Below are 109122 nucleotides of genomic sequence, written 5' to 3'. Positions count from 1 at the left end.
TTCTGGATGAATTATTCGTTGATGGTGTGTATTGCATTCCATTGGATAGCGTAATACTTAATAAACCTTCAGTATCAACAATACGAGTATGACCACCATCGTAAGTTAGATACGGCACACTACCATGAATTATATTGGTTGTTTTAGAGGTTAATGCATGGCTAGATAAAGGGATCAAAAAAAACAAGCCGAGAAAGATCAACTCCGATAAAAGAGATCGTTTAAAGGATCGTAAAAAAGATCGCGCAAAAATTTTGGAAATTTCGCTGAATTTAGCGAAAAAATGAACTTTTGTGAAAAATGAAGATTGAGCGCTTAAGTTTAGCGAATTTAAATTAGAGGTTGGCCAAGTTGCCTGTTGCCTGTTGCCTGTTGAAAATTATAGAACATCTGCGACAATCCTGTCAAGTATATTTATGATTTATTTACTATTTTTCTATTTATTGTTTTAGCTATCCCGCTAAAATTATGCAAAAAGTATAGTGACTGAAAAAACCAGGTGCAATACTTTTTTTACCTTATATCGTTAACTTTCGTAAAGATGATCATGAAAAAACATGATTGAAAAACAACTACCCATTGTTTTAATTGGAAATGTAACATTTACAAAACTTTAATAATCATAATTATTGATCTTAAAAAATGTTATCTTATCGTTTAAAATTAATGATGTTGATCATTAAATAATTTTGAAGTGGAATTTAGAAGCTCAAAAACCCCGTTCCTCAACTTTTTCAAATTCTAGTCGCTATTTTCGATTCCGTTATAAGAAAAAAATATAACTATATATAAATATATTATTTAACCGTTATAGAAAGATTTATATTATAATCTCCAACTTCATAATTTTAATATATAAAAAACAATGCATAAACTAGCCTATCGACTCGATCACTTTTCCGATTCGGTTATCCGTCGGATGACTCGGATCGCTAATCAATATCAAGCTATCAATTTGTCACAGGGTTTTCCAGATTTTGATCCGCCGAAACCTTTAATCGATGCATTAAAACAAGCTGCCGATTGTGGTCCTCATCAATATGAGATCACTTGGGGATCGGCTGAGTTTCGGCGTCTGTTAGCTAAAAAGCAACAAAAGTTAATGCAAATTGATATCAACCCAGACGAAAACGTGTTGGTAACTTGTGGTAGTACCGAGGCGATGATGTGTGCGGTAATGACGGTTTGTAATCCAAAAGATAAAGTTATTATCTTTTCGCCGTTTTATGAGAATTACGGAGCGGACGCCATTCTTTCTGATGCCACCCCAATTTATGTGCCTTTGATCCCGCCGACATTTGAATTTGATAAACAGCAACTTCGTGAAGCTTTTGAACAAGGCGCTAAGGCGTTGATTTTATGTAATCCTAGCAATCCTTGTGGCAAGGTATTTACTAAGGATGAGCTTGATTATATAAGTCAATTGGCGATTGAGTTTGATGCCTACATTATTACCGATGAAGTGTATGAGCATATGGTTTATGCTCCGCATAAACATCTTTATTTGGCAGGTTTTCCAAATATGAAAGAGCGGACTATTTGTTGTAGCTCGTTGTCGAAAACCTATTCGATAACCGGTTGGCGCCTTGGTTATATTATTGCTGATAAAAGAATTATAGATGGTTGTAAGATGATCCATGATTTTCTTACCGTTGGCGCTGCTGCCCCACTACAAAAAGCAGCTTGTGCAGGGTTAGCTTTAGGGGATGATTATTATCAACAATTGACCGAAACTTACACCGCTAAGCGCCGTTTATTTTTGAACGGATTAGATGAGTTAGGCCTTGCTTATTATGAGCCTCAAGGTGCGTATTATGTTTTAGTGGATATTTCGGCGTTTAATCCATTTAAGACCGATTTTGAATTTTGCGAATGGTTAATTAAAGAAGTCGGCGTAGCAGCTGTGCCGGGATCGGCCTTTTTTAAACATCCTGAATATCGTTATATTCGTTTCCATTTTGCTAAACAAGAACCAACGCTGATTGCAGCTTTAGAAAGATTATCCAAACTTAAGGAAAAATTATTATGTTTAAAAAATTAATTGTGGCAAGTTTAGTCATTTTAACTTCAGTATTAACTGGTTGTGATAATGCTAAAAAAGAGAATCAAATTACAGTTGGTGTTGCAGCGGGTCCTTATGGCGACATGTTTAAACAAGCTATTGCGCCTGGATTAGAAAAGAAAGGTTACCATATCGAAATTCGTGAATTTAGCGATTATGTTCAACCAAACTTAGCATTAGCAAATAGAGATATTGATGTTAATTTATTTCAACATTTAACTTATCTTAATAATTTTAAGCAAGCGCGTAATTTAGATATTATGGCGATTGGTTTTGTACCAACAGCTGGCGCAGGAATTTATTCAAATAAAATTACTGACTTTTCGCAATTAAAACAAGGCGATCAAGTGACTATTTCAAGCGATGTGACTAACGAAGCTCGTGCTTTACGCATTTTAGAAGCAGCTGGGTTGATTAAGCTTGATCCAAATGTGGATAAAAACAATTTAACCCCTAAAAACATTATCGAAAACCGTTATGGTTTAGAGATTGTGCCAATTGAAGCACCACAAACTCCACGTTCGCTTGACAATGTTGCGTTATCAGTGGTTAATGGTAATTATGCAATTGGTGCGGGTTTAGATCTTTCTAAAGCGCTTTATCATGAAGTGTTAGATAAAGATCATAAAAATGTAATTGCGATTCGCACTGAATCAAAAGATACATTAGGTAAAGACATTATCGACGTGCTTAAATCACCTGAGTTTGCTCAAGTCATTAATGATAAAAACGGTATTTTCTATACCTTCCAAAAACCTGATTATCAGTTATTTTAATTATGCAGACTTTAATTCAAGTAAAAGATGTTTCTGTAAGATTTAAAGCCAAAGATCAAGTTGTTGAAGCGGTTAAAAAGGTCTCGTTTGATGTCAATCAAGGCGAGATCTTCGGGATCATTGGTTCGAGCGGTGCGGGAAAAAGTACTTTAGTAAGAACGCTTAATCGGCTTGCTGAACCTTCGTCCGGGCAAGTTATTATTAATGGTGTTGATATACAAACCTTACGTGGGCGTGAATTGCAAGCGTTTCGTTTTCATGTTGGGATGATTTTTCAGAACTTTAATTTAGCATCATCAAAAACCGTTTATGAAAATATTGCCTTTGTGCTTAAAGCCGCTGGTAAAAAAGGCGATGCGGTTAAAAATAGAGTCAACGAATTGCTTGCTTTAGTTGGGTTAAGTGATAAAGCGAATGCCTACCCTGCTGAACTCAGTGGTGGGCAAAAGCAACGAGTCGGTATTGCCAGAGCGCTGGCTAATGACGCCAAAATTTTGTTGTGTGATGAAGCCACCAGTGCTTTAGATCCAACTACTACCAGCGCGATTCTTGATTTGTTAAAACAGCTTAATCAAAAATTTGGTTTAACTATTGTTTTAATCACCCATGAAATTGATGTGGTTAAAAAAATCTGCCACCGAGTTGCAGTAATGTCACAAGGTGAAATTGTCGAAATGAATACCACGTTTAACCTTTTTGCCTGCCCTAAACAGCCATTCACACAAGAATTTCTTAATATCGATGAAAATACCCATTTGCCAGATATTATAAAGCAAAATGTAAAAGGAAAATTGGTCCGTTTGCGCTACATTAATGAAAACACTACCCAGCCAATTCTGTATCAATCAGCGATTGAAACGGGTGTGTCATTTAATATTTTGCATGGGTTTATTGAATATTTCGACAATCAAGCTTTAGGTAATTTGGTGATCGAGCTTATTGGTGAATCGACTAATATCCAAAATTTAATCACCAAATTGGCCGATCAAGAAGTTATTATTGAGGAAATAAACTAATGATTAAACTCACCATTAACGAAATAGCGCAAATGTTATGGAAAGCCGCTTACGAGACATTCATTATGGTAAGTTGGTCATTATTAGCTGGTTTGATCTTCGGCACATTAATCGGATTATTGCTGTTTTTAATGTCAAATCAATTCTTCTTTAAAAATAGAATCATTAACAGTATTGCGAATTTTATTGTCAATGCAACCCGTTCAATTCCATTTTTAATCCTAATGGTTACGGTGTTACCTTTAGGCGCGCTATTGGTTGATACCGCAGTTGGCCCTAAAGCGGTAATTTTACCGCTTTCACTTGCCGCTATTGCATTTTATGCACGATTAGCAGAAAACGCTTTTAGCCAAATTGATAAAGGCGTGATCGAAGCTGCGGTAGCAAGTGGTGCATCACATATGCGTATTATTTTTGGGATATTGTTTCCTGAGGCAATGGCGCAATTAATACGACACGCAACAGTTACCACAATTTCACTTATCAGCTTTAGCTCAATGGCTGGGGTTGTTGGTGGCGGTGGTATTGGTGATTTGGCGATCAGCTATGGTTATCAACGCTATGTAACCGAGGTGCTTATTTTGTGTATTGTTATTCTTATTTTTATTGTGATGGTGATTCAATACCTCGGTGACAAGTTAGCCAATCACTTTGATAGAAGCGATAAATAGTGGGTAATTTAGTATGAACAATCTTATCATTAAAGATTCAAAACGCATTGTTTTGGCAGATGCCATCCCACAATCCTACTTGACCGATGGTTTAAAGCTTAAATATGGGCAGGCTGATATATTAGTTTATCCTAAAACAACCGAAGAAGTAGCGGATGTGGTTAAATTTGCCAATGCCAATAATCTGAATATTACCACTCGCGGTGCTGGGACGAATTTAGTGGGTTCAACCATTCCTAATGGTGGCATTATTCTTGATTTATCATTGATGAATGAGATTGTTGAGTTAGACAAGGAAACTTTCACTATTACGGTACAGCCCGGCATTTTATTGCAGGATTTACAACAGTTTGTTGAGCAGTATGATCTTTTTTATCCACCTGATCCGGGCGCTAAAACCTCCACTATTGGCGGAAATATCAGTACTAATGCAGGAGGGATGCGTGCGGTAAAATACGGTGTAACTCGTGACTATGTGCAAGCACTTGAGGTGGTGATGGCAGATGGGAGTGTGTTAAATATTGGCAGTAAAAATGTTAAGGACAATACTGGGCTTGCTTTAAAGCATCTGTTTATTGGCAGTGAAGGTACTTTAGGCATCATTACCCAATGTACATTAAAACTGATCGCCAAGCCGAAAGTATCTCAAACATTTGTTGTTGGTTTTAATACTATTGAGCAGGCTATTGCCAGTATCACAACCATTTTACATACCCTAACGCCAACCGCGCTAGAGTTTGTGGAACGTAAAGTTGCACAATGGGGCGAAAAGTATTCAGGATTTCAATTCCCACTACCTAATAGCCAAGCTTATTTGATTATTATGCTTGATGGATCAGATCAACAATCCGTCGAACAGCAACGTAAGCAATTATTAGCGAATTTAGGTGACTGTGACTATTTTGTTGCTGAAGATAGCAATCAAGCTAGTCAAATTTGGACGATTCGCGGTTCATTGGTGCGAGCGGTTGAGGCAGTGACCGAACAAGATCCAATTGATATTGTGGTTCCAATAAATCGTATTGCCGATTTTATTCACTTCACCAAACAGCTTGAAGCAAAAACCAAGGTACGCATGTTAGCCTTTGGTCACGCTGGTGATGGAAATATTCATCTATGCATTTTGCGTAATGATCGTGATGATAAACAGTGGGATACCGATCTACAGCAAGTTCATCAAGCTCTTTATCAAAAATGCCTTGAACTTGGTGGATTACCTTCGGCAGAACATGGCATTGGTACAGCGAAAGTGAGCTATTATAATGATGCTATTCCCAAAGCCAATCGCCAACTTATGCACGCTATCAAGCAACAGTTTGATCCGAAGAATTTACTCAATAATCAGGTTTATATGACGATGATTTAATCCGAGCAGTATTTTAATTATTGCTTTTAGATGAGATAAATCAGTGGCAAATTGAGAATAAATAAAGTTGAGGAGCGGGGTTTTTGAAGTCTTAAAAACCCCGCTCCTCAATTTTTTATTGAAGTGCTAACATAAGTTGTATTGTTGTCATTACGGCACTTTCATTATTTGAACCAGTAATAAATTTAGCTACTGCTTTAGTTTCGTCGAAAGCATTACGCATTGCGAAGCTGTAATTGGCTTGTTCGAGTAGTTCTATGTCGTTGAGCCCATCACCAAATGCCATTGTTTCCTGATAGGTGATATTTAGGATTTGTTGTAGTTTTTTGATGGTGTTGCCTTTGTGGACGTTGTGTTCTGTGATATCTATCCAAGCGGCTTCTGATACGACGATGTAAACGTCATTATCATACGGTGTTAGGTGCTTGCGTGTTTGTGGGCATTGTTCTTTTTCGTCATACACCGTAATTTTGATAAAGTCGTCAGCGACAGTTTTAAAATCATCCACTTCGATGATTGTTGCATACGATCCTCGGACTTTTTGTTTTAGGTGTGCAGGCAAATTAGATTTGATTACTGCACCTTTTGCAGTACATGCAATGATGACATGCTCTTGACTGGCTTGTTCAAGGGTTTTGATGATACGTTGACCAAGTTGATTTTCGATAAAAGAGCGATAGATAAATTCACCTTTATGTTTGATTGTGGTGGCACTATCGCCTACTATCCAAATTTTATCGAGATAATCGGCAAAGAGTTCTTCTACTCGTTCACACTGTTTTCCAGTACATGCAACAAATTGGACGTTTTGTTTTGCCATAAGGTCATAGACTTGGGTAAACAATGTACGGTCATAGTCGCCTTGGCTATTTAAGAATGTTCCATCTAAATCAGTGATGATTAACTTGATCATATTTGTGTCCTTTAGAATGAATTAACTGGCTTTTTATTCATTTTGCCAAATTCTCTATAGAGAAACAATATGATAAAGCCGAAATAGAGATGAACATTTAATTCCACCTTTTTTATTAATTGAAAGGATTAAACCCAAAATATTACCAATTTTTATAGTCAATAAGGCGGTTATTTAGGTTATAAATTTAAGACAAGCATTTTTTCTGATTAGTTGAACTGTCAATTTTAAGTTTTAAGATTTTCTACAAAAAAGTCTGACAAGAAGCTTTCAGGATTTTTATTTTCTAATTATTCCTGCAATTAACACCTCAAAAACCCCGCTCCTCAACTTTTTTTTATTTAATTGAGATGTGCATGGCGCAATTTTAGTGATAAAAAAGCCTGAAAATTTCTTTTCAGGCTTTTTGGCTTATTTATATTGTTGCCTATTCGACGCAATAAGTAAGTAACCTTATTGTTTTGCAACAATATTTCCATCATCTACGTCTAGATGAATCTTTTTACCAGGCACTAATTTACCCGATAAAATTTGTTGAGCTAGTGGGTTTTCAATCTCTTGCTGTATTGCACGTTTTAATGGTCTTGCACCATAAATTGGGTCGAAGCCAACTTTGGCAAGTTGTTCTAGTGCACTATCAGAGATATCCATTTCATATCCACGTTCTTCTAGGCGTTTTTCAACATGAGCGAGTTGTATTTTTGCAATTGCTTTAATGTTTTCTTGACCTAGTGGGTGGAATACCACTGTTTCATCAATTCGGTTAATAAATTCCGGTCTGAAATGTTGGGTTACCACTGTCATAACTAAAGCTTTCATTTCGTCATAACTTAGTTCGACGTGACCTTGAATTAGGTCTGAACCTAAGTTAGATGTCATGATAATGACTGTGTTTCTAAAATCCACAGTTCTGCCTTGTCCATCAGTTAATCGGCCATCATCAAGCACTTGTAATAAAATATTAAATACATCTGGGTGCGCTTTTTCAACTTCATCAAGTAGGATGACGGAGTATGGTCGACGTCTTACTGCTTCAGTTAAATAGCCACCTTCTTCATAACCAACATATCCAGGAGGCGCACCGATTAATCGAGCCACGGAATGTTTTTCCATGAATTCGGACATGTCAATTCGAACCATTGCATCTTCACTGTCAAACATGAAGTTAGCTAAGGCTTTACAAAGTTCAGTTTTACCTACCCCTGTTGGTCCTAAAAATAGGAAGGATCCAATCGGTTTGTTAGGGTCAGATAGCCCTGCTCGACTGCGACGAATCGCATTAGCAACGGCAACAACCGCTTCGTCTTGACCGATTACACGTTTGTGTAAGGCTTCTTCCATGTGAAGTAGTTTATCTTTTTCGCTTTCAAGCATTCTTGATACAGGAATACCCGTTGCTTTAGATAGCACTTCGGCAATTTCGTTATCGGTGACTTTGTTACGCAATAACTTCATGGTTTTGCCTTCTAATTGCGTTGCAGAAGCCAGTTTCTTTTCTAACTCTGGAATTTTGCCATATTGTAATTCGGACATTTTGTTCAAGTCACCCATTCGGCGAGCTTGTTCTATCTCGGTACGCGCTTTTTCCAGCTCCGCCTTGATATTTTGAGTGCCCGAAAGTGCAGCCTTCTCTGACTTCCACTCTTCTTCAAGTGATGCATAATCCTTTTCTTTTTCAGCAAGTTCATCGTTTAACATCTCTAGTCGTTTTTTACTTGCATCATCAGACTCTTTCTTGAGCGCTTGTTGTTCAAGTTTGAGTTGGATAATACGTCTTTCAAGTCGATCCAATGATTCTGGTTTTGAATCCATTTGCATACGGATGCTTGATGCTGCTTCGTCGATTAAGTCGATCGCTTTATCGGGTAACATTCGATCAGAGATGTAACGATGCGATAAAGTTGCAGCAGCGACAATGGCTGGATCAGTAATTTGTACGTGGTGATGCAGTTCATAGCGCTCTTTTAAGCCACGTAAGATTGCGATCGTGTCTTCAACTGTTGGTTCTGCTACATAGACCTTTTGGAATCGACGTTCTAATGCTGGATCTTTTTCTATGTATTGACGATATTCATCAAGTGTAGTTGCCCCTACGCAGTGAAGTTCACCTCGAGCTAATGCTGGTTTTAACATGTTTCCAGCATCCATCGCCCCATCACTTTTACCTGCACCAACCATGGTGTGAATTTCATCAATAAATAAAATTATGCTGCCTTCCGCTTTGGCAATATCTTTTAATACCGCTTTTAAGCGTTCTTCAAATTCACCACGATATTTAGCACCAGCAATTAATGCGCCCATATCTAATGATAATACGCGCTTGTTACGTAATCCTTCTGGCACTTCTCGGTTAACAATTCGTTGTGCAAGTCCTTCAACAATAGCGGTTTTACCAACACCTGGTTCACCAATGAGTACTGGGTTGTTTTTAGTTCTACGTTGTAATACTTGTATTGTGCGACGAATTTCTTCATCACGACCGATTACTGGGTCAAGTTTTCCTTGTTCTGCGCGTTCAGTTAGGTCAATGGTGTATTTTTTTAATGCACCACGTTGATCTTCAGCATTAGGATCGTTCACGTTATCACTTCCTCTCACTTGGTTAACAGCTTGGCTAAATTTTTCTTTAGTAACGCCTGCTTTTTTTAAGATATCTGCTAGGCTTCCTTTTTCATCTAATGCCGCTAATATAAATAGTTCAGACGAGATGTAGCTATCGCCATTTTTTTGGGATAATTTATCGCATAAATTTAAGATTTTAATAAATTCTTGTGATGGTATAACTTCACCACCGATACCTTGAACTTGTGGTAAGCGTTCGATTGCTTGATTTAGTTCTTGTTGTAATGTCGCAACATTCGCGCCTGAAGCAGCAAGTAATGGATTTATACTGCTTCCTTCTTGGTTTAACATGGCTGATAGCACATGTATAGGCTCTATGTATTGATTGTCTTTACCTAATGCCATTGATTGAGCATCAGCTAAAGCTTGTTGAAACTTGTTTGTGAGTTTATCTAACCTCATATTATTTATCTCCTAAGCAATAGATTTGGTTTAAATGTTTAAAACATTCAATCCATTTGCATATTCACTAAATAAGTGTGGAAGAATAAATTTCAAGAGCTGATTAACAATATTTTTGACGATTTTTTGAAACAAAGCTGTATATATATTACTCGTTTCTTCGCGAAAGATAAAGTAGCTTGAAAAATCATCGATTAATCAATAAGGTTGAGAAAATTTAGGTGACACATGGGTTTTTATCCTTTATATTAGCCTCGCTTTTAAGTTAGCCCACCGTGGTTCGTGATCCATCCCACGTAAAAAAACTAGGAAATTATATGTTTAAAATTGCTAAAGAGTTTCAATTCGATGCTTGTCATATGCTTGATGGGCATAATGGAAAATGTCATAACCTTCATGGTCATACCTACCGTTTGTTAGTCGAGATCAGCGATGATCTTATTTCCAGTGGATCCAGCGCTGATATGGTAATGGATTATGCAGATCTTAAGTTGATTGTAAAACAGCAGATTGTTGATCAATTGGATCATGCTTATCTTTATCATCAAGATAATGCTAATGAACGCAAAATAGCTATGCTTTTAGAACAAATGGAACGTAAAGTTTTTGCTTTTCCTTGCCGTACTACGGCGGAAGGAATGAGTAAATTTATTTTCGAACGTTTGTCTCAGTTTTTGCCGGTGTCGATGATTAAGCTTTGGGAGACCCCCTCTTCTTATTGTGAGTATCATCGGAGCGAAAAATGATTGAGTATCGCATTGTTGAAATCTTCGAATCTTTACAGGGCGAAGGTTATAATACGGGTATGCCTGCTATTTTTATTCGGTTTGCTGGTTGTAATTTGAATTGTAGTTGGTGCGATACTAATTTTCGTCATTTTAAGCGCTTTTCGTTAGAGCAATTACTGGCGATGGTCGGGCAATATAAGAGTTCTAATATTATTATCACTGGTGGTGAGCCTACTATGGTTAGAGATTTACCTATATTGTTGTCCCATTTGAAGCAGGCTGGTTATTATATTGCTATTGAGAGTAATGGGCTGGGTAAGGTTGATCCATTAATTGATTATGTTGCACTGAGTCCTAAATTTTGTTATCAAAGCCGTTACCAAAACATTTTGCAATCAACTGCCAATGAAGTTCGAATCGTCGCTGAAAAACAAGCGGGCTTTATCGATTTTTGTCACTTCATTGAACAGCATATTGAAGCTAAGCGTTACTATTTGTCTCCTTGCGAGATAAATGGTGAGATGAATATGTTTGATACCATTGAGTTGTTAGGTCAGATTAACCATAATCGTATCGATAATAAATGGCTGTTAAGTTTACAGACTCATAAGTTTGCTGATATTGAGTAGTTTTTTATTAACTGCCATTAAACTAGTGGTTTATCACTTTTCTTCAAACCATATCATTGTCGCCATTCTTCCCGTTTTGTTTTCTCTTCGATAGGAGTAAAACAGATCGCGCTCAGTATACGTGCAATAATTACCACCATAAATTTGAGTAATTCCGATCGCGTTTAATCGCTGTTTAGCTATCATGTAAAGGTCGGCCAGATATTTTTTGCCTTCGATAAATTTGAATGCATGGTGAGCATTTTTGTCATACTCTTCAAATTGTTCTTTAACTTCAATACCTACTTCAAATTTTTGTGCACTGATTGCTGGTCCTAGCCAGACGAGAATTTCATTGGTGTTGCATTGAAATTTTTTTGCGGTTTCTTCTAAAATACCATGGCATAGTCCTCGCCAACCCGCATGAGCAGCAGCAACTTGATCGCCTTTAACTGAGCAAAATAGTACCGGCATACAATCAGCAGTTAAAACTACACTGACTTGATTAGCTTGCTTAGTGTAGGAGCCATCAGCTTCAAATCGTGTCGCATTGATTGCTGGTTTTACTTTTGTGATATCTAGGACAGTTGTACTGTGTGTTTGATTTAACCAATAAGGTTCACTCGGTACTTTTTCAGCTTGTATTAAGCGATTTCTATTTTCTACGATGTTATTTAAGTCATCCCCTGTTCGACTGCCTAAATTTAAGCTGTCAAAAGGGGGAAGGCTTACCCCTCCAATACGAGTGGAGGTGAAAGCGCGAACATTACTCGGTGCAGGCCAATAAGGATATATTGATTTAATCATTTTTATTTACCAATCAAGTTCATCTTTATGAAGTTCTGTATCTTCTTGTAACGCATGAATTAGTGTTAACATATCATCCGGTATTGGCGCATGCCATTCCATAAGTTCACCTGTAATTGGATGATATAAACGTAGCATTGTTGCATGTAAAGCTTGACGATCAAATTCGCGTAGCGTTTGGATAAAGGATTCACTCGCGCCTTTTGGCGGTCTTGGTCGTCCGCCATAAAGTGGATCACCAACGAGTGGGTGCGCGATATGAGCCATATGTACACGAATTTGGTGAGTTCGGCCAGTTTCTAGCCTTAGCCGTAGTCGAGTATGAAGTCGATATTTTTCCATGACTCGATAATGGGTTACCGCTGGCTTTCCTGTCGGGAATACGGCCATATGCGTTCGTTTAGTAGGATGGCGAGTGATCGGCTGGTCGATTGTGCCACCTGCTGTAATGATTCCCATCGCTACTGCTTCATATTCACGTGTAATTTCACGACGTTGTAGGGATTCAACTAGGTGGGTTTGTGCCTCGATGGTTTTAGCAACGACCATTAGCCCAGTTGTGTCTTTATCTAAGCGATGAACAATACCCGCTCTTGGTACTCTTGAAATATCAGGATAGTGATAAAGTAATGCGTTTAGCACTGTACCATTTGGGTTACCTGCGCCGGGGTGAACAACAAGATCTCGAGGTTTGTTGATAACCAAGATATCATCATCTTCATAAACAATATTGAGTTCGATATTTTCAGGTTGGTGATATGTTTCTTCTTCGATTTCAACGTCTATAGTAATTTTTTCTCCACCGAGAACTTTTTCTTTGGGTTTATTTACAATATTATTATTAACTAACACGTGATTATTGACGATCCATTCTTTAATTCTAGATCTTGAGTAATCAGGGAAAAGCTCCGATAAAGCTTGATCCAGACGCATTCCAAGTTGTGTTGGTTCTATTTCTGATGAAAGTTTTAACTTGTGCATGTGTAATTTATCTATTTTAAGCTGTTATGATTTAGAGTATTATATACTAATCATTGCCTTTAATGTTTAATTATATTTTGGATTAAAACTGAATGAAACTTCGTTTAAATACTTTGTTAGCCATCGCTTTAAGTAGCGCGCTAATTGGTTGTACGAGTACAAAGCCTGATGTTGAAAATGTATCAGAAATTGAGTTACACAATAAAGCCAAAACTGAGCTTGAAGGTGGGAATTTAAAATCGAGTATTACTGTTTTAGAAACGATTGATAAAAATTATCCTTTTGGACCTTATTCACAACAAGTCCAACTCGATTTGATTTATGCTTATTATAAAAATGCGGATTATCCTATGGCCATTGCGTCAATTGACCGCTTTTTAAAATTAAATCCAACCCATCCGAATATCGATTGGGTGATTTATATGCGCGGTATTAACAATATGGCGCAAAATGATAATACTATTCAGGGTTGGTTTAATGTTGATCGTTCAGATCGTGATCCTGAATTTGCGATGGCAGCATTTAAAGATTTTACTTATTTGGTTTCTAGTTTTCCAACTAGTAGTTATGCCGCTGATGCAAAAAAACGTTTAGTATATTTAAAGAACCGTATCGCTCGCTATGAGTTAAAAGTGGCTCAATATTATACTAACCGTGGCGCTTATGTTGCCGTGGTAAATCGAGTCATTCAAATGTTAGCGTTATTTCCTGATACTGATTCAACAAAAACAGCATTATCGTTATTGAGTAATGCTTATAATGAATTAGGTTTGACTGACGAAAGCCAAAAAGTCGATAAACTGATACAAGCTAATCTTGAAAATATGCCTGTTGAAGAGAAGAAATCTTACTTTTCTCGCTTCTTAAGTGTATTTAATGGTGGTTAATTTAGTTCAGATCTAAAAAATAATGGCTATTTAAATATTTAAATAGCCATTTTTTTATCAGTAATTTATAAACAATATATGCCCATGAGTTACTTTCTAACATATAAATAACGGTATTCTCCATGATCATAATTTGTATTTGTTAATGCTTTTGTTAGTTCTTGGGTAAGTTTAGTTGATAACGTTGTATCCGATGAGGATAATGTAAAATCTGGTTTTATAATTTGTTCATCGACATATTGTATAAATTGAAGAAATTGATCAATATCTTTTTTGGATAAATATATACTTTTTGCCACCATCATATTAATAAGCTTATTATCAAACTCCAAAATAATCGTGTGATATAGCACTACGGTACTTTTAAGCATTATTACTGTTTGTAATGCTGACCATTGAAACGTTTGATTCAATTTTTTATGGTCATCAATACTAATCGAATATGAATTGACATTGATCGTCATTTTTTTACGGAACAAGCGAGCAATACATATAGCAAATAGAAAGACAGAAAATAATTCCGGAAAAAGGAGTCCAACAATAAAAATAACCTCAAAGTATTGGTTGGGAATCATCAGCATGATCGCATCAGAGAAAAATAAATACATGAGACAACCAAGGACTAAAACACCAAAGCAACAAATGAGTATCATTAAACTTATAAATGAGCGCCGAGTGAAACAGCGAAATTCAAATGTACGATTTTCCATAAACTATTCCTGATATTTTTTAGAAATATATCTTAAGTTTTTTTAATATATACTGGGAAGCAAAGATTTATTTCTTTTTTTATTTTTATTGTTAACTTTATTGATTTTAATTCATATCAATATTGGTATCAAATCATCCTCCTTGTTTCATATATCGTTTGTAAAACGTGCCAATAACCAATACAATTAGCAGATTATTTTTTATTAGCAATAATAGATAGGACATTAATTCGTCATGCAAGAACAATATCGCCCAGATGAAATTGAAGCCAAAGTACAACAACATTGGCAAGAAGAGAAAACTTTCCACGTTACTGAAGATCCATCTAAAGAGAAGTATTACTGTTTGTCGATGCTTCCTTATCCTTCAGGTCGTTTGCATCTTGGTCATGTCCGTAATTATACAATCGGTGATACGATCTCACGTTATCAACGCTTAAACGGCAAGAATGTTTTACAGCCAATCGGTTGGGATGCATTTGGATTGCCAGCAGAAGGCGCAGCCGTTAAAAATAATACAGCACCAGCTAAATGGACTTATGAAAATATTGCTTATATGAAAAAGCAGTTGCAATTACTGGGTTTTGGTTATGATTGGGACCGCGAAGTTACGACTTGTCGTCCTGAGTATTACAAATGGGAGCAATGGTTTTTTACTAAATTATTTGAGAAAGGTTTAGTTTATAAAAAGACTTCAGCTGTTAACTGGTGCCCTAACGATCAAACTGTTCTAGCTAATGAGCAAGTAGTTGAAGGTTGTTGTTGGCGTTGTAATACTCCGGTTGAGCGTAAAGAGATTCCACAATGGTTTATTAAAATCACTGATTATGCTGATGAGTTATTGAATGATTTAGATACTCTTGAGAGTTGGCCAGAACAAGTTAAGACCATGCAACGTAACTGGATTGGTCGTTCTGAAGGGGTGGAATTTGACTTTGCTGTTGAAAATTATAGCGATAAGTTACGCGTTTATACTACTCGCCCTGATACGTTAATGGGTGTGAGTTTTGTATCTGTGGCGGCTGAGCATCCTCTTGCTCAATTAGCTGCGCAAAACAATCCTAAAATTGCTGAGTTTATTGCTGAATGTAAAACCACGAAAACCGCTGAAGCTGATATGGCTACAATGGAAAAGAAAGGTATGGCGACTGGATTTTTTGCCATCCATCCATTAACCGGTAATAAGGTTCCAGTTTGGATCGCTAATTTTGTATTAATTGAATATGGTACTGGTGCTGTGATGGCTGTACCGGGTCACGATGAACGCGATTATGAATTTGCATCAAAATATAATTTACCAATTAAACCCGTTATCTTAAATCAAGATGGCGAGGCTCCTGACCTTTCTGAGCAAGCTTATACTGAGCACGGTAAATTATTTAATTCAGGTGAGTTTGATGGTCTTGATTTTGATCAAGCTTTCAATGCTATCGCCGATAAACTTATTGGGTTAGGTATTGGTAACCGTAAAGTGAATTACCGTTTACGCGATTGGGGTGTTTCTCGCCAACGTTATTGGGGAGCGCCGATTCCAATGGTGACGCTTGAAGATGGCACTACGATCCCAACACCTGAAGATCAACTTCCCGTCATTTTACCTGAAAATGTTGAAATGAATGGGATAACCAGTCCTATTAAAGCCGATCCCGAGTGGGCAAAAACAACTGTTAATGGTCAACCAGCCCTTCGAGAAACAGATACTTTCGATACCTTTATGGAGTCATCTTGGTATTATGCTCGCTATACTTGCCCGCATTATGACAAAGGTATGTTAGATGAAAAAGCAGCTAATTATTGGTTACCTGTTGATCAGTATGTTGGTGGTATCGAACATGCGATTATGCATTTACTTTATTTCCGATTCTTCCATAAATTGATGCGTGATTTCGGTTTGGTTAAATCAGATGAGCCTGCTAAACGTTTACTTTGCCAAGGTATGGTTTTAGCTGATGCTTTTTATTATACCAGCCCAACTAACGAGCGTATTTGGGTTTCACCAACCGAGGTGACCATTGAACGTGATGATAAAGGCCGTATTGCTAAAGCAATAGATAGTAAAGGCAATGAACTTGTTCATGCTGGTATGACTAAGATGTCAAAATCGAAAAACAACGGTATTGATCCACAAGAGATGGTAGAAAAATACGGAGCTGATACTGTTCGTTTATTTATGATGTTCGCATCCCCAGCTGATATGACGCTTGAATGGCAAGAATCCGGTGTTGAGGGGGCTAATCGATTTATTAAACGTGTTTGGCGTTTAGTTTTTGAGCATTCTCAACTTGGTAAAACTGCTGCGCTCGATATCGCTAAATTGAATGCTGATCAGAAAGCTTTACGTCGTGAATTACATAAAACAATTGCTAAAGTGAGTGATGATATTGGTCGTCGTCAAACTTTCAATACAGCTATTGCTGCGGTGATGGAGTTTATGAATCGCTTACAAAAAGCACCACAAGACACTGATCAAGATCGCGCATTGATGGATGAGTCTTTAAATGCAGTAGTTCGATTACTTTATCCTATGATGCCACACGCTTGTTTTGTTATGTGGCAAGCATTAGGTCATAATGAAACAATTGATAATTCTTCATGGCCAGTTGCTGATGAGTCAGCTATGATTGAAGACGAAAAATTAATTGTTGTGCAAATCAATGGTAAAGTGCGTGGTAAATTTACTGTACCTGCTGATGCTCAGCAAGATTATGTTGTAGAGCAAGCTAAACAAGAGCCAAATATTGAAAAATACTTAGCTGATGCCACAATTCGCAAAGTGATTTATGTACCAGGTAAATTATTGAATCTGGTTGTAAGTTAATATTGTTGGATAACTTGGATATAGGTGGTAATACCAATGAAAAAATATTTAGCTTTACTGATGTTATTGGCGATATCGCTAACGGGATGTGGATTTCATTTGCAGTATGAAACTGAAGTCCCTGCTCGATTTAAAACGCTTTCATATGTTAGTGGTGATCCTTATGGTCGTTTATCGAGAAATATTAAAGAGTTGCTACGCGATAATAAAGTAACTTTGGCTAATATTAATGATCCGGCCAATTACCCATCACTCAGAATAGTGGGTGATTCATTGAGTAAAAGCACCATATCCATTTATCAAGATGGTAAAGCAGCAGAATATCAATTAGTACTAACGATTCAAGCTCAAGTAGTAATTGCGGGTGAACAAATTCATCCAATTAATGTTCGTGTTTTCCGTACGTTCTTTGATAATCCAGCCGCAGCTCTTGCGAAAACAGTCGAGCAAAATCTAATTGAAGACGAAATGTATAAGCAGGCTGCAAAACAGATCATCCGTAAATTAAAATCGGTTGATACACCTAATTAACGATGAAAAAAATTAGTGCAGAAAAAATCATCCATCAGTTAGGATCACCCTATTATTTAATTTTAGGTAGTGATCCTTACTTGCAACATTATGCGCAAACTGAGTTACGTAAAGCTTTTAAACAAGCTGGATATGACGAGCAACTTTCTTTCACGATAAACGCTCAAACTGATTGGCCGGCAATGTATGATAGTTGTCAGGCAATGAATTTGTTTTCTAATAAAACCTTGCTCTGTTTAGAAATTGGTGAAGGTGTGCTTAATGTTTCAGTTGCTACAAAATTAAATACGTTATGTGAAATGTTAACCCCTGATATCGGGTTAATAATCAGCTTAGTCAAGATTACCAAGACTCAAGAAAATTCAGCATGGTATAAAGCTTTGTCTGATAATTTAGTGGTTGTGAATTGTTCAACGCCAGAAGTAGCACAATTGCCATCATGGATAAAAACCTATTTGCAACAAATGCAAATGACAATTGAGCAACCTGGAATTGAATTGCTTAGTTATTATTATGAAGGTAATTTGTTGGCTTTAACGCAAATTATTGAGCAATTAAAATTACTTTACCCTAATCAGACAATTAATTATGAGCAAGTAGAATCAAATATTAATGATTCAGCAATATTCTCGCCTTATCATTGGGTTGATGCAATGGTTTACAATAAATCTAAGCGGGCAATGCATGTGTTACACCAGCTTAAAATGAATGATTTCGAGCCATTGATATTATTGCGTATTATTCAACGTGAGTTGATTTTGTTGATCAATTTAAAATTGGCTTTAGCAGAAAAATCCCCGCGCCAAGTTTTTGACGAATATCGAATCTGGCAAAATAAAAGAAAGATGTATAGTGCTTATTTAAGTCGATTCGATATCAAGCATCTATTTGCTCTATTGGCAACTTTAACTGAAATCGAGATTAGCTTAAAACATAATAATGATTTACCTATTTGGGATGCTCTGTTGAATTTAACTATGCAGTTTATGGGATTAGATAATTGTTAACAGCACTCTTTGGTGGCACCTTTGATCCAATCCATTATGGGCATTTGCGCCCTGCTTTAGCCTTAGCCAAAGAGGTTGGATTGAATAATATTAGTTTATTGCCAAATCGAATCCCTGCTCATAAACCACAGCCAGAAGCCACAACAGAACAACGTTTAGCTATGTTAAAATTAGCTATATCTGATTATTCGCTTTTTTCCATCGATACACGAGAATTAGAACCACAGCTAAACAATCAACCCTCTTTTACTGTTGATACGCTTAGGGCATGGCGTGAACAAAATGGTACCCTATCAGGCTTGGCTTTTATTATAGGGCAAGACTCTTTGCTTAATTTACCCACTTGGAAAGAGTGGCAAAAGTTGCTCGATTATTGTCATTTGCTTATTTGTAAAAGGCCAGATTATCCCCAAACCACCGATGATAGCAATTTGCAAGCATGGATTAATCAACATCAAACAAAAGATAGCCAAGCGTTACATCATTATCCAAATGGTTATATCTATTTTGCTAATACACCACTTGAATCGATTTCAGCGACAGAAATAAGGCTAAATATCGATAATCAACAATGCTGTGAAAAGTTGTTACCGAGCAAAGTTTGGCACTACATACATGAACATGGAATTTATAATTCAAAGAAATGTTAGAAATGACTTTACATCTGTGAGTTTTTTCGGCATTATTTTGCCGCTATATTTAGATAATCTGATTATAGCTGTTCTGTGTCTATACTCATATTCAATGAATTTGCACACACCAAAAATTGGTGATTTAGTTGATAAATTCGCTTTTCTAATTAAACATAAAGAAAATCGGAATATTGATTTGAGTATATTTAATTTGTATTTAATTTTAAGAGGCCCCAATGGCAAAAGAAGATAACATTGAAATGCAAGGTACTATTCTTGATACTCTTCCGAATACGATGTTCCGAGTTGAACTTGAAAACGGTCATGTTGTTACTGCACATATTTCTGGAAAGATGAGAAAGAACTATATTCGTATTCTTACTGGCGATAAAGTAACTGTTGAAATGACACCTTACGATCTTTCAAAAGCACGTATCATATTCCGTAGCCGCTAATATCGTTATCGCACTTGTTGTTTTTGTATTATTAACCAGTTTATTGGTTATTTTCTCTTTCTTAATACAATTCCGTCGACAGATGTCGACGGAAGTGCAATCTAATCTAGATGTGACTTGTTTAGTCCATTTGAGAAAAATCCATCTGATCGTATTTTATCCATTTTGTCTTTTTAACAATCTTATAACCAAAATAAATTGAAAGAAATAATGGGATACCTATATAAGTTGCAATAACGCCATTCCAATCAATGGTATCTTGTAAAAATGCTTCATAATTTTGACCGAGTGTAATAATCAAACAAAGCACAAAAGCAAAAATAGGACCAAATGGGAAACAACTTGATCGGTAAGGTAATTTATTGAGATCTCGTCCTTGTGAGACGTAGCCTTTTCTAAAACGATAGTGGCTAATTGCAATACCAAGCCATGCAATAAATCCTGTCATACCTGACATATTTAGTAGCCATAAATAAACCACTTGATCTTTGTATAACGACGTTAAGAAACAGAGCATAGCCACTAATGTAGTTGCAAATAAAGCCATATCAGGCACGCCTGTTGAAGATAATCGACTGAAAATCTTAGGTGCTTTACCTTCTTTTGCTAATGCATATAACATACGTGTTGAAGCATATAAGCCAGAGTTACCTGCAGAAAGAACCGATGTTAAAATTACCGCATTCATGATAGCCGCTGCGGATAAAAGTCCTGCATGTTGGAAAACTAAGGTAAATGGACTAACGCTGATATCCGTTTCATCATTACGAAGTAAGTTAGGATCAGTGTATGGAATAATTAAACTAATTACTAAGATGGCAAAGATATAAAATAGCAGTATTCGCCAAAAAACTTGTTTCATTGCTTTTGGTATATTTTTTTCTGGATCTTTAGATTCTCCCGCCGCAATACCAATTAGCTCAGTACCTTGGAATGAGAATCCAACAACCATTGCCACACCGATCATTGATGAGAATCCACCGACAAATGGAGCCCCCTCTATTTCCCAATTTTGCCAACCAGCATTTTCAGCACCTTTTAAAATGCCAATTATCATTAATAAGCCAACAACAATAAATAAAATAACGGTGACCACTTTGATTAATGAAAACCAAAATTCTGCTTCACCAAATCCTTTTACAGAAATATAGTTTAAGCAAAAAATAATGCTTAGGAACAATAAGCTCCATAACCAACTATAGGCACCAGCATCGAACCAATAGGAAATAACTAATTGTGCTGCAACTAAGTCAACAGCAACAGTAATTGCCCAGTTATACCAATAGTTCCAACCAATGGCAAAACCAAATGCTTCATCTACATAACGTGCTCCATAAGTTGCAAAGGTTCCCGAAACGGGAAGATAAGCAGCTAGCTCTCCAAGACTAGTCATTAAAAAATAAACCATTATGCCGATAATAGCATAAGATAGTAATGCGCCTCCTGGACCTGCTTGTGCAACTGTTGCACCAGAAGCGACAAATAGCCCTGTACCAATTGAGCCACCAATAGCAATCATTGCTAAATGGCGAGCTTTCAAATCACGCTTTAATTTTTTCGTCATATCAATTTTCTTCTTGTTAATTAAATTTACTAATTATTTTAACTACACCTAATATGATGTAGCTTAGTAACTGATTTAAGCTAATTTATTTAAATATTTATCATTAGCTAATTAAAGTGCGTGAAGTGTATCAAAAAAATTTATGTGCGAGATAAATAATTCTAATAATACAGCCGATATGTTAAATATTAGCAATACTTAGTTGCTTGTAAGCTGTTCTAATTGCGTTAAATAATCTAATGCCTGGCTACGATTTATTCCACACATTTCATAACATGGCGTTAGGTGACTACAAACTTTTGGTCTAGTTGATTTGCCAAATAATTTGCATAATAAATTTTCATCCAAATGGATACATGCAACACCTGCTGGTTTTCCCTTAGGCATACCAGGCATAGCAGATGAGATCGACGGTGCAATACAACATGCCCCACAGTTTCTTCGACATTGGAATGATTCAGTCATGAGATTAGATGAGATTGTTTTATAAATTTTATTGGTGACAATAGCAAGTTAAGGGTAAAATAGCGAGCTAATTTTTAACTCTATTTAATATGAAGAATCTATTATGGCTAAAGCTAATGAAATTAAACGTGGTGATGCTGTCACCTATAACGGAAAGTTGTTACTTGTAAAAGAAATTGATGTACAAAGCCCTAGTGCTCGTGGCGCAAGTACACTTTATAAAATGCGTTTTACCGATGTTAAATCTGGAGGTAAAGTTGAAGAACGTTTTAAGGGTGATGATGTTTTAGACACTATCGAACTATTTCGACGTCCTGTAAGCTTTTCTTATATTGATGGGGATGAATATGTATTCATGGATAATGAAGACTATACTCCGTTTATTTTTAAGAAAGATCAAATTGAAGAAGAACTTCTTTTCATCCCAGAAGGCGGTATGGATGGAATTCAAGTTTTGATGGCTGAAAATGAAGTTGTCGCTCTAGAATTACCACAAACAGTTGAACTTGAAATTATTGAAACCTCGCCAAGTATAAAAGGTGCTTCGGCAAGCGCACGTACTAAACCTGCAACATTGTCTACTGGCCTTGTTATTCAAGTACCTGAATATATTGATAACCACGAAAAAGTTAAAATTCATATTGCTGAACGCCGATATATGAGCCGAGCGGAATAATCTATTAAATCGTAATGAATACATACAATCAAAATAAATTACATAAACGATTGCGTCGCCTAACAGGCGAAGCAATCGCTGATTTCAATATGATTGAAGAAGGCGATCGTATAATGGTCTGTCTATCTGGCGGTAAAGATAGTTATACATTGCTAGACATTTTAATTAATTTAAAAATCAGTGCACCAGTGCAATTTGAATTAGTTGCAGTCAATTTAGATCAAAAGCAGCCAGGATTTCCTGAACATGTTTTACCTGAGTACCTCGAATCTTTAGGTATTGAGTATAAAATTGTTCAAGAAAATACTTATGGTATTGTTAAAGAAAAGATCCCTGAAGGCAAGACCACGTGTTCACTCTGTTCTAGGCTTCGACGAGGTATTTTATATCGCACAGCAACTGAGCTCGGTGCGACAAAAATTGCGCTTGGCCATCATCGTGATGATATTTTAGAAACATTATTTTTAAATATGTTTTATGGCGGAAAACTTAAAGCGATGCCTCCAAAATTAATGAATGATTCAGGTGAACATATTATTATTCGACCACTTGCGTACTGCAAAGAAAAGGATATTGCAAAATATGCTGAAATTAAGCAATTCCCTATCATTCCATGTAATCTTTGTGGTTCACAACCTAATTTACAACGTCAAGTGATCAAAGAGATGTTAAATGATTGGGATAAGAAGTTTCCTGGTCGTATAGAAACCATGTTCAGAGCCACGCAGAATATTACCCTTTCTCATTTATGTGATACCAATTTATATGATTTCAAAGGTATTAAGAAAGGTGATATTGATGTTAATGGTGGTGATTTGGCATTTGATCATGAAGAGTTACCAGCTATGGTCGGATTTGATACATCGGAACTAGATGATAAAAATCTGATTCTTTGGAAAGAAGCCAACTAAAAAAACCTTCAATTTAATTTCTTTTTTTTATCGGCGATAATCTATATCGTCGGTAATCCTTTCTGATATTAAAACAATAATCGATTGTATATAAACTTTGATCTAGCTCACGAATTAACAAAAAAAATTCCATTTTTATTGTGGTTACGATGACATTAAAATAAAATTGAAACGTTCCAATTTTCATAAAATAATGATGTATGAAAAATAAATAAACACAGGAGAACAATGTGAAAATACATTTTTTGGGTACTGCTGCATCAGAAGGTATCCCAAATCCTTTTTGTAAATGTCAGATTTGTGAAAAATCTCGTATTCAAAAAGGTAAAAATATAAGAACTCGAAGTTCGATTCTTATTGATGATATTGTGCAAATCGATTTTGCTCCAGAATTTAGCTATCAAGCAATGAGAGAAAACATTGATGTTACTAAAATAAAGGACTTATTATTTACTCATACTCATCCTGACCATTTCAATGTGGGCGATCTATTTAGTCGTATGGTGGATTATGGTTTTAATATTGACCACCCTCTTTACGTTTATGGAAACGATATTGCCATAAATGGCTGTTTGAATGTGGTACCTGGCTATAGTCCTGAACGTTTTGTATTTAATTTATTAATTCCATTTCAAACTGTTGTAACCTCAGCTGGTTATACCGTTACGGCTTTGTTAGCTAATCATGCTAAATGGGAATTTTGCTTTATTTACTTGATTGAGAAAGATGGAAAAACGTTTCTACACGGACATGACTCTGGCTATTTTCCTGAACTCACTTGGCAATGGTTAAAAGATAGTGGCAAAAAAATTGATATGGCTATTTTTGAGTGTACTTACGGATATAAACAAAATGATAAGACCAATAATCATATGAGTATTGAAACTATTATCGCTACTCAAAAACGCATGTTGGATGATGGTATTTTTAGTTCAAACACTCAACTTATCACGTCTCACCACTCTCATAGCAGTGGTTTTATGCATAATGAGTTAGTTGAAATATTTAAACCTTACAATATTGAAGTAGCCTATGATGGCTTGACGAAGACGATTTAATACGGAGCTTTATATGTTTAAAATACCACGTTTATTGGTAATGATGTTTTTACAATATTTTGTGCAAGGTGCATGGAATATGGTTATTGGGGCAGTACTTGCTGCTTATGGATTAAAAGAAATTGTTGGTTCGACTTATTCAGTTTTAGGAATCGCAACTATTATCTCTCCACTTTTCATTGGAATGATCGCTGATAGGTTCATTGCATCACAAAAAGTGATGGGCATATTACATATTCTTAATGCAGTTGTTTTATTTATCATTCCTAATTTTGTTGAAAGTGGCAATATTGCTGGCTTTTTAATCATGATTTTTATCGTTGGTTTATTATTTTATCCAACAACAGCATTAGCTAATAGCGTTAGTTTTAGGCATATAGATGGTGTGCGCTGGTTCCCAATTATTCGTGTATTTGGCACCATTGGTTTTATGATTGTAGGATTAATTCTTGGTTATACTGGTTTTTCAAGCTCCATTAACTCATTTTTACTTGCCTCTGGTGCATCTGTGGTTTATGGGATTTATTGTTTTACTTTACCTAACACACCACCTACAAGTCGAAATAAGAAATTCTCAATCCGTGATGCAATGTGTTTAGATGCATTATCACTTTTCAAAGATAAGTATTTCACTATTTTTATGCTGTCTACTTTTGTACTAATGATAACTAAAACTGCATATAGTGCTTATTTACCAGTATATTTACCTGTATTAGGTTTAGAGCCTGCTTCAATGATGCAAATTGCCATCGCTACAGAAGTGTTATTTATGTTCCTTCTATCTTTCTTATTAGGTCGTTTTGGTTTCAAGAAAATCATTTTATTCGGCGCAATTTGTTGGGTAATTCGTAGCATGATGTTATCACTGGCCGCAACATCAGAAGGTAATATGTTCTTCTATATTATTGGTACGCTATTGTTACAAGGTATTTGTTGGGACTTCTTCTTTACTGCTGGTGATATCTATGTTGATAAGAAAGCAGGTCCAGAAATTAAAGCGCAAGCTCAAGGGTTACGTTTTATTGTTTCTAATGGCTTTGGTGTATTTATGGCTGCATCAGTATGTGGCTTTATCAATAACCGCGTTGTTACAGAGAAGACATTACCTAATGCTGGTCCACAATGGCAAGAGTTCTGGATCTATCCTGCGGTAGTTGCTGCAATTGTTGCTGTAGGTTTCTGGTATTTCTTTAAAGATAAAGATGTCATCATGACACCTAAAAAAGTAGAATCAGATTAATTTCTTCCTCTTACTTTAATATGGCTAATAATTATTTATTAGCCATACTTTTTTCTATCTCACTATTAATCATCTCAATGGCTTGCTTTGAACTATGTTGATTATTTATCCACTGAGCAAGATACTTTCCAATAATATTTTCAATCAATCTTAAGTTTATTGCATTACCTGTCATACTATTTTCTCGAATGCCATTGGCATATTGTTGTTGCGCCACTGGTAACCATGGATAACTATTTATAATTCGATGATTCTGAAAAATAGTGTTTTGTGCGGTTGCTCCACCAAGTAATGCTATTTGTTCGCTAATTTCGTTGGAGTAAAGCCAATTAAAAAAGGTTTTTATTTGTTCATTTTTTTGGCTGTATTTTGACATACCAAGGGAGCCTCCACCAAATAGTGATTCTTTTCCCGGTACTTTAGCGTATCCAACCAAAGGCAATATATTACGATGATTAATATAGCCAAATAAATTCATATAAACAATTAACATAGCTAGCTTGCCTTGTTCAAATAAATTTACTGATTCTTGCCACCAAGCTGAATGTATATTTTGGGCAACGCTAATGTATGATTGCAAATGATTTAAAGTAGTTATAGCAATTGTGGTATTTAAACCAAATTTATTGCCATTAATTAGTTTTCCTCCTAGAGAATAATAGCGAACTAAAAATTCAGATGCGATAAGTTCATAATTACCGAGCGTAATACAACTACCGAACTCTACTGGCGATTCCGTATTTTGCTGTTGATTAAAAAAGGTCGCAATTTGATCGAACTCTTTGAAGTTTTTAGGGACATTAAGATGTTGTCGATATGCTTCAAAATAAGCACGCTTAATTAATGGATCAGTAAATAAGTCTTTGCGATAAAAGAGCATTTGAACACTAGGATCAAAAGGAATAGCATAAGCAGAATTATCTACATAGCTAAAGCGTTCTACAATTTCTTGTGGATATTTTGCAAACAGTTGATTCAAGTTAATATCTAATTCTGATAAAGGTTTGAATATCGATGGTGCAAACCAAGGTAATCCAGCCATATCAATTCGTATAATATCAATTCGCTGATGTTGTTCAAATTGATTAAGAATATGATATATTTCGTCGAAAGGTTTTATAATTAAATTTACATCAATACCGCTCGTCTTTTTGAAATGTGGTAATAGTTTTTTTACCGCCTGCGTTGATGGGCTGGGTAAGATTAAAAAGTTAATAGTTTCTGAAGATTTAGTTATGTTTGCTAAATTCAAATCAGGCAATAATGAAAAACCTTTATTATCAAGATTGGTTGTGTTTTTGCCTTCTACTAGTTTGATAATTTGTTTACTTAATATGCCATAGTTCATATGGTATTGATAAATGTTATCTTCATAAAAAAAACTGTTATTGGTTAATGTATAAATGGGTGGGCAAGATTTTAAACTTCCAAAATAATTAGCATTACGAATAAAATGTGCTCGTTCCATATCCATGGTAATTAGCGCATCATAATTAACCAGTTCATCTTCAAAAAAACTAAAAGCTAAATTGTAGGTACCATTAGAAGGTTTAGATGCAATACTATTCAATGTCACATCATAATGATGCTTTTTGAACGTGTTTAGTAAACCTTTTTTGAAGTTTTTAGTATGAGTGTGATGCTCTGAATGACTAAATAAGCCAATTCTTCGATACGTTTTTTTGATTAATTCATTAGCAATATCCCGTCCAGCTTTCTCATAATCAAGAGATATGAATTGCAATGCTGAGATAGGTTTTCGATAGACAAAGATAATTTTTTCTTTTGGTAATTTAATTTTTTGGTAATAGGAGTTAGCATCTGATAATGAACTAACAACGATAACAGCATGATCCCGTTTTACAGCTACCTTTTGGATTAATTGTAATTCCAGTTCTATAGAGTCATAAGTTAAATAAAGCGAAAGCTCATAACCAAGTCGGTTGGCTTGACTAAACAAGCCATCATATAAATTAGTATATTGTTCGGAAGTGATATTTGGTAGTATAACCGAAATAGACTTATTTGAACCTTCTTTTAAAATTTTGGCAGATAAATTGATTTGATAACCTAGTTGTTGAATCGCTTGTTCAACTAATTTGATTTTTTTTAAACTGACATTACCACGATCATTGAGTACATTTGAGACAGTACCATGAGATACACCAGCAAGTTTTGCTATGTCTTTGATCGTCGCCATTAGGTATTACACTCCATAAATTTTTACTTCAATCAAATCAACTTTATTAAACAATCACAAGTATATTTGAACTAATTAGTCTTTAAGCCATTTTAGCCAGCTTTGATTCACGATCTCTTTTTCTGATTTGAAACATGAGTCATCAACAATGCTCGGTAAGAGTTGCAAGGATAATTGATGGATTTCATTTCGCATATCAATATAAGCTTTAGTGAGTTGCTGGGCTTCAAGGTTGTCCATAATTTGATAGTTAGCTGCAAGCTCTAAGATCCGTACGTTGTCACTCCATTTGGTCATTTTAGGATATTGATGTGCATAGTTTAGCACTAGATATTGAGATAAGAATTCAATGTCACCAATACCACCTGCATCTATTTTTAAATTAAATTGATGTGGCGCTGTTGTGCCTAAATGTGCCCGCATCTTTTCACGCATCTCTCGAACTTCGGTTTTTAATTCTCTTCCTTCACGGTTTTTACATAAAACAGTATGCCTAATTTCGTTAAAGCGTTTAATAAGTTCAATCTCACCATAAACGGCTCTTGCTCTAACTAATGCTTGATGTTCCCAAGTCCATGCCTCATTCATTTGGTAGTCATAAAATGCACTTAAACTACAAGCTAATAGTCCTGCATCCCCTTGCGGACGTAAGCGAACATCAACTTCATAAAGAATACCAAAGCTAGTACGTACATTGAATAAATGAATTATTCGTTGTACCAGTCGTAAATAAAACTGGCGGCTATCAATTTGTTTATCACCATCCGTTATACTATCAACAGGGCAGTCATGAAGAAATACGAGATCTAAATCTGAACCATATCCTAATTCCCAACCACCTAATTTTCCATAAGCAATAATAACTAACCCTTTTTGATTATCGGTTAAATGTGCTGGCTTTCCATAACGAGCAATCATCTGATTCCACGCCATTTGAACAACAAAATCGAGAAGCGATTCTGCAACATAGGTTAAATGATCACTTACTTTCATAGTATTTAATACATGTTCAACATCAGCAGCAGCTATATGTAGGAGTTGCATTTGTTTAAATTGTCTTAATGCCTCAAGTTGTTGTTCTTCATCATCAACCTGAATTCGAAGTAAGTATTGATAAAGTTCACTTTTATATTCATTAGGGGCAACAGTTTGATAAAGTGAGTGAATATCAATAAGCTCATCTAATAAGATTGGATAATGTGCAAGTTGCTCACTAATCATTGGTGAGGCACTACATAATCGAATTAGTTGTTTTAATGCCGTTGGGTATTCGAGCAGTAACTCTAAATAAGTTGTTCGGCTAACAATATTGACTAGTAACGGTAAAATTCGTGATAGTATTATTAATGCATGCTTATCATTACAAATTAATTCTAATAATTTTGGCATTAGCTGATCGAGTATTTCACGCCCTCTAACACCAATGGTCCGTTTACTGATATCATCACGAAATTGACAAAGCATTTGATAAAGCTGTTTGGCATCATCAGGTGAATAGTTCAATAGTACTGAAGTAACATCACTTAATTGTAAATCAGGCACCCAAAGGTCATTATAGTGATCGTTGTTCGTATTTTGTGTTGATTCAGTTGATTCATCACCAATAAGTTGATTAAATATTTGCCGAGTAAATTGCATTCTTTTAGTAAGTTCAGATACAAATTCATTCCAGCTTCTAAAATTCATGCCTATTGCTATACGTATTTGGTCTAATTCATCTTCTGGTAGTGTTTGTGTTTGTTCATCATGTATAGCCTGTAATAGGTTCTCACAACGACGTAGGAAGAAGTAATTTTCACGTAGAGCATCTACTTCATTAGCATTAAGTAGGGATTCTTGTTCTATCACTTGTAAAGCAGTCAATAAGGAACGTGTTTGTAGGCCAATCACACGTCCACCACGTATAAGTTGAAATACTTGTACGATGAATTCTATTTCTCGAATACCACCTGCACCAAGTTTAATATTGTTGGTTAGACCTCGACGACGAACTTCACGTTCAATCATGCCTTTCATGTTTCGCAATGATTGTAAGACACTAAAATCAATATAACGGCGGTATACAAATGGTTTTAACATTTGGTAAAGCTCTTTAGTGTATAAATCTTGTTGATCACCGAGTATTTTCGCTTTTACCATGGCGTAACGTTCCCAGTCTCTTCCTTGCTCTTGGTAGTAGTCTTCCATCGCTGAAAAACTTAAAACAAGTGGACCGCCATCACCTAGAGGACGTAAACGCATGTCAACTCGGTAGACAAAACCATCTTCAGTAATTTGATCTAAAGCTTTTATTAAACGCTGCCCTAAACGTGTGAAAAAGACCGCGTTATCTAATTCGCGACGACCACCTTGTGTTTGCCCATGTTCAGGATAAGTAAAAATAAGGTCAATATCAGATGAAAAGTTAAGTTCTCCTCCACCTAGTTTCCCCATGCCTAGGATAAGTAAAGGTTGCGCCTCTCCTTGCATATTACAAGGGGTTCCCCACTCTTTACAACTAAGATCATAAAGCCAATCTCGTGCAGTGACAATAATCACCTCAGCTAGCTCAGTAAGTTGTAATAAAATTTGTTCATCGCTACTTGTTTGCGTTAATTGTAACCATTCAAGCCTTACTAAAATATAGCGCCTAAATAATCTCAAAACTTTCATTAATGCCAATTCATCAAATGTCGATGCTAACTTTTCATTTAACCATTGTTGATAATAACTTCTTTCATCAGCTTGAGGAGGATTATTAATAATGTCTGTCAACCAATCTGGAAACCGATAAAAAGCATCAACAATAAAATCACTTTGTACCAAAATATCAAGATTATTTTGTACCGCAATTGAATCACATTGTGATAATTGCGATGTAATTTTCTGTTTTTGCTCTGCAATTAATGGTGAAACTAGCGATATAGGCTGAGACATAATAAGCACTCACTTAAACTTGTTGATAAAATCACCTAATTAACTATTATAAATGACTTTTTAACTTCACATATCTTTTTATTAAACAAATTGTAAAAAAGAATATTGATATCATTTCAATAGTTGATTAGCTGATAATTAATGAAACGATTTGAAAGACGAGTTGAGACTTGTTTATTGAATAAAGTGACTACGCAGGGTAGTCACTTTAAGTTAATGTCTATTTTTTAAATTAATAGATAGTCTCTAATTATTAGAAACTATAACGGTAACCTAAGTTAACTTGTTTTTGGTCAAATTTATTACCGAATGAATAAACAACATCTGTATAGATATGGTGTTGTTTGTTAAACTGTACATCTACACCAATACCGTTATCCCACCAATTGCCACCGAAATCATATTTTTCTTTTGCAACATGGTTAAAGACATAAGATGTTTCACCATCAAACTCTTTCACATAACCAGTTTTTAGGTATACATCAACTATATTATCATCTTGGGTAAAGCTGTTGCCTAGGACAATACTTGCTCTACCAAGTAATGAATTATAACTGTCCAATTTAGTTCTTAATCCATTGGTCGCATTGATGACTGCACTTCCTTGATGAGAATAAGTTAATTGAGCTTGAGGTTCAAAATACCAACCTTGATTTGGTAATGAATTGAAATAGAATCGTTGACCTAGTTCAGTCCCTATTGAAAAACCATTAGTATTACCATCACCTTTTACGAAATAACCCCCACCGGTACGAGTATTAAATTTATTCGACATTCTCATATATTTAATTAAACCGTCGATATAAAACCCTGATTGGTTTAGGTATGTGCCGTAGAGTGCTGCATAGTAGCCTTTAGTGTTTCCATCACCTACATGATGATCTATATTTCCTCGGCTTAAACCACCCATGATACCATAATAGATATCACCATTTGTATTTTCAACTTTTCGATCCACACCAAGTTGTAAGCCATAATAATCCATATCAAAATTCGATAAACGTTTATCGTTGAATGAACTTAATTTACCACCATAAATACGACCCCAAGCATCACCATCAGATGTTTCGCCTTGACGAAGTTTACCCATTCTTTGCATTAAAGTTTGTGTTTCAATGTAACTAATCAAGTAACTGGAGTTTAGAATATTTGCCGCATTTTGAGCTGTATTGGTTAAATTAGGCTTAGTTGGATTTACTGTTTTCTTGTGAGCTGATAATACCCAATCTTCTGAACCACTATTACGTTCATCAGTGACTTTAGTTAGAGTATTAAATTGGTATGCACCAATATCAACTGATGGTGAAGTCAAATTAAAATTAGCACCACCACCTTCAGTTTCAACTAAAGTAAGTTTTTCATTACCAGTAACTGCTGCTGAACCATTGTTGTCATCTCTAATTGAGATATTGTGATTACCAGTTGCTTGTGAAGAGCCAGTAATTTTGAGTAAATCATTAGCAAAACCACTACCGATGGAAGTGCGCAATTCAAATAGCCCATTTCCAGATAATGAATTTGCCGTTAAAGTCATGTTATTTGAACCATCAAGTATCGTATTTGATGTTGCATAATCATGACCAAAACTTACTTTGGCATAATTAGTTAACGTAAGGGAATCAACAGATGAACTATTAGTCATATTCCATTGGCTTTGACTACCATCTATCTTAACATTGATAGTACCTTTATTCGCAGATGAAGATGTATTATCAATTGAAGTTAATAATGTCGAGCCATCAGTTAAATCAAGATTAATCTGTCCTGAACTGGCTGCATAAATATCACCCTTAATATTCGATTTACCATTAACAGCTATTTCACCAGCAGTCGACTGTATTGCGTTATAATTGTTATAACTAGTTGAAACAATGTTATTAACATTTGAGCCACTATTAATGAATAATTTTCCTGCTTTTTGGTCCATGTAGACAGCGGTTCCATTAGCCGTTGTTACATCTAATCCATTATTAAATTTAATAACACTGTCTGCATTTGGGTTAGCACCAGCATATTCCTGGAACGCAACACCAGTCGAATTAGTGCCACTCATATTAATCGTTACTTTTTCGTTAAAGTTTAGATTTATACCAAGTGAATCTGGTGCGTTATTCAGTAAGGATAAAATACCATAACTACCATTTCCTACTGACTGTATGTTAACTTCACCATTGAAGTTGCCTTCAGTTTTTGATGAATTTGAACCGTTATAAGCTCGAATTCCAATGAAACTGCCATTTGAGGTACCGGTCCCTATTATAGTTACCTTTTTATCAAAATCAGCTTTCCCCGTATTAGCAAAATAAATACCGGTACCATCTTTAACATTTAGGCGAATGTCACTTAAAGCATTGACTTTCCCATTTGAAAGAACATGGATATTACTTATTTTATTATAATTACCTGTTGCATTAGTTTGAATTACAAATTCATCCATTCCGGCATCAATGGTTAAAGTTTTACCATTATATCCTGATTTAATACCGTAATCTTGATTGCCTGTAATGTTGATATGAGGTGCAGCAACACCTGTTATATTTTGAATAATAATATCTTCAGTTGAAGAAACAGCTATACCACTATTAGTATGAGTCCCAATATTAGATGCATCTATAATAGTTAAAGCACTTGCAAGATTAGATGTAACCAAGCAAGTACCTAATATTAATTTGACCAAGAGATCAATTTTATTTAAATTACTTTTAAACACATAAACTCCATTTATTTGACATTTACCAACCATTATATTAGTTAATTCAAATCTTAACAAATCAAACAAAAGTTAACTTATTGTTGTAATTTATAAAATTCACCAAAAATGACAAAGTATCAAAAAAAATAGTTAATGTCTATATTGATTATTTAATGATTTAACTAAATGTTTTTTTATAATCTGAAAATAAAAAATTGTGAGCCTAAAATAAATTTCTATAAGATTTAGCTGTTTTTTAACATGAGATGGGAAGTTTTTTTATTTGAGTTTAAAAAACATACATATGAAGTAAGTTTTAAGATGATTATGTATTGGAAGCTAATTTATTATTAGTTACTTTACCAATACATATATACCAACTTGTATTATTGTGTGATATTAATTTTATTATTTTTTGAACCAAATAACAGTTTGGTCATTATTTTAACCATTATAGAGCTTAGAATAAACACTATTCCTATAATGACCCACGTATAACACAATGAAAAATTTTTGGATAATCTATAATATACTTTTAAATATTCATACAGAGAAATTGATACCCAAAAAATTATTGCAACCAATATACAGTTGAAGATGAATATACTTATCGAACTAAATATAAGCTTTTTTAAGTTTAAAACTTCTGTTACACCGGTAAAACATTTTCTTAACAAAAAATAGCCTATCAAATTAGTAATTAACAAAAATATAGCTAAACCTATTATATTTAGAATAATATCTATGAAACTGAAATGTACACCATCAAATGAAATAAAAGAAAAAAATAGGGTGTTAAAATAACAATTATAAAGCAAAATAAATACACCAAGATGTAACCGCTGACTCTCTGATTGAGTTGATCCGTCACAGTCATGAATAAAATTTTTATTCCACAATTTAATACTAAAATAAGTCCATATTGATACAAAAATATAAATATTTATTATCTTAATAAAACAAAGAAGCTCATAAAATGGAGTATGGTAGATATATGTATCAGCAATATGATAATAAATTTCAGATTCAATCCATAAATTAATATTGTTATAAAGAAACCATCGTCCTGCAACATCCATTGATGTAATTAATATAGCAACAAGAAAAGTATTAGTAATATTTCTCGAACTGACTTGATTAATTGAGTATTTATTAAATAAGACTACGGAAAATACAAATACAACAATTGAACTTGGTATTTGGTAATAGAAGTTGATTAATACTTGCTTAGTTAAATTTTTAATAAGTTGATTACTTGTCATATTTGACAGTAAAAAATAATCATCAAATCCAGTAAAATAGACAATAATATATAAAATATTAAATAACCAATAAAATAAAACTAATAATAGTGGTAATTTAAAAAAAGTCCTTTTCAATTTCATTTTTATACCTATATTTTATTTATTTCTGAAATTAGCCTAAGTTTGAATTTTGTGTTTATCTCGCTATAAGCAAACTTTTTAATCGAGTCAATACGCTGTATCGCCATTTGCCACTGCTCAAATTCTGGCTCAATCTGAAAATTCTTATTTATTAATATTTCTTTTATTTGAATAATTAGCTGTTTATAATAAGTTAAATCATTATTTTCTAAAACATATTCTTCATTTTGTTGCCAAAAGTTTAATAGGTTTGGCAAATCCTGTTTTATTTGCGGAGAATAAACGCTAGGAATAAGAGGTACATTAAGAAATAAACGATATCCTCGTGAAGCCTTACTTTGGGAAAACAAATGCAAGCTAAAACGACTTAATTCAATCGCAAAGTTGATCAAATCTTGTTTATTACCCTGTTTTATCTCGAGCTCAACTTCTTGTATTGGCTTAGATTGTCCATTTGAGGTAATGCTACCTATATCTAAAGCAACTTCTATTTCGCTATTGGCAAATGATATCAACCAAGTTTGACGTTTAAAATTAGTCGTAAAAAGTGGATTTAACTGGATTAAACCATCAGGTAATGCCTCTTTGGGCAGCACACTTAAATCTAATTTGTCATTAGGTAAAGGCCGATTAATTTCAATTCGTTCGTGTAAACCACTCACAGAATTACCCTTTGATTTCACGGTAATTTCATAACACTTATTTTGACCATCTTCAGTACTTCGAATACGCAAACCACAACCATTTTGTCTCAATAAATGATCTTCGGTATCATAATAAGTATTAGTTAATTTTAGTTGATTGGTTAAATTTTTTTGTGATGAAAATTCTGCTTCATCACAATAAACCCATTGATTTAAATAACTTTGTAAGTGTTCTATATCACTTTGATTGATTTGAAACTTTAATTCAATTTCGTTACTCATTTGTCTGTTTTCATTATTTATTTTGCCATATGATATACCGATTAGGCTAACAAATATAGGCTATCATCAACTATAATATGATTAAAGCTATAGCGACATTCAGGATGATAAATAAACAAGATAAAATAATTAATACTTTATAGGTAAAAGTGTATAGAAAAAGCAGTAGAAAAGTGGAATTATATAAATTAATTAACTAAACACTTTTTTATAAAACTTATTCTTAATTTTAAACATCACAAGATAACAATCTTGTTTAAATTGTGTGATTTAGGTTAGCTAGTTTTAGCATGGGTATTCCAATAGGTAGGAAAATATCCTATTTATTAGTTAAATTTTAAATAGGATAATAAAAAAATAATTAAGGATAGCTATTTAACAACCCTAAAAGGATTTGCAGGTTTAACATTTTCGGATTGCTTAGTTGCACTTTGTCTTAAGGCTTTGTAGTGTGGTTCATCTTCAAACCCCATCCCTACTCCGTTTTCACGAGCATAAATAGCTTCAATAGCAGCCATTGGCACAACAATATGTTGAGGAACGCCAGAAAATCTAGCATTAAATTCAATTTGATCATTATTTGCCAAATACTGCCCTACTGATTGTGGAGCAATATTGAGTACTATCTGATTATCTTTCACAAACTCTTGTGGAACTAATACCCCATTAATAGACGTATTCACCACAACATAAGGAGTTAAATCATTATCTAAAATCCAGTCATAAAATGCCCTAAATATATAAGGGCGTCGAGGAGTCATGTCATCAAGTTCCATAACGGCTACCTTGTTTAATTGCTAATCTGTCATTAGATAAAATAAATTTTAAGCTCTAATCTTTCTTTCATCTTCAGTTAAAGAATTTATAAAAGCAGGTCGTTCAAATACACGTGCCATATAAGAAAGATAGTTTTTCTCTGCAACTTTTGGCAATTCAATACCAATCAATGGTAAACGCCATAATAAAGGAGCAAAATAGCAATCACACAAAGTAAAATCATCACTCATAAAGTAATCTTTTTCTTTGAACATGACAGAAATAGAAACTAAGTCATCAAGTAAGTTTTTACGTGCCTCTTTAGCTTTACTACTATCAGGATCTTTTAAGATCGTTTCGTAGGCGCTATACCATTCTTTTTTAATGCGATACATTGTTAAGCGGGAATTAGCTCTAACAATTGGGTATACCGGCATTAATGGCGGGTGAGGAAAACGTTCATCTAAATACTCTAATGCAATATGTGTTTCATAAAGAGTTAGATCACGATCGATTAAGGTAGGGATTGAACCATACGGATTAAGATCCAATAATTCTTGAGGTAAAGTATTTGATGTAACAAACTCGATCTCAGCTGTTACCCCTTTTTCTGCCAGCACAAAACGAATCTGATGGCCGTAAATGTCAGTTGTATCACAAAATAATGTCATCACAGAACGTTTATTAACAGCAACAACCATGTTCACTCCAAATATGCGAAATTTTAATTAAGTTTTAATATGGTTACTATTCTAGCAAATTGGATAACAAATTTGTTAAAAAAAATATATTTTCTTTTTGTTTTTTCGAAGAATAATCATTTTTGTACGTTTATTAATTTCAATAAAGTAAGAGAAAGATAACAAAGATTATTATTATCTATTTGAATAAATTATAATTTAATAAAAATAAAATAAATATTACTGCAGTTAGTTTAGAATTATATAGCGATAAAAAAACCCAGCATAGGCTGGGTTTCGAAACAAATTTGTAACGTTGCAATTAACGTTTGCTGAATTGTGGACGACGACGTGCTTTGCGTAGACCCACTTTTTTACGTTCAACTTGACGTGCATCACGAGTAACAAAGCCCGCTTGACGTAATGAAGAGCGTAAAGTTTCATCATATTCCATTAATGCACGAGTAATACCGTGACGAATTGCACCCGCTTGACCTGAAATACCACCACCTTTAACTGTGATGTAAAGATCAAGTTTGTCAGTCATTTCAACTAACTCTAAAGGTTGCATAACAACCATACGAGCAGTATCACGACCAAAGTATTGCTCTAATGAACGTTTGTTAATAATGATATTTCCACTACCTGGTTTAATAAACACGCGAGCAGCAGAACTTTTGCGGCGACCTGTACCGTAATATTGATTATCAGCCATCTTCTATCCCCTTAAATATCTAATACTTGCGGTTGTTGTGCCGCATGATTGTGCTCACTACCAGCATAAACTTTTAGTTTACGGTACATTGCACGGCCAAGAGGACCTTTCGGTAACATGCCTTTTACAGCAATTTCGATGACTTGTTCAGGATGACGTTCAATCATTTCTTTAAAAGTCGCTTCTTTAAGTCCACCGATGTAACCAGTATGACGATAATAGATTTTATCAGTGCGTTTTTTGCCTGTTACAGCAACTTTTTCTGCATTGATAACGATAATATAGTCACCTGTATCAACATGTGGTGTATATTCTGCTTTGTGTTTACCACGCAAACGGCTTGCGATTTCAGTAGCTAAACGACCTAACGTTTTACCTGCTGCATCTACAACATACCAGTCGCGTTTAACTGTTTCTGGTTTAGCTGAAAAAGTACTCATTTGTATTTATCCAAATTTTAATTAATCTCACGTTAATAAATCATTTGATTTATTTACACTTTTTGATTGCAACTATTAGCTAACTAACCCCTTCGAGTCGTTATACTAATACTGACAACCGAAAACAGCGTTGGGAAAAACACTGTTGTAACGTGGGTGGCAATATTATACAGAAATATTAAAAAAGCGCTAGGATTTATGATAAAAAAAGCGTAGCGAGAAAAAACAGTAACTGCTACACTTTTAACTAATATTAAATAACACGATAAAAATTGATGGAAAACTTAATTCAACTTGCTGAAAAAGATTATATAAGTAAAGGTTTACACCGCAAATGCTATCATCATCCCGATGATCCTAATAAATGTATCAAAGTCAATTATAATGAAGGAGCAGAAGAGGAAACAAACCGTGAAATTGCCTATTATAAGCACCTTATAAATCGCAATATCTCATGGGATGTGCTAGCAAAATATTATGGTCCTGTAATGACTAATTTTGGTCAAGGTCATGTTTTTGAACTTATTCGTGACTATGATGGAAAAATTTCTATTCCATTAGAAAAATATCTGTTCGACGAACAAGCAACTAATCAAAATTATGATGCGTTAGTTGTATCACTCAAAGCATTAAAAACAGCCTTGCTGAAAGATAGAATCATTACTATGACAATCAAGAGTAAAAATATTTTATTTCAGCATTTGTCACCAGAGGAAAATCGCTTAATTATTATTGATAACATTGGTAATTCGACATTTATTCCTATCGCTAACTATGTAGGCTTTTTTGCAAAAGCCAAAATTGAACGCACATGGCAACGATTTTTATCATCACTGATTCGAGAAAATAAGCATAATTCATTAATCACTAAGTTAATTGATGATGTGAATCATTAAGTCTGACTTCGGCAATCGTACCCTTTTGGTCTTGCCGATTTCTTAATGTAAATTGGCCATGATGTAATTTAGTAATACGATTAACAATACTCAAACCGAGCCCTATTCCATCATGTTTACGATCCATTCTGAAAAAGGCTTGGGTTAACTTTTCTGTTTTTGACTCGTCAATACCGCTCCCTTCATCTTTAACGGCTATCACAATTTCTTCAGCATCTTTATAAAAACTAATAGTAATTTTACTTTCATTTGGACTATACCGATAACTGTTTTCAACCAAATTACGAATCAGTAAACGAATCAAAGTCGCATCACCATTAAAAATTATATTATTACCCGTAATTTCCCAATCAATACTTTGTTGTTTTTGTACTGTTAACTCTGTCAATTCATCAAAAAGGGGAATTTGAATATCATCTAGAAAATTAATTTTTTGATACTGGCCTAGAGTAAATTTTTGACTTGCTCGAGCAAGCATTAATAGTTGTTCTACGGTATTTACTAAACGATCTATTCGTTCAATTAACTCATGGCAATCTATTTTATCTTTACTTTCTAATAGTTCTAGATGTAATCGAATACCTGCTAAAGGTGTTCTCATCTCGTGAGCTACATCTGCTGTAAATAAACGTTCTTGAGATAGTGTATTATTAAGCCTTTCAAATAAATTATTTAATACCGTAGTAATTGACTTAATTTCACGCATATTACTGATTGGTTTTATTGGCTTAAGATTATCTTCAGTTCTTTTATTTAAATCTTTTTCAAGTATCTCAAGGGGTTTAGTAATCCATTTAATCGCCTTATAGGCCAAAAATAAAGTTACAACCATCATGGAAAATGCTGAGCAAAATAATGCAAAAATTGCTTCTAATTCTTCATGTTCAACCACTTCATCTATTTTATTTTGACTTAACGTTAAGTTAACTAAAACATCAATTTGCTCTTTACTCTCATGCCATAACCAAAATACCGTAATAATTTGGCAAATTAACATTATTGCACCCAAAGTAAAAAATAGATTCCAACGGATACTATGTCGAATATTATTCAAAGACTGTTCAATCATAAATTTGCCATTCAATTAATTTTAAAATAATAACTAATTATTAATATTGAGTTGATAGCCATACCCACGCACAGTCTTAATTAAATCTTTTCCTAATTTATTCCTTAAGGCGTGAATATAAACTTCAAGCACATTTGAACTTGGATCACTCTGCCAATCATATAGATCATTTTGTAATAAACTTCGATGCACTTTTTCACCGGCTTTCAACATCAATCTAGATAGTAAAATAAATTCTTTTGGCGTCAATATCACTTCTTGATTATTTAAAGTAGCTTTTTGAAGTTTAATATCTATTGTAATAGGACCATAGTTAACAATATTATCGGCAGTTCCTTGATTTCGACGAATTAACGCTCTTATTCTGGCTAGCAATTCGGTTAAGGCGAAGGGTTTTATTAAATAATCATCTGCACCAAGATCTAAACCTTCAACCCTATCTTCGATAGTATCGCGAGCGGTTAAAATTAGTACAGGAATATCGATATTTTTTTTGCGCCATCGGGTGAGTAACTCTAAGCCATCACAATCAGGCAGACCTAAATCAAGAATAATTAAACTAAACTGTGCAAACTCAATAAGATCCTCAGCTTGCTTGCCATTAGATGCGACTTCACAAACATAGCCATTAGACGTTATCGCGTCATATAAACCTTTTTGTAATAAACTATCATCTTCTACTATAAGAATTTTCATTATAGTGTTACCTGATTTTGATTTAAGAAATGTAACATTTACAACTATTATACGCTTTACTATTTATTTCCCAATGCTTTAAAAATTTAAGTTCATTTTGATAGTTATAATTTAGCGAATAATTATTTAAAACTTTTTGAGCGTATAAACCATATCTTTTTGACTAAATAAACAGAGATAAAACTTAACAACATACCCACCAGAATATCCAGTGGCCAATGAACACCTAAGTAGATTCGACTCCAACAAACAAGTAATGCAACAATCGTACATAGATAAGTTAATGCTTTAAATTGCTTTTTATAATTTAGATAAAGTGAGAAGCAAATAGTCCAAATAAAAACAGCGTGCTGACTAGGAAGAGAACTCGTTTTATCGTGATTCAAATAGTTCGTACCAATATTAAGAACAAATGGTCGTGGAGAATAAAATAGATGTCGAATAACAAAGGTTACAAACAAGGCTACAGCCAAACCTAAAGCAATTTTTATGATTAATTGTCTATAAACAGGTTTGAATAAAAAACATATTCCCAATATGACTATAGGAACAAAGATTAAATAATTTGCACAAAATATGGCAAAAAGAATAAATAATTTGGAGGCTTGTTCTTGAGCATTAATTAATAAAAAAAGATGAGTGTTCATATCAAGCAACATACAACGACCTATAAAAACAATATTTAGTTGTAATTTAATCAATAAAGCTTAAAAGAACCTTAAAAAGGATTTTGAACATTTAATAAATGATATTTATCGTTTATTTTTTCGAGTAATCAAATGGTATTTCGGCAATATAGAGACAGTAAAATCAAGTGCAGCACAAATAATAAAATAAACAACAATCACAAATAAAAATATTTCAGTAGGATAAACCATACTACGATTATTAATTTGGGTAGCAATGAATGTAAATTCTGCAACACCCACTATATAAGCTAAAGACGTATCTTTAATTAATGATACCCATTGATTAACAAATGAAGGCAGCATCATTTTTAATGCTTGAGGAAGAATAACAAAAATGATGACTTGTCTTTTATTTAAACCTAACGAAAAAGCCGCTTGCCACTGTTCTTTAGCAATAGCTACCATTCCCGCATATACGGAATGACCAATATATGCGCCACCAATTAAAGATAAAGCAAAAATAACTGTTGTAATAGCTGGCACATCAACATTCAATAGCACTGGCAACAAAAAATAAGTCCAAAATATCAGCATAATAACGGGAATCGCTCTTAAAAATCCTAATACGACAACTAAAAGTTGACGTAAAAATCCTTTGCAAACAGTTAGACCAATACCAGCGAAAATACCAAAAATAGACGAAAAGATAATAGCAGCTAAGCTCATCAAAAGAGTCAACACAATACCGCCTGGGAAATTACCCCACATTAGGTAATCTAAATTATTCCAAATTACTTCAAAACCTTTAAAATCCATAAAAAATTAGACCCTGTTTAATCGCTTTGATTGATAAATATTGCCTAGTGTCCCAACAATAACAATGGCTAAAATATATAAAAATGTTGCTATCGCAAAATCCTGAAATGTTTTCAGCGATTCGGTTTCAACTTGACGTGAAACATAAGATAGTTCCAACACCCCAATAGCCATTGTTAAAGAGGAATTTTTGATGATATTCATATATTGACCAATTAACGGAGGAAATGCGATACGAATGCTTTGAGGTAAAATAATAAACCGCATACTTTGCCAACGTGTAAGACCTAAAGCTAATGATGCTTGTTCTTGACCATTGCTTATTCCCAAAATTCCTGCTCGAAATTCTTCAGCAATAAAAGCGCTGGAGTAACATGTTAATCCAATTAAACCAATAATAAATTCAAAAGAAGGCATTTTTAAAGAGAAAAAAAACAGCTGGATTTGCGGTTCATCAAATAGCCACATTTTAAATTCTACTGGTAACAAATTACCTATACCAAAATACCAGAAAAAAAGCTGCGGTAACAATGGAGAATAACGAAAAATAGCGTTATAACTAATTACAACGCCTTTGATAATTTTGATATGACTTTGTTGAGCAATAACTAGCAAAAAACCAAATATTGTAGAGAGAATGATTGTTAAAACTGAAATAGCGATAGTGACTAAAAAACCATCCCACAACCACCATAAATAACGAGGTTCCAGTAATTGCTCATACATTATTTATTGACCTTTACCTATTTTGAAATCACCACGAGGCATGGCTGAATTTGTATCAGGTCCAAACCAACGGTTATAGATAGTTAACGCTTCACCATCATTTTCAAGCTTTAATAATATTCGGTCAACTTTTTCTTTCAAGCGGGTTTCCCCTTTTGGAATACCTACAGCTTGATATTCTTGAGTTATACTAAATGGAGATATTTCAAAAGCAGCTCGTTGTTCTTCTGGAACATTAGCAAGTAAACCAATTAACTTTGCGTCATCTTGAGTAATAGCTTGTACAACACCATTGCGTAATGCTGCAAAAGCAAAAGGTGTATCATCATATGAGATTACTTTAGCAGTTGGGTACTTCTCACGTAGAGTAATTTCCATCACTGTACCTTTATCGGCACCTATACGAAGATTTTTAAGATCATCTGCTGTTTTTAGGAATCCTTTTTTAGCTACAAACTTCTGGCCAGTAGCAAAATAAGGCAAACTAAAATCGACTGTTTTAGATCGTTCATCAGTAACCGTAAAGTTTGCAACAATCAGATCTGCTTTTTGTGAGGTTAGTAAAGGAATACGGTTGGCTGGATTAGTTGGAACAAGTTCGACTTTTACATTCAATGCTTTAGCAATTTCATTAGCATAATCAACATCAAGCCCAGCAATTTTATTAGTTTTTTCATCAATAAATCCAAACGGAGGATTACTATCAAAAACAGCAATCTTGATCTCCCCTCGTTTTTCAATATCATCCAAACGATCGGCGTAGGCTGAATTGATACCTAACAAGACCGTAAATAGTGCTGCAGCTGTTAATGATTTAGTTAAAAATTTCATATCGACTCCGAAAAAATGAAGGACTGGTTTATATATATATCAAGTCTATCAATAAAGAATCGTATGGATAAATAACAAATGTTTACATGGTTATAACTTATAGTTATATTGAATTATGATACATATCAGATACGTTGAAAATACATAAAAGTTTTAACTAAAAAAGCAAGCTCAGTAACTGAACTTGCTTTGGCTTACTTGTTGGATGTTTTAGTAAATGATAATTGAATTTAAATAATATCTATGGGAACTTTAAATACAGCTTTTCGTACTTTTTGTGGAACATTAATCATACACAAAGTCTGATGGGCTTCACCAGGTGCAAAAGTAACAAAATCTCCTTCAGTTAAATAAATAGCATTATTTATCTTAGGATTTTCCAAAATATACAAATCAGGTTTTTTCTCATAGCAAGGTTCATTACTAGAATCAATCAAACTGTAACGAATGATTTCTTCACCTTCTAAGATCATTTGAATATCTAAAAATAGCTTATGGAACTCTGTATGTCGCTCTTGCTCAGGCGAAGTATAAGAATCACCGACATTATAAAACCACCTTTCTCCTTTTAGTTGATATTTACCATCAGGTAAAGTCTTTAGATATTCAAAGCTAGCCTCTGGTCGAGCTAAAATACTATATAACGACTTAGGTAGTGTTGCTAAATGTAGAAATTTTGTATTACCAGCAATCATTTCCAATCTCCCTTTGCCAGTTTACTTTTTAAAATTTAAGCCCTTTAAATTTGCTAGAACTTATTATTAATAGTGGACTTAACCCAATCCTCTTCAACCAAAACATATTTAATTGCCATTCTAAAATAGGTATAGGCAATGTGTAACTTACCATCTAAGCCTTGTTTGATACTTGGATATGAAAACTCTCGATTAAGATTGTCTTTTGAATTATTTGACATACAGTAACCATCACCTTCATCCAAATTTCGAATATAGGGCCATGTTTTACCATTATCAGTGGAAATTGCTAACGACATAGGCGCTCTAGGAGCACCCCAGAAAGCATTTTTTTGCCCATCAAGAATTTTTGCTTCTTCTTTATGTGCACTGCTTTCATCTTCTATTTCATCATAAAGAGACACTCGCCTTTCTTTGGCATCTTTGGCACTTGAATTATTAAACACTAAGGCAATATGTCCATTATCTAATACAGTGGCTTGAATTGATGAATTATTATTAGGTAAAATGGTAGCAATTGGTTTTGTCCACGTATAGCCACCATCTGTTGATCTACTTTCATAAATATAATCAGCCCAACGACTTCGAAAAATAGCATACAAAGAGTTATCTTTTAGCATTAAGATATTCATATGCACACAGCCTAGGCTTTCAGGAACATCAATATTTGACCATGTCTTACCTTTATCTTTAGAAATCATCACACCGCTAGTGTCATAACTTCCAACCCACTTTTCACCGGGCTTTGCAATACAGTAAAAAACTGGCAATAACCAATCCCCGTTTGGCATAACAGTAATAGGCTGGCGAATAAAAATACCTTTATTGGGGTCTTCCAATAATGTTTCAATCGGCCCCCAGGTTTCTCCATAATCTAGTGATTTTCGATAACGGACAATCGCAGTATCTTGGTTTCCTGAAATTTGCGCAGTATACAAAATCCATAGAACATTATCAGGATCTAAAAAGAATAATGGATTTTGTTCAGATCGTGTTGGATCGTCTGAAAGTTTAACCGCTTTTGTCCATGTATCACTTCCTTTTTTCAATCTAGAATAATACGCAGAAATGTCAGGAATCCCTTCTTGTGTTCCTCCAAACCAAGTGCAAAGTAGATCACCGTTTGGCAATTGCAACAAATTTGCTGCATGATTTTGCACACATTCGGTCGGCAAATATGCATCAACACGTTTTGTATCATCAGTGTTTTTACATAATCGGCCTGAACAATCTAATCTTACTTTTGTCATTCCGTTATCTCCTTATAAATTATCCGCTTTCACTTTAGTTTTTACAAAAGGACTGATTAGCACTTTGTCTAATAACATAATTAATGCAGGTGAAATTAATGCTACATACATGTTATTAATACCAAACGGATCACCGCAGTAGAACCAAAGAGACGTTATAATTGCAGCACCAACTAAAGCCATATTTGCAGCTCGAGTACTATTTAAAAATGGTAGATAGAAGGCTATCATTGCCACAATGGTAATTGATAATCGAATTGCTCTTGTGAAGAATGATAATTTCAGAACTTCAGGGAAAGCAAGTACAAGTAATAATGGAGCAAAACCAACAATAACCGAAATAATTTTTGTTGCTTTAAATTCTTTTTCTGCTGTTGGCTTACAGTAAGGAACATAGAAATCTTTAACAATTAAAGAAGCTATTGCTAATGCCACTGTACTAACACTGATAAAAATTGAAGCAACTAATGATGTAGTAATAATGCCTGCCATGATAGGATTCATATCTTGAATAAATACAGGTAATGCATATAAACTTTTGATTTCAGGGTGAAGGAATTTTGCACAAACACCGATAATAGCTATTGCTATCGCAATTGGTAAGCAGAAAAAGAAAGCATACCAACAAGCTCTTTTAGCTGATTTAGCATCTTTAGTTGATGATATAGCTTGAATAACAAATTGTGTACAGAATATTGAACCTATAGTACCAATTAACCAGGCGAAAATTGTACTTGCACCGATTGAACCATCCCAAGTCCAATAATGAGGTGGCATTTGTTCAATCATAGGACCAAAACCACCGGTAAGATAAAGCGCCGTTCCTAAAATAAATAACACACCAAAATATTTAACGGCGCTATGAATAATTGTTACATAAGCCACACCTTTCAATCCACCAAAAGCGAAATAAAATGTACTTACCACTGCAGTAATAAGAGCAGCAACAGGTAAAGAGATTTGGAGCACAGTAGAAATAGCTGCAGCTCCACTAATATAATTTCCAACATTTACTAGTGTTAATGCATAAATCATTATTAGAGAAATTAAATTCTTAGTTGAGTTACCATATTTTTGTGCAATAGCACCAGAAATAGTGATTTCTCCAGTGTTATAAATTTTTTTAACTAATATCAAGCCAAATAATGGAAACCCTATTGCAGCACCTATAACTGACCATGACGCTGCAATACCATTATCAAATGCAGACTGAGCTGTTCCTATAGTTGACTTCGCACCAATATACTCAGTCATCAATAAAATACCTACAACAATTGCAGGTACAGCTCGAGAACCTTCCATGAAATCACTATTGTTTTTACTTCTTAAAAAATAAGTCATCCATGAGGTAGCTAATATGTAGAGAACCACAATACTAATTATTATTATTGTGTCCATCGTTCCAAAATAATGCATAAATCACCTTTCATCTTTAATATAATTACAATGTAAATATTTGTTATAGTTTTTTAATAATATTTTTAATTGTTGCTATATGTTCATCAGAGAACATAACTGGATAACGACTTACACCAACATCTTCGCCCATTAGAGTTAATGCTTTCTTCACAGCTGCTGGTGAAAATACTGTTGCATACAAATTTTTTCTTAAATTTCCAACGGCATCTTGAGCAGCTTTAGACTTAGCTAAATCACCCTCTTTAAAATTTCTCCAAATGGCATTGATATAACCCGGAGCTACATTTGCGAGTCCTGAAATTGATCCAACTGCCCCACCAACAAAACCTTGATAAATGAGCGAATCTGGCCCTGTTAATACATCAAATCCATGTATGTTGTTAGCTACATCAAGAAAAGCTTGTAAGCTTTCTGCACTACCTGCACTATCTTTAATACCTAAAATATTGGGATGTTCAGCTAATTTGGCTGCTGTTTCAGGTTGAATTGTGTTACCAGTTCTGACGGGGATATTGTATAAAAAGACGGGAACAGTAAGAGCGTCAGCAATAGCCGTGTAGTGATAGATTAGCTCTTCTTGTTTAACTGGTATAAAATAAGGTGCTATGACTGATACAGCATCAACACCTAATTTCTCTATCTCTTTGCCTAATTTGATTGTTTCACGTGTTGAGATTTCCCCAATATGAGCCATAACTGGTGAACGGCCAGCAACTTCATCAACACAAACTTCAGTCACTTTAATTTTTTCTTGAGTACTTAATACAAAAAACTCACCATTAGTACCATTACAAAAAACACTGTTACCATTAGTTAATTGACGTTGAACTTGTTTACGCATTCGTTTTGGACAAAAATCACCGTTATCATCAAATGTAGTCACGATAGCAGTTAAAATCCCTTCTATTTTTTTTCTCATAATATTTACTCCTAATAGCCAAAGTTTCTATAAAAGCGATTGATAAATAGCTAATACATCTTCTTTGGAAACTTGCTTTGGCACGTTATTCATTAAACGTTTCACATCAAGAGCTGCATCAACTAAATAAGGTAAGTCATCTGGTGAAATATTAAGTTCTTGTAATTTACTAGGTAATGCTAAACGTTTTACTAATTCTCTAAAGTAGTTAACTAAAGCATGCGATTTTTCTTCTGCGGTTAAGGTTAGAACGGCATCAGGTAAAAGATCATAGGCTTGAGCAAATTTATCAACGACTGCATCTCGAATAAATTCCATACAAGGTACAAGTAAAATTGCATTAGCAACTCCATGAGGGATATGGTATTTACCACCAAGTGGGTAAGACATAGCATGAACTAAATGAGTACCAGCATGAGCAATAGCGGCACCACCACAATAAGAAGCCCAAAGCATATTTAATTTTGCTTCTATATCAGTGATATCATTAACTGATTTTTCGAGTGAATTGAATAGCTTTTCCATACCTATCAAAGCATAATTATCACCAACCGAATTAGAGATACTGGCTGTAAAACACTCTATTAGGTGGCATAATGCATCTATACCTGTTGAAGCAGCAATATGCTTTGGCATTGACGTTGTTAATTCAGGTGCTAAACAAACATAATCAGGTAACATGACGGGAGAAATAATACCCTGCTTGGTCATTTTTTCAGGTATAGCTAGAATCGCATTTGGTGTTGCTTCTGATCCTGTACCGGCTGTAGTCGGTATCAATACAGAAGTGCACCGCTTAATTGGTTTTTGCCCATCTAATAATTGTTCAAGAGTAATATTGGAATCTTTAACGCATAAAACAGAAATCAATTTAGCTACATCAAGTACACTTCCACCACCTACACCTATTACGAGATCGGCGTTAGATACCTTCATTTTATTAAGTAAGTTAGTTACATCTTGATGGCTTGGTTCCGGCGGAATATCATCAACTATGGTTACTAAAGCAACATTTTCTTGCACTTTTTTAATGAGTTCTTTTGTTACGGATAAATTAATAATATTTTGATCTGTTATAAACAGAACATGCTTACGATCTTTAAATAAAAAATGAAGATCTTTTAAAACTCCTTGTCCACTAAGAATTGTGCTATTTATATGCATAATCATCTCCAACAAACGCCCCAAAAATGACAATTAAAAATCATATTGATTTCATTTAATCACTAAATGTTAATTTATGTTTGCATTTTGATCAAATTGAATATGAAAAACTATGATCAAGATCACATAATGCAATTTTTGATTTATTTTAATCATAATAATTGTTTTTTTTAATAAAGAATATGTATAATCAGAAAACTGGAATTATTTATAATTAAGAGTTCTTAATGATTAAGTTGATTATTGCTGATGACTTCACCGGTTCTAATGACGCTGGAGTTCAATTAGTAAACAAAGGATTGGTTGTTGATGTAATTTTCAATTGGGAAGAAGCCAACTTATCAGAAAAACATAGTTTTCAAGAAAGTAAAAATAATAATGTTATAGTCGTGAATACTGAAAGTCGCGCCGTTACAAATAAAGAAGCCCAAAGAAGAATACAAAAAGTTATTATTAATAATCCTGACGTTAAGCAAATTTATAAGAAAATTGATTCTACTTTACGAGGAAATATTGGTACTGAAATAGCCACGCTATTGGATAATTTTAAAAATAAAGTTGCGTTGGTTGTTCCTGCATATCCCAATATGAATCGTACGACAATAAATGGAAATTGTTACATAAATGGAATTGAATTAATTAATACTGAATTTGCTAGTGACCCTAAAACGCCTGTTTACTCATCAAATATAAAAGATTGTATTGAACAACAAACAAACTATTCATGTGTAGAGGTCAATTTAGATCAAGTAAGAAATTATAAGTTAAAAGAACATATTGAAAATGCTATCAATAATGGTAAAAAAATGATTGTTGTTGATGCTGAAACAAACGGTGATTTGCAATGTATAGTTGAACAAATCTTACCATTACAAGAGAAATTATTACTAGTTGGATCAGCTGGTTTGATTGATTTTTTACCAATAATTCATCAAGAAAAAAATACAACTAAGCCCAGGATAAGTACTCATCCATTATTAGTCATAGCGGGTTCAATGAGTGAAAAGACACAACAACAAATAAATTATACGGTTAATCAGAATGATAATTGGGTAATTTTTGATATAAATATTACCGAATTATTACCAAATATATCATTATTTACATTAACCCAATTAACAAAAAAGATTCAATCACAACTAGATTATCAAAAACATTGCATAGTCAGAACAAGTTCTAATATAGACGATCGTTATAAAGTTGAAGATTATTGTAAGGAATATAACTTAACTCGAGAACAACTTGGTGAACATATCTGTCAATCTTTAGGTCAATTAGTCAATCGGCTACAGTTTAAAAATCTATTTTTGACTGGTGGAGATGTAGCGATAGCTATAGCCAAGTCTTTAGGAGCTATAGGGTTTAGAATTGAAGGACAAGTAAGTCCTGGTGTACCTTATGGTCAATTAATAAGTAACAAACCTATAAAATATCGTGTATTTACCAAAGCTGGAGGCTTTGGTTCAAATGATATTTTTTTAAAAACATTAGAATTTATTTAAAGGAGAAGTACGATGTCAAAAATCGTAGCGATAACAATGGGGGATCCAGCTGGTATTGGACCAGAAATTATTGTAAAAGCTCTACAATCAGAAGTACTTAAAAATATACATTCTGTTGTAGTTGGTTCTGCTGAAGTTCTGAAAAAGCAATTAAAAATGGGGTTATTTACTAATGTTTCAATTAATGTGATTGAACAAGTTAGTAATGCTATTTTTCAACCTAATATTATTAATGTCATTGATATAAAGTTAGATGATATTGATTCTCTAAAACCTGGTATCATTCAACCGCAAGCTGGTGATTTGGCTTACCATTGTGTGAAAAAGGCGACTGAGCTTGCTTTAAGCGGCGAAGTTTCAGCTATTGCCACCGCACCATTAAATAAAGAAGCCTTATATTCTGCTGGGCATATGTATCCAGGACATACCGAATTATTAGCAAAATTAACTGATAGCAAAGATGTAGCAATGGTGCTTTATACCGATTCACTTAAAGTCATCCATGTCACAACCCATGTCTCATTACGTAAATTCTTAGATACCTTAAACAGTGAACGCATTGAAAAAGTAATTAAAATTGCTGATAATTTCCTTAAAAAAATTAGGATTAAGCACCCTAGAATTGCCGTTGCAGGCGTTAATCCTCATGCTGGTGAACATGGTTTGTTTGGTGATGAAGAGATTAAAATTGTTACTCCCGCTATCGAAAAAATGCGCCAATACGGAATTGACGCCATTGGACCATGTGCACCAGATACTGTATTTTTACAAGCACACCAAGGCAAATTTGATATAGTCGTTGCTATGTATCACGATCAAGGTCATATTCCACTTAAGTTATTAGGATTTTATGATGGTGTAAATATTGCAGCTGGTTTACCTTTCATTCGCACATCCGCTGACCACGGAACCGCCTATGATATTGCTTGGCAAGGTGTCGCAAAACCAGATAGTATGATAGAATCAATCCGATTAGCGGAACTGTTATCTAATTAAGTAAAATAAAAGAGGAGTTTTCAGTGGGAAAATACAATCGACTAGATCAAATCATGGACTATTTAAAAATTCATAATCTAGTGACAGTCGAAGATTTAGTTATTGCTACTGAAGCCTCTCCAGCGACTATTCGTCGTGACTTAATCAAATTAGATCAACAAGGTGTCATTAGTCGAACACATGGAGGCGTGACACTAAACCGTTTTATTCCAAATCAACCCACTACTTTCGAAAAAATTCACAAAAATTTTAATGAAAAACAACTTATAGCAGATGTAGCTGCAAAGCTAATAAAACCTGGTGACTCAATCGCTCTTGATGCCGGTACTACGACATTAGAAATAGCAAAAAGAATTACGCAAATGCCAGTTAGGGTCATTACATCTGACTTACATATCGCGCTATTTTTGTCTGAATTTAAACAAATTGAAGTCACAATAATTGGTGGGAAAATTGATGACAGTAGCCAATCTTGCATCGGTGAACATGGTCGCTCTTTGCTTTTACAAATTAATCCTGACATATCCTTTGTTAGTTGTAACTCTTGGAGCTTAAGTAAAGGTGTAACAGCACCAACTGAAGATAAAGCATTAATAAAATCTAGCTTTGCCGAGAAGGCAGATAAAGTTGTTCTTGTTGCAGATAGTAGTAAATATAATACTTATTCTTTATTTACGTCTATACCACTAAACCGCTTTACTGACATTATTACTGATAATCATCTTGATACAGAATCCGTACAAGCTCTTCAAAATCAAACATTTAAATTACATATTGCCAAATAATATCTTCCACTAATAAGAGATCAACAATGGACTGACTTTATTTGTAGTATTAGCTTTATTGAAAATAATTATCCCACTGATCACTATATTTTCGTCTACATTGATTATCTAACTTTTGTTAAACTTATCTTACAAGCACATTGAACACTGACATAAAGTGTAAATGCTAACTGTTTCCGCCACATTAGATATTTCTGTTAATCCCGATTAAAATAAACCTCAGATAACGATCCGTTACAAATTTAATGGGCAATAATTTAACCACTGAGTTTGTTACTTAATTAATCTGACATAAACTTTAATCGAAATATTTGTCCGCTTTCATCTAATAATAGCAAACGATGAACACCTTTTTTAGCAATAGTTAAGGCCACTTTTTCATTATCTTTGGAATTAGCAACTAAGTTTCCATCTAAAAACCACCATTTTTCCCCATATCCACCCTCTGGAGTTAAATCAACTGTGACTTGATGACTTCCTGGTAATGCTCTAATCAATTGTTTATCACGTAAACCTACAATATTGAGTGAAGCAAAAACATCTTGTCCCATTACAGGGCAACTTTTATCAATTGGTGGTAATAAAGTCCGCCTTTTCTCTTTTGTTAACAAAAAGTTTTCTAATGATACTGGCCATAGGGCAAGTTGTTTTTTTTGTGCTCCGGGGCAATCAGCAGCAACACGTTCACCTCGTTCATTAACCCAAATCGTTATCCAACCAGAACGATAGATATTATTTTTTAGTTCACCATAGGTACTTAATGTTGGCGGTGTCATATTGTTTAAAACCCATGCAGTCTTTTGACGGTGACAATTTACATCAGATTCTGGAAGAGGTTGCCCTAATGGCCAACAAATTTTCGTAGAAGATACTGATGCTGGTTTTTCATAAGTAGTAAGTGGACGATTTAAACGATTTTCTCTATTTAACAAAATAGAATTAACATGTTGTAAAATTGGCATTGCAGACATTGAACCATATTGCCCAACAACGGGAGTACCATCAGGACGCCCTACCCAAACGCCAATTAAATATCTTGGATTGATACCAACTGCCCAAGCATCCCGATAGCCATAACTGGTTCCTGTTTTATAAGCTAATAGATTACTATTAATTAACATTTGTCTTGTTATCCAAGCACTACCATCTGAAATAAAGGGTTTATTAATCAATGGCTCTTTTTGAGTAAAGCGCAATGGACTCACTTCGCCATGCCTAGCAAATGCACTATATGCACTAACAAGATTATCCATCCTTAATGAAGCACCACCTAATATATAGGAGATATTAGGTTCATTGCCTATCGAAGATAAAGGTAACCCAATACCAGCCAATTTACCTGCAAATCGTTTTGGGCCATATAACTCAATTAATTGAACCGCTGGTAAATTTAATGATTTACTTAATGCGTCAGACACACTAACCGGCCCATAGAAACCATCATCGAAATTGGTCGGACGATAATCGGTAGTAATGCGAGGAACATCTTGCAACAGCGATTCAGAATGAATCATACCTTCATCAAGAGCAAGCGCATAAATAAAAGGTTTTAGTGTAGAGCCAGGAGAACGTAACGCACTAATCATATCAACTTGGCCAAAGCGTTCATTGTCATTAAAATCAGCTGAACCGACATAACCTTTTACTGTCATATCAGTATGATCGACTACTAGAATAGCCAATGATGTTTTAGGCGGTAGTTGTTTCACACGATTGATGGCTAAATCTTCTAAATTATATTGAATTGAAACATCAATAGTGGAATGAATAATATCCTCATTAGGGTATTTATTTTTTAAACGATAAGCCAGTAAGGGAGCCACTTGTGGTGCTTTTCGTGGATATACCCAAACCTCATCGCGCCGAACGGTTTCGATTAAATCATTTGACCATACTTTATATTCTGCCAATCGGTCTAATACTTTATCACGAGCTTGTTTGGCTCTTTCAGGAAATCGGTCGGGTCGTAATCGACTTGGGGCTTGAGGCAACACTGCTAATAATACTGCCTCACTTCTTGTTAACTCTTTGGGCTGTTTACCAAAATAAGACCAACTTGCCGCCCCAATACCTTCTATTGTGCCACCATAGGGTGCGTGGTTAATATATAAAGTTAAGATTTCATCTTTACTATAATGTAATTCAAGCTGGAGGGTTCGAAAGATCTGTTTTAGCTTACCCGTTAGCGTTCGATCGTGTGGATATAATAATCTTGCCACTTGCATAGATATAGTACTACCACCGGAAACGATTTTATCATTTGATATATTTTGCCAAGCTGCACGAAATAAAGAAATCGGATTAATACCTATATGTTCATAAAAATAGCGATCTTCATAATTTAATAAAACTTCAAGATAATAGTCTGGCACTTCATCAAGACTGACCAAATAACGCCAAACACCATTTTGATCAGCAAATCGCCATAATGGCGTTTCATCTTCTGCAACAACGGTTTGTGTAGTTTTATTTTGTAAAATAGATAAAGGAAAAAGAGAGTCAGCAATAAAAAAACTACTGCTCAATAAAACTAATAATATCAAAAAAAATTTAAATATTTTATAAAAGCATTTTTTCATTATCTTTATTATGTGACCCAGCCAAATGTATTTATAAATAAAAATTCCGCCAAATATATTGGCGGAATAATTAGTAACGTATATTAATATCTAATTAATTTTCTTCCTGCTTAGGATTTGAAATAGTCATGAAATCAGGTGATTGTCCTATAGCAAAACGGTCTGGACGATACATAGATTCTACATAAGGATAAGGAATCATGTAATCGCCAGTAGTTACTGCTCTAACTAAATACACTAAACGTTTTCGATATTTATTGCGCCCCACATAATTATTAATGTTAACAGCGGCAACATATCTATCATCTCTATATTCTTGATATTTAATATTACTAGCATCATCATCTCCCATTAATTTAGCTATACCAGGAATTGATGATAAATTCACACTACTATTAGAAAGGTTTTGATTTTCAAGCTCTAGACCAGCTGGTAAGAAATCAACAACCAACGCATCATGAACTTGTTCTTTAGCTATTACATCTAAAACCACAACCATCATAGAACCTACATCTAAATCTGCTGGTGATATTTTATTACCCTGCAAATCATAATACGTACGACTGATGTTAAAGAAACCATCAGCTGAGGTTGGCGCTGGAGGTGTTTTAGAATAACCTGTTACAGAGAACTTAACATATAGTGGCTCATCTGATTCTGAATTATCAATCGATAATCCTTGAGTTAATTTATCAAAATCATATGAATGAGAAAATACTGAATCAACTTCATTAACTTTTCCATTCACTGATACTTTAAATTTATTACCACTTCTATGCTGTTCTAATGACCAACCAGCAATAAACAATGAATTTAATTCTTGTGTTGAGAAATATCGTTTACTGTTTAATAAATCTGATAAATTATACAGATAAGTACCTTGTTTATTCTGAGCTATTTTGTTTTCTATTAATAAAGATAGAATTAATGCTTCATCACGTATTTCACTACCGTAATTACCAAACCAGTGATTATTGTATTGATACGAAGTGCTAAAAACTAAAGGTAATAATTTTTCATAAACATTTTGATTACCATTTAATTTAGCAGCAACCGCTAGTTGAGCTATAGGTAATGGCGAATAGATAAATGACTTATCATTACTTATCTTGTCTGATAAATAATTTATCTCGTTACGCATTGCTGAGGTAACTTTATTTTGTTTAGTTAAAACCATTAATGCATAGGCTTTAATTGACAACTTAGAAAACTCAAAACTACGTGAATCTCCATAATAATCAAAATTATTATATGCAGACGTATCATAGATATATTGACCTAGACGTGTCATTGCTGAATCAAGCGCTTTATCACTAACTTGATAACCTCGTTCTTTAGCTTGCAACAAGAAATCTGTTGCATAAACTGTCAACCAATGCTCTTCTTCACTATGACTATTCCATAGCCCAAAGCTACCATTACTTCGTTGCATTGATAAGATACGTGAAATACCTAATTGCACTTTTTCACGACGCTTCTCATCTGAATCAGTTTTAATACCTAGTTCTGCGAGTTGTTTACTATTAGCATATAATGATGGGAATAAACCACTCGTTGTTTGTTCCAAACAACCGTAAGGATATGCAAATAAATCTTTGATATATTGAGCAATATTTAACGGCGGCTGATTAGAAATGACCAATTGCCCTTCAACAGTGTTATCAATTAATCCTGTTAATGCATCGTTTGGTAATTCCCAATTCTCATTGGCATCTAGTGCTAACACATAAGATCTCGTTGTTCCGGCATATGCAGGCCTTACTCCAATTGACCATGATCTTTCAATTTTAGTGTCAGAATTATCTTCAAGTAAAATACCTTTGACCGCTATCGTTACCGAACCAGTACCATAACCATAATCTGCAATAACAGGGATTTGAATGATATCTTTTTGTTTACTATCAAGTTTGACTGATATCGTTTTGGCTTCATTTTGATGAATCAAACCATTAGTCAATACTTCAACTTTCATATTTTGTGTTTTATCTGTCAAATTATGAAGATCTAACGCTAATACAGCGCGATCACCACCAGATAAGAATCGAGGAGTTGATAATTCAACTATAACCGGAGCTGAAACCTTCATTTTTTTATCAGCTTTACCAAAACGATTATCATCCCATGCTTGAGCCATTATACGTAGCTCACCATTAAAATTAGGTAAAGGTAAATTAATAACACCTTCGCCATTGTCATCTAATTGAATGGTTTTGAGTTGTTGTGCAACAATTAGAACTTCATTTGATGGTTTTTTACCGCCAGCGCCCATCGCATCACCACCAAAGCTCATATTTACATTACGACCAGTAGCTTCAATTAAGCTGCCATAGACATCGTTAATATCTACATTAAAACGTTTACGTCCTAAAAACCAAGCATAAGGATCTGGTGTGACATAATCAGTGATATTTAAAACACCTGAATCAACAGCTGAAACCAATACAGTCACTTTTTTATCTTTTTGGACAGATGGCTTATCCATTTTAATTTTAATTGGCACAACAGTTTCAGGTTCTACTTGTACCGGTGTATCAATTGTCACATTTAATTGACGATTAGACGTATCAATTGGTAAATAAAGTAAACCAATTGCTCGTTTAACTGTTTGCACGGAAGCATCAGTCGAAGGGCGAATAATCATAGCACTAATATAGACATCATGTCGCCCCCATTTTTCAATAGGAATTTCGACATCTAAACCTTCTTCACCCACCGTAATTGCTTTTTTCCAAATCGTCCCATCATTGGTTTCGAGAGAAATATAACCAGAACCAGCTACAGGTGCTTGAACATTAACTTTAGCGACATCTCCAGGATTATAAGATGGTTTATCAATACTTAACTTAACTTGGTCTGGGCGTACAGATTTAGTACCATGAGTATTATCTTCCCAATCATAACCAGCCCAGAATCTGAGACTTGATACGACTTTACTGTTTGTATCTACCACTTCAATTCGGTAAGCACCATAATCAGTAGGTTGATAGGTTATTTTTGTGGTACTGCCTGCCTCAATAGATAACTGATCTTCAGAAACCACAAATTCCTTCGAGTTGGAACTTTGACGCCAACCGTCTTCCTCTGACCAAACCCAATAGTAATCATTACGCTCACGAACTAGTCTAGCTTTTAATGATTTTGTACCTAATTTTTCCCCATCCAAATCAACATAAGCGATTTCGAATTCAGCATTACTATTTATGTCTACAGTTGGACGCTCAAAATAATTATCGCTATTCCAATCATAATATTCTGAGTTTTCAAATAATGCTCGGATTGCCGGCAATTTAGGTGCAGGCCAAATAGTTTGTGTTGCATAACGCGTAACTGGTCTACCACCAGAATCTAGCAAACTAGCTTGTAAAACGACTTTAAGAGGTGATGAGCTTCCAGACCAATAATTATTTTCAATATCAATTTCAGTTAAACCATCGCTATCTAACTTTAACTCTAAAGAATCAAGTTCGCGATATGGATTTTCTTCAGTAGCTGATCCAATTTTGAAGTCATCTAATCCTGCAATGGTATCAACTTTCTTTAAATAAAGATTAGCATCTAAGCGATTACCAGATGCTGGCGCACCATATAAATACCAACCTTTTATATCAAAAGAAACATCTTCACTCTTTAAAATTGGACCATCAGATGAACTGTGTATTTCCATCGCCATACGTTCTGGCAAAAATTCTTCAACTTTAAAATTCCACTGACGATAGTTATCATCACCTAAATTGAAACGAATTAACCAATTACCTGTTGCTGCATCAGCAGGGATAACAAATTGTTGTTGATATAAACCATTGGTATTCACACTGCTTTTTAGTTGATAAGTTTTGACAACTCGACCATTAGAAGAAAACACTTCAGCGACGATTGGTTGATCAGGTAATGGCTGTCCATCTGCATCACGTAATAGTGCATTAAAATAGACGGTTTCGTTCGGACGATAAAGGTCACGAGGGCCAAAAACAAATAATTGTTTTTGGTAGAAAGGTTTGCCCGATAAATTGAAATCAGTTAAATTAAGCGCAGCACGATTAACCATCAAAAATGAAGTTTGCTCGCCATCGGTTGCAGTCAATACGCTATATGCCTTGTTGTTGCCATCGATTTCAACATAGCCATCTTTATCTGTCGTTGCCTTAATATTCTTACACTGCTTATTATTAGATTCGCATAATAATGTTAAATTAATATTAGCTAGTGGCTTACCGTTATCTAAAGCATGAGTCGTTACCGCTAATTTACCATTATCATAACGATGATATGAAACCCCGATATTACTTATTGAAAATATTGTTGCAGGATTTGATTCATTATAAGTACCCGCTTCATTCATTACCGCAATATAAACACCTTCTTGATTAAGTTCAGAAACTGTAGAAAGGTTAACGATAATGGTTTCTTGAGCATTCGGTCTAGGATTAAGATCAAATCTTGAAGAATAAACTAAATCAGTATATTCACTCATACTTTGCGAACGCCAAATTGACAACATATCAATAAAACCATAATTATCAAGTAAAATAGGTAATTTTTCTGGCTTAATTTTGAAAAAGTTTATATCAACTTTATCAACATTGAGCGTATTAATCGGCAATCCACTCATGGATTTACTTGGTAATAAAAATCCAGTACTAGCAAAACCAACCATAGGTTGGCGATCTTGGGTGGTTATTTGAGCTTCATAAACAGATGACAAATGGCTATCATTAATCGCTGATAACATCTTATCAATAGTTAAAACCAATTTACGATTTGGCTGAAGGTAGCGAAGTTTTAATTCAAGGCCATTATCAGACAACTCCCACGCGCCATCAACCACACCACTCTCTTTGTCAACCAATCTTAATAAATTTGAAAAATTCAATTTCGGATTGAGAGGAACGGAAAATGTCACGACTAATGTGCTTGAACCATCAATGATTAATTCTGAACTATCGAGAACTTTTAGATTTTTACCTTTATATTTTTCGATTAATTCAGGCGTTGGATTAAATGGGTTATGAGATTGCGAATTTGTACTCGAATCATGCGTTGTATTACTGGTATTACTGGTATTATTTGTAGTTAACTCGGTTTTATTATTACTTACTGAATCTGTCGATTTATCTTTTTGATTATCACAAGCGCATAATGTCAAAAACAAACCCAACACAGCTAAGTGTTTTATCAATCTCATTGTTTCACCTAATCCTTTTTATTCCTGATAAAAATACTACTTATTTTTTGCTCATATTATGCACTTTCACAAAAACTTTAGCAAAGAAACTTTATTAAGATTTTTAATTTATTTTGAGATAATTAAATTTTTTAAATTGGTAAAAAAAGTTGAGGAGTGGGGTTTTTGAGAGGTTTTTTGGCATTTAGAACTTATCATAACGCTGATAAGCTCTAAATATTAACAATTATTCTGAATAATTAAGTAATTAATCGGGTAGTTATAGTGACTTTATAAGCAGTTTTTTTAAAATAAAATTCAAAATAATGCCATAAAGCGGTAAGAAGAATAATCCACAAATCAAAATTTTAAAACTATAGTCAATTGCGGCAATCTCGATCCAATGATTGGCCATAAATTCGTCGCTACTTTGATAAAAGGCAATGGCAAAAAAGACAATAGTATCAATACTATTACCTAACACCGCTGACGCCGAAGGCGCAACCCACCATGCTTTATTCTTACGTAAATAATTAAACACAGTGATATCCATCAATTGCCCAACTAAATAAGCGGCAAAACTGGCTAAAGCAATACGGAAAACAAAACTGTTAAAATCAGATAAAGCTGAAAATCCCAGCCAATGCCCTTCAAAAAACACAACCGAAATGGAATAAGAGAACAGTAATGCCGGTATCATAACAACAAAGATAATTTTTCTGGCAAGACTAGCACCAAATACCCGAATGGTTAAATCGGTGGTTAAAAAGATAAATGGAAAGGTAAATGCTCCCCAAGTGGTATGAAAACCGAAGATATCAAATGGGATTTGTACCAGATAATTGCTTGAAGCAATAACTAAAATATGAAAAAACGAAAGCCAGCCAAGAGCCTTCATTTGTTGAGTATGAGTAAATTTGCTCGTTTGTTCTGAATTAGTGTTCAGATACATAAGTTTTTCCTTTTTTAATGGGGTGAGTGAACCCAGTGTTAATTTGATTGATTAAGGTATTGAGTTAAACCTTTATCTCGAAGGATACAGCTTGGACATTTACCACATCCCCCCTCTACCCCATAATAACAAGTGTGAGTGTGTTGCCGGATATAATCAAGATAACCGAGTTTATCAGCCATTTCCCATGTTTGCGCTTTAGTTAGATACATTAATGGGGTGATGATGTTAAACGTGTAATCCAAGGCTAAATTCATCGAAACATTCATGGATTTAATAAAGATATCTCGACAATCCGGATAACCACTAAAATCGGTTTCACATACCCCAATAATGATATCTTTAATACCGTGCTGTTTGGCATAGCACCCAGCTAACAATAAAAATAGCATATTACGCCCGTCAACAAAGGTATTGGGATAATCCCCTTCTTGGGCTGATTTAATCTCTTGCGAGTCATCAATCAAGGCATTATTAGTTGTTTGTTTGATCACTGAAGTGTCAATGACGGTTTGCTTTACACCAAGATCGTCAGCAATCCATTTGGCTTTTTCAAGCTCAATGGCATGTCGTTGACCATATTGAAAGCTAATTGTTTCAACGTTTTCACGCCCATAATCAGCAATGGCTTGCAGTAAACAGGTAGTAGAATCTTGCCCACCAGAAAATATCACTAGTGCTTTACGATTTTGCATTTTTAACGGTTCCGATTTAATTTGTGTACGAAAAAAATTAACGATTATCGACTTTTTCAGGATAAAGATCGTGATTAGCTAAACGATTAAGCGCAATTTGTTCCCAGTTAGTACCAGGTTTACCGTAATTAGCATAAGGGTCGATAGAGATACCACCACGTGGTGTAAATTTCCCCCAGACCTCAATATATTTAGGATCCATTAATTTAATCAGATCTTTCATAATGATATTAATGCAATCTTCATGATAATCACCGTGATTACGAAAGCTAAATAAATAGAGTTTGAGCGATTTACTTTCCACCATCTTTATATTGGGGACATACGAAATATAAATCGTGGCAAAATCAGGTTGACCAGTGATAGGACAAAGGCTGGTAAATTCCGGGCAATTAAATTTAACAAAATAATCATTACCGGGGTGTTTATTATCAAAGGTTTCTAAAATATTAGGACAATAGTCAGTTGGATAGCGAACAGATTGGTCGCCAAGTAGTGTAATGTTGCTCATTAAATTTTCCTTAGTTTTTTAGCGTGGGAGGTTCACGAACCACGTAATAAGGCGCACACCTTACTCTTTTTAGGCAGAAAAGTCTAGTTTAAGCACATTATCTTTTATCAATAAAAAAGCACCATTAACGCTCGATTAATGGTGCTTATCTAACAAAAAAGTTGAGGAAGGCACTTTTTTGCGTTTAACTTTACTCTATTTGTTGCTAGTCATTTGTTTGTAATAATCAGCAAGTTTATCTTTAGCATCAGATAACTCTTTTTCAGCATCATTTAATTTAGCTTTTAATGCATCAATTTTATCTTGATTTGCATTGAGTTTGTCTTTTGCATATTCTTTAGTCTTTTCTGCTAATTCTTTAGTTTTATCAGTAACATCTTTAGTTTTTTCAACCACTAATCTTTTATATTTTTCTTCTAATGTTTCATCTTTACAATTGGTATTAACTTCTTGAAGTGCTTTTTCAAGACCTGCAACTTCATTAGCATTATTGGCATTCTTAGCTTGATCTATTTTAGTTTGGATTGCTTGTTTTTTTCCGTCACAATTTAACCCTTGGTATTCATCATTATTTGTTGCATAACTGTTTACAGAAAATGCAGTAACTAAAGTGATAATGCTTAACTTACTTAATAACCTAATTGCTGATTTCATATTGATTCCCCTAAGTTTATTTTCTTAATTGAACACAATCTACTTTATGATCTTTACCTTTGGTTAAAATCAAACTTGCTCGTTCCCGTGTTGGCAGGATATTTTCGATCAAATTCAATTCATTAATTTCTCGCCAAAGGCGGTTAGCAATATTCACAGCCTCTTCCTCGGGAAGCTTAGAATAGTGGTTAAAGTAAGAGTTAGGATCACTAAATGCCCCAGCTCTAAATTTTAAAAATCGATTCACATACCAATCGTGTAATAAGGGTAATTGTGCATCGACATATATTGAAAAGTCTACATAATCGGAAACAAACACCCGATTGTTAGCCTGTGTATAATTTATGGTGCCTTGTAAAACATTTAATCCTTCAAGAATTAAAATATCTGGACTGTCGATAGTAATCTGTTCGTCTTCAACAATATCGTAAACCAAATGAGAATAAACGGGTGCTTTAACTTCTGACTGACCTGACTTTACATCAGCAACAAAATTAATTAACTTTCTGATATCATAAGATTGAGGAAATCCTTTCTTATTCATGATACCACGTTCTTCAAGATAACGATTGGGATATAAAAAGCCATCGGTCGTTACTAACGCAACTTTGCGATGTTCCGGCCAACGAGTTAATAATGCTTGTAAGACACGAGCTGTGGTGCTTTTACCAACAGCAACACTACCAGCAATACCGATAACATAAGGTATTTTCTGACTTTTACCTAGAAACTTTGATAAGACTGCCTGACGGCTAAAACTATTGCTTATATAATAATTGAGTAATCGAGATAAAGGCAAGTAAATTTCACTTACTTCATCCATAGACAAATCTTCATTAATTCCTTGTAACGAGGTTAATTCTTCAGCAGTTAAAGTCATCGGTACCGCATTACGCAAACCAGCCCACTCTTGTCGGGTAAATTGCATATAAGGGCTCAAATGATTTTTCATGTTTTATTTGCTCAATATTTAAAAATTATTTGGCTCAGATTATACTAAATCTATTTTTTTACAATCATAAATTCGCATTAACTTCTGCTCATAGCTATATTAATGACTTGCTGGTAAAATATGTTTAAGTAAATTTATAACCAGATATTAAATTGAGATTGTATGTTAAAAAATAAATCGAAAAAAACCCGTCAAGAGATTAATGAAGAGTCTCGAGAACTTAAGCGAAAACGTAAACATAAAGGTTTACCTAGTGGTTCTCGTTTTAACGGCAAACAAAACAATAAAAAAACGTCAAATATCATTAAAGATCCGCGAATTGGTAGTAAAAAACCAATTTCATTAGTGCAAACGGATGATCCAATTATAAAAGTTAATCAACCTAAAAAGGTCAAATTAACACCAGAACAAGAATTAGACCAGCTTGAAAATGATACTAAACTTGACCATTTACTTGATTTAGTTGAGCAAGGCAAAACATTGACTAATGAACAACAATCTTATCTTGATAATAAACTAGATCGCATTGATCAACTGATGAAACAATTAGGTTATGAAGATAATGATTTTGATGACGAGTTAGAAGAGCCTAAAGAAGATATTGTCAGCTTACTTAAACGTAATTAAGTTAGATTTATTTAATATGAACTAGAAATTTATAATTTCATTTTCCAAATAATGTCAATAAAGAGTCATTAACCATGCCAATATTTATTATGCTCGGTTTATATTTGGGATTATTTATCTGCACATTATTGTATTTGAAAAAAATCAATCGTATTAAAATTAAAGCGCAAATTAAAAAGCGTAGTAAAGCAAAATGTGATGGAAACAACAATGTCAAAAGCAGGATTAAATAAACACAATATGATTCAATCTCAGCTATGGGACCAAGCATTAATAGAAAAGTATAACTATTCCGGCCCAAGATATACTTCATATCCAACTGCGCTTGAATTTAATGAGCAGTTCACTGAACAAAACTTTCTTTCAGCTGCCACACGTTATCCTGAACGTTCATTATCACTATATGTGCACATTCCGTTTTGCCATAAACTTTGTTACTTTTGCGGTTGTAATAAACTTATTACCCGGCAAACCCATAAAGTTACCCAGTATCTCGATATACTAGATATTGAAATTGCTAAACGGTCAGAGTTGTTCAAAAATCGTATTGTAAGCCAAATGCATTGGGGCGGAGGCACTCCTACTTTTTTGACTGATGATGAAATGACACGATTAATCACATCAATCAGGCAGCACTTTAACTTTACTCAAGATGCTGAATTATCAATTGAAATAGACCCCAGAGAAATCAGTACACAAACAATCGATCATCTTTCTGAACTAGGCTTTAATCGGTTAAGTATGGGAATTCAAGATTTCAATCATGAAATTCAGAATCTAATTAACCGAGAACAAGATGAAAATTTAATCCGCTCGTTGATTGCTCGAGCACGAAAAAATAATTTTCGATCAATTAGCCTCGATTTAATTTATGGATTACCTAAACAGACCGTTGAAAGTTTTACCGAAACTTTAAATAAAGTTATTGATATTTCACCTGATAGATTAAGCGTTTTTAATTATGCCCATTTACCTAGTCGTTTTGCTGCGCAACGTAAAATCAAAGATTATGATTTACCTAACGCTAATCAAAAATTAAAGATCTTACAAACTAGTATAGAAAAATTAACTCAAGCCGGTTATCAATTTATCGGTATGGATCATTTTGCCAAACCAACCGATGAGTTGGCTATTGCTCAACAAGAAAATAAATTGCATCGTAACTTTCAAGGATACACAACTAAAGGAGATTCAGATTTATTGGGTCTTGGTGTGTCAGCTATTAGTATGTTGGGTGATAGTTATGCACAGAACCATAAAGATCTAAAAAATTATCAAACTTTAGTTAAACAACAAGGTAATGGTTTATGGAAAGGATTTACCTTAAATCAAGATGACAAAATAAGAAGAGACATCATTAAGCAACTTATTTGCCATTTTTACCTTGATAAAAAACAAATTGAACAACTTTATGCGATTAAATTTGATGACTATTTTACTGAAGATTTAAAACTATTAGCACCATTGGAACAAGATGGTTTAGTCCTAGTTGGTAATGATAGCATCGTTGTCCAACCTAAAGGGCATTTGCTTATTCGAAATATTTGTATGTGTTTTGATATTTATATGCGACGATTGGTTCGACAACATCAATTTTCACGCGTGATCTAGTTCACTCTACTCACGCATGAATGTTTGATTATCATTTACTATTAATGACTGGCTAAATAGACTTTAAATTTTGTTGTTTGAGCAATAATTTCAACACTTTTAAAGGTTTCATCCAAAATCGATTGATAAGGCAAAAATGAATTTGCCACAATACAAAGATAACCATTTAATTTTAAGTGTTTTTTAGCCTCTTTAATCAGTTTGTTTACTGCTGTATAACTTGTCTCTTTACCATCATGAAAAGGTGGATTAGAGATGATTAAGTGAAATTTATCGTTGATATCTGAAAATACATCACTAGCAATAACATTTGCAGAAAGATTATTACAAGCTAAGGTAGCTTTGCTTGACTCTAACGCCATACTACTGACATCGGTTAATGTTAAACTTATATCTTGATATAACTTACCTAAAACTGTTGTTAATATGCCTGAGCCACAGCCTACATCTAGGATATTACCTTTAATAATATCACTCTGTTCCATCAATGCATTTAACAGAAGCTCACTACCCGCATCTAATCCTTTTTGGCTAAATACACCTGGTAAGCTTTTAATTTCGATATCTTGGTTTTCAATGGTTAAATGATAACTTAGCCACCACTCTTTTAGTTCAAAAGCTAAACGGCTATCAGCACGAAAATGATACAGACCACATCGCCTTGCACTATCTATTTTTTGTATAGAGCCAAAATCAGCCAATAATCCTTCAACACTTTTTACACCAGTCCGATTTTCACCAATAATAAAAATATCACTCTCTTTAGGCATATTATTTAATAAAAATGATAACTGAAATTGCGCTTCACTCTTAGTTTTAGGCCAATAATATATGAGTGTATTAACATTGTTATAAAAAGACTCGTCAGGATAGAGCGAAAAATTGGAGCTTTCAGCTCGTTTCGAGTGTTTAAAATTTAAAAATGTGTGATACTGCGAGCAGTGAATCTTAACCAAATTAGCTGATATAACAGCTGGGTAATTATCTTGGATATCACCTGCAATAAGAATATTTTTATCATCAAAAAAGGATTGATGACGTTCAAGTACTTGGCTAGCAGGAGTAAATGCGGATATTGCCATAATGCCTCAATGAAAAACCTTTATAAATTGAAGCGAAGATTATACAATTAACTTTCTTTAATCCCTAATAAAAACAGTAATCCGACAATGACAGCAACTGATTGGTATCTAAAGCAATGTGATATTACCCAATATGTTTTACGCAATTCTGCCGTTTTTCAAGGTGAACTTGCTACACATATCGACGATAAAATTCGTTTAATCGTCGTTGCTAAAAAGCAACCAACACAAAAAATTTATTATGATATTTTAAAAGCTATTGATTTAACTGAAGAGCAAGTTTTATTTCTTACGCCTTCGCAATTAATAATACCGGCTAATGAAGTAAAAGTTGTAACTTGGTTTATTGACATAAACAGCCATGAACAATGGCAAAATAAATTAACGATTAAAACCAGCGATTTAGTTTCGCTAGCCAAAGATCCACAACAAAAGCGACAGCTTTGGCTACAATTATGTGAATATGAAAACGATTTCCATCCTAAATGAAAATGATCTAGCAGAAGCCTATGAGTTAGAGCGATTATGCTACCCTATTCCTTGGTCTAAAGAGACTTTCTTTTCAAATCAAGGAGAACGTTATTTAAACCTTAAAATAACCGTTGATAATAAAATTGTAGGCTTTTGTATTTGCCAACAAGTAGCTGATGAAGCAAGTTTATTTAATATTGCCATACATCCTAAATACCGGAATCAAGGGTTAGCAAAAACATTATTAAACCAGTTGATTAATGATTTAATGGCAATGCCAAGTAAAATTTCGACAATCTGGTTAGAAGTAAGAAAATCAAATTCGCCAGCACTTGAGTTATATCACTCAATAGGGTTCAATCAAATAACTATTAGAAAAAATTATTACCCAACCACCGATGGTAATAAAGAAGATGCAATTATTATGGCTTATACTTTAGCGTTATAAAATGTTTTAATGGGAGTAATAATGTTCACAGCACTGTTATTTGTAAATGGCGAACCACCTAAAAATCTACCTTCCCATTTAGGTAATTATAATTATATCGCATGTACTGACGGTGCATATCATAGTTATCTATCTAAATCTTCAATTAAACCAGATTTTATAATCGGTGATTTAGATAGCATTAACTCCAATATGACGATTCCCGATAAAACCCAAATCATTCATACACCAGATCAATCTAAAACTGACTTTGAAAAAGCGTTGTTGTTTTTAAATAGTAAAGGAGTCACATCATTTACCATATATGGTGCATCAGGACGAGCCAGTGACCACTTTCTAGGTAACTTATCGGTTGCTATGCAATATCATCAACAATTAAAAATGCTGTTTTATGATGATTATTGTCACTTTTTCTTCGCAACTAATCATCAAATTATCCGTCATGTTAAATACCATATTATTTCATTAATGCCTCTATCCAAAGTTACAGGGTTAACTATAACCGGTTTTGAATACCCATTACATAATCAAACTTTATCTTTAGGTAGTTTTACTAGTCTACGTAATAAAGCTATTAATGACACTGTCAAAATTTCTTTTAATGCTGGTCATTTATTGATTTTTGTTCAAAATTAAAACTGTTTAGATTGACATCAACTTACATTGCTTTACAATATTGTGACGTTTTATTAGCGATTTTTTAAAGGAACAGCCCATGCTTTTCAAAAAACTTACTGTTATTGCTTGTTCTTCGCTCATGTCTTGCATGGCTTTTGCTCAAGACAATAAAGCAAGTGTAACAGATAAGATAGTCGATACTTTTCTTGCATGTGATAATCAATTTTTCCAAAATCTAGCTGAAAATAAAAAAACATTTAGCGAGTATGTTGATTTAACCACAAAAGATAACGTGACATTTATTCCTGTAGAATCAATTTATCAACAAGATAAAAATAAAGTTATTTTTAAAAAACCACTTAAATATCGTGGGTTAACTATTACGGGATATCAAGACATATATATTCCAACAAATTTATCTGGAAAATATTATTATTGGGGTTTTATTTTTGATAATAGCCAAGAAGAAATTATCAATGCATTAAAAAATATAAAATGGTCAAATTATAATGAAAATGTTTATATTGCTAATGCTAAAATTTATGATCGCAATGCTAAATCCCCTGAATGGGAAGAGAACCTTTATGCAATTGATGGCGTAGTGCCAAGACTTGGGACAATTGAAAAATCTCTATACTTAGAGAACATAGACAACAACTATAATCGCGTTCTTTGCTCTATTCAGGGCGATTTAAAGAAAGATATTCTTTATAAAGATCGTCCAGATATAAAGCCATTTGATGAACAGATAAAAAAAGAACAGCAAGAAAAGATCGAAGCTTATAAATTAAAAAAAGAACAAGAAAAAAATAATGCAACACAAGAATCAAGTGAAGGCAAGAGCTCAAAAGAGGGAGATAACATTTAAATGAAAAAATTATGCTTAGTCTTAATTCTTTTTTCTTTTGCAACTATAAGCTATGCAACAGATGAAAAGCGGCCACTTACTGAAGAAGAGAAAGCTACTCAAGCAAAAGAAGTTAAGGAAATGTTGAGCAATCCTAAAATCGGTGAGCAATTTACACCTATTTCAAAAAATGATGAAGATAATAAGGTTGGTTACTCATTCCTTGATAAAAAATCGATAAAGTTACACTCGTTCAATCCTCGAATTCGTGTCTTTAAAGAAGTGATCAATTATACTCCTGCATTAGTACAAAACATAGATAATGTGAAAACACCCTATCGCACTATTGTCGTTAACTATTATGCTAATTGTGACAAAAAAGAAATTGCTAAAGGACAACTTGATTTAGTTGAAAAAAACTTCGCAGAGGGTAAATTAATTAATAATATCAATATTCCAAATCGTTGGATGCGAGCCGAAAAAAATGATGAAAATTATAAATTATTAATAATGGTTTGTTCATTACCTCTCAATCAGTAACACTGAATTTACCTTCGCCACCTAGCTGTGGCGGAGTCTCTCTATTTATGCTACTATTCCTATATTAATTGCTCAATATAATCACACCAATATGAACGTCACTCAATTTCATACTCTAACAGATCAACTTTTCAATCAAATTGAATCATACCTTGATGATTATGTTGATGAGCATGATATCGATTTAGATTACGAAACTAATGGTAATGTTATTAATATCAGCTTTCCAAATAACAGTAAAATTATCATTAATACACAAGAACCTTTATTTCAAGTTTGGTTAGCAACAAGAAAACAAGGCTATCACTTTGACTTTATTAACAACAAATGGATTTGTAATCGATCAGATCAAACATTTGAAGATATTTTCACCCAAGCTGTAGAAGAACAAGCTGAATAATTTTCATAAAAAAGGCGGTAAATTAATATTTAGCGCCAATTTTATTAAAATAGATGGCATTTATAATAATGTCAGATTTGCTAATTTTATTACTAACCATTTAATACCAACATCAACGAAAGCGATTTGAACTCGCCTATGATCACCTTCACCATCAAGATTGATAATTGAGCCCTCACCAAAACGGTTATGTTTAACCTTTCTACCTAATGTATAACCATCATCTTCCTTTTTCTTTTTAGAATAAGATTTTTTACGTTCTTGATAAAACTCATCATCTTTATTTTGGTAACCAGATCGCCCTCCAAATGAAGAGAAACTACCTTGGTAATAAGTTTCATTTAAGTTTTCAACTGGCAACTCATCTAAAAAACGCGAAGGTAAATTTCGTTCTTCTCGCCCATAGAGTCGTCTTTGTTCTGCCAATGAAAGTGTTAAGTTTTTTCTTGCTCGCGTTATACCAACATAAGCTAAACGTCTTTCTTCTTCCATTTTATCGACTTCTTGAATAGAACGTTGTGTAGGGAAGATACTCTCTTCCCAGCCTACAATAAAGACATTGTCAAATTCTAATCCTTTTGCTGAATGTAGCGTCATCAATTGGACAGAATCTTGGTTAGTACCCACATCACGGCTTTCAAGCGATGTAACCGATAAGAATGATTCTAAAATTGTTAAAGGTTTACCTGTTTCAGCATCTTCAATCACAGTATTTTGATTGACACGGTAAAATTGCTCAGCTGCAGAAACAAGTTCTTCAAGGTTTTCTAACCTTGCCTGACCTTTTATACCCGGCTCTTGTTCATACATTCGCAAGACACCTGATAATGTAATAATCTTCTCTAATTGTTTATAAAAAGGTAAGTCATTAACTTCAGCGTGAATCGATTGCATTAAATGGATAAATCGACTTATGTCTGTAAGTTGTCTATCAGAAAGTCCCTTCTTTTCAATTAACGTTAAGCAAGCATCCCATAACGACATAGCTTTATGTTTAGCAAAATGTCTAATTTTATCTAAAGTAACTTGGCCTATACCACGAGTTGGCGTATTTATAGTTGCTTCAAATGCCATATCATTGTTATGGTCATGTAATAGACGTAAATAAGCAAGAGCCAATTTAACCTCTTGCCTTTCATAGAATCTAATCGAACCATAAATTTGGAAAGGTATGCCATTTTGCATTAATGTATCTTCAAAAATCCGAGATTGAATATTATTACGATACAAAATCGCACAACTAGAGTAATTTTGACCTTGCTCATGGAATTTTTTTATTTGGCCAACAACAAATCTTGCCTCATCGGCATCATTAAAACCTCTGTAAAGCAAGATTTTTTCACCATCGCCACTATCGGTCCATAAATTTTTACCTAACCGATTCTTATTGTTAGCAATCAATTTATTTGCAGAATCTAAAATCAACCCTGTGGATCGATAATTTTGCTCTAAGCGAACAATTTCAGTGTCGGGGTAATCATTGATAAATAATTGAAGATTATCGGCATTAGCTCCACGCCAACTATAAATTGACTGGTCATCATCACCAACAATCATGATATTGGCTGTACTACCCGCTAATTTTTGTACAAATCGATATTGAATTCTATTAGTATCTTGAAACTCATCAATGAGAATATTTGAAAAACGATTACGGCAATAATCTAAAACATTCTCATCACTACAAAGTAATTCATAAGCTCTCAGAATTAACTCAGAAAAATCAACATAGCCAACTTTATCGCAAATTGCTTGATAATCACGATAGATTACTTGCCACATAACTTGTTTTGGATCTTCTGGTACCAAGTCTTTAGCGCGAAATCCTTTCTCTTTTTGCGCAGAAATATAATTAGCACACTCTTTTGCTGACCATTGCTTTTCATCTACTTGAAGTTCTCGGAAAATTCGCTTGATAAGTCGAATCTGATCTTCTGTATCAATAAGCTGAAAATTATCTGGAAGGTTAGCTTGTTGAGGAAACATGCGTAATAAGCGATGAGTCAAACCGTGGAAGGTACCTACCCACATTCCATTTAAATATCTTTCACCAACTAACGATTCAATTCGCTCTTGCATTTCAGCAGCAGCTTTATTGGTAAAAGTAACCGCAAAAATCGAACCGGACGAATAATTCTTCTCAACACAGAGCCAAGCAATTCGATGGACAAGTACACGAGTCTTACCACTTCCGGCACCAGCAAGTACAATAGTATATTGATTATCTGTAACTACTGCAGTTTGTTGTTCTGTGTTAAGGTCTTCTAATAATGATTGCTTAATGTTCATTATGTGTTAATCCATTCCGATTACATAAACCACTATTAATTATTGATACATTGAATCTTTTTAAAATTGCCATTTTCTTTATAATATTTTTGGTGAGTCTATTAAAAAAATAAAGACAGGTAGTAAATGCAAACTTATTTACATCTAACTGTACTGTCTTTTTATACACATATGCGATAATTATAACAGATTATCTAATTCTATCAATCGGCTTATCTCAATATGAGGTAAGCACCTTGCATCAGTAAGATGATAAATATCTTGCTCAAAGATATTTATCCAACACGATAAATAATCATTATTGATGGCGCCATTAACATCAGTCTCTAAATTGTCGCCGACATGTAATATATATTTATTGGGTATGGATAATTTTTTTGCAGCCAAATCAAAAATTTCTGGAAATGGTTTTGAACGTCCATCCGGTCCACCACGTAAAGAAAATTGGAAATAGTCTCCCAATCCGATTTTATTTACATCGACATTACCATTAGTAATTACAGCTAGTGGATATTTTTTTGCTAGTTTAGTTAATAAAGTATGTGTTGATTAAGGAATAACCATCTTATGCCGCCAAACATTGAAACAATCTACAGCATCATCAATTATCTGAGGATGTTGAGACACGGGTATACTAGTTCTATTCAATAATGATTTTATAGTATCTATCCGCCAAACTATCACATCATGATAAACTTCCGGATTGATTGAGAGCACCAAACTTTTTTCTTGGAAATATAAATCTAACGTTAAATTTTGAAACTGTTCATATTTCTGTAAATTTTTTATCATTTCCTCTTCAGCTTTATCTACAATCATACTATTATCATATAGAGTATCATCTAGATCGAAAGTGATCGCTTTAATGCAGTCAATTGAACGATAAAAATGCATTACTTTTTCCCTCTTTTAGCTCGTGGATGAGCAGAATCATAAACTTCCGATAAATGTGAAAAATCCAGATGAGTATAAACTTGTGTAGTGGATAAATCAGCATGACCTAGTAATTCTTGTACTGCTCGCAAATCACCACTCGATTCAAGCATATGTGTTGCAAATGAATGGCGTAGTTTATGTGGGTGAACATGTGAACTTAATCCTTGTTTGATACCCCATTGAGCAAATCGTTTCTCCACATTACGAGGAGAAATTCGTTTCCCCAATTTAGAAATAAATAGTGCATCATCCTGAGGTTTTAATTCATTTCGCATGGTTAACCAATATTCAATCCATTTTACAGATTCTCGCCCTAAAGGTAATTTCCGTTCTTTATTACCTTTTCCCATTACCCGGACTTCCCCTTCCCTTAAATTTAGCTCTCGACAATTAATGTTAACTAATTCAGAAAGACGTAATCCAGAACCATACATAACTTCGAGCATAGCTCTATCGCGCACAGATAATGGATCGTTATATTCAATATCTAGTAATTGATTAACCTCATCAATATCGATATTTTTAGGAAGATGCTGGCCTAATTTAGGGTTAACTACACCTCGAGCAGGATTGACGGAAATCATTTCATTCTTCACCATCCAATCGAAAAAACTTCGCAGTGCAGACAATCGTAAGGAGAGACTTCTTGCTTGTAAACCGGTTTGCCGACTTCTGCTAATTAATAATCGTACAGCTGACGAATCAATAGCTTGCCATTTTTCAATATCCAGATCCTTGGTTAAATCGATAATGGCATAAAGTTGACGGCGATAATTAACTTGTGTGTTTAGGCTAAGTTGTTTTTCTGATTTTAGATAGTTTAAGAAATGCTCAACCGGCTCAGCTAATAAAGTGGAATAATTTGGATTAGTTTTAGCCATCATCGTTCCTTACTTTCTTCGCATAATCCATTTTTCAATCAAAATAGGTAATATCTCACTAACTTTCTCTAATAACAAAGTTCCTTGCCCAACTTGATAATGTTGTGGATCTGGGCTAGTAAACATCAAAAGACCGAGGTCCCCAAATTGACCAAATAATGATAATGCAACTGATCCGACATAACCATGCTGCGGTAATAAAAAATCTAATTCAGTTGTGTTTAATTGACCTAAATAAAATTGACTATACTGTAGATGACGAACACGAATAAAATCAAATTGTAATGAATTTAAGGCTAAATGATGATAGCTAGATGGCGCACTAAGTAACCATTTATCATCGAAAAGATATAAATAAGCACCATTGAGCCCTAAATCTTTAGCCCAATTTTTTAAAGATACAATTAATTCATTAATATCTTTTGCTTTAATTAAGTCGAATTGCAATTTCATTAACTGATTAAAAAGCAGTTCATTAGCACTAGCATGCTCCATTAGCATGGTAATTTCAGACTCTAACTGATTAATTTTATTACGCTGTCTAGCCATGTGCCATTCAGGTAACGAAATAATTCCGCGAACTGGATGTGGTACACGCATTCGTTCAATCTGAGCAGCATTACGAATGAAGAAATCAGGATTATCAATGATATACTGACTGACCATTTCATCATTCAATTTGACAAAGTTTTTTTGTCGACGATGAGGCTTATATTTAACTGTCTGTGCTTTTTTTATGACCATAATTTATTTCTATCGTACTCAGTATCAAATCCTAAATTACATCAGTTATTAAATTGAAATATAACCATCATATACATGTGTTGCTGGTCCAGTCATATAAAGGGGTTGCTGATTGCCTTTCCATTCGATAATTAATTTGCCACCAGGTAAATTAACATTTACTCGTGGATTTAAGAGTCCTTGATTAATACCAACTGCGACAGCCGCACAAGCACCAGTACCACAAGCCTGTGTTTCACCAACACCTCGTTCAAATACGCGCAAATTAATATTATTTCGATCGATAATATGCATAAAACCAATATTTGCTTTTTCAGGAAAACGTTCATGTTGCTCTAACAGTGGACCAAGCGTTGATACTTGAGCTGTTAATATATCATCAACCTGAATAACACAATGCGGATTACCCATTGAAGCAACGCCACACAGAACTGTTTGTTCTTGTGCACGAATAATATAAGTTTTTTCTTCTTTAATGGCTTTGAAAGGAATTTTACTCGGCTCAAAAATAGGGGTTCCCATATTAACACGTACGGTTTCATCATCATTAACCGTCAATACAATATTACCTTTCATAGTACTTACTTTTAAAACACGTTTTTTCGTCAACCCTTTCAAACGAACAAAACGAGCAAAACAACGTGCACCATTACCACATTGTTCTACTTCTGAACCATCTGCATTAAATATGCGATAGTGGAAATCGCTTTCTGGCGAATAAGGTGGTTCAACAACAAGTAACTGATCAAAGCCAATACCGGTATAGCGATCTGACATGCGCTTAATCAATTCGCTCGAAAGATGAACATTTTGCGTTAGTGCATCAATAACCATAAAATCATTACCTAATCCATGCATTTTAGAAAAGTTCATCTTTGCTTACCTTTTTTTAATTACCTATTACTCTAATTAAGTTTAATTAATAAAGCGCTTTATTTGCCAAGCGAATGAGTCCATCGCATCACACACTCTTAAAAGATTATAATACTAATTCACCACGCCATAAATCATCAAACGTCTCACGTTTTCGAATTAACTTATATTGTTTTCCTCCTTCAAGCAAAACTTCAGCTGGACGTGGGTGACTATTATAATTTGACGCCATACTAAAACCATAGGCACCAGCACTACAAATAACCAATAGATCACTTTGTTCAACGGACAACTCTCGTTGATAAGCTAACACATCGCTAGATTCGCAGATTGGTCCAACGATATTGTAACATTCTTTTTTATCAGAACTTTTTGGTTCTCTGACTGGCAAAACTCGCATCCAAGCTTTATAAAGAGCTGGTCGAATTAAATCATTCATTCCCGCATCAACAATAGCAAAATGGTTACCATCTTGATGTTTAGTGTATTCAACTTTAGTAATTAATAAACCAGCATTAGCCACAATTGAGCGGCCTGGTTCAAAAATAATTTCAAGATCAGCATAATTGGTTAATTTCGCGAGTAACTCTGAAACAAGTGTAGATGCAGAAATAGGTGTTTCATTATCATAACAGACCCCTAATCCACCACCTAAATCAATATGTTCAAGGTGAATATTTTCTGCTTTGAGTTTATCAACCAATATTAAAATCCTATCAGCAGCATCTAAAAATGGCGATAATTCTGTTAATTGAGAACCAATATGGCAATCAATACCAACTATCTTAATATGGTTTAAACTAGCCGCTTTGCGGTATACATCAAGGGCTAATTGATAACTTATGCCGAATTTATTTTCACGCAATCCTGTTGAGATATAGGGATGGGTTTTGGCATCCACATCAGGATTAATTCTTAATGAAATTGTTGCAATTTTACCTAATTGTTGAGCAATTTCGTTGATACGATATAATTCCGCCTCCGACTCAACGTTGAAACATTTAATACCAACTTCAAGCGCACGTTTGATTTCTTCAATAGATTTTGCGACACCAGAAAAAACTATCTTTCTAGGTTCGGCACCTGCTTTTAGCACCCTTTCTAATTCACCCTGCGAGACAATATCAAAACCAGCACCAAGTTTTGCCAACAAATTTAAAACCGATAAATTACTGTTAGCCTTAACTGCATAACAAATTAGATGTTTCTTATCTTGAAGAATTTGCTGATAAGCAAGAAATTGTTTTGTCATATGAGCAGCAGAATAGACATATAACGGAGTTCCATATTGCTTTGCTAGATCAGAGATAGCGACTTCATCTGCCAATAACTGACCATTACAATAATGTAAAAATTTCATTGAATTATTCCTTTAAGCTATGTTACTCACATCATTAGATTGAACAAATGTGCTTGACTGCTCATTAGGATAATATAATGGGCCTTTTAAACCGCAACCAACTAATGTCAAGATGGCTAATAATATGGAGAATAATTTGATCATTGATTTCATATAATATTCGCAATTCTTTCATTTTGTTATAATGACCATTATATTACACGATAGGCCAATTAGTGGAAAGAATAAATAAAAATCTCTTAATATTAATATGTTGCTATAAAAGAGTTTAATAAGATCTTAAGGTTAAAAATAACATGTCATTCTGATGCGTTCTGATGACTATTTTTTTAATTCGACTGAATAGATAAAGCCCAAATAAGACATTAATTGAGCTTTATATCATTTTTATTACATGTAAATTAGGAGAATAGTGCATATCCTGCTTGGGATGCCATAGCATTTAGGCTTTGTTGAGCAGTAATAATATTTTGCTTCCAATTATCATCTTTAGCCCACATTTCAATCACAAAAGGAGCACAATAATCCATTAATTTTAATGTATTAAAAATGGCCGGAAAATCAACTTCGCCTTCACCGATAACTAAATCTCGAAATTGCCCAGAATAATTAGATTTAACTTTTTTGGTATCTTTAAGATGAATTTGCACAATATGATCACGACTTAATAATAGTTCGGTGCACACATCATAATTCCAACCAGAAATATTACCAACATCCGGATAAGCCATAAAGTATGAAGACGGTATTTCCCTTTTCAGAATCTCGAATTTACTTAGTGAATTAAGATAGTCAGTATCCATTATTTCTACAGCTAACATAATACCTGCTTTTTCTGCTTGTTTAGCACTCCACTTCATACCTTCAATAAAGCGTTGATGGGTTTGATTACTTGCTGGTTCATAATAGACATCATATCCTGCAAGCTGAATGACTCTGACACCTAATTTATAAGCAAGTACTATTGCCTTGTTCATTATGTTTTTTGCTTGTGCGCGAATATGTTCATCATTGGAACCGAATGGATATTTCCGATGAACACTTAAACAAATAGAGTGCAAAGCTATGCCCATTTGTTCTGACAAATGACGTAATGAATAAATTTCATCATCAGACCAATCCAGCCTTGCTCGACGTTCGTCTGACTCATCAATGGATAATTCAATAAAATCGAATCCTAATGTTTTTGCTTCATTAAATTTTTGTTGCCACGTTAAATCATTTGGTAATGCTTTTTCATAAATACCAATACGAGGCGTGGTTTTTTTGATATTTATTGCTCTTTTTGTCATAATCTAAACCTAATAAAAATGGAACAATATGCATTGCAGTTGAATTGACAACTGTAATATACCAATTACCAATATTTAGCTATCTGCTCTCTTAAAGCTTGTGCAGTTTGTTGACCATTTTGATTAGCAAGAGCGCGACCAGCAATAAAGGCTTTCGTTTTGATTCCAGCAAAAAGATGAATATCTTCAGGTACAATACCGCCCGTGATAGAGAGCTCAAGGCCTAAGTCGGAAAGTTGACGCATTTTAACTAAGTCTTCTTCACCCCATCCAAATCCAGCTAATTCTGCATCACGAGAACGATGATAAATGGCCTGCTTTATACCTAACTTTCGCCAAGCTTTGGCATCATCTAGAGTCCAATGACCATATAACTCTATTTGAATTTCTCCATTAAATTCATCAGCAACTTTTTTGCAGGCTTCAATAGTTGCAATATGTGCAGCCGCTGAAACAGTTAACCAATTAGCACCTGCTGAAAAAGCCATTTTGGCTAAAATCGCGCCACCGTCGGTAGTTTTTAAATCACAAACCAAGATATGGTTAGGGTATTTTTCTCTTAACGTTTTAACGCCACCAATACCTGCTCCAAAAGCAAGAATTGTTCCCACTTCGATAATATCCACAAAACCAGCAACATTTTTTGCAACTTCTAAAGCTGGTTGTAATTCTGTTTGATCTAATGCGATTTGTAGTTTAGGTTTTGTCATTTTATTTGCCCTCTTGCATTCTATTTTTGACCATAATAAGCATTCGCACCATGTTTACGAAAATAGTGCTTGTCCGATAAAGCTTGTTGAATTTTTATTGTTTGATTAAGTTGACGTGTAGAAATAGCCATCATTGCGACTTCTTCCAATACGACTGCATTATGCACAGCATCTAAAGCATTTTTACCCCAGCAAAATGGAGCATGACCAGAAATAACTGCACCCGGCATCGCTTTAGGATCAAGCCCGCGTCGTTTAAACTCTTCAATAATCACAAGTCCGGTATTTTTTTCATAATCATTTGCTATTTCGCTATCGGTTAATCGACGCGTACATGGCACATCACCATAAAAATAGTCAGCATGGGTTGTTCCTAAGGCAGGTACATCGAGCTCTGCTTGTGCCCAAATAGTCGCATAACGAGAATGCGTATGAACAATACCACCAATATCTTTAAATGCTTTATAAAGCTCAAGATGAGTAGCGGTATCACTTGATGGATTGAGATGTCCTTCGATAATGTCACCATTTAGTGCAACCACTACAATATCATCAACTTTCATCTTGTCATACTCGACACCTGATGGCTTAATAGCAATAACACCTTTATCACGATCAATCTCGGACACATTGCCCCATGTAAATGTCACCAAATGATATTGAGGCAATGTTAAATTAGCTGCTAATACTCTTTCTTTTAATGCTTGATACATAAATTAGCCTCCATTTAATGCCTTATCGATGACCGCATAAACATCTTCTTTGTTTTTGCAAGCTCTTAACTTATCAAGATTGACTCCGGTTTCACTGGTTTCATCATCTAACACCTGGGTAACCTCCATTAATCCTTCCATGTGTTGATCTGATGTACTTCCTGCTAAAGTAACAAGCACATCAACAGGTTCTTCTTCGCCATCGAAATAAACTGGTTGATTAAGGGTTACTAAAGCAAAAGCAGTACGATTGACTCCATCTTCTGGTCTGGCATGAGGCATGGCAAAATTAGGTGCAATAATAATATAAGGCCCCATTGTTTTAACGCAGTGAATAATTGCGTCATAATAAGAAGGTTTAATTGCATTTGAAGCGACTAACATATCGGTACCTAATTTGACAGCTTCTTGCCAATTAGCAGCATTTGCTTTTAATAATATTGAATTATTTTCAATTAATGATTCTTTCAAAGCCATCGTTGTACTCCTTTCTTCTCTTTATATTTAATCGATTATTGAGCAAGTACTTTTTTAATAATCTCAATAAGCTCATCACCGAATGTGTTTGGATTAAGCATATTTTGTACACCTAAAGCATGTTGTCCTTCATTAACTTCGATTTCGTGAATCAAGTGTTTTGAAGCAACTATAATGTCAACATTGGGTAAACGCGATTTGTAATCAGTTACCGCGCATGAATCCATCACATTTGCAATACCTTTCTTATCTAGATAATTAGCTATTTTCATTTTCATCATCATTGAAGAACCTTGCCCACTTCCACATACCGCAAGGATACGTATCGGACGACCTTCAGCCACGGCTACTTCATCCATTTTATCTACCACAGCTTCATTAACATCTTGTTGATTATCGTTAAATTCTGGATGATCTTTTTGCATTGCTTCTTCTTGTTTAAGCTGTTTTGCAGCAAAAAACATATAAACTAAAGCTAATGCAATTAATAAATAGATGAATAAATGAGAGAATGATAAGCCTTGTAAAATTGGTGGGAATAAAATTGCCCAATCAGCCATACCCATCCAAGCGTCAATAGGAGTACCATTTTGAGCAAAAATGTGAATTACCCAAGCTGAACCAAATACTTCAATCATGCCCATAACAAAACAGAGTTTCATCACCGCTTTCCAACCACCAAAATGGTTTGCAAAAACACCAATTGTCGCATTAGAGAAGAACATTGGAATAAAACCAGGAATAATCATAATGGGTGATTTGAAAATAAGTAATAAAGCAATCGCTAAAAATTGTCCTAATGCACCCCAAATAAAACCAAATACCATAGCATTAGGTGAGAATGCATAAATCGCAGCACAATCTATTGCTAATACTGCATTAGGGATCAATTTTTCCGAAATACCTTTAAATGCCTCAGATAATTCAGCTACAAACATTCTTACCCCACCAACGATAACTTGTATGGCAACAGCAAATTTCAATCCTGTTTCAAGAATATAAATAGTCCAATGAGTAGAGCCAGCCATAGTTTGCAAATTATCCAAACCAAAAGAGAGCAAAATAATGCCAAAAAAGAATGTCATAACAATTGCTGTAGCAGCGATACTGTCATGAAAGATATGTAACCATTTAGGTAATTTAAGATTATCAACAGAATTGGCTTTATCGCCTAATTTTGGTGCCAATTTAACAGCAATCCAAGAACCAAGCTGTTGCTGATGCCCTATTGAAAAACCAGCACCACCAGTCACCGCTTCGGTAGGCTTAAACATCATATTGGAAAATATTCCCCAATATAACGCCGTGATGATTGCTGAATAGATAATTGTTTCCCACATGCCATAACCGAAAAGGAAATAGAATAAAGTAATCAACCCTACTTGTTGGAACATGATATGGCCTGTTAACATTATGGTACGAATACCGGTAATACGGCGAAAAATGACTAAAACAATATTAATTGCTAGTGCTAATAAAACCGCATATCCTACCCACGAATATTGATCACCCATACCGTTTTCAACAGCAACCATTGATGCATAAGTGTCAATGATAGATCCTTTAATACCATGATATTCAGCTAATTTGGCAATAACAGGCTTAAAGGTCGAAACCAACACATTTGAACCCACTTGTAACAACATAAACCCAACAATGGTTTTAATTGTTCCTTTTAAAATTGTGGTTATGTCTTTGCGTAAAAGACAATAACCAAGCATTGTCACCAAGCCTAGTAACAAAGGTGCTTTCGTCATGACTTGACTATAAAAAATGTAGAAAATGTTATAGATTACTTCCATATGCCCCTCTCATTGGTTATTGGACACTGTTTGCATTACAAATCCTTATTAACTTTTCAATGCAGGATAATTAACGCTATCCAGGTGCCACTTATATGGTTGTTTAGTGTGAGGTTAGTTTTTTTCTTAAAACTTAACTCAGTTAATCAATCGTGATTCATTAACTGATATTCATCTTCCATAATCACAATTAATCATTCAATGATTATTTGTGATTATTTTGACATAGATCACTTTTCTATAACAATCAACTGTAAAACTGTGATGGATATCACATTATCGCTAAAAAAAACACCATGCAAATCAAATTATAGCTATATTAATCAATGCATTAAATTATTTCATCTTTAATGAGACATGATCAGTGATTGACAATAAATCCAATGATAATTATTATCACAAATAATCAAATTAGCTCATGATATTATAAGAGGTTATCAATGAATGAAATTGTGCGACACAACGAAATTGTTGCTTTAGTCAATGAAAAAGGTGAGTTAAAAGTCACCGAATTAATTGAAATTTTCTCCATTTCTCCGGCTACAGCTAGAAGAGATATAACTAAACTTGCTTTAGATGGTCGAGTGCGAAAAGTACGTAATGGTATTTTGCGGTTAGAAGAACAAAAACCTATTTGGGCACCAATAGATATCAATAACACCGATCACTATCATGAAAAAGCGCGCATCGCGATACGTGCAGCTAAACTATGCGAAAGTGATGAAAACGTTGTGATTAATTGCGGTTCAACAGCATTTTTATTAGGACGTGAATTGTGTGGTAAAAATGTCTCAATTATCACCAATTACTTTCCATTAGCCTGTTATTTAATTGAACACGATCATGAAAATGTCATCATTATGGGAGGGTTATATAACAAAACACAAAATATCATACTCAACCCTATTGCCAGCTTTACTGATTCTTATGCTGCAAAATGGATGTTTACTAGTGGCAAAACATTAACACCAACTGGTCTTTATAAAAATGAGATCTTAGGTGCAGTTGCAGAACAACAAATTTTAGAAAAAGCTGAAAAATTAGTTGTGGTGGTAGATAGCTCCAAAATCGATACTAAAGCCAACTCCGGCATGCTTTTTTGTCCTGTAAATAAAATCGATATTTTAATTACAGGTAGGCAAGCGAATAAAGAAGTAATCGATTGCATAAAAGAGCAAGGCGTAGAAGTAATATTAGTCTAACTATTAAATGAAGAAAAGGAACATAGTATGAGTAAAGTGAATGAAATTACCCGTGACTCTTGGATTTTAAACACTTTTCCTGAGTGGGGAACTTGGCTTAATGAAGAGATAGAAAATACGGAAGTTAAACCTAATACGTTTACCATGTGGTGGCTTGCTTGTACGGGAATTTGGTTGAAATCAGCTGGTAACACCAATATTTCTGTCGATTTCTGGTGTGGTACAGGTAAAAAAACCCACGCCAATCCTTTAATGAACAAACAACACCAGATGATGCGCATGGGAGGTGTACGTGAATTACAACCTAATTTAAGAACCAGCCCATTTGTTTTAGATCCATTTGCTATTAAACAAATTGATGCCGTCATGGCAACACATGATCATGCGGACCATATTGATGTCAATGTTGCAGCTGCAGTTATTCAAAATTGCTCACCAGAAGTAAAATTTATTGGTCCTAAAGCTTGTGTCGAATTGTGGAAAAGTTGGGGTGTACCGGAAGAACGCTGTATTGTTGCCAAAGTAGGTGAAACCTTACATGTTGGTGATATTACGATTCATATTTTAGATTCATTTGATAGAACATCACTTGTAACTTTACCTAAAGGTGTTTCATCAACAGATAAATCCATTTTAGATGGGATGAATGATCGTGCAGTCAATTATTTATTCGAAACAACCGGTGGTTCACTCTACCATTCAGGGGATTCTCACTATTCAAACTATTATGCAAAACATGGTAATGATTATAAAATTGATGTTGCTCTTTTATCTTATGGCGAAAATCCACGTGGTGTAACCGATAAAATGACTTCGTCAGATATTTTACGCGCAGCAGAATCTCTCAACACTAAAGTGGTCATTCCATTCCACCATGATATTTGGTCTAATTTCCAAAGTGATCCTCGTGAAATAGAAGTATTATGGGATATGAAAAAAGACCGTCTAGAATATCAATTTAGACCATTTTTCTGGCAAGTTGGTGGTAAATATACATATCCTACTGATAAAAATAAAATGCATTATCAGCACTATCGAGGATTCAGAGATATCTTTACCGATGAGCCGGAATTACCATACCGTTCATTCTTATAAATAAAATTAACACTAATATTTATGGACTTATAGATATCGCTATAAGTCCTTTTTTATGAATAACCATCTGCTTTTATTGAATATTATATAAAAAAAAGCTATTGTAGTTCTCAACTACTATCATAATTTAAGCATTAATGTACTTTTCTCGATCAGGTAACCAACATTCAATTAGCTGATGCGCACTTTCGGGATAATTCTTTTGTAAATAATAAGAGGCTTTTTGCACTTCATTAATTAGATGTTGATCACGGATTAAATCAACTACTTTAAAGTTAGCTACCCCTATTTGCCTTGTACCTAGAATTTCGCCACTACCACGAATCTCTAAATCTTTTTGGGCAATAACAAAACCGTCATTACTTTCTCGCATCACCTTCATACGTGCTTGAGCTATTTTACTTAAAGGTGCTTGATACATAAGAACACAATGAGATATTGCAGTACCTCTACCTACTCGCCCACGTAATTGGTGCAGTTGTGCTAAGCCTAAACGTTCAGCATTTTCAATAATCATCAAGCTAGCATTAGGCACATCAACACCGACTTCAATAACCGTTGTGGCAACTAATAATTGAATTTTACCGTCTTTAAAATCCTGCATGACAGATTGTTTTTGATCTGATTTCATTTTGCCATGCACTAAAGCAATAATAAGATGCGGTAAGCGTTCTTGTAATTCTGCAACTAACATTTCTGCAGCTTGAGCATCAAGCGTTTCAGATTCTTCAACTAAAGTACAAACCCAATAGACTTGGCGATTATCAATACAAGCTTGATTGACACGTTCAATAATTTCATCACGACGAGAATTAGGTATCACTATCGTCGATATTGGCGTTCGTCCTGGAGGTAATTCATCTATAATTGATACATCTAAATCTGCATAAACTGTCATCGCTAAGGTTCTTGGAATTGGCGTTGCAGTCATTATTAATTGATGAGGATGACTCTCATCTTTAATACCTTTTTCCCAAAGACTTAATCGCTGGTTTACACCAAAGCGATGTTGTTCATCAATAATCACCAATCCTAATTGGAAAAACTTAACTTTCTCAACAAATACGGCATGAGTACCAATTAACATTGAAATTTCGCCTAATTCAATATCATCATATCGTTGTTTTTTATTTTTTGCGGTTAATCGCCCAGTTAACAACTCAACTTTTATTCCTAGTGGCTCAAACCATCGACAAAAATTATGAAAATGTTGCTCGGCTAATATTTCGGTTGGCGCCATTAAAACAACTTGCTTATTATTTTCAATAGCATTTAGAGCGGCTAAAGCTGCCACTAGTGTTTTACCTGAGCCGACATCTCCCTGAACTAATCGCATCATTGGCACTGACTTAGCCATATCTTGATAAATATCCTGTACGACTCTTTTTTGCGCATTTGTCGGTTCAAATGGCAAGGAAGCAAGGAAAGGCTGAGAATAATGCTTAGTAACATGCATTGGATAAGAATGTTGTTTTTGATTATCAACCTTAATAAACAACATACTTAAATGATAAGCAAGCAACTCTTCAAAAACAAAACGTTTTATTGCTGGATGTTCTCCATCAATTAGCTGATCTACATTCGTTGTTAATGAGGGATTATGAATAATATCTAATGATTCAACAACAGATAAATAACCATTGCTTATTGAAACCGGTAAGATTTCAGCTGGTGGGTTTCGTTTTAACAATATTAATGCAGATTGTATTGCTTTACGGATGACATTCTGAGTTAACCCATAGGTAGTTGAATAAACCGGCGTAAATCGCTCTTCGTTTGGTTCAGAAAAACTAGGCGACTCCTCTTTTTTTGATTGAATATTAAATTGTGGGTGAATCATTTCTGGATAATGGCTCCCCCTCTTTATTTCTCCGTAAGCCCTCACCCATTTACCGGATGCCATGGCTGTCTTCATACCCATGTTGAAATTGATAAAACGTAAAATAGCGATACCAGAATCATCCTGAATATAGCAGAGCAACATTTTACGTTTAGTTGTAATTATTTCACTTTTGATAATTTGACCTAGAATTGTGGTCGTTTCACCAATAGCAACATCACTAATTGCTGAAGATGTCGAACGATCTTCATAACGTAAAGGAAAATGTAATAAGAGATCTTGAACAGATTTAATACCAAGTGCAAAGAATTTTTTTTCTAAACTAGGCCCAATACCAGCTAATTTTGCAAGCGGTATTCGGTTTAGCAAACGATCAACCATAATAACTAATTAATATTACGTGTCACACTCACTACATCTTGTTGTAGTGATAATTTTCGGATTAAATCATTAAGTTGTTGAGTATTTTTAACTTCAATTTGCAAAATAATTGTATAGATTTGCCTATCTTTTTCTTCCGTGTTTAACCATTGAATATGTGCTTTCTCATCATTAATGATAGAAAGAACATGACCTAAAGAACCCTGATTATTAATAATATCTACCCAAATTTCAGCTACAAAAAACTGCTCAATATCTGGTGCCCATTTAAGCGAAATATATTTATCGGGATTATTCTGATAACCACTAACATTGTGACAAGATTCATGATGCACAGTTAAACCTTTTTCAGGGCTAACATGACCGACAATAGGATCATTAGGAATAGGATGACAACATTTTGAAAAAGTAACTAATACCCCTTCACTTCCTGTTATAACTAATGTTTTATTTTCTTCAGATTGATTAAATAAAAGCGCTTTATGTTCAAGACCTTTGACAATAAAATGGCTCATAATATTGCCTAGCCCTATTTCAGCTAATACATCCTCAAACGAAGTCAACTTAGTCAAGCTAACAATACGATCTTTCTGCTTATCAGTTAGCGAGTCGATTCCACCCGATTTAATAAGCGCTAAATTAAGCAATTTACGACCTAATAAAATAGCATCATCACGCTTCAAGGTTTTCAATGCTTGTCGAATGCGAGATCTTGCTTTAGCACTAACCACAAAATTGAGCCAACTTGCATTAGGACGACTTTCTGGAGACGTAATAATTTCAACAGTTTGACCATTGCTTAAAGGTTGAGAAAGCGGGTAAGGTTTACGATCAACTAAAGCACCAATACACTGGAAACCGATATCAGAATGCACGGCATAGGCTAAATCAACTGCTGTTGAACCTTCAGGTAACTGAACAATTCGACCTTTGGGTGTAAAAACATAAATTTCTTTTGGAAAAAGGTCAGATTTAACATTTTCAATAAACTCAAATGAATTACCAACACTTTGCTGAAGCTCCAACAAGCTCTGCATCCAACGCTGGGCTTTAATCTGAGTAGTAGTGTTATTTAACTCATCATTTTCATTATAAATCCAATGTGCAGCAACACCCATTTCTGCCATTTGATCCATATCTTCGGTTCGAATTTGCACTTCCACTGGCGTACCATGTGGACCAATCAATGATGAATGCAACGATTGATAACCATTCGCTTTAGGAATAGCAATATAATCTTTAAAACGATTAAGTCGAGGTTTATATAAGTTATGGACTAAACCAAGTGCACGATAACAAGTATCAACATCATCAACTACAATTCGAAAAACATAAATATCCATAATTGAGTGGAAATGCTGTTCACGAAGTTGCATCTTTTGATAAATAGCATAAATATTCTTTTCAAGCGCTTCCACTTGGGCATTGATATTCGCTTCAGCTAAACGACCTTTAATTTCTGATAAAATTTGCTGAATAAGCTCTTTTCTGGTGCCTCGAGCAATTTTAACGACTTTTTCAAGAACTTTAGCACGATTAGGATGCATCGCCGTAAAACCAAGTATTTCAAGTTCAGTTTTAATATGATGAATACCTAAACGATGAGCCAAAGGCGCATAAATCTCTAATGTTTCTTTAGCAATACGTCGACGTTTATCCGGTCTTAATGCCCCAAGAGTACGCATATTATGCGTTCTATCAGCTAACTTAATTAGAATCACTCGGACATCTTCGGTCATGGCTAAAACCATTTTGCGAAAATTTTCAGCTTGTGCTTCTTGTCGATTTCTAAATTTTAACTTATCAAGTTTCGAGACACCTTCAACTAACACTGCTACATGTTTGCCAAATTTTTGTGTTATATCTTGAAAGGTGACTTGGGTATCTTCGATGGTGTCATGCAAAAGTGCAGCGATGATGGTCTCATAATCCAGCCGCATATCGGCTAAAATGGTTGCTACAGCAACCGGATGAGTAATATAGGGTTCACCACTACAACGGAATTGTCCTTCATGCGCTTGTTTCGCAAAAAAGTAGGCATCTTGAATTAATTCAACTTGTTTAGCTGGAAGATAAAATGCAACAACCTCTTTTAAGCTTTCAAAATATTGCATGGACAATTCTCAGCAATGTTTATTCGTATGAGGGCGTATTTTCTAAAAGTACCGTTTCATGAAGAGCATTACGCACTTCTGATTCTTCATCTTGACGAGCTTGGAATTCAGCAGTATCAAGAATTTGTTTATTTACAAGCCCATCTTCAATTTCGCGTAAAGCAACTACAGTTTCTTTATCGTTTTCTTCTGGAATTAGTGGCGTTTTGTTTTCAACTTGTAATTGACGAGCACGTCTTGCTGCAACTAAAACGAGATCAAAGCGATTACCAATTTTTTCTACTGCATCTTGGACAGTTACACGAGCCATTTTTACCTCTAATATATTAACTTATATGCTTCAATTGAAAGATCCGCTATTCTACTTAATTTTGTAGGGAATTGTCCATAACTAATATTACTAACAAATGAAAAACCCCTGTTAAATCGTTCTAAAAGCGAAAGCAATATTATAAAACTATTTGTTAAAACTATACGATAAAACTAAACCATTAACTCTAACCAGACGTTAGGTCCAATGATAGGCAGATTTAAAAGATAACGACGCAAACCATCTAAAGCAATCGCAGATAAAATTTGTTGTTGAATCTTATTATTTTGAACTCTACCAGTATACTTCAATTTGAAATGCAATTCTTGATTTTTAGTGACAATAACTAAAGTAAATTCAGTATTCTTTTCTTGAAAATTGACTACCCCTAGCGCAATATCAGCTTTTTGATTTTGCAATACTTGTGAAAAGTAATTAAGTGGTTCTTCCATCACAAAAGGTACCACTTCTGATTTCACCACAGGGGCATTGGCTTCTAATAGGTGATAACCAATTACTCCAGCTGATTGTTGTTCAATGACCACAATAGATTGATTCGTTTCATTTAACAACCTTGATACAACCTGAGCTAAACCTGATACACCATGATTAACACCTTCACAAAGTAAATTATCTGCAACAATAGACTTTATTTTGTGCCATGCGCTATCCATTTCACTTTTTTTACTTTCTGGCCCAGTTAATTTCAATTCAATAATAGGCATTGCTGCACGATAACCAACTGTAATAAAGTCAGGAATATCTAATGAAGTCTCGATCTCCATTCCTAAATCACTTTCTGTTCGCCCCATGGTGGTTAATCGATAACAGAGTTTACGTTCGGTTATAGGATAGATCATCTTAATGTCAGGCAAAATTGAAGTTCTAATCATTTCTTTAAATTCAGAAGGAACGCCTGGCGTAAAGAATAATAGACAATTATTTATCACCATCTTAAAGCCACATGCCGTTCCGATTGGATTATCAATTAACGTTGCACTTTGAGGTAACATTGCTTGTTTGATATTGCTTGATGGCATTTTTCTACCGCGATTCAGGAAGTAGCGTTCAAGCACTTTAAGCCACTCATCGTGTAAAACCAAAGACTCATTATTAGCCTGTGCAGCTGCTTGTGCACTTAGATCATCACTTGTTGGCCCTAACCCTCCGTTCACAATTAAAATATCATTGTGCAAGCTACGCTCTTGCAGAGTATAAGCCAATGTCAACAAATCATCCCCTACTGTATGGCGCGAAGTGATAGAAATGCCTTCTTCAAATAAAAAATCAGATAACCAAGCTGCATTAGTATCAACAATTTGACCATATAAAACCTCATCACCAGTACTAAGCATCTCAATTTTGAGTGGATCTTTTATCTGATACATAATTATCCCTAGCTAATTAAAAAATGATTAAAAATTTAATTATTTATATCCTCGTCGTTTTTGCTTTCCATATGTTCTTTACTCTGAACTGACCTAACAGCAAAATAAAGATCATAAGCAAACTCAATATAATCAGTATCGAATTTAATATTCATCTGCTTAAACCAATTCTTCAATGTTTTACGTCGGCCAGATAAAATCAGTACCACATTTCTAACCTTCAACGATTCAACCAACTCGTCAATACCGGTCAAAACACTAACATCTTTATAGGTAAAGCAAGGAATAGCATCAACAATCACATAATTAATTGTCTCAGGAGATTCATCTATATAATTAATAATCCTACGTTTAAAGTATGCAATATTGAAATAAGTTAATGGAGAATTAAAGCGATAAATCATAGTGTTACTTAATGGACTAACATCCGAACCAATTGAATGAATTCGTCCACTTTCATCAACACCTAATAATTGATCATTCGGCCTAAACACACGACGTAAAAATAAAAACAGCCCTAATAAAACGGCCAACGCCATACCGGGAATAATACCAATAACTAACACCGAAATTAACGTAGTTAAGCTTAAATAAAACGCATCACGATCGAATTTAAAAAATCGGATAATAGTTTGGAAATTGATAAGAGATAAAGAAGAATATATTAAAATCACCGCCAAGACACAAGTTGGAATATATTGTAGTGGTGACAAAAAGAACAATACGACAAAGCCAATCAAAACAGCCGCAATGATTGACACTAATTGCGTTTTACCACCATTGGCATCATTAACCGCGGTACGTGATGAGGTACCGCTGACTACAAATCCTTGCGATAAACCTGCAACAATATTAGCCATACCTAATGCTTTAAATTCAACATCGGCATTAGTCTCATAATTATTTTTAGAGGCAAAGCTTCGTACCGTAATCATCATACTTACAAAACAAATAACGGCGATATTGAGCGAAGGAACGACTAAATTACGCATCAAACCCTTATCAAAATCAATCCATGACTCAGCAGGAATAAAATCACTCGTTACTCCACCAATGATTCGAACATTATAATGTTCAAAATTAAACAGCCAAGAGAGAAACGTCATAATAATTACAGCAAACAAAGGGGCTGGATAACGTGGTTTGAATTTTTTCAATACAACCAAAATCGCAAGTGTAAAAAAAGATATAAATGCCGTTAACACATGAATTTCAGATATTTTAAAAGGTAGATAAGCAATGCGTTCAATCAAATAAGAATAATCATACTTAAAGCCAAACATCTTAGCTAACTGATCGACCATAATAGTAATTGAAATCCCATTAAGTAGGCCAATCAAAATTGGCTGACTTAATAAATCCGCCAAAGCACCTAAATGGAGTTTACCGGCAATCAAGCACCAAATACCGATCATAATGGTCAACAGCACCACCAATTGCCAACGTAAAACAGGATCATTAGCTGCTAAAGGAAATACCACAGCAGCAACCACAGCACAGGTAGCTGTATCGGGACCGACAATCAATTGCCTGGATGAACCAAAAAGCGCATAGACAATAAGCGGCAAGATAGTTGAATATAATCCCGCAATCGCACCGACGCCTGTAAGCTCTGCATAAGCGATAGAAACAGGCAAAGAGACTGCTGCCACTGATAATCCCGCTTTAATATCAAAACTAAGATATTCGCGCTTATATCGCAATAAACTCATCAGGCCTGGCATCCAAAAAATAATTTTTTGGAATAATGCGCTACTGGTAAACTTTCCCATGTTTGATTATTTCCCTGCTACACTCATATTTTCTACTAATATTGATCCTGTTTGAATATTACTTCTTGTCTCAATATCACTGCCTATTGCCACAATATTTTGGTAAATATCCTTAAGGTTACCCGCAACGGTAATTTCATTGATTGGATACTGTATTTTACCATTTTCCACCCAAAAACCAGAGGCGCCACGCGAATAATCACCCGTAACATTATTAACTCCTTGTCCCATTAATGACGTAATAACAACACCTTTATCTAATTTTCTTAGCATTGCATCAAAATCAGCATCAGTTTGACTTGGTGAAACTAACCAATTATGTATACCACCAGCATGTCCTGTTGATTTTAGCCCTAATTTTCTGGCTGAATAGTTACTTAACAAATAAGTTTGTAAAATACCGTCTTCAATAATATTGCGCTTAACTGTTTTGGTTCCTTCACTATCAAAAGGTGATGACCCAACTCCTTTTAAAATATAAGGATCTTCTAAAATTGTCAGCCAATCAGGAAAAATCGCATTACCCACACTATCTAATAAAAAAGAGGATTTTCGGTAAATAGCACCACCACTAATGGCTCCAACTAAATGGCGAATCAACCCAACAGCAACTTCTGCACAAAAAAGAACTGGAACTTGCATAGTCTTTATTTGTTTAGCACCTAAATGAGCAACCGCCTTTTCAGCAGCATGATTACCAACCCAATCAGGTGATTTTAATTGGTTAGCAACACGGGATGACGTATATTCATAATTACGCTCCATTTGCCCATTTTGTTCAGCAATAACAGAGCAAGAAAGTGAATGCGAACTTGCACAGTAACCTTGTAACATCCCTAAACTATTACCATAAACATAAACACCATAACGACTATTAAAATAACCACCGTCACAGCTTATTAAAGAAGACCTTGCCAACGCACTTAGTTCAGCCTGTTTTGCCTGTTCAATTGCATTATCAACATTCAAATCACTTGGATAAAACAGATCTAAATCTGGCGCATCAAAAGCCATTAAATCGGGATCGCCAAGACCAGAAGAAGGATCTGCTGACGTATATTGCATAATATTAATAGCCATATCCACAGTTTGGCTGATTGCCTGTGGCGACAAATCACTGGTTGACGCACTACCCTTACGCTGATTTTGATAAACAGTAATACCTAACGCACCATCACTATTAAACTCAACATTCTCAGCCTCACTATCTCGTGTACTAACACTAATCCCTGTTGATTGATTAATCGATACCTCAACCGCATCAACTCGAGCTTTTGCCTGGTTAATAGCATCGGCAACAATTGCTGACAAATGTTGCTTTTGGCTTAACGCGTCTTTTTTAATTTGTTCAATACTCATTTTATTATTTTCTACAATTCTGCTAGTGATACGTTATAATATGCCAGAATTCAATTTTAGTTAACAAAAGAAATAGCATGAATAACAATCAAGAGCCAAATTTAGAACCTGACTTCAACATTGATCCTCAAGACGATGACATTATTTACGTCAGTAAAAGTGAAATCAAACGTGATGCTGAAGCACTTAAAAAGTTAGGTGTCGAACTTGTCAACTTAAGCAAAAATGAAATTGCTAAAATTCCCCTTGATGAAGATCTACTTTATGCGATTGAATTAGCGCAAAAAATAAAAAAAGAAGGCTATCGTAGGCAAATCCAATACATTGGTAAACTACTTCGAAGTCGTGATATTGAACCTATAACATTAGCTTTGGATAAACTTAAAAATCGCCATAACCAACAAGTCGCCCTATTTCATCGATTAGAAAAATTGCGTGACGAACTTATAGAAACGGGTGATGCAGAATCAATAATGGGGCTTTTCCCTTCCGCAGATAGACAGCAACTACGCACACTAGCGCGTTTAGCCAAAAAAGAACTCTCTGCAAACAAAACCCCAAAAACAGCCAGACAAATTTTTCAATATCTAAAAGATTTGAGCGAAACAGAGTAAATTTTTATAATGTTCGCTTTATATTTATCATTAAACACAATTAACAAATAAAAGATAGAGGACACAAAAATGGGACTATTAAATGTACCAGCAGGTAAAGAATTACCAGACGACATCTATGTTGTAATCGAAATCCCAGCGAATGCTGACCCAATTAAATATGAAGTTGATAAAGACACTGGTGCAGTATTTGTCGATCGTTTTATGGCAACAGCAATGTTCTATCCATGTAACTATGGTTATATCAACCACACTTTATCACTAGATGGAGATCCTGTTGACGTATTAGTCCCAACACCATACCCATTACAACCAGGTTCAGTAATTCGTTGCCGTCCAGTTGGTGTATTAAAAATGACTGATGAGGCGGGTTCTGATGCTAAATTAGTTGCAGTACCACACACTAAACTATCAAAAGAATACGATCATATTAAAGATGTAGATGACTTACCTGAATTATTAAAATCTCAAATCAAACACTTCTTTGAACAATACAAAGCCCTTGAAAAAGGTAAATGGGTAAAAGTTGAAGGTTGGGATAACGCAGAAGCAGCTCGAAAAGAAATTATCGAATCATTTGAACGTGCAAAATAAACCCTTCTTTACAAAAAAGTAATCGCTTTACCGAGTCATAAAGAAAAATTTTTATGACTCGCATTTTTAGACTTTTTTTGACTTTCGAAATAACTTCAAGTAGTTATAATATCAGTAATTTGCTATAGATCAAAAAACGATCAATTATCAAAAAATCATATAAAAAACTTCATCCTAAGATGAAAAAAATGTCATGAAACTCTTGCTTTCGATTATGATTTATGAGGTAATAGTCGTGGGTGAACAAAAGAAGCATTTTTATGGAAACGATTAACTTTTTAATTTAGTGGTAAACTGGTTAGATTAGTTTTTGAGTTGATGTAAACAATGTTTTGTTAAGCCTAAACAGCCGATAAGGCAAATTATTAATTATTGTTAGGATGTCTAGTAAATGAATAAAAAAACAGGCCAAGTAAAATGGTTCAATGAAAGTAAAGGTTTTGGTTTTATTACCCCAGCCGATGGAAGCAAAGATGTATTTGTACACTTCTCTGCAATCTCAGGCGACGGCTTTAAAACCTTAGCTGAAGGACAACAAGTCGAATTTGCGATCCAAGATAGCCCTCGTGGACCAGCAGCGGCTGAAGTTGTTGTTATCTAATTAAATTTTAATTAAATAATAAAAGTAAAACGCCTATTTTTTCAAATAGGCGTTTTTTATGCTTACGAATAATCATTCTTAGCAGAAATAAAAAAAGCGACTCAAGGTCGCTTTTTTTATCAATTACAATGCTTCTTATTTTTTAGAAACAACTGCGATTAAGTCTAATACTTTGTTTGAATAACCAACTTCATTATCGTACCAAGATACTAATTTAACAAAGTTATCGCTTAATTGGATACCTGCCTTAGCATCAAATACAGAAGTACAAACTTCACCTAAGAAATCTGTAGACACAACGTCATCTTCAGTATAACCAAGAACGCCTTTCATAGGACCTTCAGCTGCTGCTTTGATAACTTTACAGATATCTTCGTATTTAGCTGGTTTAGCTAAACGTGCAGTTAAGTCAACAACAGAAACGTCTGGAGTTGGAACGCGGAAAGCCATACCAGTTAATTTACCATTTAATTCAGGGATAACTTTACCTACAGCTTTAGCAGCACCAGTTGATGAAGGGATGATGTTTTGAGCAGCACCACGACCACCACGCCAGTCTTTATGAGAAGGACCATCAACAGTTTTTTGAGTTGCTGTAGTTGCGTGAACTGTAGTCATTAACGCTTCAACGATACCGAAGTTATCATTAACTACTTTAGCTAAAGGCGCTAAACAGTTAGTAGTACAAGATGCGTTAGAAACGATATCTTGACCAGCATAATCTTTATCATTAACACCCATTACAAACATTGGTGTGCTATCTTTTGAAGGACCAGTTAAAACAACTTTTTTAGCACCAGCTTGGATATGTTTACGAGCAGTTTCATCAGTTAAGAATAAACCAGTTGCTTCAGCTACAACATCAACACCTACTTCATTCCATTTTAAGTTCGCAGGATCTCTTTCAGCAGTAACGCGGATTGTTTTACCATTAACGATTAATTTACCGTCTTTAACTTCAACAGTACCGTCAAAACGACCGTGAGTTGAATCATATTTAAGCATATAAGCCATATAATCAACGTCTAATAAATCGTTGATTGCAACAATTTCGATGTCAGAACGTTTTTGTGCAGCACGGAAAACAATACGACCGATACGGCCAAAACCATTAATACCTACTTTGATTGTCATAACAATTACCTTCTTTATTTGTGTTAAATGATAAAATAATTGGCAATAAACTACCAAATTTTTGTGGTTTATTCAAGCTGAATTAAAATAATTGGTAAGAATAAATTTAACAGAAAACCATCTTAATTATCACCCGATGATAGCCAGCCTAAATAGGCATATTATAAATCAAAAAGCTAATTTTATTTTCAATATAAACTTATTTTAAATCAAGGATGATAATGCACTAACACTCATTTTATTGATAATGACTTAAACTCACTTCAAGCTCAAAAGCGATAATATCGAATAACTTAAAAAGTTGATAAATGAAATATAATCATTGTCTTAAATCCTACTTCACTCATCGTTTTAATTATTTACAAAAATTCGACTCATTTTCATTACATCATATAAAATGATACAATCACCAAACAATATACAATATCGAACAGAATAATAAGTTAAACCAAATTTTAATATTTTTAAGCCAGTTACCTTATTTACTTTAAAAGTAAAATCGAAGATTGAATAACAAAGTAAGAAAGGTTAGAAATAATAATCGCCTGAGTTTAGATAAAAAGAATTAATAATATGACCGAATACGACAACCTCACCGACCACACACCAATGATGCGACAATACCTAAAATTGAAAGCTGAAAATCCGGATATTTTACTGTTTTATCGAATGGGTGATTTTTATGAGATGTTTTATGATGATGCCAAACGTGGTTCGCAACTCTTAGATATATCGCTGACTAAACGAGGCTCATCAAATGGACAGCCAATTCCTATGGCTGGCGTGCCTTATCATGCAGTTGAAAGCTACTTAGCTAAACTTATATCGCTAGGCGAATCAGTAGCAATTTGTGAGCAAATAGGTGATCCTGCAACCAGCAAAGGACCCGTTGAACGTAAAATTGTTCGAATTGTTACACCAGGCACAGTGAGTGATGAATCACTATTAGAAGATCGTAAAGACAACTTACTCGCGTGCATATGGCAACAAAAAGAGCACTTTGGTTACGCCACTTTAGACATAAGTTCAGGCCGTTTTTTTGTATTTGAATGCGATAATCCAGAAGCTATCCAAGCAGAATTACAGCGAACTAACCCAGTTGAGTTACTCTACCCAGAAGATTTTCAATCAATGAACCTAATTGAAAATCGTCACGGATTAAGACGGCGACCAATTTGGGACTTCGATCTCGAAACCGCCAAACAACAACTCAATTTACAATTTGGAACTAATGATTTAATTGGATATGGGGTAGAAGAGTGCCATTATGCATTATGTGCAGCAGGCTGTTTATTACAATACGTAAAAGATACTCAACGCACAGCCATGCCACATATTCGCTCAATAGTTAAAGAATCGCCAGTTGATTTTGTCGTGCTCGATGCATCCACTCGCAGAAACTTAGAAATTACCGAAAACCTATCAGGTGGAACAGAACATACTGTAGCTGATATCTTAGATAAAACCCAAACTGCAATGGGTAGTCGAATGCTTAAACGCTGGCTGCATTCGCCAATCCGTAATCTAGCAATATTACAAAACCGACAGCTAGCAATTCAAGAACTGCAAAACCATATCACCGACCTACAACCGCTATTAAAACAGATTGGTGATCTTGAACGAATTTTAGCAAGATTAGCATTGAGAAGTGCTCGCCCGCGAGATTTCGCTCGCCTACGCGATGCCTATAACCTATTGCCAACGCTTCAACAACAGCTATCCGAATTCAACGCGCCATCACTAATTGCATTACGCGCCAAAATTAACCAGTTTGACCAAATTGCTGATATCTTAAATCGTGCAATAGTCGAAGCCCCACCCGTTATTATTCGAGACGGAGGCGTAATTGCGGCTGGTTATCATCAAGAATTAGATGAACTACGCAATTTAGCAGATGGTGCAACTAACTACTTAGAACAACTTGAAATTCGAGAACGTGAAACCTTAGGAATTGACACCTTAAAAGTAGGTTTTAATGCGGTACATGGTTACTACATCCAAATTAGCCGAGGTCAAAGCCACCTAGCGCCAATACACTACACACGAAGACAAACACTTAAAAATGTTGAACGCTACATCATTCCTGAGTTAAAAGAGTACGAAGACAAAGTCTTAACGTCTAAAGGTCGTGCATTAGCACTAGAGAAACAGCTTTATGAACAACTGTTCGACCTACTTATGCCAGAATTAGCTAATATGCAAACCAGCGCGGATGCCATTGCCGAGCTTGATGTACTGACTAATCTTGCTGAACGATCCCTAACGCTCAACTACCAATGCCCAACATTAACCAACAAACCGGGTATTGAAATCAAAGATGGGCGGCACGTTGTGATCGAGCAAGTATTACAAAAGCCATTTATCGCCAACTCACTCTCACTATCATCAGATAGAAGAATGCTAATTATCACTGGCCCTAATATGGGCGGAAAAAGCACCTACATGCGCCAAGCAGCGTTGATCGTCTTACTTGCTTACATTGGTAGCTTTGTCCCAGCTTCGAAAGCAATAATAGGCCCTGTTGATCGTATCTTTACCCGTATTGGCGCATCTGACGATTTAGCATCTGGGCGTTCGACATTTATGGTTGAAATGACCGAAACCGCCAACATTATGCATAACGCTACACCAAATAGCTTAGTTTTAATGGACGAAATTGGCCGAGGAACATCAACCTATGATGGTCTCTCATTAGCTTGGGCGTGTGCTGAAAATTTGGCTAACGAAATCAAAGCGATGACACTATTTGCAACCCACTATTTTGAGCTAACCCAACTACCTCAACAGATACAAGGTGTCTACAACATCCATTTTGACGCGATTGAACACGACAATACTGTCGCTTTCATTCATGAAGTATCTGAAGGTGCAGCGAGCAAAAGTTTTGGTATAGCTGTGGCAGGATTAGCCGGTGTGCCTAAAACGATATTAAAACGAGCCAAACAGAAGCTAAAAGAGCTAGAAGTTCTCTCAACAGCTGACAGCCATATTGAAAGCTCACAACTGACCTTGATCAGTGATACTGAGCCATCAGAAATCGAGCTAGCTCTACAACAGCTCGATCCTGATGCATTAACGCCAAAACAAGCGTTAGAAGCAATCTATCAACTAAAAAAATTACTCTAAATAAAAAAACCGCCATTAATTCAATAATGGCGGTTTTAATGTTCAGTTTAGTTTCTAAATCATTTCCAAAATTTCTTTTTAGATGTTTTACCAATACCCGGATTAAAGCTATTAGTTGGATCTAACTCATGATAGAAATTTTTCAAATCAGAATTAGCATGATACAAATGACCAACATTATGTTCGGCCGGATATTGTGCTCCACGCTGATCAAGTATCGCCAACATCTCCTCTTTCATCTTAGTACAGTCAGTCCCTTTTTTAGCCAAATAGTCTTGATGGAACACTGAACAGAAAAAGTGTCCATAATACAGCTTATGAATAAAATGCTGACTAATACTTTCTGGTAACGTTTCGAACCACTCCTTATCATTACGACGCAAAGCAATATCTAGAGCGACCAAATCCTCGACAGTCTTAGTATGAACATTACGATAAACCGTAGCAGCACCCGCTGTTGCAAAGCGGTGTAACATAGCAGCCTCAGCTTCCTTATCATTACAACGGAAATAACTACCACTACGTTTCTCACTATTTGCAAAATACTCCTTCAAATATTCCTCAGCTTCGGCAATGCCGTCATCAGACATTTTCAAAATAAGATGATGCTCATAGCGATCACGATAATCACGCATCGATTTTGGCAAATGCTTAGGTAACAACTTACACACATTCACCGCAAACCAATCAGAAAAACTGTTAGGGAAGAAAGGGATTTTTCTCACAATACGATCGACAACATTCTTAAACGCATACAAACGAGGGATCGTATCGGTACCCAATTTCTGAATAGCTAAAAATAGATGTTTGCCATATACCGCAGCAATATCAAATGCATCACGATGAATATATTCACCTGAAATTGGCAGATGCTTAAAAGTTCCTAAAATATGACGACGAATATCATCTAGCTCGCTGGTATCATTAGTTCCAATGTAAAATACCGCGGTCTTTTCTTCTAAAGGAAAAGTATCTAACCGCACCGCAAAAACCATCAAACGACCAGCACTACCTGACGCTTCATAATGACGACTTGGATCGGCATTATATCGAGCGGGTGTATCAGCATCGATTTGTCGTACATGATCACAATAATGGTGATCATGGCCTAAACCAGCATTAGGGTTAACATCGTTATCGGTATAAGCACGTTTTTGTAAATTTTCTAAAATTGCTTCTGGTGTGTCACCCAATTCAATTCCTAAATGGTTGACTAAATGTAGCTGACCTTGCTCATCCAACTGGGCAAATACCGCCATTTGCGTATAAGCAGGACCACGTTGAATCAAAGCACCGCCGGAATTGTTGCAAACGCCACCTAAAACCGAAGCACCAATACAAGACGAACCAATTACAGAATGAGGACCACGGTGATATTTTTTTAACTCTTTTTCTAAATGGAATAACGTACTACCCGGTAAACAGACCACCTGATCACCATTTTCAATCACTTGAATCCCATCTAATCGTCGAGTACTAACAATAACTATTGGCCGGTCATAATCATTACCATCAGGAGTAGAACCACCAGTTAACCCCGTATTGGCAGACTGTGTAATGACAATCACATCCGCCTCAACACAAGCTTTTAAAACTTCCCACTGTTCTAAAAGCGTACCGGGAATAACGACAGCTAATGCATCCCCCACCCCAAAACGTGCACCTTGGCGATAAGGTAAAGTCCGATTTGGATCAGTTAAGGTATATTTATCACCAACAATATTTTTTAATTTTGCAACCAGATCTGATGTACTATTTGCAACCATATTATGTTCCCTTCCTTGAATTATTATAAGTAAACTCAACCAATTTTGGATATATTATAACCAATATAATCTATTGAAAAGAGGGTATAAAACTTTATAGCGCAAAATATCAAAACTGACACAAAAAGCTAAAAATAATCAAAAAAAGCAAAAATATAATTGACCTATTTTGCTGACGAAGAAGTTACTGTTTTTATATTAAAATTTAACTAAACGCTTAGGAAAAGACGATGAATAGGCAGTTAAAATAGACTTGTTTAGTATAAAAAATTATATCAAATAACCACAGATTGATATTAGAAAAGATATAAAAATGAGCGATTTTAATATTCCAAAAACCCCACTCCTCAACTTTTTTTTCTAAAAAAATCCTTTATCCGATAAAAACAATTCCACATAAAACTAAATTTGCGACATTTACTCTTTTTTAATTTTTTAAATTCTTGTACAGACTTAATTAATGGAACATCGGTTTTGAATATTTTTTTCGGCGTCTTTCGCTTTTGACTTTCTCTTTTTTTTAAATAGGCATCAAAAGTATTGAGTATATTAATCATTATAAAAAACAATACGAAGATTAATTCCACAATCCTTAAATAAATAAATTGCTCAAAAGTGACTTTAAACATTCCTTTGCCGTTACTAAGTAAAAAAATCGATCCAGTATAAAATATAATTTTATATTAAACAATTTTAGCCAATAGTGAGTAAAACGTTGGGCGCTTAATAGCTTTAGCACCCTTTCCTCAACTTTTATAAACTAATTTTAGGCGATGGAAAAAGTTAACTAATCCAATTTAGGATGTTGATCGACAAGTTCTTGTCGCTTATTTTGTAGCTCCTCGAGCTGCTCATCAATATCTTCAACTTCCTCTTCAATCGAATCAAAATGTTCAGATAGAAGTGATTGCGCTTCGTCTCGATTGGCGGCGGTTGGATTAGTGCCGTGTAAAGGTTTATTTGCTGTTTCATGCATAGCAAGCCCAGTAATCACACCAATGAATCCTGCTAACATTAAATTGTAAGCGGGCATATATAAATTACCAGTTGATTCAACAAGCCATGCCACAAATGTTGGTGTTACCCCGGCAATAATAATGGCAACATTGAAAATGCTTGCAATAGCACTATAGCGAATATTAGTTGGAAACATTGCGGGTAATATTGAGGTAATGATCCCAGTAAAACAGTTGATAAACAGGGCCAAAATGAATACGCCTAAAAAAACCAAAGGTATTTGCTGGCTATTAATTAACATAAATGCAGGATAAGATAATAGCAATAAACCTATACTTCCGATTAAAATGAAAGGCCTACGACCCACCTTGTCACTTAATAACCCGATAATAGGTTGAATAATTAACATACCGACCATAATCGCAATAATAATAAGCAAACCTTGTTCAGTATCATAATTCAAATTATGCGCTAAATAGCTCGGCATATAAGTTAGCAATAGATAAAACGAGACATTTGTTACAATAACCAATCCCGCACAAATTAAAATATGCTGCCAATATTTACCGACAACTTTTTTTAGTGTTAATTCAGCCTTATCTTGCGACTCTCTGGCTTCAAGGTGTTGTTGGAAAGTTGGTGTCTCTTCTGAAATATGATGTAGGATAAAGCTAATGATCCCAAGCGGTAAGGCTATTAAAAACGGAATTCGCCAGCCCCAACTAAATAGCGCCGATTGACTGAGTAACATTGATAAAAACACCACTAGCCCTGCACCAATTATAAAACCCACCATTGAACCAAAATCAAGCCAACCACCAATAAAACCACGTTTACGATCGGGCGAATATTCGGCAACTACCGTTGCTGAGCCAGAGTATTCCCCACCGATTGAAAACCCTTGGGCTAATTTAACAATCAACAGCAACACAGGCGAAGTAATACCAATCGTTTCGTAAGTTGGAATCAACCCAATACAAAATGTGCTTAACGACATTATCACTAAAGTGATAGATAGCACTTTTTGGCGACCAATATTGTCACCAATTAAACCAAAAATAATCCCCCCTAAAGGGCGAACAAAAAAAGGAATAGAAAAAGTCGATAACGCAGCAATAATCTGCACGCTAGGTGAAACATGAGGAAAAAACACCTGCCCAATAATATACGCCACAAAACTGTATACCCCAAAATCATACCACTCAATAGCATTACTAAACGCCGATGCCCAAGTGGCTTTTTTTAGCTGATTGTCATTAATGATAGGGATATCATCAATATCCAAAGGTTTATTATTCGATTGCGCCATGAAGTACCGCCTTTAAAATTCATTAATATAAAAATAAATAACCGGCTACCATGCCAAAGATAAACTAAATCAAATTATGCGAGTCAGATGAGGTTTTAAATTTAATCACACCAATTTTACTTATTCAATTGATGCGATATAGGTAAGAATTATATACCTAAAAAAAGCAAAAATAACCCATTTATCACATCCTCTTTTTATGATGAGTAGTGCTAGTAACCTCATCTATTATCCTTTAGAATGATGTTACCAAAACTGATGAGGTATTCCCTATGAGATGGAGAGACCAAAGAGAGAGTGATAACATTGAAGATCGCCGCTCACAATCAGGAAGTGATATTGGGACACGCATCCCAATTGGTGGTAAAGGTAAAATTGTTTTATTTGTTGTTGTATTAGTGGCAGGCTACTATGGCGTTGATTTAACTGGTTTGCTCGACAGCAATGTGATTGATTTGGATGATTCCACATCAACAAGCCAGATTGACAACACCCAACCTAACGATGCAGATAAATTTACTTCAGTAATATTAGCAAGTACCGAAGATTTCTGGCGCGAACAATTCCAAAAACTAGGCAAAACCTATATTCCCCCTAAACTTGTACTCTATAACGGAGCAACCCAAACCATGTGTGGCACCGGGCAAGCCATGATGGGACCATTCTATTGCAATCTCGATAAAACGGTTTATCTTGACTTATCATTTTATCAAGAGATGAAAAGACGCCTAGGTGGCGGAGGTGACTTTGCACAAGGTTATGTTATTGCACACGAAGTTGGGCACCATGTACAGAATTTACTTGGCACATTTAATAAAGTTGAACAATTATCGCAAAATCAATCTACACTAATCCGTAACCAATTGTCGGTCAAACTTGAATTACAAGCTGACTGTTATGCGGGATTATGGGGCAATGGCGTGAAAAATATTTTAGACGCGGGTGATATTGAGCAAGCCCTCAATACTGTGCAAGCAATTGGCGATGATCGCCTACAACAAAATAATGGTTATATTGTTCCTGATAGCTTTACTCATGGTACATCAAAACAACGCTATACATGGTTTAAACGTGGTTATGACAGTGGGTCGATGGATCAGTGCAATACATTTATTCAATAAGGAAATATAAAAAAGGAACCAATATGTCAAAAAAATTAGTCAACCGAGTACTTTTAGTCAATGATGATGGCATTGATGCCCCTGGAATTCAGATTTTAAAAAGCGTGGCTGAAAACATAGCAAACGAAGTTTGGATTGTCGCACCTGTTGTTGATCAAAGTGGCGTTTCTTGTTCAGTTAGTTTAAAGTCGCCATTTCGCGTTCAAAAACGTAGTAATACAGAATACGCAGTCTACGGCACCCCTGCTGACTGCTCACTATTTGCCATAAAATCACTAATGGCTAATCAATTACCCGATCTCGTGCTGTCAGGAATTAATAATGGATCTAATTTGGGATTTGAAACAATATTATCGGGCACAGTGGGGGCAGCAATGATGGCAATGACGCTAGGCGTGCCAGCCATGGCGCTAAGTCAAGTCAGCAGTGAAGATAACACACCAACCAATTGGCACTGTTCAACTCATCTTGCTGAATCGATAATCAGACAACTCTACCCCCTTTCAGATAAGACTTGCTTCAATATCAACTTCCCTAATTGCCAAGCCGATCAAATAAAAGGGATAAAAATCACAAAACAGGGCGAGCCGGATGTAAGCCAATTTGTTATTGCAGAAACTCAAGATCCAGAAGGTCATGACTACTTTTGGTTTAGAGCTAAACGTAACCAAAGTGTAAAGGTTGATATCGACAAAGAGCTTGATGCAGCTAATGATGGTTATATTGCTATTACACCGTTAAATTATGAACGTACTAATTACTCGTTATATCAAAAAATAAAAGCAACGTTTAAAGTATAATACTTAGATATTGTCTATACGTCTTCCTAAATCACTCAGGAAGACGTAAATAAATTATTTCTTCACTAAAGCACAGAATAAAAACGAAATCGTCACCATCACTAAACCAATCCAATAAATCACTTCATGCCCGTAAGCTTGTGAAACAAAACCTTGAATGATACCAGCTAAAATGACACTGCAAATAATACCATTATTAAATAGCGTTGAAGCCACGCCCATACGAGTTGGTAGCAAATCTTGGAAATAGATAATACCAATGTTAGCAACAATCCCAATAAACAGCCCGTTAAAAAGTTGCAACACATATAACATGGTTGAATCTTTAAAAAGAATCATCCCAACATAAAACAAAATTCCGCAAATTATAGCGATAAAAAATAGATTTCGCTTACCTAACACGGGGACCAAATAACCCGCAATAATCATAATAGGAATTTCAATCCCTGCCGCTAACCCCATCAACCCACCAGGTAATGAATCAGATAAGTGCAGAACCGTTTCTACATAAATCGGCATATCGATGATATACATCATATTAGCGGTCCACATAAAAATGGTAGAAATTAGCAAACACATGACATTACGATTAGTAAAAATTGATTGGTTTGCCACCGCTAACTCATTAGCAGTAAACGAACTGATAACCTTTTTTTCAATGGGTGGTAAATAGATTGCTACCACAATCATCGAAATAATAAACATCGACATTGCACACAAATACATGATGGTAAAACCGTACTTGATCGCCAAAGCAAAAGATAATGGGGGGCCAATCACCCACGCTAATGACAACTGTGCACGAATCAGAGAATTAAAGGCAACCGCATTACGTCCACTCTTTTCTGCATACTCACGCGCCATAGCAAAAATCTGTGGCATCGCGGCGGACGCTAATGCAGCAAAAAATACGCCCAAAGTAATTAAGACATAATAGTTGCGTGAAAAGGCAAAAGTCAGACTATTTGCCAACCCCATCAAACAACAAAAAATAACAATCTTACGCCTATCACCCTTATTGTCTGAATACTTAGCTAACAGATAACTACCAATAATACTGGCTAACGCATTAATCGAATAAAACGCCCCCACTAAGCGAGGGTCAGCGCCAACTTCAAACGATAAAAAACGACTTAAAGTAGGTGATTGCAAAGCACCAGCCACCCCAATAATAAAGGTTGCTACTAAAAAAGCACCAAAAACAACACCCGATTTTCGAAGGAATGAAGAAGTCATAAAAGCCGATTTACCATGAAATTAAGTGCATCAATTATACCCCTAAAATTAGTGGGAATATAGGCGTATTTAAATAAAGGCTTTTTAAACAATCCATCAACATTAATACTATAAATGTAATAATAAATGGTAGATTTAAGGCTTAAAAAACCACGCTCCTCAACTTTTTTTTTAAAACGTCTAGAATTTAATCCACATATCAAGTAATTCAAGCATCTCTACAAAATCGCATTTCATCGTTGACTCTTCAAGTAAGCTATACTTTTTAACACTATAGTTCCTAGCACTTATTCCCTCGTTCAAAAAATAAAAAGGCTAAGGCCAGACACAAACCATCAGACCTGTAAAGTAATTCGATGAAAATAGAGAAGCACCTACCGAGCCATTTCTTGGATTAACAGTATATTTACGGCTTTTTCCCGGTAACATATGCCCTTTTTCCTCACTAGTCCAGTAGTCATCGAATCCAAAATTAGCTTTAGAATATAGGCCCATTGTGCCCCACTCACTAAAGAATCCTGCGCCAATTATACGCTGAAAGTAATTATTCGGTGATGAAGGTATTGCGCCGACTGCTCTTATACATTCACTATTAACATTTAACCCATTACAAGAGGCATTAGTTAAATCTTTAACCGTAGCTAAACGTAAACGTAGGTCACTACAGCCAGATAATGCTTTATCATAAGTATAACGTTTATCATAGGTATAGAACCACTGCTTTAACACAAAACCATACTTAACAACTTCATTACCACGACCGTCACGACCAACTAATTCAAAAGTCTGGGGTAAAGATGGTCTAAATAGACTATTTAAACCGTAACGTGTTAATGTAACTCGAACACCTGTTCTTGATGAATTTGTCATAGTAGCAGTGATGCCTTCATGTGAAACAGGAGCCCAAGATAAAGCCTCATTACTACCAGCAATGTCTAAGTCAAAATACAAATTGTTAGCGCCAGTAGTCGGAAAATTTAAACCATAAGATGACGGATTAGTTGATTGAGTTAAAAAGCCCTTATTTTCATTCCAAATAGAAGCAGGACCACGGACTTCATTAGAATAATCACGTTCATTAATTAAAAAATACTTTAAATTAGGTCTAGCAAAACAAACCACAGCCCTTGCTTGTGGATTGATATAATAAGTAACATTACTTGCGCTGA

At 34.7% G+C, this 109122-nt stretch carries 93 protein-coding genes, 2 pseudogenes and 2 riboswitches (1 of these 97 cut by a window edge); of the genes and pseudogenes, 37 read left to right on the top strand and 58 right to left on the bottom strand.

Going from position 1 to position 109122, the window contains the following annotated elements; genetic code table 11:
- Positions 1–865 precede the first annotated feature (865 nt).
- From J3T98_RS07750 to J3T98_RS07730, 5 genes are read left to right on the top strand one after another with little or no spacing between them, the layout of a single operon-like run.
- On the top strand, positions 866–2041 hold the full coding sequence (locus J3T98_RS07750; RefSeq protein WP_267357356.1) for a pyridoxal phosphate-dependent aminotransferase: 1176 nt from the start codon (positions 866–868) through the stop codon (positions 2039–2041).
- Positions 2026–2838: a MetQ/NlpA family ABC transporter substrate-binding protein gene (locus J3T98_RS07745; protein WP_065733890.1), complete on the top strand. Its 813-nt coding sequence runs from the start codon at positions 2026–2028 to the stop codon at positions 2836–2838. Before J3T98_RS07750 ends, J3T98_RS07745 begins: the two co-directional genes overlap by 16 nt.
- Before the next feature lie 2 nt (positions 2839–2840).
- Complete coding sequence (locus J3T98_RS07740) at positions 2841–3854, top strand: methionine ABC transporter ATP-binding protein (protein WP_220225878.1); 1014 nt, start codon at positions 2841–2843, stop codon at positions 3852–3854.
- On the top strand, positions 3854–4525 hold the full coding sequence (locus J3T98_RS07735; RefSeq protein ID WP_416380622.1) for a methionine ABC transporter permease: 672 nt from the start codon (positions 3854–3856) through the stop codon (positions 4523–4525). The genes J3T98_RS07740 and J3T98_RS07735 overlap by 1 nt, the downstream gene beginning before the upstream one ends.
- Before the next feature lie 13 nt (positions 4526–4538).
- The gene (locus J3T98_RS07730) at positions 4539–5891 is read left to right on the top strand and encodes an FAD-binding oxidoreductase (RefSeq protein ID WP_267362548.1); all 1353 of its coding nucleotides are present in this window, start codon (positions 4539–4541) and stop codon (positions 5889–5891) included.
- Between the two features lie 115 nt (positions 5892–6006).
- Here J3T98_RS07730 and J3T98_RS07725 read toward each other — a convergent pair whose 3' ends face one another.
- Together J3T98_RS07725 and clpB are read right to left on the bottom strand one after the other, a co-directional pair.
- Positions 6007–6804 (bottom strand): Cof-type HAD-IIB family hydrolase, encoded by a 798-nt coding sequence (locus J3T98_RS07725; protein WP_065733887.1) that lies wholly within the window; start codon positions 6802–6804, stop codon positions 6007–6009.
- 453 nt (positions 6805–7257) lie between these two features.
- A complete protein-coding gene (gene clpB / locus J3T98_RS07720; RefSeq protein ID WP_065562591.1) occupies positions 7258–9828 on the bottom strand; it encodes an ATP-dependent chaperone ClpB in 2571 nt (856 codons plus the stop codon).
- A 269-nt stretch (positions 9829–10097) separates the two neighbouring features.
- Positions 10098–10143, top strand: a riboswitch (PreQ1 riboswitch).
- A 2-nt stretch (positions 10144–10145) separates the two neighbouring features.
- Between clpB and queD the strand changes: the two genes are divergently transcribed.
- Together queD and J3T98_RS07710 are read left to right on the top strand one after the other, a co-directional pair.
- Positions 10146–10574 carry a 6-carboxytetrahydropterin synthase QueD gene (gene queD, locus J3T98_RS07715; RefSeq protein ID WP_065562592.1) on the top strand — a complete coding sequence of 143 codons (429 nt, stop codon included), beginning with the start codon at positions 10146–10148 and terminating at the stop codon, positions 10572–10574.
- Entirely contained in the window at positions 10571–11185 is a 615-nt protein-coding gene (locus J3T98_RS07710; protein WP_065562593.1) for a 7-carboxy-7-deazaguanine synthase QueE, read from the top strand. The genes queD and J3T98_RS07710 overlap by 4 nt, the downstream gene beginning before the upstream one ends.
- A gap of 33 nt (positions 11186–11218) precedes the next feature.
- Here the strand turns inward: J3T98_RS07710 and pgeF are convergent, their stop codons facing one another.
- Both pgeF and rluD read right to left on the bottom strand, forming a co-directional pair.
- The gene (gene pgeF, locus J3T98_RS07705; RefSeq protein ID WP_267337386.1) at positions 11219–11971 is read right to left on the bottom strand and encodes a peptidoglycan editing factor PgeF; all 753 of its coding nucleotides are present in this window, start codon (positions 11969–11971) and stop codon (positions 11219–11221) included.
- Positions 11972–11977: 6 nt separating this feature from the next.
- A complete protein-coding gene (gene rluD / locus J3T98_RS07700) occupies positions 11978–12952 on the bottom strand; it encodes a 23S rRNA pseudouridine(1911/1915/1917) synthase RluD (protein WP_065562595.1) in 975 nt (324 codons plus the stop codon).
- Between the two features lie 92 nt (positions 12953–13044).
- Here rluD and bamD point away from each other — a divergent pair.
- Positions 13045–13767, top strand: a pseudogene (bamD, locus tag J3T98_RS07695) (outer membrane protein assembly factor BamD); the annotation flags it as partial.
- A 161-nt stretch (positions 13768–13928) separates the two neighbouring features.
- Here bamD and J3T98_RS07690 read toward each other — a convergent pair.
- Complete coding sequence (locus tag J3T98_RS07690) at positions 13929–14549, bottom strand: hypothetical protein (RefSeq protein WP_267362546.1); 621 nt, start codon at positions 14547–14549, stop codon at positions 13929–13931.
- Between the two features lie 235 nt (positions 14550–14784).
- On the opposite strand from J3T98_RS07690, the gene leuS reads away from it, so the two are divergent.
- From leuS to infA, 5 genes are all read left to right on the top strand, one after another.
- On the top strand, positions 14785–17367 hold the full coding sequence (leuS, locus tag J3T98_RS07685; protein WP_267362545.1) for a leucine--tRNA ligase: 2583 nt from the start codon (positions 14785–14787) through the stop codon (positions 17365–17367).
- A gap of 36 nt (positions 17368–17403) precedes the next feature.
- On the top strand, positions 17404–17898 hold the full coding sequence (gene lptE / locus J3T98_RS07680; RefSeq protein WP_065562599.1) for an LPS assembly lipoprotein LptE: 495 nt from the start codon (positions 17404–17406) through the stop codon (positions 17896–17898).
- A 2-nt stretch (positions 17899–17900) separates the two neighbouring features.
- Positions 17901–18905, top strand: coding sequence for a DNA polymerase III subunit delta (holA, locus tag J3T98_RS07675; RefSeq protein ID WP_267337390.1), 1005 nt, complete (start codon positions 17901–17903; stop codon positions 18903–18905).
- On the top strand, positions 18899–19555 hold the full coding sequence (gene nadD / locus J3T98_RS07670) for a nicotinate-nucleotide adenylyltransferase (protein WP_267362544.1): 657 nt from the start codon (positions 18899–18901) through the stop codon (positions 19553–19555). The genes holA and nadD overlap by 7 nt, the downstream gene beginning before the upstream one ends.
- 218 nt (positions 19556–19773) lie before the next feature.
- Complete coding sequence (gene infA, locus J3T98_RS07665) at positions 19774–19992, top strand: translation initiation factor IF-1 (protein ID WP_025315083.1); 219 nt, start codon at positions 19774–19776, stop codon at positions 19990–19992.
- A gap of 121 nt (positions 19993–20113) precedes the next feature.
- Here the strand turns inward: infA and J3T98_RS07660 are convergent, their stop codons facing one another.
- Together J3T98_RS07660 and J3T98_RS07655 are read right to left on the bottom strand one after the other, a co-directional pair.
- Complete coding sequence (locus J3T98_RS07660) at positions 20114–21577, bottom strand: amino acid permease (protein ID WP_255561404.1); 1464 nt, start codon at positions 21575–21577, stop codon at positions 20114–20116.
- A gap of 177 nt (positions 21578–21754) precedes the next feature.
- Positions 21755–22021 (bottom strand): YkgJ family cysteine cluster protein, encoded by a 267-nt coding sequence (locus tag J3T98_RS07655; protein ID WP_267362543.1) that lies wholly within the window; start codon positions 22019–22021, stop codon positions 21755–21757.
- A gap of 103 nt (positions 22022–22124) precedes the next feature.
- Here J3T98_RS07655 and yeiP point away from each other — a divergent pair, with 103 nt between their 5' ends.
- From yeiP to J3T98_RS07635, 4 genes are all read left to right on the top strand, one after another.
- Positions 22125–22697 (top strand): elongation factor P-like protein YeiP, encoded by a 573-nt coding sequence (yeiP, locus tag J3T98_RS07650; RefSeq protein ID WP_065562605.1) that lies wholly within the window; start codon positions 22125–22127, stop codon positions 22695–22697.
- Positions 22698–22711: 14 nt separating this feature from the next.
- The gene (gene ttcA / locus J3T98_RS07645) at positions 22712–23608 is read left to right on the top strand and encodes a tRNA 2-thiocytidine(32) synthetase TtcA (protein WP_267331651.1); all 897 of its coding nucleotides are present in this window, start codon (positions 22712–22714) and stop codon (positions 23606–23608) included.
- Between the two features lie 230 nt (positions 23609–23838).
- Positions 23839–24666: an MBL fold metallo-hydrolase gene (locus J3T98_RS07640; protein ID WP_267362542.1), complete on the top strand. Its 828-nt coding sequence runs from the start codon at positions 23839–23841 to the stop codon at positions 24664–24666.
- Positions 24667–24679: 13 nt separating this feature from the next.
- Positions 24680–25906 carry an MFS transporter gene (locus J3T98_RS07635; protein ID WP_267362541.1) on the top strand — a complete coding sequence of 409 codons (1227 nt, stop codon included), beginning with the start codon at positions 24680–24682 and terminating at the stop codon, positions 25904–25906.
- 31 nt (positions 25907–25937) lie between these two features.
- Here the strand turns inward: J3T98_RS07635 and J3T98_RS07630 are convergent, their stop codons facing one another.
- The 8 genes from J3T98_RS07630 to rplM all read right to left on the bottom strand — a co-directional run bounded on the left by J3T98_RS07630 (position 25938) and on the right by rplM (position 38616).
- Positions 25938–28106: an extracellular solute-binding protein gene (locus J3T98_RS07630; RefSeq protein ID WP_267362539.1), complete on the bottom strand. Its 2169-nt coding sequence runs from the start codon at positions 28104–28106 to the stop codon at positions 25938–25940.
- 75 nt (positions 28107–28181) lie between these two features.
- Positions 28182–31022, bottom strand: coding sequence for a bifunctional [glutamate--ammonia ligase]-adenylyl-L-tyrosine phosphorylase/[glutamate--ammonia-ligase] adenylyltransferase (gene glnE / locus J3T98_RS07625; protein ID WP_267362537.1), 2841 nt, complete (start codon positions 31020–31022; stop codon positions 28182–28184).
- A gap of 253 nt (positions 31023–31275) precedes the next feature.
- Entirely contained in the window at positions 31276–33732 is a 2457-nt protein-coding gene (locus tag J3T98_RS07620) for an autotransporter outer membrane beta-barrel domain-containing protein (RefSeq protein ID WP_267362536.1), read from the bottom strand.
- 1375 nt (positions 33733–35107) lie between these two features.
- Complete coding sequence (locus tag J3T98_RS07615) at positions 35108–36025, bottom strand: inorganic triphosphatase (protein WP_267362535.1); 918 nt, start codon at positions 36023–36025, stop codon at positions 35108–35110.
- Between the two features lie 371 nt (positions 36026–36396).
- Positions 36397–36801 (bottom strand): ClpXP protease specificity-enhancing factor, encoded by a 405-nt coding sequence (locus J3T98_RS07610; protein WP_267362534.1) that lies wholly within the window; start codon positions 36799–36801, stop codon positions 36397–36399.
- Positions 36802–36849: 48 nt separating this feature from the next.
- Positions 36850–37482: a glutathione S-transferase N-terminal domain-containing protein gene (locus J3T98_RS07605; RefSeq protein WP_065562614.1), complete on the bottom strand. Its 633-nt coding sequence runs from the start codon at positions 37480–37482 to the stop codon at positions 36850–36852.
- A 301-nt stretch (positions 37483–37783) separates the two neighbouring features.
- Positions 37784–38176 carry a 30S ribosomal protein S9 gene (gene rpsI / locus J3T98_RS07600; RefSeq protein ID WP_065561853.1) on the bottom strand — a complete coding sequence of 131 codons (393 nt, stop codon included), beginning with the start codon at positions 38174–38176 and terminating at the stop codon, positions 37784–37786.
- A gap of 11 nt (positions 38177–38187) precedes the next feature.
- Complete coding sequence (rplM, locus tag J3T98_RS07595) at positions 38188–38616, bottom strand: 50S ribosomal protein L13 (RefSeq protein WP_034901369.1); 429 nt, start codon at positions 38614–38616, stop codon at positions 38188–38190.
- Positions 38617–38891: 275 nt separating this feature from the next.
- Here rplM and J3T98_RS07590 point away from each other — a divergent pair, with 275 nt between their 5' ends.
- Complete coding sequence (locus J3T98_RS07590) at positions 38892–39512, top strand: YrbL family protein (protein ID WP_065733865.1); 621 nt, start codon at positions 38892–38894, stop codon at positions 39510–39512.
- Here the strand turns inward: J3T98_RS07590 and pmrB are convergent.
- From pmrB to J3T98_RS07535, 11 genes are all read right to left on the bottom strand, one after another.
- Positions 39484–40581, bottom strand: a complete 1098-nt coding sequence (gene pmrB, locus J3T98_RS07585; protein WP_065733864.1) for a two-component system sensor histidine kinase PmrB — start codon at positions 40579–40581, stop codon at positions 39484–39486. The two genes, J3T98_RS07590 and pmrB, sit on opposite strands and share 29 nt — an antisense overlap.
- A gap of 33 nt (positions 40582–40614) precedes the next feature.
- On the bottom strand, positions 40615–41277 hold the full coding sequence (gene pmrA / locus J3T98_RS07580; RefSeq protein ID WP_267362532.1) for a two-component system response regulator PmrA: 663 nt from the start codon (positions 41275–41277) through the stop codon (positions 40615–40617).
- A gap of 122 nt (positions 41278–41399) precedes the next feature.
- On the bottom strand, positions 41400–41978 hold the full coding sequence (locus tag J3T98_RS07575; protein WP_141673891.1) for a phosphatase PAP2 family protein: 579 nt from the start codon (positions 41976–41978) through the stop codon (positions 41400–41402).
- 51 nt (positions 41979–42029) lie between these two features.
- Complete coding sequence (locus J3T98_RS07570) at positions 42030–42722, bottom strand: amino acid ABC transporter permease (RefSeq protein WP_267362531.1); 693 nt, start codon at positions 42720–42722, stop codon at positions 42030–42032.
- Between the two features lie 6 nt (positions 42723–42728).
- A complete protein-coding gene (locus J3T98_RS07565; protein WP_065733860.1) occupies positions 42729–43448 on the bottom strand; it encodes an amino acid ABC transporter permease in 720 nt (239 codons plus the stop codon).
- A 3-nt stretch (positions 43449–43451) separates the two neighbouring features.
- Entirely contained in the window at positions 43452–44279 is an 828-nt protein-coding gene (locus J3T98_RS07560) for an ABC transporter substrate-binding protein (RefSeq protein ID WP_267362530.1), read from the bottom strand.
- A 230-nt stretch (positions 44280–44509) separates the two neighbouring features.
- Entirely contained in the window at positions 44510–44974 is a 465-nt protein-coding gene (locus J3T98_RS07555) for a YhcH/YjgK/YiaL family protein (protein WP_267362529.1), read from the bottom strand.
- Between the two features lie 53 nt (positions 44975–45027).
- Positions 45028–46224: a sialidase family protein gene (locus J3T98_RS07550; protein WP_267330615.1), complete on the bottom strand. Its 1197-nt coding sequence runs from the start codon at positions 46222–46224 to the stop codon at positions 45028–45030.
- A 12-nt stretch (positions 46225–46236) separates the two neighbouring features.
- Positions 46237–47640 carry a sodium:solute symporter family protein gene (locus J3T98_RS07545; RefSeq protein ID WP_267330616.1) on the bottom strand — a complete coding sequence of 468 codons (1404 nt, stop codon included), beginning with the start codon at positions 47638–47640 and terminating at the stop codon, positions 46237–46239.
- A gap of 43 nt (positions 47641–47683) precedes the next feature.
- Complete coding sequence (locus J3T98_RS07540) at positions 47684–48562, bottom strand: dihydrodipicolinate synthase family protein (RefSeq protein ID WP_267362528.1); 879 nt, start codon at positions 48560–48562, stop codon at positions 47684–47686.
- Positions 48563–48589: 27 nt separating this feature from the next.
- Entirely contained in the window at positions 48590–49726 is a 1137-nt protein-coding gene (locus J3T98_RS07535; protein WP_267331666.1) for an iron-containing alcohol dehydrogenase, read from the bottom strand.
- A gap of 227 nt (positions 49727–49953) precedes the next feature.
- Between J3T98_RS07535 and dtnK the strand changes: the two genes are divergently transcribed.
- Genes dtnK through J3T98_RS07520 form a run of 3 tightly spaced genes read left to right on the top strand, consistent with a single transcriptional unit; the run spans position 49954 to position 53009 of the window.
- Positions 49954–51228 carry a D-threonate kinase gene (dtnK, locus tag J3T98_RS07530; protein WP_267331667.1) on the top strand — a complete coding sequence of 425 codons (1275 nt, stop codon included), beginning with the start codon at positions 49954–49956 and terminating at the stop codon, positions 51226–51228.
- A 12-nt stretch (positions 51229–51240) separates the two neighbouring features.
- Positions 51241–52224, top strand: coding sequence for a 4-hydroxythreonine-4-phosphate dehydrogenase PdxA (gene pdxA, locus J3T98_RS07525; protein ID WP_267362527.1), 984 nt, complete (start codon positions 51241–51243; stop codon positions 52222–52224).
- Positions 52225–52247: 23 nt separating this feature from the next.
- Positions 52248–53009: a DeoR/GlpR family DNA-binding transcription regulator gene (locus J3T98_RS07520; protein ID WP_141677452.1), complete on the top strand. Its 762-nt coding sequence runs from the start codon at positions 52248–52250 to the stop codon at positions 53007–53009.
- Positions 53010–53290: 281 nt separating this feature from the next.
- On the opposite strand, the gene pbpC is transcribed toward J3T98_RS07520, so the two are convergent.
- The 7 genes from pbpC to coaA all read right to left on the bottom strand — a co-directional run bounded on the left by pbpC (position 53291) and on the right by coaA (position 64513).
- On the bottom strand, positions 53291–55588 hold the full coding sequence (pbpC, locus tag J3T98_RS07515; protein WP_416380621.1) for a penicillin-binding protein 1C: 2298 nt from the start codon (positions 55586–55588) through the stop codon (positions 53291–53293).
- 94 nt (positions 55589–55682) lie between these two features.
- Positions 55683–60770: an alpha-2-macroglobulin family protein gene (locus J3T98_RS07510; RefSeq protein ID WP_267362524.1), complete on the bottom strand. Its 5088-nt coding sequence runs from the start codon at positions 60768–60770 to the stop codon at positions 55683–55685.
- A 259-nt stretch (positions 60771–61029) separates the two neighbouring features.
- A complete protein-coding gene (locus J3T98_RS07505; protein WP_267362523.1) occupies positions 61030–61701 on the bottom strand; it encodes a 7-cyano-7-deazaguanine/7-aminomethyl-7-deazaguanine transporter in 672 nt (223 codons plus the stop codon).
- 38 nt (positions 61702–61739) lie between these two features.
- Positions 61740–62417 carry a 7-cyano-7-deazaguanine synthase QueC gene (gene queC / locus J3T98_RS07500; protein WP_255305740.1) on the bottom strand — a complete coding sequence of 226 codons (678 nt, stop codon included), beginning with the start codon at positions 62415–62417 and terminating at the stop codon, positions 61740–61742.
- Positions 62418–62433: 16 nt separating this feature from the next.
- Positions 62434–62907 (bottom strand): preQ(1) synthase, encoded by a 474-nt coding sequence (gene queF / locus J3T98_RS07495; protein ID WP_065563118.1) that lies wholly within the window; start codon positions 62905–62907, stop codon positions 62434–62436.
- Between the two features lie 4 nt (positions 62908–62911).
- A riboswitch (PreQ1 riboswitch) is annotated at positions 62912–62956 on the bottom strand.
- 146 nt (positions 62957–63102) lie between these two features.
- On the bottom strand, positions 63103–63561 hold the full coding sequence (locus J3T98_RS07490; protein WP_267362522.1) for a DUF1090 domain-containing protein: 459 nt from the start codon (positions 63559–63561) through the stop codon (positions 63103–63105).
- 16 nt (positions 63562–63577) lie between these two features.
- A complete protein-coding gene (gene coaA / locus J3T98_RS07485; protein ID WP_267330625.1) occupies positions 63578–64513 on the bottom strand; it encodes a type I pantothenate kinase in 936 nt (311 codons plus the stop codon).
- Between the two features lie 162 nt (positions 64514–64675).
- Between coaA and yihI the strand changes: the two genes are divergently transcribed.
- Complete coding sequence (gene yihI, locus J3T98_RS07480; RefSeq protein ID WP_065733847.1) at positions 64676–65140, top strand: Der GTPase-activating protein YihI; 465 nt, start codon at positions 64676–64678, stop codon at positions 65138–65140.
- 240 nt (positions 65141–65380) lie between these two features.
- Positions 65381–66751, top strand: a complete 1371-nt coding sequence (hemN, locus tag J3T98_RS07475; protein WP_416380631.1) for an oxygen-independent coproporphyrinogen III oxidase — start codon at positions 65381–65383, stop codon at positions 66749–66751.
- Positions 66752–66792: 41 nt separating this feature from the next.
- Here hemN and rsmC read toward each other — a convergent pair whose 3' ends face one another.
- Positions 66793–67827 carry a 16S rRNA (guanine(1207)-N(2))-methyltransferase RsmC gene (rsmC, locus tag J3T98_RS07470; RefSeq protein WP_065563177.1) on the bottom strand — a complete coding sequence of 345 codons (1035 nt, stop codon included), beginning with the start codon at positions 67825–67827 and terminating at the stop codon, positions 66793–66795.
- A 93-nt stretch (positions 67828–67920) separates the two neighbouring features.
- Between rsmC and J3T98_RS07465 the strand changes: the two genes are divergently transcribed.
- The 6 genes from J3T98_RS07465 (at position 67921) to cyaY (ending at position 71157) form a co-directional block, all read left to right on the top strand.
- Entirely contained in the window at positions 67921–68322 is a 402-nt protein-coding gene (locus J3T98_RS07465; protein WP_065563122.1) for a DNA polymerase III subunit psi, read from the top strand.
- Positions 68297–68752 (top strand): ribosomal protein S18-alanine N-acetyltransferase, encoded by a 456-nt coding sequence (rimI, locus tag J3T98_RS07460; RefSeq protein WP_065563123.1) that lies wholly within the window; start codon positions 68297–68299, stop codon positions 68750–68752. The genes J3T98_RS07465 and rimI overlap by 26 nt, the downstream gene beginning before the upstream one ends.
- A gap of 21 nt (positions 68753–68773) precedes the next feature.
- Positions 68774–69388: a thiamine diphosphokinase gene (locus tag J3T98_RS07455; RefSeq protein WP_065563124.1), complete on the top strand. Its 615-nt coding sequence runs from the start codon at positions 68774–68776 to the stop codon at positions 69386–69388.
- Between the two features lie 79 nt (positions 69389–69467).
- Positions 69468–70238, top strand: coding sequence for a hypothetical protein (locus tag J3T98_RS07450; RefSeq protein WP_065563125.1), 771 nt, complete (start codon positions 69468–69470; stop codon positions 70236–70238).
- Positions 70239–70757 carry a surface-adhesin E family protein gene (locus J3T98_RS07445; RefSeq protein ID WP_267362520.1) on the top strand — a complete coding sequence of 173 codons (519 nt, stop codon included), beginning with the start codon at positions 70239–70241 and terminating at the stop codon, positions 70755–70757.
- A 91-nt stretch (positions 70758–70848) separates the two neighbouring features.
- A complete protein-coding gene (gene cyaY, locus J3T98_RS07440) occupies positions 70849–71157 on the top strand; it encodes an iron donor protein CyaY (RefSeq protein ID WP_065563127.1) in 309 nt (102 codons plus the stop codon).
- Between the two features lie 60 nt (positions 71158–71217).
- Here the strand turns inward: cyaY and uvrD are convergent, their stop codons facing one another.
- The 13 genes and pseudogenes from uvrD to J3T98_RS07380 form a co-directional block, all read right to left on the bottom strand.
- Positions 71218–73446, bottom strand: a complete 2229-nt coding sequence (gene uvrD / locus J3T98_RS07435; protein ID WP_065563128.1) for a DNA helicase II — start codon at positions 73444–73446, stop codon at positions 71218–71220.
- Between the two features lie 180 nt (positions 73447–73626).
- A pseudogene (locus J3T98_RS07430) lies at positions 73627–73974 on the bottom strand (HAD-IA family hydrolase); the annotation flags it as partial.
- A 21-nt stretch (positions 73975–73995) separates the two neighbouring features.
- The gene (locus tag J3T98_RS07425) at positions 73996–74340 is read right to left on the bottom strand and encodes a hypothetical protein (protein WP_267362519.1); all 345 of its coding nucleotides are present in this window, start codon (positions 74338–74340) and stop codon (positions 73996–73998) included.
- Entirely contained in the window at positions 74340–75263 is a 924-nt protein-coding gene (xerC, locus tag J3T98_RS07420; protein ID WP_065563130.1) for a tyrosine recombinase XerC, read from the bottom strand. Before xerC ends, J3T98_RS07425 begins: the two co-directional genes overlap by 1 nt.
- A 9-nt stretch (positions 75264–75272) precedes the next feature.
- On the bottom strand, positions 75273–76007 hold the full coding sequence (locus J3T98_RS07415) for a DUF484 family protein (RefSeq protein WP_065563131.1): 735 nt from the start codon (positions 76005–76007) through the stop codon (positions 75273–75275).
- 48 nt (positions 76008–76055) lie between these two features.
- Positions 76056–76880 (bottom strand): diaminopimelate epimerase, encoded by an 825-nt coding sequence (gene dapF, locus J3T98_RS07410; protein WP_065563132.1) that lies wholly within the window; start codon positions 76878–76880, stop codon positions 76056–76058.
- 106 nt (positions 76881–76986) lie between these two features.
- Entirely contained in the window at positions 76987–78240 is a 1254-nt protein-coding gene (gene lysA / locus J3T98_RS07405) for a diaminopimelate decarboxylase (protein ID WP_065563133.1), read from the bottom strand.
- A gap of 12 nt (positions 78241–78252) precedes the next feature.
- Positions 78253–78384: an LPS translocon maturation chaperone LptM gene (lptM, locus tag J3T98_RS11230; RefSeq protein WP_370632603.1), complete on the bottom strand. Its 132-nt coding sequence runs from the start codon at positions 78382–78384 to the stop codon at positions 78253–78255.
- A 257-nt stretch (positions 78385–78641) separates the two neighbouring features.
- Complete coding sequence (locus tag J3T98_RS07400) at positions 78642–79532, bottom strand: L-ribulose-5-phosphate 3-epimerase (protein ID WP_267362518.1); 891 nt, start codon at positions 79530–79532, stop codon at positions 78642–78644.
- Between the two features lie 65 nt (positions 79533–79597).
- Entirely contained in the window at positions 79598–80242 is a 645-nt protein-coding gene (locus tag J3T98_RS07395; protein WP_065563135.1) for a 3-keto-L-gulonate-6-phosphate decarboxylase UlaD, read from the bottom strand.
- Between the two features lie 20 nt (positions 80243–80262).
- On the bottom strand, positions 80263–80955 hold the full coding sequence (locus tag J3T98_RS07390) for an L-ribulose-5-phosphate 4-epimerase (RefSeq protein WP_065563136.1): 693 nt from the start codon (positions 80953–80955) through the stop codon (positions 80263–80265).
- Between the two features lie 3 nt (positions 80956–80958).
- The gene (locus tag J3T98_RS07385) at positions 80959–81432 is read right to left on the bottom strand and encodes a PTS sugar transporter subunit IIA (protein ID WP_065563137.1); all 474 of its coding nucleotides are present in this window, start codon (positions 81430–81432) and stop codon (positions 80959–80961) included.
- A gap of 35 nt (positions 81433–81467) precedes the next feature.
- Positions 81468–83234 carry a PTS ascorbate-specific subunit IIBC gene (locus tag J3T98_RS07380; protein WP_065733832.1) on the bottom strand — a complete coding sequence of 589 codons (1767 nt, stop codon included), beginning with the start codon at positions 83232–83234 and terminating at the stop codon, positions 81468–81470.
- A 440-nt stretch (positions 83235–83674) separates the two neighbouring features.
- On the opposite strand from J3T98_RS07380, the gene ulaR reads away from it, so the two are divergent.
- Together ulaR and ulaG are read left to right on the top strand one after the other, a co-directional pair.
- Complete coding sequence (ulaR, locus tag J3T98_RS07375) at positions 83675–84436, top strand: HTH-type transcriptional regulator UlaR (RefSeq protein WP_267362517.1); 762 nt, start codon at positions 83675–83677, stop codon at positions 84434–84436.
- 27 nt (positions 84437–84463) lie between these two features.
- Positions 84464–85531, top strand: coding sequence for an L-ascorbate 6-phosphate lactonase (ulaG, locus tag J3T98_RS07370; protein ID WP_267362515.1), 1068 nt, complete (start codon positions 84464–84466; stop codon positions 85529–85531).
- Positions 85532–85658: 127 nt separating this feature from the next.
- Here the strand turns inward: ulaG and recG are convergent, their stop codons facing one another.
- The 6 genes from recG to pmbA all read right to left on the bottom strand — a co-directional run bounded on the left by recG (position 85659) and on the right by pmbA (position 94695).
- Complete coding sequence (gene recG, locus J3T98_RS07365) at positions 85659–87752, bottom strand: ATP-dependent DNA helicase RecG (protein ID WP_267362513.1); 2094 nt, start codon at positions 87750–87752, stop codon at positions 85659–85661.
- Between the two features lie 5 nt (positions 87753–87757).
- The gene (gene spoT, locus J3T98_RS07360) at positions 87758–89866 is read right to left on the bottom strand and encodes a bifunctional GTP diphosphokinase/guanosine-3',5'-bis pyrophosphate 3'-pyrophosphohydrolase (protein WP_267362512.1); all 2109 of its coding nucleotides are present in this window, start codon (positions 89864–89866) and stop codon (positions 87758–87760) included.
- A gap of 19 nt (positions 89867–89885) precedes the next feature.
- Positions 89886–90176: a DNA-directed RNA polymerase subunit omega gene (gene rpoZ, locus J3T98_RS07355; protein WP_065563143.1), complete on the bottom strand. Its 291-nt coding sequence runs from the start codon at positions 90174–90176 to the stop codon at positions 89886–89888.
- A 173-nt stretch (positions 90177–90349) separates the two neighbouring features.
- Positions 90350–91564, bottom strand: coding sequence for a CinA family nicotinamide mononucleotide deamidase-related protein (locus J3T98_RS07350; RefSeq protein ID WP_267362510.1), 1215 nt, complete (start codon positions 91562–91564; stop codon positions 90350–90352).
- A gap of 35 nt (positions 91565–91599) precedes the next feature.
- Complete coding sequence (locus J3T98_RS07345) at positions 91600–93336, bottom strand: SulP family inorganic anion transporter (protein ID WP_267362509.1); 1737 nt, start codon at positions 93334–93336, stop codon at positions 91600–91602.
- 6 nt (positions 93337–93342) lie between these two features.
- A complete protein-coding gene (gene pmbA / locus J3T98_RS07340) occupies positions 93343–94695 on the bottom strand; it encodes a metalloprotease PmbA (RefSeq protein ID WP_267362508.1) in 1353 nt (450 codons plus the stop codon).
- 77 nt (positions 94696–94772) lie between these two features.
- Here pmbA and yjgA point away from each other — a divergent pair, with 77 nt between their 5' ends.
- The 3 genes from yjgA (at position 94773) to J3T98_RS07325 (ending at position 96504) form a co-directional block, all read left to right on the top strand.
- Positions 94773–95309, top strand: coding sequence for a ribosome biogenesis factor YjgA (yjgA, locus tag J3T98_RS07335; protein WP_065563146.1), 537 nt, complete (start codon positions 94773–94775; stop codon positions 95307–95309).
- A 69-nt stretch (positions 95310–95378) separates the two neighbouring features.
- On the top strand, positions 95379–95903 hold the full coding sequence (gene ppa, locus J3T98_RS07330; protein ID WP_065563147.1) for an inorganic diphosphatase: 525 nt from the start codon (positions 95379–95381) through the stop codon (positions 95901–95903).
- A gap of 391 nt (positions 95904–96294) precedes the next feature.
- Positions 96295–96504, top strand: coding sequence for a cold shock domain-containing protein (locus J3T98_RS07325; RefSeq protein ID WP_025315032.1), 210 nt, complete (start codon positions 96295–96297; stop codon positions 96502–96504).
- A gap of 135 nt (positions 96505–96639) precedes the next feature.
- On the opposite strand, the gene gapA is transcribed toward J3T98_RS07325, so the two are convergent.
- A complete protein-coding gene (gene gapA, locus J3T98_RS07320; RefSeq protein ID WP_065563148.1) occupies positions 96640–97638 on the bottom strand; it encodes a glyceraldehyde-3-phosphate dehydrogenase in 999 nt (332 codons plus the stop codon).
- Between the two features lie 573 nt (positions 97639–98211).
- Here gapA and mutS point away from each other — a divergent pair.
- Positions 98212–100764, top strand: a complete 2553-nt coding sequence (mutS, locus tag J3T98_RS07315; protein WP_267362506.1) for a DNA mismatch repair protein MutS — start codon at positions 98212–98214, stop codon at positions 100762–100764.
- Positions 100765–100823: 59 nt separating this feature from the next.
- On the opposite strand, the gene dld is transcribed toward mutS, so the two are convergent.
- On the bottom strand, positions 100824–102530 hold the full coding sequence (dld, locus tag J3T98_RS07310) for a D-lactate dehydrogenase (protein WP_267362505.1): 1707 nt from the start codon (positions 102528–102530) through the stop codon (positions 100824–100826).
- Between the two features lie 787 nt (positions 102531–103317).
- A complete protein-coding gene (gene proP / locus J3T98_RS07305; protein ID WP_267362504.1) occupies positions 103318–104796 on the bottom strand; it encodes a glycine betaine/L-proline transporter ProP in 1479 nt (492 codons plus the stop codon).
- A 272-nt stretch (positions 104797–105068) separates the two neighbouring features.
- On the opposite strand from proP, the gene J3T98_RS07300 reads away from it, so the two are divergent.
- Positions 105069–105917 (top strand): neutral zinc metallopeptidase, encoded by an 849-nt coding sequence (locus J3T98_RS07300; RefSeq protein ID WP_267331696.1) that lies wholly within the window; start codon positions 105069–105071, stop codon positions 105915–105917.
- A gap of 23 nt (positions 105918–105940) precedes the next feature.
- Complete coding sequence (gene surE, locus J3T98_RS07295) at positions 105941–106717, top strand: 5'/3'-nucleotidase SurE (RefSeq protein ID WP_065563154.1); 777 nt, start codon at positions 105941–105943, stop codon at positions 106715–106717.
- A 54-nt stretch (positions 106718–106771) separates the two neighbouring features.
- On the opposite strand, the gene J3T98_RS07290 is transcribed toward surE, so the two are convergent.
- Positions 106772–107953, bottom strand: a complete 1182-nt coding sequence (locus J3T98_RS07290; RefSeq protein WP_267330644.1) for an MFS transporter — start codon at positions 107951–107953, stop codon at positions 106772–106774.
- Positions 107954–108268: 315 nt separating this feature from the next.
- Positions 108269–109122, bottom strand: the 3' portion of a protein-coding gene (locus J3T98_RS07285) for a hypothetical protein (protein ID WP_267362503.1). Its footprint extends 295 nt past the window's final position; 854 of the gene's 1149 nt are visible here — the last part of the coding sequence; the start codon falls outside the window, past its right edge; its stop codon occupies positions 108269–108271.

Origin of the sequence: Gilliamella sp. B2772, from assembly GCF_026536985.1 — a bacterium.
GTDB classification, from domain to species: Bacteria; Pseudomonadota; Gammaproteobacteria; order Enterobacterales; family Orbaceae; genus Gilliamella; species Gilliamella apicola_E.
This window is presented reverse-complemented; position numbering and strand designations above follow the sequence as displayed.

Bases quoted from the DNA above. Each gene is read 5' to 3' on its own strand.
- J3T98_RS07750 (WP_267357356.1), top strand. From the start codon at position 866: ATGCATAAACTAGCCTATCGACTCGATCACTTTTCCGATTCGGTTATC.
- J3T98_RS07745 (WP_065733890.1), top strand. From the start codon at position 2,026: ATGTTTAAAAAATTAATTGTGGCAAGTTTAGTCATTTTAACTTCAGTA.
- J3T98_RS07740 (WP_220225878.1), top strand. From the start codon at position 2,841: ATGCAGACTTTAATTCAAGTAAAAGATGTTTCTGTAAGATTTAAAGCC.
- J3T98_RS07735 (WP_416380622.1), top strand. From the start codon at position 3,854: ATGATTAAACTCACCATTAACGAAATAGCGCAAATGTTATGGAAAGCC.
- J3T98_RS07730 (WP_267362548.1), top strand. From the start codon at position 4,539: ATGAACAATCTTATCATTAAAGATTCAAAACGCATTGTTTTGGCAGAT.
- J3T98_RS07725 (WP_065733887.1), bottom strand. From the start codon at position 6,804: ATGATCAAGTTAATCATCACTGATTTAGATGGAACATTCTTAAATAGC.
- clpB (WP_065562591.1), bottom strand. From the start codon at position 9,828: ATGAGGTTAGATAAACTCACAAACAAGTTTCAACAAGCTTTAGCTGAT.
- queD (WP_065562592.1), top strand. From the start codon at position 10,146: ATGTTTAAAATTGCTAAAGAGTTTCAATTCGATGCTTGTCATATGCTT.
- J3T98_RS07710 (WP_065562593.1), top strand. From the start codon at position 10,571: ATGATTGAGTATCGCATTGTTGAAATCTTCGAATCTTTACAGGGCGAA.
- pgeF (WP_267337386.1), bottom strand. From the start codon at position 11,971: ATGATTAAATCAATATATCCTTATTGGCCTGCACCGAGTAATGTTCGC.
- rluD (WP_065562595.1), bottom strand. From the start codon at position 12,952: ATGCACAAGTTAAAACTTTCATCAGAAATAGAACCAACACAACTTGGA.
- J3T98_RS07690 (WP_267362546.1), bottom strand. From the start codon at position 14,549: ATGGAAAATCGTACATTTGAATTTCGCTGTTTCACTCGGCGCTCATTT.
- leuS (WP_267362545.1), top strand. From the start codon at position 14,785: ATGCAAGAACAATATCGCCCAGATGAAATTGAAGCCAAAGTACAACAA.
- lptE (WP_065562599.1), top strand. From the start codon at position 17,404: ATGAAAAAATATTTAGCTTTACTGATGTTATTGGCGATATCGCTAACG.
- holA (WP_267337390.1), top strand. From the start codon at position 17,901: ATGAAAAAAATTAGTGCAGAAAAAATCATCCATCAGTTAGGATCACCC.
- infA (WP_025315083.1), top strand. From the start codon at position 19,774: ATGGCAAAAGAAGATAACATTGAAATGCAAGGTACTATTCTTGATACT.
- J3T98_RS07655 (WP_267362543.1), bottom strand. From the start codon at position 22,021: ATGACTGAATCATTCCAATGTCGAAGAAACTGTGGGGCATGTTGTATT.
- yeiP (WP_065562605.1), top strand. From the start codon at position 22,125: ATGGCTAAAGCTAATGAAATTAAACGTGGTGATGCTGTCACCTATAAC.
- ttcA (WP_267331651.1), top strand. From the start codon at position 22,712: ATGAATACATACAATCAAAATAAATTACATAAACGATTGCGTCGCCTA.
- J3T98_RS07635 (WP_267362541.1), top strand. From the start codon at position 24,680: ATGTTTAAAATACCACGTTTATTGGTAATGATGTTTTTACAATATTTT.
- J3T98_RS07630 (WP_267362539.1), bottom strand. From the start codon at position 28,106: ATGGCGACGATCAAAGACATAGCAAAACTTGCTGGTGTATCTCATGGT.
- glnE (WP_267362537.1), bottom strand. From the start codon at position 31,022: ATGTCTCAGCCTATATCGCTAGTTTCACCATTAATTGCAGAGCAAAAA.
- J3T98_RS07615 (WP_267362535.1), bottom strand. From the start codon at position 36,025: ATGAGTAACGAAATTGAATTAAAGTTTCAAATCAATCAAAGTGATATA.
- J3T98_RS07610 (WP_267362534.1), bottom strand. From the start codon at position 36,801: ATGGAACTTGATGACATGACTCCTCGACGCCCTTATATATTTAGGGCA.
- J3T98_RS07605 (WP_065562614.1), bottom strand. From the start codon at position 37,482: ATGGTTGTTGCTGTTAATAAACGTTCTGTGATGACATTATTTTGTGAT.
- rpsI (WP_065561853.1), bottom strand. From the start codon at position 38,176: ATGGCTGATAATCAATATTACGGTACAGGTCGCCGCAAAAGTTCTGCT.
- rplM (WP_034901369.1), bottom strand. From the start codon at position 38,616: ATGAGTACTTTTTCAGCTAAACCAGAAACAGTTAAACGCGACTGGTAT.
- J3T98_RS07590 (WP_065733865.1), top strand. From the start codon at position 38,892: ATGGAAAACTTAATTCAACTTGCTGAAAAAGATTATATAAGTAAAGGT.
- pmrB (WP_065733864.1), bottom strand. From the start codon at position 40,581: ATGATTGAACAGTCTTTGAATAATATTCGACATAGTATCCGTTGGAAT.
- pmrA (WP_267362532.1), bottom strand. From the start codon at position 41,277: ATGAAAATTCTTATAGTAGAAGATGATAGTTTATTACAAAAAGGTTTA.
- J3T98_RS07570 (WP_267362531.1), bottom strand. From the start codon at position 42,722: ATGGATTTTAAAGGTTTTGAAGTAATTTGGAATAATTTAGATTACCTA.
- J3T98_RS07565 (WP_065733860.1), bottom strand. From the start codon at position 43,448: ATGTATGAGCAATTACTGGAACCTCGTTATTTATGGTGGTTGTGGGAT.
- J3T98_RS07560 (WP_267362530.1), bottom strand. From the start codon at position 44,279: ATGAAATTTTTAACTAAATCATTAACAGCTGCAGCACTATTTACGGTC.
- J3T98_RS07555 (WP_267362529.1), bottom strand. From the start codon at position 44,974: ATGATTGCTGGTAATACAAAATTTCTACATTTAGCAACACTACCTAAG.
- J3T98_RS07550 (WP_267330615.1), bottom strand. From the start codon at position 46,224: ATGACAAAAGTAAGATTAGATTGTTCAGGCCGATTATGTAAAAACACT.
- J3T98_RS07545 (WP_267330616.1), bottom strand. From the start codon at position 47,640: ATGCATTATTTTGGAACGATGGACACAATAATAATAATTAGTATTGTG.
- J3T98_RS07540 (WP_267362528.1), bottom strand. From the start codon at position 48,562: ATGAGAAAAAAAATAGAAGGGATTTTAACTGCTATCGTGACTACATTT.
- J3T98_RS07535 (WP_267331666.1), bottom strand. From the start codon at position 49,726: ATGCATATAAATAGCACAATTCTTAGTGGACAAGGAGTTTTAAAAGAT.
- dtnK (WP_267331667.1), top strand. From the start codon at position 49,954: ATGATTAAGTTGATTATTGCTGATGACTTCACCGGTTCTAATGACGCT.
- pdxA (WP_267362527.1), top strand. From the start codon at position 51,241: ATGTCAAAAATCGTAGCGATAACAATGGGGGATCCAGCTGGTATTGGA.
- pbpC (WP_416380621.1), bottom strand. From the start codon at position 55,588: ATGAAAAAATGCTTTTATAAAATATTTAAATTTTTTTTGATATTATTA.
- J3T98_RS07510 (WP_267362524.1), bottom strand. From the start codon at position 60,770: ATGAGATTGATAAAACACTTAGCTGTGTTGGGTTTGTTTTTGACATTA.
- J3T98_RS07505 (WP_267362523.1), bottom strand. From the start codon at position 61,701: ATGTATCTGAACACTAATTCAGAACAAACGAGCAAATTTACTCATACT.
- queF (WP_065563118.1), bottom strand. From the start codon at position 62,907: ATGAGCAACATTACACTACTTGGCGACCAATCTGTTCGCTATCCAACT.
- J3T98_RS07490 (WP_267362522.1), bottom strand. From the start codon at position 63,561: ATGAAATCAGCAATTAGGTTATTAAGTAAGTTAAGCATTATCACTTTA.
- coaA (WP_267330625.1), bottom strand. From the start codon at position 64,513: ATGAAAAATCATTTGAGCCCTTATATGCAATTTACCCGACAAGAGTGG.
- yihI (WP_065733847.1), top strand. From the start codon at position 64,676: ATGTTAAAAAATAAATCGAAAAAAACCCGTCAAGAGATTAATGAAGAG.
- hemN (WP_416380631.1), top strand. From the start codon at position 65,381: ATGATTCAATCTCAGCTATGGGACCAAGCATTAATAGAAAAGTATAAC.
- J3T98_RS07465 (WP_065563122.1), top strand. From the start codon at position 67,921: ATGACAGCAACTGATTGGTATCTAAAGCAATGTGATATTACCCAATAT.
- rimI (WP_065563123.1), top strand. From the start codon at position 68,297: ATGAAAACGATTTCCATCCTAAATGAAAATGATCTAGCAGAAGCCTAT.
- J3T98_RS07455 (WP_065563124.1), top strand. From the start codon at position 68,774: ATGTTCACAGCACTGTTATTTGTAAATGGCGAACCACCTAAAAATCTA.
- J3T98_RS07450 (WP_065563125.1), top strand. From the start codon at position 69,468: ATGCTTTTCAAAAAACTTACTGTTATTGCTTGTTCTTCGCTCATGTCT.
- J3T98_RS07445 (WP_267362520.1), top strand. From the start codon at position 70,239: ATGAAAAAATTATGCTTAGTCTTAATTCTTTTTTCTTTTGCAACTATA.
- cyaY (WP_065563127.1), top strand. From the start codon at position 70,849: ATGAACGTCACTCAATTTCATACTCTAACAGATCAACTTTTCAATCAA.
- uvrD (WP_065563128.1), bottom strand. From the start codon at position 73,446: ATGAACATTAAGCAATCATTATTAGAAGACCTTAACACAGAACAACAA.
- J3T98_RS07425 (WP_267362519.1), bottom strand. From the start codon at position 74,340: ATGCATTTTTATCGTTCAATTGACTGCATTAAAGCGATCACTTTCGAT.
- xerC (WP_065563130.1), bottom strand. From the start codon at position 75,263: ATGGCTAAAACTAATCCAAATTATTCCACTTTATTAGCTGAGCCGGTT.
- J3T98_RS07415 (WP_065563131.1), bottom strand. From the start codon at position 76,007: ATGGTCATAAAAAAAGCACAGACAGTTAAATATAAGCCTCATCGTCGA.
- dapF (WP_065563132.1), bottom strand. From the start codon at position 76,880: ATGAACTTTTCTAAAATGCATGGATTAGGTAATGATTTTATGGTTATT.
- lysA (WP_065563133.1), bottom strand. From the start codon at position 78,240: ATGAAATTTTTACATTATTGTAATGGTCAGTTATTGGCAGATGAAGTC.
- lptM (WP_370632603.1), bottom strand. From the start codon at position 78,384: ATGATCAAATTATTCTCCATATTATTAGCCATCTTGACATTAGTTGGT.
- J3T98_RS07400 (WP_267362518.1), bottom strand. From the start codon at position 79,532: ATGACAAAAAGAGCAATAAATATCAAAAAAACCACGCCTCGTATTGGT.
- J3T98_RS07395 (WP_065563135.1), bottom strand. From the start codon at position 80,242: ATGACAAAACCTAAACTACAAATCGCATTAGATCAAACAGAATTACAA.
- J3T98_RS07390 (WP_065563136.1), bottom strand. From the start codon at position 80,955: ATGTATCAAGCATTAAAAGAAAGAGTATTAGCAGCTAATTTAACATTG.
- J3T98_RS07385 (WP_065563137.1), bottom strand. From the start codon at position 81,432: ATGGCTTTGAAAGAATCATTAATTGAAAATAATTCAATATTATTAAAA.
- J3T98_RS07380 (WP_065733832.1), bottom strand. From the start codon at position 83,234: ATGGAAGTAATCTATAACATTTTCTACATTTTTTATAGTCAAGTCATG.
- ulaR (WP_267362517.1), top strand. From the start codon at position 83,675: ATGAATGAAATTGTGCGACACAACGAAATTGTTGCTTTAGTCAATGAA.
- ulaG (WP_267362515.1), top strand. From the start codon at position 84,464: ATGAGTAAAGTGAATGAAATTACCCGTGACTCTTGGATTTTAAACACT.
- recG (WP_267362513.1), bottom strand. From the start codon at position 87,752: ATGGTTGATCGTTTGCTAAACCGAATACCGCTTGCAAAATTAGCTGGT.
- spoT (WP_267362512.1), bottom strand. From the start codon at position 89,866: ATGCAATATTTTGAAAGCTTAAAAGAGGTTGTTGCATTTTATCTTCCA.
- rpoZ (WP_065563143.1), bottom strand. From the start codon at position 90,176: ATGGCTCGTGTAACTGTCCAAGATGCAGTAGAAAAAATTGGTAATCGC.
- J3T98_RS07350 (WP_267362510.1), bottom strand. From the start codon at position 91,564: ATGTATCAGATAAAAGATCCACTCAAAATTGAGATGCTTAGTACTGGT.
- J3T98_RS07345 (WP_267362509.1), bottom strand. From the start codon at position 93,336: ATGGGAAAGTTTACCAGTAGCGCATTATTCCAAAAAATTATTTTTTGG.
- pmbA (WP_267362508.1), bottom strand. From the start codon at position 94,695: ATGAGTATTGAACAAATTAAAAAAGACGCGTTAAGCCAAAAGCAACAT.
- yjgA (WP_065563146.1), top strand. From the start codon at position 94,773: ATGAATAACAATCAAGAGCCAAATTTAGAACCTGACTTCAACATTGAT.
- ppa (WP_065563147.1), top strand. From the start codon at position 95,379: ATGGGACTATTAAATGTACCAGCAGGTAAAGAATTACCAGACGACATC.
- J3T98_RS07325 (WP_025315032.1), top strand. From the start codon at position 96,295: ATGAATAAAAAAACAGGCCAAGTAAAATGGTTCAATGAAAGTAAAGGT.
- gapA (WP_065563148.1), bottom strand. From the start codon at position 97,638: ATGACAATCAAAGTAGGTATTAATGGTTTTGGCCGTATCGGTCGTATT.
- mutS (WP_267362506.1), top strand. From the start codon at position 98,212: ATGACCGAATACGACAACCTCACCGACCACACACCAATGATGCGACAA.
- dld (WP_267362505.1), bottom strand. From the start codon at position 102,530: ATGGTTGCAAATAGTACATCAGATCTGGTTGCAAAATTAAAAAATATT.
- proP (WP_267362504.1), bottom strand. From the start codon at position 104,796: ATGGCGCAATCGAATAATAAACCTTTGGATATTGATGATATCCCTATC.
- J3T98_RS07300 (WP_267331696.1), top strand. From the start codon at position 105,069: ATGAGATGGAGAGACCAAAGAGAGAGTGATAACATTGAAGATCGCCGC.
- surE (WP_065563154.1), top strand. From the start codon at position 105,941: ATGTCAAAAAAATTAGTCAACCGAGTACTTTTAGTCAATGATGATGGC.
- J3T98_RS07290 (WP_267330644.1), bottom strand. From the start codon at position 107,953: ATGACTTCTTCATTCCTTCGAAAATCGGGTGTTGTTTTTGGTGCTTTT.